General features: G+C 56.6%; 104 protein-coding genes and 2 pseudogenes (1 of these 106 running past the window's edge). 45 read left to right on the top strand and 61 right to left on the bottom strand.

The window, feature by feature from the left end; translation table 11 throughout:
- The 6 genes from IBT54_RS05670 to IBT54_RS05645 all read right to left on the bottom strand — a co-directional run.
- Positions 1-2478, bottom strand: the 5' portion of a protein-coding gene (locus tag IBT54_RS05670; protein ID WP_255540544.1) for a fimbrial outer membrane usher protein. 105 nt of this gene lie to the left of the window's left edge; only the first 2478 of its 2583 coding nucleotides appear in the window; its start codon is at positions 2476-2478; the stop codon falls past the left edge of the window.
- Entirely contained in the window at positions 2429-3175 is a 747-nt protein-coding gene (locus IBT54_RS05665) for a fimbria/pilus periplasmic chaperone (protein ID WP_033783105.1), read from the bottom strand. Before IBT54_RS05665 ends, IBT54_RS05670 begins: the two co-directional genes overlap by 50 nt.
- 57 nt (positions 3176-3232) lie before the next feature.
- Positions 3233-3778, bottom strand: a complete 546-nt coding sequence (locus IBT54_RS05660; protein ID WP_033783104.1) for a fimbrial protein — start codon at positions 3776-3778, stop codon at positions 3233-3235.
- Between the two features lie 20 nt (positions 3779-3798).
- Positions 3799-4413, bottom strand: a complete 615-nt coding sequence (locus tag IBT54_RS25135; RefSeq protein WP_236263027.1) for a LuxR family transcriptional regulator — start codon at positions 4411-4413, stop codon at positions 3799-3801.
- A gap of 1498 nt (positions 4414-5911) precedes the next feature.
- Entirely contained in the window at positions 5912-6427 is a 516-nt protein-coding gene (locus IBT54_RS05650) for an O-acetyl-ADP-ribose deacetylase (RefSeq protein WP_201251783.1), read from the bottom strand.
- A 302-nt stretch (positions 6428-6729) separates the two neighbouring features.
- The gene (locus tag IBT54_RS05645) at positions 6730-7923 is read right to left on the bottom strand and encodes a thioredoxin domain-containing protein (protein WP_095707198.1); all 1194 of its coding nucleotides are present in this window, start codon (positions 7921-7923) and stop codon (positions 6730-6732) included.
- A gap of 370 nt (positions 7924-8293) precedes the next feature.
- On the opposite strand from IBT54_RS05645, the gene uraH reads away from it, so the two are divergent.
- On the top strand, positions 8294-8716 hold the full coding sequence (uraH, locus tag IBT54_RS05640) for a hydroxyisourate hydrolase (protein WP_033732693.1): 423 nt from the start codon (positions 8294-8296) through the stop codon (positions 8714-8716).
- A gap of 14 nt (positions 8717-8730) precedes the next feature.
- Here the strand turns inward: uraH and IBT54_RS05635 are convergent, their stop codons facing one another.
- Entirely contained in the window at positions 8731-9654 is a 924-nt protein-coding gene (locus IBT54_RS05635; RefSeq protein ID WP_095707199.1) for a LysR family transcriptional regulator, read from the bottom strand.
- Between the two features lie 152 nt (positions 9655-9806).
- Here IBT54_RS05635 and IBT54_RS05630 point away from each other — a divergent pair, with 152 nt between their 5' ends.
- Both IBT54_RS05630 and IBT54_RS05625 read left to right on the top strand, forming a co-directional pair.
- The gene (locus tag IBT54_RS05630) at positions 9807-10556 is read left to right on the top strand and encodes an SDR family oxidoreductase (RefSeq protein WP_095707200.1); all 750 of its coding nucleotides are present in this window, start codon (positions 9807-9809) and stop codon (positions 10554-10556) included.
- 180 nt (positions 10557-10736) lie between these two features.
- Complete coding sequence (locus tag IBT54_RS05625) at positions 10737-11837, top strand: NADH:flavin oxidoreductase/NADH oxidase (RefSeq protein WP_095707201.1); 1101 nt, start codon at positions 10737-10739, stop codon at positions 11835-11837.
- Positions 11838-11879: 42 nt separating this feature from the next.
- Here IBT54_RS05625 and IBT54_RS05620 read toward each other — a convergent pair whose 3' ends face one another.
- Complete coding sequence (locus IBT54_RS05620; RefSeq protein WP_033783097.1) at positions 11880-12464, bottom strand: NUDIX domain-containing protein; 585 nt, start codon at positions 12462-12464, stop codon at positions 11880-11882.
- A gap of 83 nt (positions 12465-12547) precedes the next feature.
- Here IBT54_RS05620 and IBT54_RS05615 point away from each other — a divergent pair, with 83 nt between their 5' ends.
- A complete protein-coding gene (locus IBT54_RS05615; protein WP_201251782.1) occupies positions 12548-13297 on the top strand; it encodes a DeoR/GlpR family DNA-binding transcription regulator in 750 nt (249 codons plus the stop codon).
- Here IBT54_RS05615 and IBT54_RS05610 read toward each other — a convergent pair.
- Complete coding sequence (locus tag IBT54_RS05610) at positions 13290-13958, bottom strand: glutamate racemase (protein ID WP_370426426.1); 669 nt, start codon at positions 13956-13958, stop codon at positions 13290-13292. The genes IBT54_RS05615 and IBT54_RS05610 overlap by 8 nt on opposite strands.
- Positions 13940-14338, bottom strand: a complete 399-nt coding sequence (locus tag IBT54_RS05605) for a VOC family protein (protein ID WP_201251781.1) — start codon at positions 14336-14338, stop codon at positions 13940-13942. Before IBT54_RS05605 ends, IBT54_RS05610 begins: the two co-directional genes overlap by 19 nt.
- A 231-nt stretch (positions 14339-14569) precedes the next feature.
- Between IBT54_RS05605 and IBT54_RS05600 the strand changes: the two genes are divergently transcribed.
- Positions 14570-15601 carry an NADP-dependent oxidoreductase gene (locus tag IBT54_RS05600; protein WP_095707204.1) on the top strand — a complete coding sequence of 344 codons (1032 nt, stop codon included), beginning with the start codon at positions 14570-14572 and terminating at the stop codon, positions 15599-15601.
- A gap of 255 nt (positions 15602-15856) precedes the next feature.
- On the opposite strand, the gene IBT54_RS05595 is transcribed toward IBT54_RS05600, so the two are convergent.
- Positions 15857-18214: a membrane-bound PQQ-dependent dehydrogenase, glucose/quinate/shikimate family gene (locus IBT54_RS05595; protein WP_201251780.1), complete on the bottom strand. Its 2358-nt coding sequence runs from the start codon at positions 18212-18214 to the stop codon at positions 15857-15859.
- Between the two features lie 621 nt (positions 18215-18835).
- A pseudogene (locus IBT54_RS05590) lies at positions 18836-19771 on the bottom strand (hypothetical protein).
- A 693-nt stretch (positions 19772-20464) separates the two neighbouring features.
- Here IBT54_RS05590 and IBT54_RS05585 point away from each other — a divergent pair.
- Both IBT54_RS05585 and IBT54_RS05580 read left to right on the top strand, forming a co-directional pair.
- Positions 20465-21469 (top strand): GT-D fold domain-containing glycosyltransferase, encoded by a 1005-nt coding sequence (locus IBT54_RS05585; protein WP_013357856.1) that lies wholly within the window; start codon positions 20465-20467, stop codon positions 21467-21469.
- Between the two features lie 190 nt (positions 21470-21659).
- Positions 21660-22982 carry an MFS transporter gene (locus IBT54_RS05580; protein ID WP_201251779.1) on the top strand — a complete coding sequence of 441 codons (1323 nt, stop codon included), beginning with the start codon at positions 21660-21662 and terminating at the stop codon, positions 22980-22982.
- 111 nt (positions 22983-23093) lie between these two features.
- On the opposite strand, the gene IBT54_RS05575 is transcribed toward IBT54_RS05580, so the two are convergent.
- Both IBT54_RS05575 and IBT54_RS05570 read right to left on the bottom strand, forming a co-directional pair.
- Positions 23094-24524: a cytosine permease gene (locus IBT54_RS05575; RefSeq protein ID WP_095707208.1), complete on the bottom strand. Its 1431-nt coding sequence runs from the start codon at positions 24522-24524 to the stop codon at positions 23094-23096.
- 236 nt (positions 24525-24760) lie between these two features.
- Positions 24761-25216: a helix-turn-helix domain-containing protein gene (locus IBT54_RS05570; protein ID WP_013357853.1), complete on the bottom strand. Its 456-nt coding sequence runs from the start codon at positions 25214-25216 to the stop codon at positions 24761-24763.
- A gap of 189 nt (positions 25217-25405) precedes the next feature.
- Here IBT54_RS05570 and IBT54_RS05565 point away from each other — a divergent pair, with 189 nt between their 5' ends.
- A complete protein-coding gene (locus tag IBT54_RS05565) occupies positions 25406-26554 on the top strand; it encodes an MFS transporter (RefSeq protein WP_236263043.1) in 1149 nt (382 codons plus the stop codon).
- The gene (locus tag IBT54_RS05560; protein WP_095707210.1) at positions 26551-27435 is read left to right on the top strand and encodes an EamA family transporter; all 885 of its coding nucleotides are present in this window, start codon (positions 26551-26553) and stop codon (positions 27433-27435) included. The genes IBT54_RS05565 and IBT54_RS05560 overlap by 4 nt, the downstream gene beginning before the upstream one ends.
- An 11-nt stretch (positions 27436-27446) precedes the next feature.
- Here IBT54_RS05560 and IBT54_RS05555 read toward each other — a convergent pair whose 3' ends face one another.
- From IBT54_RS05555 to IBT54_RS05540, 4 genes are all read right to left on the bottom strand, one after another.
- Positions 27447-28079, bottom strand: coding sequence for a DapH/DapD/GlmU-related protein (locus tag IBT54_RS05555; protein ID WP_095707211.1), 633 nt, complete (start codon positions 28077-28079; stop codon positions 27447-27449).
- Between the two features lie 632 nt (positions 28080-28711).
- Complete coding sequence (locus IBT54_RS05550; RefSeq protein WP_013357849.1) at positions 28712-30013, bottom strand: sorbosone dehydrogenase family protein; 1302 nt, start codon at positions 30011-30013, stop codon at positions 28712-28714.
- A gap of 12 nt (positions 30014-30025) precedes the next feature.
- Positions 30026-30433, bottom strand: coding sequence for a DUF2231 domain-containing protein (locus IBT54_RS05545; protein ID WP_013357848.1), 408 nt, complete (start codon positions 30431-30433; stop codon positions 30026-30028).
- A 165-nt stretch (positions 30434-30598) separates the two neighbouring features.
- On the bottom strand, positions 30599-31714 hold the full coding sequence (locus IBT54_RS05540) for an ABC transporter substrate-binding protein (RefSeq protein ID WP_201251777.1): 1116 nt from the start codon (positions 31712-31714) through the stop codon (positions 30599-30601).
- Between the two features lie 347 nt (positions 31715-32061).
- On the opposite strand from IBT54_RS05540, the gene IBT54_RS05535 reads away from it, so the two are divergent.
- The 6 genes from IBT54_RS05535 to IBT54_RS05510 all read left to right on the top strand — a co-directional run bounded on the left by IBT54_RS05535 (position 32062) and on the right by IBT54_RS05510 (position 38466).
- Positions 32062-33216 carry a mandelate racemase family protein gene (locus IBT54_RS05535; protein ID WP_201251776.1) on the top strand — a complete coding sequence of 385 codons (1155 nt, stop codon included), beginning with the start codon at positions 32062-32064 and terminating at the stop codon, positions 33214-33216.
- A gap of 90 nt (positions 33217-33306) precedes the next feature.
- Positions 33307-34935 carry an ABC transporter substrate-binding protein gene (locus IBT54_RS05530; RefSeq protein ID WP_201251775.1) on the top strand — a complete coding sequence of 543 codons (1629 nt, stop codon included), beginning with the start codon at positions 33307-33309 and terminating at the stop codon, positions 34933-34935.
- Positions 34932-35963 carry an ABC transporter permease gene (locus IBT54_RS05525; RefSeq protein ID WP_201251774.1) on the top strand — a complete coding sequence of 344 codons (1032 nt, stop codon included), beginning with the start codon at positions 34932-34934 and terminating at the stop codon, positions 35961-35963. The genes IBT54_RS05530 and IBT54_RS05525 overlap by 4 nt, the downstream gene beginning before the upstream one ends.
- Complete coding sequence (locus IBT54_RS05520) at positions 35960-36865, top strand: ABC transporter permease (RefSeq protein WP_013357843.1); 906 nt, start codon at positions 35960-35962, stop codon at positions 36863-36865. Before IBT54_RS05525 ends, IBT54_RS05520 begins: the two co-directional genes overlap by 4 nt.
- Positions 36837-37703 carry an ABC transporter ATP-binding protein gene (locus tag IBT54_RS05515; protein ID WP_095707727.1) on the top strand — a complete coding sequence of 289 codons (867 nt, stop codon included), beginning with the start codon at positions 36837-36839 and terminating at the stop codon, positions 37701-37703. The genes IBT54_RS05520 and IBT54_RS05515 overlap by 29 nt, the downstream gene beginning before the upstream one ends.
- A 10-nt stretch (positions 37704-37713) precedes the next feature.
- Positions 37714-38466: an ABC transporter ATP-binding protein gene (locus IBT54_RS05510; RefSeq protein ID WP_201251773.1), complete on the top strand. Its 753-nt coding sequence runs from the start codon at positions 37714-37716 to the stop codon at positions 38464-38466.
- Between the two features lie 68 nt (positions 38467-38534).
- Here the strand turns inward: IBT54_RS05510 and IBT54_RS05505 are convergent, their stop codons facing one another.
- Complete coding sequence (locus IBT54_RS05505; protein WP_033783072.1) at positions 38535-39173, bottom strand: RpiB/LacA/LacB family sugar-phosphate isomerase; 639 nt, start codon at positions 39171-39173, stop codon at positions 38535-38537.
- Positions 39174-39312: 139 nt separating this feature from the next.
- On the opposite strand from IBT54_RS05505, the gene IBT54_RS05500 reads away from it, so the two are divergent.
- The 3 genes from IBT54_RS05500 to IBT54_RS05490 all read left to right on the top strand — a co-directional run bounded on the left by IBT54_RS05500 (position 39313) and on the right by IBT54_RS05490 (position 40951).
- A complete protein-coding gene (locus IBT54_RS05500) occupies positions 39313-39642 on the top strand; it encodes a cupin domain-containing protein (RefSeq protein ID WP_033783071.1) in 330 nt (109 codons plus the stop codon).
- Positions 39643-39907: 265 nt separating this feature from the next.
- A complete protein-coding gene (locus IBT54_RS05495) occupies positions 39908-40147 on the top strand; it encodes a hypothetical protein (RefSeq protein ID WP_201251772.1) in 240 nt (79 codons plus the stop codon).
- Positions 40148-40462: 315 nt separating this feature from the next.
- Positions 40463-40951, top strand: a complete 489-nt coding sequence (locus tag IBT54_RS05490) for an ATP-binding protein (RefSeq protein ID WP_201251771.1) — start codon at positions 40463-40465, stop codon at positions 40949-40951.
- A gap of 12 nt (positions 40952-40963) precedes the next feature.
- Here IBT54_RS05490 and IBT54_RS05485 read toward each other — a convergent pair whose 3' ends face one another.
- Positions 40964-41857: a dihydrodipicolinate synthase family protein gene (locus IBT54_RS05485; protein WP_201251942.1), complete on the bottom strand. Its 894-nt coding sequence runs from the start codon at positions 41855-41857 to the stop codon at positions 40964-40966.
- 144 nt (positions 41858-42001) lie between these two features.
- Between IBT54_RS05485 and IBT54_RS05480 the strand changes: the two genes are divergently transcribed.
- The 5 genes from IBT54_RS05480 (at position 42002) to IBT54_RS05460 (ending at position 45864) form a co-directional block, all read left to right on the top strand.
- A complete protein-coding gene (locus IBT54_RS05480; RefSeq protein WP_201251770.1) occupies positions 42002-42316 on the top strand; it encodes an antibiotic biosynthesis monooxygenase in 315 nt (104 codons plus the stop codon).
- Position 42317: 1 nt separating this feature from the next.
- Positions 42318-42701 carry an amino acid-binding protein gene (locus tag IBT54_RS05475; RefSeq protein ID WP_013357834.1) on the top strand — a complete coding sequence of 128 codons (384 nt, stop codon included), beginning with the start codon at positions 42318-42320 and terminating at the stop codon, positions 42699-42701.
- A gap of 4 nt (positions 42702-42705) precedes the next feature.
- Positions 42706-43416 carry a helix-turn-helix transcriptional regulator gene (locus tag IBT54_RS05470; protein ID WP_201251769.1) on the top strand — a complete coding sequence of 237 codons (711 nt, stop codon included), beginning with the start codon at positions 42706-42708 and terminating at the stop codon, positions 43414-43416.
- A 320-nt stretch (positions 43417-43736) separates the two neighbouring features.
- Positions 43737-45044, top strand: coding sequence for an MFS transporter (locus IBT54_RS05465; RefSeq protein WP_201251941.1), 1308 nt, complete (start codon positions 43737-43739; stop codon positions 45042-45044).
- Positions 45045-45054: 10 nt separating this feature from the next.
- A complete protein-coding gene (locus IBT54_RS05460) occupies positions 45055-45864 on the top strand; it encodes a substrate-binding domain-containing protein (protein WP_201251768.1) in 810 nt (269 codons plus the stop codon).
- On the opposite strand, the gene IBT54_RS05455 is transcribed toward IBT54_RS05460, so the two are convergent.
- Both IBT54_RS05455 and IBT54_RS05450 read right to left on the bottom strand, forming a co-directional pair.
- Positions 45839-46738, bottom strand: coding sequence for a LysR family transcriptional regulator (locus IBT54_RS05455; RefSeq protein WP_013357829.1), 900 nt, complete (start codon positions 46736-46738; stop codon positions 45839-45841). The two genes, IBT54_RS05460 and IBT54_RS05455, sit on opposite strands and share 26 nt — an antisense overlap.
- Positions 46739-46752: 14 nt before the next feature.
- Positions 46753-47247 (bottom strand): MarR family winged helix-turn-helix transcriptional regulator, encoded by a 495-nt coding sequence (locus IBT54_RS05450; RefSeq protein ID WP_201251767.1) that lies wholly within the window; start codon positions 47245-47247, stop codon positions 46753-46755.
- Between the two features lie 73 nt (positions 47248-47320).
- Between IBT54_RS05450 and IBT54_RS05445 the strand changes: the two genes are divergently transcribed.
- Positions 47321-48262, top strand: coding sequence for a zinc-binding alcohol dehydrogenase family protein (locus IBT54_RS05445; RefSeq protein WP_201251766.1), 942 nt, complete (start codon positions 47321-47323; stop codon positions 48260-48262).
- Here the strand turns inward: IBT54_RS05445 and IBT54_RS05440 are convergent.
- From IBT54_RS05440 to IBT54_RS05405, 8 genes are all read right to left on the bottom strand, one after another.
- Complete coding sequence (locus IBT54_RS05440; RefSeq protein ID WP_201251765.1) at positions 48246-48698, bottom strand: thiol-disulfide oxidoreductase DCC family protein; 453 nt, start codon at positions 48696-48698, stop codon at positions 48246-48248. The two genes, IBT54_RS05445 and IBT54_RS05440, sit on opposite strands and share 17 nt — an antisense overlap.
- Positions 48667-49290, bottom strand: coding sequence for a glucokinase (locus tag IBT54_RS05435; RefSeq protein ID WP_095707224.1), 624 nt, complete (start codon positions 49288-49290; stop codon positions 48667-48669). The genes IBT54_RS05440 and IBT54_RS05435 overlap by 32 nt, the downstream gene beginning before the upstream one ends.
- Positions 49287-49724: a PTS sugar transporter subunit IIA gene (locus tag IBT54_RS05430; RefSeq protein WP_013357824.1), complete on the bottom strand. Its 438-nt coding sequence runs from the start codon at positions 49722-49724 to the stop codon at positions 49287-49289. Before IBT54_RS05430 ends, IBT54_RS05435 begins: the two co-directional genes overlap by 4 nt.
- Positions 49725-49733: 9 nt before the next feature.
- Entirely contained in the window at positions 49734-50000 is a 267-nt protein-coding gene (locus IBT54_RS05425; RefSeq protein WP_095707225.1) for a hypothetical protein, read from the bottom strand.
- 94 nt (positions 50001-50094) lie between these two features.
- Entirely contained in the window at positions 50095-50937 is an 843-nt protein-coding gene (locus IBT54_RS05420; protein ID WP_013357822.1) for a class II fructose-bisphosphate aldolase, read from the bottom strand.
- Positions 50924-52291 (bottom strand): PTS sugar transporter subunit IIC, encoded by a 1368-nt coding sequence (locus IBT54_RS05415; protein WP_201251764.1) that lies wholly within the window; start codon positions 52289-52291, stop codon positions 50924-50926. The genes IBT54_RS05420 and IBT54_RS05415 overlap by 14 nt, the downstream gene beginning before the upstream one ends.
- Complete coding sequence (locus IBT54_RS05410) at positions 52284-52598, bottom strand: PTS sugar transporter subunit IIB (RefSeq protein WP_013357820.1); 315 nt, start codon at positions 52596-52598, stop codon at positions 52284-52286. The genes IBT54_RS05415 and IBT54_RS05410 overlap by 8 nt, the downstream gene beginning before the upstream one ends.
- Before the next feature lie 10 nt (positions 52599-52608).
- Entirely contained in the window at positions 52609-53589 is a 981-nt protein-coding gene (locus tag IBT54_RS05405; RefSeq protein ID WP_201251763.1) for a 6-phosphofructokinase, read from the bottom strand.
- Between the two features lie 588 nt (positions 53590-54177).
- Between IBT54_RS05405 and IBT54_RS05400 the strand changes: the two genes are divergently transcribed.
- The gene (locus tag IBT54_RS05400) at positions 54178-55080 is read left to right on the top strand and encodes a pyridoxal-phosphate dependent enzyme (RefSeq protein WP_201251762.1); all 903 of its coding nucleotides are present in this window, start codon (positions 54178-54180) and stop codon (positions 55078-55080) included.
- Between the two features lie 56 nt (positions 55081-55136).
- On the opposite strand, the gene IBT54_RS05395 is transcribed toward IBT54_RS05400, so the two are convergent.
- From IBT54_RS05395 to IBT54_RS05360, 8 genes are all read right to left on the bottom strand, one after another.
- On the bottom strand, positions 55137-55721 hold the full coding sequence (locus tag IBT54_RS05395; RefSeq protein ID WP_013357817.1) for a YceI family protein: 585 nt from the start codon (positions 55719-55721) through the stop codon (positions 55137-55139).
- A 116-nt stretch (positions 55722-55837) separates the two neighbouring features.
- A complete protein-coding gene (gene pqqF, locus IBT54_RS05390; protein ID WP_201251761.1) occupies positions 55838-58108 on the bottom strand; it encodes a pyrroloquinoline quinone biosynthesis protein PqqF in 2271 nt (756 codons plus the stop codon).
- A complete protein-coding gene (pqqE, locus tag IBT54_RS05385; RefSeq protein WP_013357815.1) occupies positions 58108-59274 on the bottom strand; it encodes a pyrroloquinoline quinone biosynthesis protein PqqE in 1167 nt (388 codons plus the stop codon). Before pqqE ends, pqqF begins: the two co-directional genes overlap by 1 nt.
- Positions 59237-59515 (bottom strand): pyrroloquinoline quinone biosynthesis peptide chaperone PqqD, encoded by a 279-nt coding sequence (gene pqqD, locus IBT54_RS05380; RefSeq protein WP_013357814.1) that lies wholly within the window; start codon positions 59513-59515, stop codon positions 59237-59239. Before pqqD ends, pqqE begins: the two co-directional genes overlap by 38 nt.
- Before the next feature lie 3 nt (positions 59516-59518).
- Complete coding sequence (gene pqqC, locus IBT54_RS05375) at positions 59519-60274, bottom strand: pyrroloquinoline-quinone synthase PqqC (protein ID WP_010245074.1); 756 nt, start codon at positions 60272-60274, stop codon at positions 59519-59521.
- Positions 60275-60277: 3 nt separating this feature from the next.
- Complete coding sequence (gene pqqB, locus IBT54_RS05370; protein WP_201251760.1) at positions 60278-61195, bottom strand: pyrroloquinoline quinone biosynthesis protein PqqB; 918 nt, start codon at positions 61193-61195, stop codon at positions 60278-60280.
- 54 nt (positions 61196-61249) lie between these two features.
- On the bottom strand, positions 61250-61321 hold the full coding sequence (pqqA, locus tag IBT54_RS05365) for a pyrroloquinoline quinone precursor peptide PqqA (protein ID WP_010245082.1): 72 nt from the start codon (positions 61319-61321) through the stop codon (positions 61250-61252).
- A 143-nt stretch (positions 61322-61464) separates the two neighbouring features.
- Positions 61465-62481, bottom strand: coding sequence for a dipeptidase (locus IBT54_RS05360; RefSeq protein WP_201251759.1), 1017 nt, complete (start codon positions 62479-62481; stop codon positions 61465-61467).
- A 167-nt stretch (positions 62482-62648) separates the two neighbouring features.
- On the opposite strand from IBT54_RS05360, the gene leuA reads away from it, so the two are divergent.
- On the top strand, positions 62649-64364 hold the full coding sequence (leuA, locus tag IBT54_RS05355; RefSeq protein WP_201251758.1) for a 2-isopropylmalate synthase: 1716 nt from the start codon (positions 62649-62651) through the stop codon (positions 64362-64364).
- Here leuA and IBT54_RS05350 read toward each other — a convergent pair.
- Together IBT54_RS05350 and IBT54_RS05345 are read right to left on the bottom strand one after the other, a co-directional pair.
- On the bottom strand, positions 64285-65064 hold the full coding sequence (locus tag IBT54_RS05350) for a helix-turn-helix transcriptional regulator (protein ID WP_201251757.1): 780 nt from the start codon (positions 65062-65064) through the stop codon (positions 64285-64287). The genes leuA and IBT54_RS05350 overlap by 80 nt on opposite strands.
- On the bottom strand, positions 65064-65933 hold the full coding sequence (locus tag IBT54_RS05345) for an NAD(P)-dependent oxidoreductase (RefSeq protein ID WP_201251756.1): 870 nt from the start codon (positions 65931-65933) through the stop codon (positions 65064-65066). The genes IBT54_RS05350 and IBT54_RS05345 overlap by 1 nt, the downstream gene beginning before the upstream one ends.
- 182 nt (positions 65934-66115) lie before the next feature.
- Between IBT54_RS05345 and pqqU the strand changes: the two genes are divergently transcribed.
- Positions 66116-68236, top strand: coding sequence for a TonB-dependent receptor PqqU (gene pqqU / locus IBT54_RS05340; RefSeq protein WP_201251755.1), 2121 nt, complete (start codon positions 66116-66118; stop codon positions 68234-68236).
- Positions 68237-68277: 41 nt separating this feature from the next.
- Here pqqU and IBT54_RS05335 read toward each other — a convergent pair whose 3' ends face one another.
- The 3 genes from IBT54_RS05335 to IBT54_RS05325 form a co-directional block, all read right to left on the bottom strand.
- A complete protein-coding gene (locus tag IBT54_RS05335; protein ID WP_201251754.1) occupies positions 68278-68838 on the bottom strand; it encodes an isochorismatase family protein in 561 nt (186 codons plus the stop codon).
- A 15-nt stretch (positions 68839-68853) separates the two neighbouring features.
- Entirely contained in the window at positions 68854-69279 is a 426-nt protein-coding gene (locus IBT54_RS05330; protein WP_013357804.1) for a MarR family winged helix-turn-helix transcriptional regulator, read from the bottom strand.
- 66 nt (positions 69280-69345) lie between these two features.
- Entirely contained in the window at positions 69346-69903 is a 558-nt protein-coding gene (locus IBT54_RS05325; RefSeq protein WP_033783036.1) for a helix-turn-helix domain-containing protein, read from the bottom strand.
- A 123-nt stretch (positions 69904-70026) separates the two neighbouring features.
- On the opposite strand from IBT54_RS05325, the gene IBT54_RS05320 reads away from it, so the two are divergent.
- The 4 genes from IBT54_RS05320 to IBT54_RS05305 all read left to right on the top strand — a co-directional run bounded on the left by IBT54_RS05320 (position 70027) and on the right by IBT54_RS05305 (position 78082).
- Positions 70027-71199: a benzoate/H(+) symporter BenE family transporter gene (locus tag IBT54_RS05320; protein ID WP_041456846.1), complete on the top strand. Its 1173-nt coding sequence runs from the start codon at positions 70027-70029 to the stop codon at positions 71197-71199.
- A gap of 171 nt (positions 71200-71370) precedes the next feature.
- Positions 71371-72753 (top strand): SrfA family protein, encoded by a 1383-nt coding sequence (locus tag IBT54_RS05315; RefSeq protein WP_201251753.1) that lies wholly within the window; start codon positions 71371-71373, stop codon positions 72751-72753.
- A 2-nt stretch (positions 72754-72755) separates the two neighbouring features.
- Positions 72756-75719, top strand: coding sequence for a virulence factor SrfB (locus IBT54_RS05310; RefSeq protein ID WP_013357800.1), 2964 nt, complete (start codon positions 72756-72758; stop codon positions 75717-75719).
- Complete coding sequence (locus IBT54_RS05305) at positions 75716-78082, top strand: virulence factor SrfC family protein (protein ID WP_201251752.1); 2367 nt, start codon at positions 75716-75718, stop codon at positions 78080-78082. The genes IBT54_RS05310 and IBT54_RS05305 overlap by 4 nt, the downstream gene beginning before the upstream one ends.
- Here the strand turns inward: IBT54_RS05305 and IBT54_RS05300 are convergent.
- The 3 genes from IBT54_RS05300 to IBT54_RS05290 form a co-directional block, all read right to left on the bottom strand.
- Positions 78079-78342, bottom strand: a complete 264-nt coding sequence (locus IBT54_RS05300) for a barstar family protein (RefSeq protein ID WP_013357798.1) — start codon at positions 78340-78342, stop codon at positions 78079-78081. The genes IBT54_RS05305 and IBT54_RS05300 overlap by 4 nt on opposite strands.
- A gap of 2 nt (positions 78343-78344) precedes the next feature.
- Positions 78345-78779 carry a ribonuclease domain-containing protein gene (locus IBT54_RS05295; RefSeq protein ID WP_201251751.1) on the bottom strand — a complete coding sequence of 145 codons (435 nt, stop codon included), beginning with the start codon at positions 78777-78779 and terminating at the stop codon, positions 78345-78347.
- Positions 78780-78865: 86 nt separating this feature from the next.
- Entirely contained in the window at positions 78866-79207 is a 342-nt protein-coding gene (locus tag IBT54_RS05290) for a helix-turn-helix domain-containing protein (protein ID WP_013357796.1), read from the bottom strand.
- 301 nt (positions 79208-79508) lie between these two features.
- Between IBT54_RS05290 and IBT54_RS05285 the strand changes: the two genes are divergently transcribed.
- Together IBT54_RS05285 and oqxB are read left to right on the top strand one after the other, a co-directional pair.
- A complete protein-coding gene (locus tag IBT54_RS05285) occupies positions 79509-80663 on the top strand; it encodes an efflux RND transporter periplasmic adaptor subunit (RefSeq protein WP_013357795.1) in 1155 nt (384 codons plus the stop codon).
- A 12-nt stretch (positions 80664-80675) separates the two neighbouring features.
- Entirely contained in the window at positions 80676-83828 is a 3153-nt protein-coding gene (gene oqxB, locus IBT54_RS05280) for a multidrug efflux RND transporter permease subunit OqxB (RefSeq protein ID WP_110331886.1), read from the top strand.
- A gap of 68 nt (positions 83829-83896) precedes the next feature.
- Here the strand turns inward: oqxB and IBT54_RS05275 are convergent, their stop codons facing one another.
- The 5 genes and pseudogenes from IBT54_RS05275 to IBT54_RS05255 form a co-directional block, all read right to left on the bottom strand.
- Entirely contained in the window at positions 83897-84250 is a 354-nt protein-coding gene (locus IBT54_RS05275) for a type II toxin-antitoxin system HicB family antitoxin (protein ID WP_201251750.1), read from the bottom strand.
- A gap of 104 nt (positions 84251-84354) precedes the next feature.
- Entirely contained in the window at positions 84355-84648 is a 294-nt protein-coding gene (locus IBT54_RS05270) for a contact-dependent growth inhibition system immunity protein (protein WP_201251749.1), read from the bottom strand.
- 8 nt (positions 84649-84656) lie between these two features.
- Positions 84657-85451: pseudogene (locus IBT54_RS05265) on the bottom strand (RNase A-like domain-containing protein).
- Between the two features lie 442 nt (positions 85452-85893).
- Positions 85894-86388 carry an Rrf2 family transcriptional regulator gene (locus IBT54_RS05260; RefSeq protein WP_201251748.1) on the bottom strand — a complete coding sequence of 165 codons (495 nt, stop codon included), beginning with the start codon at positions 86386-86388 and terminating at the stop codon, positions 85894-85896.
- A 207-nt stretch (positions 86389-86595) separates the two neighbouring features.
- Positions 86596-87795: an MFS transporter gene (locus IBT54_RS05255; RefSeq protein ID WP_201251747.1), complete on the bottom strand. Its 1200-nt coding sequence runs from the start codon at positions 87793-87795 to the stop codon at positions 86596-86598.
- Positions 87796-87980: 185 nt separating this feature from the next.
- Here IBT54_RS05255 and tus point away from each other — a divergent pair, with 185 nt between their 5' ends.
- Positions 87981-88910: a DNA replication terminus site-binding protein gene (gene tus, locus IBT54_RS05250; RefSeq protein WP_201251746.1), complete on the top strand. Its 930-nt coding sequence runs from the start codon at positions 87981-87983 to the stop codon at positions 88908-88910.
- A gap of 41 nt (positions 88911-88951) precedes the next feature.
- Here tus and fumC read toward each other — a convergent pair whose 3' ends face one another.
- On the bottom strand, positions 88952-90349 hold the full coding sequence (gene fumC, locus IBT54_RS05245; RefSeq protein ID WP_033783020.1) for a class II fumarate hydratase: 1398 nt from the start codon (positions 90347-90349) through the stop codon (positions 88952-88954).
- A 195-nt stretch (positions 90350-90544) separates the two neighbouring features.
- Here fumC and manA point away from each other — a divergent pair, with 195 nt between their 5' ends.
- From manA to add, 3 genes are all read left to right on the top strand, one after another.
- On the top strand, positions 90545-91720 hold the full coding sequence (gene manA, locus IBT54_RS05240) for a mannose-6-phosphate isomerase (protein ID WP_201251745.1): 1176 nt from the start codon (positions 90545-90547) through the stop codon (positions 91718-91720).
- A 132-nt stretch (positions 91721-91852) separates the two neighbouring features.
- The gene (locus IBT54_RS05235) at positions 91853-93352 is read left to right on the top strand and encodes a YdgA family protein (RefSeq protein WP_013357787.1); all 1500 of its coding nucleotides are present in this window, start codon (positions 91853-91855) and stop codon (positions 93350-93352) included.
- A 180-nt stretch (positions 93353-93532) separates the two neighbouring features.
- Entirely contained in the window at positions 93533-94528 is a 996-nt protein-coding gene (gene add, locus IBT54_RS05230) for an adenosine deaminase (RefSeq protein WP_201251744.1), read from the top strand.
- Between the two features lie 296 nt (positions 94529-94824).
- Here add and IBT54_RS05225 read toward each other — a convergent pair whose 3' ends face one another.
- The 5 genes from IBT54_RS05225 to IBT54_RS05205 form a co-directional block, all read right to left on the bottom strand.
- On the bottom strand, positions 94825-95871 hold the full coding sequence (locus tag IBT54_RS05225) for an oxidoreductase (protein ID WP_033783014.1): 1047 nt from the start codon (positions 95869-95871) through the stop codon (positions 94825-94827).
- Positions 95872-95972: 101 nt separating this feature from the next.
- On the bottom strand, positions 95973-96890 hold the full coding sequence (araC, locus tag IBT54_RS05220; RefSeq protein ID WP_201251743.1) for an arabinose operon transcriptional regulator AraC: 918 nt from the start codon (positions 96888-96890) through the stop codon (positions 95973-95975).
- Between the two features lie 76 nt (positions 96891-96966).
- Positions 96967-97950: an L-arabinose ABC transporter permease AraH gene (gene araH, locus IBT54_RS05215; RefSeq protein WP_013357784.1), complete on the bottom strand. Its 984-nt coding sequence runs from the start codon at positions 97948-97950 to the stop codon at positions 96967-96969.
- Between the two features lie 12 nt (positions 97951-97962).
- Positions 97963-99483 carry an L-arabinose ABC transporter ATP-binding protein AraG gene (araG, locus tag IBT54_RS05210; RefSeq protein WP_033783010.1) on the bottom strand — a complete coding sequence of 507 codons (1521 nt, stop codon included), beginning with the start codon at positions 99481-99483 and terminating at the stop codon, positions 97963-97965.
- A gap of 99 nt (positions 99484-99582) precedes the next feature.
- Positions 99583-100566: an arabinose ABC transporter substrate-binding protein gene (locus tag IBT54_RS05205; RefSeq protein ID WP_201251742.1), complete on the bottom strand. Its 984-nt coding sequence runs from the start codon at positions 100564-100566 to the stop codon at positions 99583-99585.
- 365 nt (positions 100567-100931) lie between these two features.
- Here IBT54_RS05205 and IBT54_RS05200 point away from each other — a divergent pair, with 365 nt between their 5' ends.
- The 3 genes from IBT54_RS05200 to IBT54_RS05190 all read left to right on the top strand — a co-directional run bounded on the left by IBT54_RS05200 (position 100932) and on the right by IBT54_RS05190 (position 105487).
- Positions 100932-102635: a ribulokinase gene (locus tag IBT54_RS05200; RefSeq protein WP_201251741.1), complete on the top strand. Its 1704-nt coding sequence runs from the start codon at positions 100932-100934 to the stop codon at positions 102633-102635.
- 202 nt (positions 102636-102837) lie between these two features.
- Positions 102838-104337 (top strand): L-arabinose isomerase, encoded by a 1500-nt coding sequence (araA, locus tag IBT54_RS05195; protein ID WP_033783006.1) that lies wholly within the window; start codon positions 102838-102840, stop codon positions 104335-104337.
- 682 nt (positions 104338-105019) lie between these two features.
- A complete protein-coding gene (locus IBT54_RS05190; protein WP_013357779.1) occupies positions 105020-105487 on the top strand; it encodes a GNAT family N-acetyltransferase in 468 nt (155 codons plus the stop codon).
- Between the two features lie 36 nt (positions 105488-105523).
- Here IBT54_RS05190 and yjfF read toward each other — a convergent pair whose 3' ends face one another.
- From yjfF to ytfQ, 4 genes are all read right to left on the bottom strand, one after another.
- Positions 105524-106510 carry a galactofuranose ABC transporter, permease protein YjfF gene (gene yjfF, locus IBT54_RS05185; RefSeq protein WP_201251740.1) on the bottom strand — a complete coding sequence of 329 codons (987 nt, stop codon included), beginning with the start codon at positions 106508-106510 and terminating at the stop codon, positions 105524-105526.
- Positions 106507-107523, bottom strand: a complete 1017-nt coding sequence (ytfT, locus tag IBT54_RS05180) for a galactofuranose ABC transporter, ATP-binding protein YtfT (protein ID WP_147789272.1) — start codon at positions 107521-107523, stop codon at positions 106507-106509. Before ytfT ends, yjfF begins: the two co-directional genes overlap by 4 nt.
- Entirely contained in the window at positions 107516-109036 is a 1521-nt protein-coding gene (locus tag IBT54_RS05175; protein WP_201251739.1) for a sugar ABC transporter ATP-binding protein, read from the bottom strand. The genes ytfT and IBT54_RS05175 overlap by 8 nt, the downstream gene beginning before the upstream one ends.
- 76 nt (positions 109037-109112) lie before the next feature.
- Complete coding sequence (gene ytfQ, locus IBT54_RS05170) at positions 109113-110069, bottom strand: galactofuranose ABC transporter, galactofuranose-binding protein YtfQ (protein ID WP_013357775.1); 957 nt, start codon at positions 110067-110069, stop codon at positions 109113-109115.
- A gap of 684 nt (positions 110070-110753) precedes the next feature.
- Here ytfQ and ydgT point away from each other — a divergent pair.
- The 5 genes from ydgT to rsxC form a co-directional block, all read left to right on the top strand.
- Positions 110754-110969, top strand: a complete 216-nt coding sequence (gene ydgT / locus IBT54_RS05165) for a transcription modulator YdgT (RefSeq protein WP_033782999.1) — start codon at positions 110754-110756, stop codon at positions 110967-110969.
- Positions 110970-111079: 110 nt separating this feature from the next.
- Positions 111080-111523 carry a DUF2569 domain-containing protein gene (locus IBT54_RS05160; RefSeq protein WP_013357773.1) on the top strand — a complete coding sequence of 148 codons (444 nt, stop codon included), beginning with the start codon at positions 111080-111082 and terminating at the stop codon, positions 111521-111523.
- 123 nt (positions 111524-111646) lie between these two features.
- A complete protein-coding gene (gene rsxA, locus IBT54_RS05155) occupies positions 111647-112228 on the top strand; it encodes an electron transport complex subunit RsxA (RefSeq protein ID WP_003853423.1) in 582 nt (193 codons plus the stop codon).
- Positions 112228-112806, top strand: a complete 579-nt coding sequence (gene rsxB, locus IBT54_RS05150; RefSeq protein WP_010245386.1) for an electron transport complex subunit RsxB — start codon at positions 112228-112230, stop codon at positions 112804-112806. The genes rsxA and rsxB overlap by 1 nt, the downstream gene beginning before the upstream one ends.
- Positions 112799-115343: electron transport complex subunit RsxC (gene rsxC, locus IBT54_RS05145; protein WP_201251738.1), on the top strand; the 2545-nt coding region annotated here is incomplete at its 3' end. The genes rsxB and rsxC, both read left to right, overlap by 8 nt.

Below are 115343 nucleotides of genomic sequence, written 5' to 3'. Positions count from 1 at the left end.
GACTTTTAAGGTTCCCGAGTCATGCGGAACACGTGCATATAACTGACCACCCTGACCGATAATTCCTATTACGGTATTATCAGCATCACGAACCTCTGTACCCATTGGCGGAATATCATCATCTTCATTCTTGAGTGCGATCAATACCGCTTTACCCTGCAAGGTGGCGAAATTAATACGTGTAACGGAGCCGGCATAAGGCACAACGCGCTGACTGCCGCCGCTTAATTCAGCATCAGCATTCATATAACGCGTGTCCAGACTGACAGTATTGGCCTGATAAGGGGTCAGTGAAGGCAGGATGGCATAGCCGAACCGATCAATAACGGCACCCTGTCCATTGCGCACGCTGGCTCCCTGAGCGCCTTCCGCATGAATAAGTGCAAAGGTGTCGCTGGTATAGGGCCCGGCAGTAACACCGCCAGGGTGGATCAGTAACGTACCAGAAAGCCCTAATCCCGCCTGGCGGTAATTGTCACCCTGACCATAATTCGCTCTGATTCCACCCATACGCGTGTTCTGCTGAACATTTCCGCCGAACGAGGCACGGTAACTACCGCTATTTTGGGTCTGTTCGGCACCCCCATAGAGAGACCAGGAGAGCTGATTATTCTCGCCAGACGAACCAGTCAGAGAGAGAGTAGAATTACGCGTTTCTTTAGACTGATTGTAATTATAAGCAACTGAGGCCGTGTTATTGGCCCAGTTAAGCGGAACCGAAACATTCAGGGCAATAGTATTTTCGGTATATTTCTCCCGCCAGGTGTTATCGCCGTCATCCAGCCTGCCCCCATAACGATCGTAGTTCCAGGTTGTGCGCTGTCGGGCGACGTTGAGGCCATAACTGATGTTTTTCCAGCTGTTGTTATAACCAAGCTGAAGCTGAGTAATACGTGAACGGTTATTATAGTAATCCGCCGTGCTGGCGCTCAGGCTGATTAAGCCATAATTCTCCATTGACTGACTCAGGGTCACGGAGAAGTTATTACGCTGATGCAGCGTATCTGAGTAGTAACTGATGCCATTGTCCTGCTGACGCCGGACACCCAGCACATCCTGCAGGTCGCGGTAACCGCTGGTTGAATAACGATAAGCCGCCAGCACAAGGTTGGTTCCGGTCGCAAAGGTTTTACTGTAACTCAGCTCGGCGCGCCATCCCGTGGCGTTGCTGTTTTGATCGACCCTGGCATCGGAAAAGATGGTGTTCAATCCCACGGCACCCGCCGAAGAGGTCCAGACACCGCCAAGCAGCCAGGCCTGATAGTCCTGAGCCAGTCGCGAACCCGCTGTTGCAGTCAGGCGGTTACTGATACCGCGCTGCAAAAGCCCCTCGAAGAACGTGTTATTCACCGAGTAGAACTGACGCACCCGGCCTAATGCCAAAGAGTAATGCCAGTTTCCCGGCCTGACCGAGTCAGGAACAGAGGCATAGGGAACGGTAAATGATGACGTTTTTCCATTGGCCTCTGCCACCTCAACATCAAGATCGCCCTGGCTGCGGGTATTATACAAGTCGTTGATAACAAATGGCCCGGGCGCAACGCTGGTCTCATAGATAATGCGATTCAATTGCCGGACGATAACCCGGGCACTGGACGAGGCCATGCCACGAATCTCGGGCGCATAACCACGCCGACTCTGGGGACGCATCCTTTCATCGGTGGTGAGTTTGATACCGTTGTAAGCCAGACTGCCAAACTGTGAGCTCTCTGTGTAGCTGTCGCCTAAGGTCAGCAGACTGTCCAGCGGTTCAATGGGGCGCTGCAGCCAGGTTCTGACGGTAGTGTAGCGAATATCGCTGCCGGTCACGTTATTGTCGACAAACCGGAGATTGCCCTGGTGGCGCAGTTGCCAGTTATCAATATTGGTACCCGCCGTCATACCACTCCAGAGATACTGATACTGGTAGCCGGATGCGGTATTTTTGGTCCAGTTGTAGTTCGTATTGTGCCGGATGAAGAGGGCTGTAATCCCTTTGTCCCATTCGGCGACGGGGATAGTCCCGCGAGGAAGATGGATTAATTCAGCGTCCGGAATCGTTAATTGCAGCCGCAGTGAAGCCTGATCGAATTGCCAGCGCGCTGACGATGACCAGTGATTTAAAGGCTGACAGCCATCGCTGGCTATGGATTTGTTGAGTGACCTGAGACGCAACGATTCTGCCACCGCAGGGGAAAGACAGGGTTCAGCAGGCTGACCATTTTCTTCCGGAAGAAAGGTGAGGGCGACGCCACTTTTAATCAGCTTATTATTAACATAGATATCCACATAATAATTGCCAGGCGTGATATTGTGCTGATTAAATTGATCGATATTCTGACCAAAGGCAGAACCTTTGAACAGCGAAGGATCAAAGTAGTACTCCTCCGCGTGTCCAGACATTGAAAAAGTGAATGATGCACAGAATGGTAAAAAAAGGAGGCAAATATTACCAGGCTGAAATCGGATACTTTTCACTGACTTTTGCTCCCTGGTCATTCATCGCTGAAAGAGAAACCACGCTGTTATTGGATGGAAACTGAATTGCGCTTTTACACCTGACTGTTTTTTTAGAATAAGGGGCAATCATGTCAGCATCGCAGACAATTTCTTTTCCTGCTGTTTTTATTGCAACGTCTGTAAGCGAAAGATACCAGGGCCGAATGTTATTGATCTCAACCCCCTCTTTTTTTATTGCCACCTTTAATCCTTCGAAAATATTATCCGGCTGACTAATCCCTTTTGGCCGGTAAAAAATCTTCATCCGGTTACGTAACATTAAAACCATGCTATTACGGCCTGATTCACCCTGAATATTGGCAGGGGGAATCTGCAAAGAATTAAACCAGAAGACTGTCTCACGATCCTGGGGCAATGAGATTTCAGGCATGAACCTGATTCTTAAAACCTGACCGGTAAGAGGCTGAATCCGAAACACCGGGGGTGTCACAATAAAAGGCGCATCACTTTTTTCGCCTGGCTGCGAATCCATATTGCCGTTATCAAACCAGGTCTGAATAACATAAGGAATTCTATCGTTGTTCTTTAACTGAACATCGACGGAGATCGCGTTACCCGGGTAAATTATACGGCTACCAAGAATAGTGACGCTCGCCTGGACTTTATCCGAAATAAACGTGATTAAAAAAATGATAATTACAAATCTTAATGGAAACAACATAATGCGCGAAGCCATATCGAATATTTCAAGCGTGGCGTGCGTATCCGGTTTGCCAGATACGCACGGAAAATATTACTGGTAAGTCACGGCATATTGCAGTGATGCGGTTACCGTCCCTGCAGTGGGTGTGCCTGCGGCGTAGTAGCGGGCAGAGTAGGTGGCTGAGCCTGAAGTTTCACCCGCCTGTAGCGTCATATCGCCGCTGCCGGCGTAACCACTGGTCAGATTGATAACCGCATCCTTTGGATCGAGGATTTGTACTTCAACATTTTTTGCTGTGCCGGTATTGGTTAAGTTACCGGCAGAACTGACATTATTGCCGACAAATACCGTCGAGATTTTCGTCGTCTTAGTGCTGTCACCGGTACAGCCGCTCACGCCCACGGTGAAGGTGGTATCACCCGCAGTCGTGCCAGACGTTGCAAGGTCCGACGTGCTCACCGTTGGTAGCAGAACGACAGGGGATGCATTATTACCGTTTACCGACACTGAACAGGTTTCAGCGGTGACTTCGCCCTGAAAATTGATGGTGTTATCTGAGGCAGCGAATACGCTTCCCGACACCAGTGCAGAACTGACCAAAACAGCAAGACTGCGCGATCTGATTTTCATCTTCATTTAATACTCCTTTATCTTCTTTATGCGGAAAACAATTGATTCAGGCTGATGCCCATTTTCCTGCGAATCGCATCTTTGATGTTATAAACGCGCTTCTTTTCAACACCCATTTCACTGGCAATAATCGTCAGTGAAAGCCCGCTTGCCGCCAGGTCAAGAAACTGAACTTCATCCTGATTGAGTGGATTAACTCTTTTCCTGATTGCAGCTTTCAGGCCGAAATAGCAGCCATTGATTTGTTTACTTATCTCGTCAAGAGACTGGTCTGCACGAATGACAGTTTGTATTCGCAGATCCTCTTTTTGCCAGTACGCCGCAAGCGGTTCCATAAAGCGATCGCTGACGACAATGAGCATTAACCCGGTGTTTTTTAAATACTCAATCCAGTTGCTGTTAGTAAAATACCTGACATTTCCCCTGGAGAAGTCAACGAAGACGCATCCTCTGCAAAAGATACTTTCATATTTTCCAGCCACCATATTAAGCAGGGATGAAGAGAAAAAATGATTTCTTCCGGGCCAGGTGGTAATTTTTTGCAACGGACATCGGTTATAAATGTCTGATGCGCGATGGGTGAGATCACAGCCATATTTGCAAGTGGCGCAGCGAATTTCCTCTCTGGTTATCTTTTTCATAATATTCTGGTGTGGTTGCGAGAGTTGTGATTATTTTATCGATAAAAATCTCCGCATTTCAAGGCGATGAAAATTATCCGCTATTTTGTGCATTCGGATTTTTCTTAAAGAGTAACCTCCATGTCTGGGCGTAAGATTTGTTGAAAATTCGGGACAAAAAAGGATTCCTATCCCTTAGCATCGCTGCGGGACCAGGATTTTTTTACGTCCATTAGGAATATTTGGCAAATAAGGCCACTTTGATCAATAAAAATTCCGCACTCAGAGCTAAATCTGCGTGAATTTTGATCAGTGCATTTTTTGTATTTAGCAGCCTGCAAACAGGTGCTGTTAAATAAATACAGGGTTAATTTTTCTTGTGCTGACTCCTTATTTCATTTTCGATGACGCGACATTAATCTGGCTTGATAAAATTTGATGTTGATATTTAATCGCTAACAAATCACTTTAATTAAGAAAACTCCTGGTAAAAATTATGTTAATGGAGCCCTCTGGCATAAATATTGATCTAAATCAGTTATTTAGCATACGGATACATCGCTATTTTTAACTATGTCATTAAAAGAAAAGAGAGATAAAGTTATTTTCTGATCGCGGGGCATTATTCAGGTTTTGTATAAAACAATGGATTGTATCGCGTGAAAATTTACGCTTTTATTTACTGACACACTGAAATGAAGCGTGAGCACCGGCTTGACAGTCAGGCAGAGCAGGGACTTTTTGCCTCTTGTTTGCGTGACATTGATAGTGCTGAATCAGTCAGCATGCGACTGACCACAAAGTCGTTTCCTGGCAGCAAGGTTACACAGGCTTTTTCGATTGTTTCAGGATTTACGTAGCGACCTGCGGAGTAAACAGAGCGTGATTGTGCATCGGCGTGTTTAAGGCCATTTTTTTAACGTTGCCAATGCGAGAGTATGTGGAGACGCATCTACAGAATTTCTGTGACCATCAGCAAGGGTAATGGCGATAACTTTTGCGTAGCGACGTCATGGTACAAAGGCAAAATGCATTTATCAGATGAAATCGGTGATAACGGTCTGATACATCAGGCGTTCGAACAGACAGCAGTCTCTGAATGAGCCTGAGCAATGCATTCGGTCAGTTGCAGAAGGTAAAACTTGTTGTCGGCCTGCAAATCTCAGGCAGCAGAGAGAACTGATAAGAAGCGCGCGAGAAGTTGTTGCAGAAACTGTGCAGCGAGGAAAGCCAGTAAACTTTATGATCGTCGCGGACCAGAGAGCGTGGCGCTGAATGCTCAGGCGGGTGTCGTGATGCTTTCAGACAGATTTGCTGCAATGTGGCTAACAGCCAGAATCAACAGAAATGGAGAGCCGGCCAGACAAAATACCGCCAGACTTCAGGCCGTAATGATCATGCGCATAATGTATATTATGTTAAATAAGGTATTTAATTCCTTCTTTCAGCCTGCATCTCTTCTGGCAGATTTAAATGCCCTGACGAAAAGACGCCTCCCCTGACCTTCGCATGCGAATTATCAGTTAAGCAGCTTAAGATAGAGATCGTAATTCTCTGCATCGAAACAGACTAAGTTAACGTTCTCGAGTGTGCGGTTCTCAGCGATGCAATGTTTAATGACATCTAAGGCAATCGTCGCGGCACGTTCTTTAGGAAAATTATAAATCCCTGTGCTGATATTTGGAAACGAGACCGTTTTAATACCGTGATAGTCGACAAGTTTAAAACAGCTCTGGTAAGCACGTTTCAACAGTGCATCTTCGTCATGTCGTCCATCGCTCCAGCGTGGGCCAACAGTATGGATGACATAATCCGCAGGCAAATTACCTGCGCCAGTTATTACGGCATCACCGACCTTGCACCCACCCTGACGGTTACGGATTAACTGACACTCCGCCAGAATCACAGGTCCGCCTGCGCGATGAATTGCGCCATCTACACCACCGCCACCCAGCAACGAAGAATTGGCTGCATTAACAATCGCCTCTGCGGAGACCTTAGTGATATCACCCTGAATTACAGTTATTTTTTTCATCTGATCCCACGTTTTTGCTTTCGTTTTATGCCCGAACCTGCAGAGTTAGCCTTTCTTTATTGTCACAATTGAAAATTTGCGCCGTATTCAAATATAGACTGCATCTGGTGAAGCGAGGTTGAGCCAATACAGACGCTTTTGTCAGCAATCCGGGGATGCACAAAGATATTAAGGGGATGCATTGGCTGCGATCTGTCAATGACGCCAAAAAACGCAGGTTTTCTCAGTCAGAATGAGACAAAAAATAAAAAAAGCCGGAAGGATTATCATCGTCATTCCGGCACCCTGTTGTAGACATCGATTTATTTTCCTGCCTGCCCCAGGGCTTTATTAATCGCCGACTGCAACATCTCTTCCATCGCCCCGCCTGGGTAAATCGTCACCGTCTCTGCAGTCGCACCTGACAGAGGCATAACAATCATTGCTGGCGTTCCCTGAAAACCGGTATTTTTCGCCAGGATATCCGTACGGGACAATGTGCCGAGCATATCATTGCTTTTTAACTTACCGGCACCGGCTGCAGACGCTGCCTTGGTGATATCTTTCTGTGTCAGCGCGCCCTCGACATGACCACTGGCAAATAGCGAATTGTGGTATTTCATATAGGCATCACCGCCCTTTTGCTGCCAGATTCTTAAACCTGTTTCGGCCGCCTGGTAAGAGGGTTTCCAGCGATAACCAAAAATGGGCCACTCTTTGAAGATAAAGCGTATCTGAGGATTATTTTTCATCAGCGATTGAATGATGGGCGCCTGTCGGGCACAGACGCTGCATTGATAGTCGAAAAATTCTATTACCGCGACTTTTGCGCCCTCCGGCCCGATGGCAGGCACGGTGTTATTATTCAGCAGTTCGTCCTGATGCTGTATGGCTGCTGTGGTCATCGCTTTCACTTGCTCATCATACTGTATTTTCTGCAGTTTCTGATCCACTTCAATCAGTAATTCAGGATGCTTCAACAGATAAGCTTTCGCCAGCTCACCAATACGCGCTTCCTGTTCTGGCGTAAAAGGTGGTTCAGCAACTGGCGTCTGCGAGAATTTTTGTGTGGCATCCATATCAGTCACTGCTGGCTGCGGCTCACTCTTTTCTGCCACGGAAGCGGCCTCAGCAGACGGATTAACAACCGGTGAAGGCTGATCGATCTCAGGCTGTGGCTGAACCGGCGCAGAAGCCGCAGCTTCCTGCGATACCGGAGCGGCACTGGCTTCTGGCACAGCCGCAACAGATGGCTGCTCTGCCGAACCTGGATTGGATGGCGTTGTCGCCACAGAATCATCCGCTTGCTGCGATGCCTCATGAGTTGCTGTAACGGCTGGCGCTTCAGAACTGGCAGGCTGCTGATCAGGCTGCGAAACAGCAGATGCGGCCGCTTCAGGCTGGATAACGGTATTCACAGCGGGATCAGCAGCCGCTGATTCTGCCGCTATTGCCGTCGAAACGCTGGTAGCTCCAGCCAGTAACATCATGGCCAGCGCCAGTTTATTTATAGTCATTAATTGTCGTCCTGAATATGGGATCGCTCATGTGTGATGGCGATGTCGGCAGCGCCGCTGCTGGGTATTTTCATTAGTAGGTTCTATAACTCATTGACTTACGTCATATAAAACCGATTTAAGCCTGCTGCTGCCCTGCTTTCTTTGCTGGATTTACAGAGAATTCAAACCGGTGCCTTCCTTTCCTGGTTAGCTATAACCGCACAACTGTTGAGTAACTGATAAATAGAACATCTGTATGATGTAACTAAACTCAACTTTCTTTCTCAGAAATTTCACATTTCCCTCGCCGAATTATCCCTTTGACCTCAGGCACATTACTCTCTCAGCACTGTCACCCGACCTCAAACAGTCAATAAAGGAAACATTGATGAAAACTTCATATGCTTTGATTGCTACATTACTGATGACCTCTGGCGCATCCGCTATCGCAGCTCAGCCGGCTGCCGCGAAAAACCCGCTGAGCGTGCACGTTCTTAATCTGCAGACGGGCCAGCCAACAGCCGGTATTGAAGTTGAACTGGATCAGAAACAGCAGGATAACTGGGTGAAGCTGGCGTCAGGCGTCACCGATAACAACGGTCGTATCAGCGCCCTGTTCCCGCAGGACAAAACGGCCAGCGCAGGCAGCTACCGTGTCGTATTTAAAACCGGCGACTTCTATAAAAAGAGCAACCAGAAGACCTTCTTCCCTGAGATCCCGGTTGAGTTCAACATGGAAGCGAACGGTGAGCATTACCATATTCCGTTACTGCTGAGCCCGTTTGGTTACTCCACCTATCGCGGCAACTGATGACCGTCCGGCACTCAGGTGCCGGATTCCCCCTCTCCCGCGACACGTTCCGGAAAACTGGCCACCAGCCAGTCGATGAAGACCCGTAACCGTTGCGTCACGTGCCGGTTTTGCGGATAGACCAGATGAAACGGATAGCCCGCGGGACGCCAGTCGCGCAGGATCTCCACCATCTCACCCCGCCGCAGAATCGATGACAGCGAATAGCTGAACGTCTGAATAATCCCCAGCCCTGCCAGTCCCGCGGCCAGATGCCCGTTACTCTCATTGACGCCAATACGATGCGCACTGATGATCTCAATTTTCTCTCCCTGCCGTTCGAACCGTAGCGGAAATGGCTTGCCGGTTAGCGGCGAAAGGTAACTCACCAGCCGGTGCCCGTTACGCAATTCATCAGGATAGGCAGGCACGTCAGACGCTTTCAGATAGGCGGGTGTCGCGCAGGTGATCAGCGTGGCGTGACCAATCAGTCGGGCGACCAGTGAAGAGTCGGCCAGGGGACCGCCACGGATCACACAGTCAACGTTATCGCTAATCAGGTTAACCGGACGATCGGAGACGCCAAGGTCGAGCGTAATATCCGGATAGCGGGCAAAGAAGTCAGGCAACAGCGGGATCAGGATATCCCGCGCGGTCGATCCGCCGGTATCGACACGTAAATGCCCGCGCGGCTTACTGCGCAGCGCATTGAAACAGGCATCGATATCCTCCAGATCGTGCAGGATACGCAGTGCCTTCTCATAGTATTCCCGCCCCTCCGGGGTAACGGTCACGCGTCGGGTCGTGCGCTGAAGAAGTCTGATGGAGAGATGCGCTTCCAGCTCCTGAACCAGCTTGCTCAGCGTGGCTTTCGGCATGTTCAGCGAGTCCGCCGCGCGGGTAAAACTGCCGCTTTCCACTACCCGTGAAAAGGCTTTAATCGCCAGCAGCTGATCCATTTATGTCCCCTATTATCCACCAGCATGGATAGTCATTTTCATTTTTGCGGATTTATCCGTCAATCCTGCTCTTTTACAGTAGCCATCAGTCCGGCAGCCCCGCTGACCGGGAAGAGATAAATCTGTTAATGCCACCATTCGGAGAAACGCTAATGAACGCATCACTTGCAGGAAAAATTGCGCTGGTAACAGGCGGAACCAGCGGAATTGGCCTGGCCACCGCACGGGAACTGGCGGCACAGGGCGTGCAGGTATTTATTACCGGCCGGCGTCAGGCGGAACTGGATGATGCGGTCGCTGAAATCGGCGGAACCGTCAGCGGTATCCGGGCCGATGCCTCTCAGCTGCACGATCTCGACAACGTTTACTCCCGCATTGCGGCGCAGGCCGGACGGCTGGATATTCTGTTCGCCAACGCCGGAGGCGGCGACATGCTGCCGCTGGGCGCGATTACTGAAGAGCACGTTGATCGGATCTTTGGCACCAACGTGCGCGGCGTGCTCTTTACTGTGCAAAAAGCCCTGCCTCTGCTGGTTGATGGCGCGTCAGTCATTCTGACCGGGTCAACCGCTGCTTCGCAGGGTACAGCGGCCTTTAGCGTCTACAGTGCCAGTAAAGCGGCGGTGCGCAACTTTGCCCGTTCGTGGGCGCTGGATCTGAAAGATCGCGGCATCCGGGTTAATGTCGTCAGTCCCGGTCCGATCCGCACGCCGGGGCTGGGCGATCTGGTCAGTGAAGATCAGCGTCAGGGCTTGTTTGATGCGCTAGCCGCACAGATACCGCTTGGCCGTCTGGGAGAACCACAGGAAGTGGCCAGAACCGTTGCTTTTCTCGCGTCTGATGCCGCCAGCTTTATCAATGCGACAGAGCTGTTTGTCGATGGCGGAATGGCGCAGGTCTGAGTGCTGATAACAGACCCTGTTGCGATGGCAGCGGGGTCTGCATCCCGCTAGCTAAGCGCAGCGGTGTACTCAGCTAAGCCCAGCCGCAGTCATAAAAAGTCACGTTGCAATCATCCCGCCCGGCCAATCCCCCGCTATAGTTATTGCCTGTCACGTCCGTCATAACACCATGGAGATAACATGAGCCAACTTTTTTCTTCTGTCTCACTGGGCGAACTTACGCTGGATAACCGCATTGTGATTGCGCCGATGTGCCAGTACTCCGCTGATGCGGGCAATGCCACCGCCTGGCACCGGATCCATCTTGGTCAGCTCTCGTTTTCCGGCGCGGGTCTGATGATTATCGAAGCCACTGCCGTCGAGGACATTGGTCGCATCTCTCCCGGCGATTTGGGCTTATGGAATGATGATAATGAAGCCGCGCTGAAAACGGTGCTGGAAGATGTGCGCCGCTACTCCTCTATCCCGGTGGGTATTCAGCTGGGCCATGCGGGCCGCAAAGCGTCGTGCGCCGTGCCCTGGGAAGGCGGTAAGCAGATTGCGCCAGATGCCGGCGGCTGGCAGACCGTGGCGCCGTCAGCTGTGAGCTACAGCGAGGGTGAAGTGAAACCGCTGGCGATGAGCATTGACGATCTGCAGCGGGTAAAACAAGCCTTTGTCGACAGCGCCCATCGCGCGGTACGCCTGGGCATCGAGCTGATCGAAGTCCATGCCGCACACGGCTATCTGCTGCATCAGTTCCTGTCGCCGCTGTCGAATCAGCGCAGTGACGAATATGGTGGTTCGCCGGAAAACCGTATGCGCTTCCCGCTTGAGGTGTTCAAAGCCGTCCGTGAAGCCGTACCCGCGTCCGTGCCGGTAGGCGTGCGCATTTCCGCTACGGACTGGGTTGAAGGCGGCTGGGAAATTAAGCAGTCGATCGCCTTCTCACGTGAGCTGGAAGCGCTGAACTGCGCTTATATCCACGTCTCAAGTGGAGGTCTGTCGGAAGATCAGAAAATCAGCGTCGGGCCAAACTATCAGGTGCCATTCTCTCGCGATATCCGCGAACAGGTGTCGATTCCGGTGATTGCGGTTGGCCTGATTACGGAACCGCAGCAGGCGGAAGGTGTGCTTCAGCAGGGAGATGCCGATCTGGTCGCTCTTGCTCGCGGCATTCTCTACGATCCGCGCTGGCCGTGGCACGCTGCTGCGGCACTGGATGGTAAAGTTCAGGTTCCGCCGCAGTATCTGCGTTCTGAACCGCATGATGTCAAAGGTATTCTGACGCAGGATCAGTAAGCTTTACGGGCAGAGCGCATAGACGGCACTCTGCCCGCTTTCTTATAAAATGCCTTTGAGTCGCAGATGCTGCAGCAGCATGATGGTTTTAGCATCCACAATCTCACCCTGGTCAATCGCCTGCAACGCCTGGTCGAAACCGATCTCCAGCACCTCGATATCCTCACCCTCTTCCGCTATCCCGCCGCCTTCACCGCTGCGCTGCTGGTCGTCATACTCAGCAATAAAGAAGTAAAGCTTTTCCGTCACCGAACCGGGGCTCATAAAGGCTTCAAACACCTTCTCAACGCGGCTGACGCGAAAACCCGTCTCCTCTTCCGCTTCAGCAACAATGCGCGCTTCCGGCGAGGCGTTATCCAGCAGGCCCGCGGCCGCTTCAATCAGAAATCCATCATGCCCGTTGAGGAAAACCGGAAAGCGAAACTGCCGGGTCAGCACTACCGTGCGTTTGTCGCGGTTATAGAGCAGGATGACTGCGCCGTTGCCCCGGTCATACGCTTCACGGCTCTGCTCCTGCCACTGGCCATCACGGCGCAGCAGCGAGAAGGTATATTTCTTCAGGGTATACCAGTTATCTGACAGCAACTGCTCACTGATGATGCGCACACGGGATTGGTTCTGCTGCATGGTGCTCTCCAGGATAAGTAGACAGCCCACACGCTATCATGCAAAATCGTGCACATTCAAGAAAAAACACGCAAAGGAAAGAGATGCTATCCAGCCAGCGTAAACAGAAAATCCTTGCCCTGCTCGCTCAGGAAAAACAGGTGCAGTCGCGCGACCTCAGCCAGCGCTTCAACCTCTCTGAGGACTCTATCCGCCGTGACCTGCGTGAGCTGGCAGCGGAAGGTTTATTGCAGCGGGTACATGGCGGTGCGCTGCCGGTTTCCGCTGCGCTGGGCACTTTTGAAACACGCAAAAGCGTGCAGACTGCGTCAAAGCAGGCCATTGCCCAAAAGGCGGTTTCGCTGATCCAGCCGGGACAGATCGTACTGATTGATGGCGGGACCACCAGCGCGGAACTGGTGCGACAGTTACCTGCAACGCTGAGCTTTACCGCCGTCACCCACAGTCCCAGCGTGGCGCTGGCATTAGCCGATCATCCACGGGTGGAGATCATACTGGTTGGCGGACAGCTCTATAAGCATTCAGTGGTGACCGTGGGCGCGGCGATGCTGGAGTCGATCAATCGCATTAATGCCGATCTCTTTTTTATGGGCGTTACCGGTGTGCATCCGGCTGCCGGGCTGACCACCGGCAATTTCGAAGAGGCGACGGTGAAGCGTGCGCTGGCAGGACGTGCAGCTGAAACCGTGGTGCTGGCGTCAGCCGAAAAGCTGAATTCCGCCTCAGCCTTTGCCATTGGCGACTTGTCGCTGGCCAGCACGCTGGTTGTAGAAACGCAGCCGGACGACGCGCTGCAACAGGCGCTGAGCCAGCATAACGTGACAATCATCTGAGATCGTAGCAAGCCTGCAAAGCCAGATGCGGACCGGTCAGCGGTCGCCGGGGCGCGGGAAACTGCCGGGCAACCGGCGTCATTGAGCTTTGCGCCAAAGCCACCGCAACGGCGCCCTGCTGATACGCCTGCTCTGCGGCTGCCGCGATCAGGGCAAAATAGCGTGTTGTCTCCCCCGCTTTAAACGCCGCCCATGCGTCCTCCACTAGCGCAACCTCTGTCTGGCTGCCGGGCTGGCAGAAAAGCGCCCGCGTCGCCGCCAGCGTTGATTCTGCCGCACAGAGCGCCACCCTCGGCCCCGTATGACGCCGCAATGCCGCCGCTAACATGCCGTCGGTGCGCATGACCCGATCCTGCACGGAGAAATCATCGGCAACCGGTCCCAGCGTGGAACAGGTAATCAGTACGGCATCAAACTGCGGCAGCATTGCTTTGATCAGTTGCGCGATACGGCAGCGTAACTCCGCCGTCATCCCGCCGCTGCGTTCCGCCTCGGCCAGCAGCGAAGGCATCACCAGGTGATTTAGCGGCGAGTTGTCACGCGTAAGTGCGCTGGCGGCATCATCAAAGATCGCGATATTGCTGGCAGCGGTGTGGAAGCAAAGAATATTCAGGGTGAGTTCCTTTTCTGATGGGTGCAGGGTCAGCGTGTGGGTTGCCACAAGCCATGCTGGATAACGACACGATAACCATCCTTGTCGATAAATGTCACGCCCCGCTGATCCCAGTAAGGATTAAAGGATGGCACTCGCTGGAAGCCTGCGTCATCCATAGAAGTACAACGAAACAGCCAGTCTCGCTGGTGGGGAATGTAAAGCACCAGCAGATCGTCTTCCGTTGGCGATGGCCGGACGGGATGGGTATGACAGAGCGTGAATTCGAGATGCCAGCCCAATCCCTCCGCGCCCAGCATTACACCACTAAAACCCTGATGATCGGTAAACTCACCGATTTCCTGCAACCCCAGCCCGTGGCAATAGATCTGACTGCTTTGTTTCAGACCAGTCACAGGTCGGGCAATACGCAAATGCTGAGTAGTCATGGTTCTCTCCCTGTTCAGTTCACTGGTATTTATCACACTCTTCAGCGCTTCCTGTGATCCTGGATGCTAACAACCGCCCAGGCAGTTCCATCAAACGACCGTATTTGCAAATGATGCAAAATCCGCTTACCGCTCACAGCGCTAAATGCATTCCCGCCGCAGTCATCTACACTTTCCCGGTATTCATATGGCAATGCCCAGTGCATCGCCCGGCTATAAAAGGAAGACAATATGACTGAACAAGCAACCCAGAACCATGCCTGGTTACTGGCTTCACGCCCTCACGGTGAGCCGACCAAAGAGAATTTCCGCCATGTGGCGCAGCCCATCCCGGAAATCAAAGAAGGCGAAGTGCTGCTGAAGACTATCTACCTCTCACTCGATCCCTATATGCGTGGCCGGATGGACGACGGTAAATCTTACGCCGCGCCGGCAGAGCTGGATCAGCCAATGGTCGGTGGCACCGTCTGTCAGGTCGTCGAATCGAAAAACAGCAACTTTAAAACCGATGACTGGGTGCTGGCGCAGAGTGGCTGGCAGGAGTATGCCGTCTCCGATGGCAAAGAGATTGCGAAGCTGGGCAACGATCTGCCGCATCCGTCATGGGCGCTGGGCATTCTCGGAATGCCAGGCTTTACCGCCTACATGGGTCTGATGGATATCGGTCAGCCGAAAGCGGGTGAAACCCTGGTCGTCGCCGCGGCAACCGGTCCGGTAGGCGCAACAGTAGGTCAGTTAGGTAAGCAGAAAGGCTGTCGTGTCGTCGGTGTCGCAGGCGGTGAAGAGAAATGCCGTTACGCGGTCGATACGCTGGGCTTTGATGCCTGCCTTGATCACCACAGTGCCGACTTTGAAGAGCAGCTGAAAAACGCCTGTCCGGATGGCATCGACATCTATTTCGAAAATGTGGGTGGCAAAGTGTTTGATGCGGTATTCCCGCTGCTTAACACCGCGGCGCGCGTGCCGGTCTGCGGCCTGGTCTCCGCTTACAGCCAGCGCGAACTGCCTGAAGGCCCGGACAGAACCTCATTGATCATGGCGGGCATTCTGAAGCGCCGTATCCGTATGCAGGGCTTTATCATCTTCCAGGATTACGGTGATCGTTATCCGGAGTTCCTGGAGGCGATGCGTCCTATGGTGGAGAGCAAAAAAATCCACTATCGCGAGCACATGATTGAAGGGTTAGAGAACGCACCACAGGCGTTTATCGATATGCTGAATGGTAAAAACTTCGGTAAAACCGTGGTGAACGTCGGCGCATAATGGTTAGCGTGCCACGTCACTGACGTGGCACGCTGCATTGAATGCAGTATCCCTATCCCCGCAGTATGACCTCTCTGGCCTCAGGCCCGCGCGTAACCCAAAGACTCTCCAGCAAATCAGGCACACCTGTCACTGACGACGTTTAGCAGTAAATGTATTCAGAAGGAAAAAAGTGAAGACGTGATATCGCACGAAAGTTAGCCTGGTGAGCGCGTAATAACGCTGAGCGCCAGGGCGGCGCTCAGCAGGTCATAATTACTTCAGACGGAACGCGACAACGCTGTCGCCCGCCGTGGTGCCAAGCGAGCCATGGCCGCCTGCGGCAATCACCACATACTGCTTACCATCTTTGCCCATAAAAGTTGATGGCGTGGCCTGTGCACCCGCGCTCAGTTCCGTCTGCCACAGCAGCTCACCGGTGGTGCTGTCGTAAGCACGGAAGAAGTTATCTGCCGTTGCGCCGTGGAACACCAGGTCGCCCGCTGTCAGCAGCGGTCCGCCGTGCGCCACCATCCCCATCGGGAAACCGAACGGGAAACGGCCAGGCAGGAAGCTGGTCTTGAGGTTTTTGGTGGTGCCAACGCGACGCAGCCATTCGGTTTTGCCGGTGGTCAGATCCACACCCACCATCCGTCCCCACGGTGGCGCGATGCAGGGAATACCCAGCCCCGATGCCATCTGCTGGATGTGGATAGCGTAGTCACCGTGGAAGTTCTCATTCCAGTACGGTGTGCCATCTTTGGTGAAGGTACGCTGAGTTTCGGTTTCCGGCGTGCGCTTGATCAGGTTGTACTTGTAGGCCAGGCGCACCGGTGCCGCAATCAGCATCTGGCGCTGTGGATCAACCGCCACGGAACCCCAGTTAAACACTCCGATATTGCCCGGGAAGATCAGCGAGCCTTTCTCGGTTGGCGGCGTCCACGGGTTACCGTCATAACGCAGTTCACGGAAGGTCGTGCGGCAGGCTATCTGGTCAAACGGCGTAATGCCCCACATCGACTTCTCAGTCAGCGGCTGCGGAATGAAGTTCAGGCTGGAGACCGGCTGGGTCGCCGCGTACTGCTCTCCCTTAATGCCATCGGTAGAGACCTTAACCTGCTCTACCGGGTAAACCGGCTCACCGGTCAGGCGGTTCAGCACAAACAGGTTGCCGGTTTTGGTCGGCAGGATCACCGCCGGTTGCGGTTTGCCCTGATAGTTGATGTCTACCAGCGACGGCTGTGACGGGTTATCGCGATCCCACAGGTCGTGGTTCGAACTCTGATAACGCCATTTGAACGCACCGGTTTTCAGATCCAGCGCCACCAGCGCATCACGGAATTTTTCGGTATTGCTGGCAGGATCGCGTTCAATGCCGATTTCATCCGGCGAGGCGTTACCAAATGGTACATAGACCAGGCCGTTTTTCAGGTCGGCGCTCAGCGTAGCCCAGGCGACCGGGGTATCCTGCGGATAGGTTGCGCCTGCGGCGACCGGTGCGGTGTTATCCGGATTAGCCGGATCGAAGTTCCACACCAGACGACCCGTAACGGCATCATAGGCACGGATGACACCCGATGGGTTGCCGCTGTTGAAGCCGTTATCCATCACAGAACCGCCAACAATCACCAGATTGCCTGCCACCAGTGGTGCAGCAGTCTGCATCAGCGCATGCGGACGCACCTCGCCCATGTTGGCGCGCAGGTTTACCACGCCGTTGTCACCAAATTCAGCACAGGGCTTGCCGGTGTCGGCATCCAGCGCCAGCAGGCGGGCATCGGTGGTCGCATTGAAGATACGTTTGCGGCAGATAGCCGGGGATGCGCCTGTCTGCTGCTCCGCCTGCTGACCGGCATCGAAGTAGCTCACGCCACGGCAGGTCTGGTGCTGCTGCAGATAAGAGCGGTTTTTATCCGGCGCTGTTTTCCACTTCACCGCACCGGTTTCCGGGTCAAGAGCATGAACCTCGTTGTGCGGCGTACAGAGGTAGAGCATGCCGTTGGCTTTCAGCGGCGTCGCTTCAAAGGTGTACTCGGTTGCATCATCACCCTGACGCAGATCGCCGGTGTGATAGGTCCATGCCACTTCCAGATCTTTAACGTTATCTTTAGTGATCTGCTTCAGTGCCGAGAAGCGCTGGCCATCTGTGGTCCCGCCATAGGCGTTCCACTCTTCAGCAGCACCGCCGGTCGCGGAACTGTTACGTTGGGTATTGATGGTGCCCTGTTGCGGCAGCGGATCGTAAAAGCAGAGGCCAATCACCAGCAGCACCATCAGCACCACGGAGCCGCCAAGGAAAGGATGGAAGCGACGCTGTCCCTGATAGAGAGGACGAACCACCCACGGCAGAGCCAGCCAGACACCCAGCGCACCAAACAGGTCGCCGCGCGGGATCCACTGCCACTTATCGAAGCCCACTTCCCAGATCGTCCAGAACAGCGTTATCCACATCAGCAGCGCATACAGCGTCAGTACACTGCGTTTGTTCATCATCAGCAGAATCGCGCTGAGCAGAACGCCTACCCCCATCAACGCATAGAACGCGCTGCCTCCTGCAAGCAGAAGTTGTCCTCCCATGTAAATCAGGGCGATAGAAAATATCACCATGATTACACTGGTTATTTTATTTATCATGATCCATCCTCGGGTCATTAGCGGTCATCAGAAAATTAAGCTGGAAACATAAATTCAACGAGATCTTAACTTACGTGAGAAATATGTAAAAACGTGTATAAGCGTAACCCATTAAAAATATTTATTAATAATGTCAACTGCAGGGGCGCTGAGACCGCTTTATTTACTTTTCTAAGGGGGAATAACGAGATAACCATCACAAAAAGTTAACCATAAGCTGTAACTATCGCACCTTTTGTTCATGGGTGAACAATTATCAGACAAGAAGCGCTTTTGTAATTATCCGCTACAGCAAGGCTTTTACACTTCAATAAGCACACAGTAATGGCTGCTGCAGGCACAAAAGATGTCCATCCGTGTTGGGTTGCGCAAAATATAGCTATCTGGAATAGGCCAGGTTGGAGGGTGATTTGGCCAATGACTGATGAGTCTATGCCCGCCTGATTGGTGGATACTCAGGACAGGTTTGAAGACTTCATTAAACGATAAGCATCAACAATAAAGCCCGCACTGAGCGGGCTTTTGCTTTCAGTAAAATTAGCTTGTGTTAAACCTGTTAAGCATACTGACAGGCTTTAAGCCGTGTTCCGTCACCAGCAATCATGCTGGTGATTACTCAAATTATGATGATATGCCAGCGCGCTTCTCTTCGTCCGTCAGATAGCGCACCTTGCGGGTGTAATCCTGGCCGCGAAACAGCAATGGCTGATCGGGATTATCCAGATACTTCTGCCATTCACTTAACGGGAATCCACCGTGAGCGCCAATCACTTCTTTCGGGATAACAGACGGCGTGCCGCCAATCTTTTTGGATACCGGCCAGTTAGTCCAGTCACCCAGATTAACCGTTTGAAAGTCAAGGGTATCCAGTGCAACTGACAGAGGAGGCTGATCCGTAGGTGGCTGATCATCGGGCAGCGTCGTCCAGGTGTCATTGAAGAGGTCTACCCACAGCGGACAAAGTCTCTGCCAGGTAAAGTAGGTAGCCGCCAGGAACGCGCTGTTAACGTGTTGCTCCAGACCTGGGCGTACGCTGTTAGCTTAATATGCCGGAACATACTGATAACCCTGCTTTTCAAACTTAGCCCCCATGCGCCCATTACGGAAGCATGAGTACAGACTGAATTTTTCCAGCTGATAGCTTGGTGTTTTGAGCAGGTTTAAATCGGAGTCGATCATCAGTACGCCGGTCGAGTCCGGACTCGCTGATAAAGGAGCCTGCATTTTCAAGAGGCGGCTTTTGTAGATCTGCGCATAGCGGTGTGACGGATTCGGGATCTGAATATCCAGAGTCACTACTCGCGCCTTTTCAGGCAAATGGGTGAATGCGGCCGCAGGCTGATCGGTCACGATAACTATTTCGCGTAAATCAGGTGCGGAGCGTGCCGCGAACGTTGCGCTAAGGATGGCTTCTTCAACGAAATCAGCGCCTACAGTCGGGATAACAACGCTGGATATATCGTTGCGGTTATCACTGCCCGCAACCTGAGCGTAAGGGATATTGTGCCGGGAGGTAATGCGACGATAGTCCTTTGAGAAGCGCTTTAAAAAATTCATTGTATGTCCATTTTCATAGCAAAATGCCAGTGTTGAGCCCATTTAACTTAATGGCTCGTTAACTCTCAAGTTTTGAATTGTTATTTGTTCAAAATTCAACCACCTCAAGCGTTATTTATCGCTGAGGGGCATTCTGGCAGACCCGAATAGCTGTTCAGTCGTTAATCGCTGACCTGGTGAACGCGCCCGCCAACGGTAGCTATTGTCGAGACGTACAACGCTGATGCCGATACAGTCAGGTCAGCACTCTGCCCCAATCCGCGATAATACAGCATGATTGCAGAAACCGTGTGGCGCCTGATGGCGTCAACGAGAAGCATGAGTTTATTCGACGAACGAATATAAATGTCAAATAATCATAATGGTTTATTCACCTCGCTCTGCAATTACTCTTAATGCTGATATCGGGAAAGTTACTGCTCTGTTGTTTTTATGATCAGGTTATTCAACGCTGATGCGGTGTGATGGAGTTTAAAATCATTCAATGATGCGGAACACACCTCGAATTTAGCCATTTCCAGGAAAATAAAAAACAGGGAATAGATTAGTGAAAGAAGGAATTTCTTCGATGATACCGATTTCAGATATTCCGTAGCCTGACGGGTTTTTTATCTGTGATATATATCATCACTCTTATTATTAATCCGGCCGACAGTCGGGTTTTTCACTGGCAGCAATAACCCAAGGCTAACTATGTCCGCACTTAACGCTATTTATCGTAAGTTTCGTTTTCCGTTTAAATTTATTAATGCGGCCATTCGCTATCCTGCCGCGCAGGCACGGGTTAAACGTTATTCCGTCATGTCGATAGAAGAAACTATCGATCTGCTATTACATAAACCGCAATTATCACTGGCCCGTTACGGCGACGGAGAACTGGAGATGACCTGGTATAAAAACATTGGCTTTCAGCCATTTGACCCAAAACTGTCGGCAAGGCTCAAGACGCTGCTGCAGCAGGCGCCTCAGGACAACCCGAACTGTCTGATTTGCCTGCCAGATGCTTTTCGCACCACCCGCAATATGAAAAATGGATCGGCCCTGTTCTGGTTCTTCCATAAATCATTTTACTTTAAACATTATGATGCTCTGCTGAATCATCAGTACCATTATGGCAATACCTCCGTTACCCGCCCTTATCACGATTATAAAAGCAAAAAATTATCCAGGACGATATTCGATAAATTTAAACAGCTCTACCAGGGTCGCCGGGTATTAATTGTTGAAGGCAGTGGCACACGTCTGGGATTAGGCAATAATTTATTGGAGGGGGCCAGTGAAATTAAACGCATTACGACGCTGAACCGTAATGCTTTTTCCGTTTATGATCGTCTCTTCGATACGGTATTAGCGAATGCAGTCAACTTTGACCTGGTCTTAATTTCTTTAGGCCCGACGGCAACCGTGCTGGCGTATGATTTAAGTCAGCGCGGAATTCGCTGTATTGATAGCGGCCATGTCGACATTGAATATGAGTGGATGCTGGCCAGTGCCACCAGCAAAGTAAAAGTGGCAGGAAAAAATGTTAATGAAGCGGGCGTACTGCTGAGTGAACAGACAACAGTCGCTGATGCGACATATCAGCGGCAGATTTTGCAGCACGTTGGCGAAACGCCACAGGATACAACCATGGCGGAAACGGAAGTGGTGGTTATCCCGCTGCCCCACGTCAGCAGCACCCATCATAACGCAGCCTGAGGTTCACCACCGACAGGCAATGACTGCACCGCATTGATGCGCAGGCGAATAATTAGCGGGATCATTTAACCCGTTAAGCGCAGGCTCAGCAGCCCGCGGCCTCTGTCAGCCCTGGTTTTGCCGGATGAACCTCTTTTCCGGCATTAATCTTGCTTCGGCTCTCCTGAGACATTTAATCAGGAGACGTGAGATGACATCCAGCCGTTACCGTTACACCATATTTTCACTGCTGTTCCTGATCGCCCTGATCAACTACATCGATCGCGGCGCCCTGTCATTTGCGGCCAACGCCATTGCGGCGGAGTACCACTTCAGCAAAGTCCAGCTCGGCGCGGTGCTGGGTTACTTTGGCTTCGGTTATCTGTTTGGTTCGCTGTGTGGCGGCTTCCTTGCCGACCGGATCGGCACGAAGAAAGTCTGGCTGCTGGCTGGTGTGCTCTGGTCGTTGCTGGAGATCGCCACCGCCTGGGCCGGTGAACTGGGCATGGCGCTGTTTGGCGGCTCCGCCATTATGGGCTTTGCGGCCCTGCGCATCCTGTTTGGTTTTTCTGAAGGCCCGGCCTATGCGCTGATGAACAAGGCGATTGCCCACTGGGCACCCGACAATGAGCGTGGCTTCGCGCTGGGCATCGGCCTGCTCTCAACCCAGGTCGGCGCGCTGCTGACCGCCCCGATCGCGGTTGGCCTGCTGCTGCTGACCCATGACTGGCGCATGATGTTTATCCTGCTCGGTGTGTTCTCCCTGCTGGCGATGGCGCTGTTTGCCCGCACCTTCAGCGACAGCCCGGAAAAGAGCCCTCACACCGATGCCGCTGAACGCACACTGATCCAGCGCGCTCAGCGCCGCAGCGCAGGCGACAGCGTCTCCCTGCCGTGGTGGCGCTTCTTTACCAGCCGCACGCTGGTCTGCAACGCGCTGGGCTACTTCTCATTTCTCTACATCACCTTTACCCTGGTGACCTGGATGCCGAAGTATCTGCAGGATAATTTCCATTATGACCTGCACTCGCTGTGGTACGTGGCGATGATCCCCTGGAGTGGCGCCTGCATCACCGTGCTGCTGGGCGGCCGTATTGCCGATGCCCTGCTGGCCCGCTTCGGCAACCTGCGGCTGGCGCGCAATCTGTTTGCGGCGGTTACGCTGTGTGGCACCGCCTGCTGCTTTATGGCGATCCCCTACGTGCAGTCGGCTGCCGGGATTATCGCACTGATGACGCTGGGCAATGCGCTGAATGCGCTGGTGAATAATGTCTACTGGTCGGTAGTGATTGATGTCACCCCGAAAGCGTCGGTCGGCACCTACAGCGGCATAACGCTGGCTATAGCCAACCTGGCGGCAATTATCTCTCCGATGCTCTGCGGCTGGCTGGCGGAATATTACGGTTACAACGCGATGTTTACCGTCACTGCAGTCATCGCCTTCGGTAGCATGCTGGCGATGACGCTGCTGCAGCCAGAAAAGCCGCTGGTGGCCGAAGCGCAGACTGGCGCGGCAGATGTTTCAGCGGCGTAATCTCAGGCAGGGAGGTTCCCTGCCATGAAGGATTGCGGCTTAGCCTGACAGCCTGCCGATCACACATTCAGCCCGGAACAAAAGCCGCCTTTCATGGCGGCTTTTACCTTTTCACATAGCGGTATAGATTGACTGTTCAGGTCTGCCACGACGATCCCAGCGGCTGGCGAATAGCCATAACAGCGCCGTCGCAAACCAGCCGATGATCCACGAGACATCATTGCCGGCAAAAATCCAGGTCAGCGAGCCATGGTGCAGCGGATTATCAATAAACGGCAGTTGCACCACCACCCCCAGGAAATAGACGGTGATACCGGCCAGATTCCAGCGTCCATAGCGTCCATCCGGCTGAGACAGTGCCGGGACATCGACCCTGCCTTTGGTGATCAGATAGAAATCGGTCAGGCTGATCGCGCTCCAGGGCACAAAGAAAGCCAGCAGGAAGAGCAGGAAGTGGGTGAAGGATTTCAGGAAGGCCGGTTCACTGAGCAGAGCAATGACGCAGGCCAGCGCCACCATCAGCACCACAAACAGAATGCGTGCGCCCCGACTCAGCGTGGTTTGCTGCCGAAAGCCAGACACGATGGTCGTCAGTGACATAAAACTGCCGTACGCATTCAGCGTGGTAAAGGTGATTTTCCCAAAGCAAATCGCGAAATAAATCACCATCGCCATGGTCGCCGTGCTGCCCATGCTCACGATGTAACCCACCTCATTACCTGCAAACGCACTACCGGCAATAGCCGCGACGATCACCCCCAGCGTCATTGAAGCCTGGGTGCCAAGCACGGTGCCGAAAAAAACCGCGCTGAACAGTTTCTTTGCAGAGACATCAGCCGGCAGATAGCGCGAATAGTCCGAGACGTAGGGACAGAAGGCAATCTGCCATGATGAAGAAAGGGAAACCGCCAGCAGGAAATTCGCCACGGTAAAGTGCTGATTCTGCCAGACGGCGGATAAATCATGCGCAGAGAACAGCGTGATGAAAAGATAAACAAAGGCTAAAACGCCAATAACGCTCGCCACTTTCCCCAGCTGATGGATGACACGATAGCCCAGCACCGCAATGATCACGATGAGGATGCTGAACAGGATCATCGCCGCTGAATTGCTGACATGGATAAGTTTAGCCAGCGCCTGTCCCGCTAACACTGTCCCGCTGGCTGAAAACCCCACATACATCATGCAGACCAGCACCAGCGGAATAACGGCACCAAACACGCCAAACTGCATACGGCTGGTGATCATCTGCGGTAAACCCAGGCGCGGTCCCTGGATCGCATGCAAAGACATGATCGCTGCACCCAGAATCTGACCCACCAGTAAGCCAATGAGCGACCATACAACGTCGCCACCCAGCACTACGGCCAGCGCACCCGTGACAATGGCCGTGATCTGCAGGTTGCCCCCAAACCAGAGCGTAAACTGGCTAAAGGGATGGCCATGGCGTTCGCGCAACGGGATGTAATCAATGGAACGGGTTTCTGACAGGCGCTGTTTCTCTGCGCCTGAATAGTCTGCTGCAGATGTTTTGACCGACATAGATTCCTCGCTGAAACAGTGAGAGACGCGTTAACTGAAAAGGTGAAGTTCCCGATTCATGGTTGAAGATACATGTCTATACAATCAGCGAGAATGTCATGCGCATCGACAAGTTACAAGGCAACCTGTCATTGGAAAATGTGATGATATCGACAGGCTGACAATGATGATTGGGATCGCGTGGAATGTCAGGCCTGTCAGATTCAGAGAGTGCAGAGGCGTAAATTCTCTGACAATTAGCCTTCCGCAACTACCCGCTGGCGATAACAGTCTGCCGGGCCCAGTTTTTGCCCCGTTGAGGAACAGACCTCCAGGCGCGGCAGCGGCTTGCCTTCTGCATTATCCAGCAACACCGAGTGCGTCTCGCCCTTCTCAAACAGATAGCGCTCGCCCCACTGGCGCATAGCCACTACCACCGGAAACAGCGCACGGCCTCTCTCAGTCAGGACATATTCGTTGTAGGCGCTGCCATCGGAGACTGGCGCAATCTCAAATACCCCCATCTCCACCAGCTGCTTCAGGCGCGACGCCAGGATATTTTTTGCCAGCCCCAGATTGCGCTGAAACTCACTGAACCGGCGGACGTCATCAAAGGCTTCACGCACGATCATCATGCACCAGCGTTCCCCAATTGATTCCAGGGTTCTGGCAACCGGACACTCACTGGTTCTCAGGGATTCCTGCTTAGCCATGTTTTCTCTCACTTTGCCTGTCTGATGAAGCCAGCTTAGCCAGCCGGAAAAGAAGTTGCAAAAAAAAACCTCTGCTGATAATTATGTTGCAACCCGGTTTCAAATAAAAACCACTCAGGCGCTGTTATGACCATAACAACTGGCAAGACTTGTCCTTCTGAATCAGATTTGCCGCCCGCTGCGACGCTGATGCTTACGCCCCGGATGATCGTTTTGTTCTCACTGACCTCTGCGCTGGCGGTCGCCAATGTTTACTCGGCGCAGCCATTGCTGGAATCGATAGCCGCCAGCCTGAATGTTTCCCCTGGCACCATTGGCGCGGTGGTGACGGCCACGCAGATCGGTTACGCCATCGGGCTGATCGTTCTGGTGCCGCTGGGCGACTGCGTGAATCGCAAAAAACTGGTGGTTATCCAGCTACTGCTTTCCGTGCTGGCATTAACCGCCGCGGCTTTCGCGCCCGATCTGACGACGCTGCTGGGCGCGATGCTGCTGGTGGGATTGATGGCGGTGGTCACACAGCTGATGGTGGCCTGGGCCGCCATGCTGGCATCGCCAGAACAGCGCGGGCGGGTAGTCGGCAGCGTGACCAGCGGCATCGTGATCGGCATTCTGCTGGCGCGCTTTATTTCGGGGATGATTGCCGATCTGGCGGGCTGGCGGACGGTCTTTCTGACGGCCGCCTGCCTGTTACTGCTGATCTCGCTGGTACTCGTAAAAGTGCTGCCCGCCTCAACCGGCCAGACGCAGCGCACCGCTTACCCGCTGCTGTTACTGTCAGTTTTGCGGCTATTCCGTTCAGAACCCCAGCTGCGCAAACGTGGCATCCTGGCGCTGCTGATTTTCGCAGCCTTCAGTATGCTCTGGTCCTCAATGGTGCTGCCGCTGACCGCCCTGTCACTGTCACACACTCAGACCGGGATGTTCGGACTGGCGGGCCTGGCCGGTGCGCTGGCGGCCACCAGAGCAGGCGCCTGGGCTGATCGGGGATGGGGCCAGCGTGCCACCGGCTTAGCCCTGGTGCTGCTGACCCTCTCCTGGCTGCCGATAGCCGCGCTTCAAAGTTCGCTACTGCTGCTGGTTTTCGGGGTGATCCTGCTCGATTTTGCTGTTCAGACAGTGCACGTGATTAATCAGAGCCTGCTCGTCACTGTCCGCCCCGAAGCGGCCAGTCGTCTGATCGGTGCGTACATGTGCTTTTACTCGCTGGGCAGTGCGCTGGGGTCCATCGTGGCGACTCAGCTTTACGCTCACTGGGGATGGCAGGCTGTCTGTTATGCCGGGGCAGCCGTCAGCGCCTCAGCCTTTCTTTGCTGGTATGGAGCACATCAATCATGAAATTATCGCATCTGCTACTCGCCGTGCTGATCACCGCCATCTGGGGCGTAAACTTTTCCGTTATCAAACTCGGGCTGCATGCGGTCGATCCCTTTATCCTGGCGGGCATCCGCTTTACGCTCTGCGCCCTGCCCGCGCTGTTCTTTATCCGGAAACCGGACGTGCCGTGGCGCTACCTGATCAGCTACGGGCTGGTCTTCGGAATCGGTCTGTGGGGGCTGGTGAATCTGGGGATTAAAACCGGGCTGTCGGCGGGCATCGCTTCGCTGCTGTTGCAGTTCAGCGCCTTTTTCACCCTGCTACTGGGTGGCTGGGTATTCAGAGAGCGTCTCAGCCGCTATCAGGTCGCCGGATGTCTGCTGGCCTGCGCCGGTCTGCTGAGCATTTTCTTTATTACCGATGGCTCGGTGACGTTGTCCGGTATGCTGCTGGTATTGGCAGGCGCGATCGCCTGGAGCATTGCTAACATCATCAACAAAAAAGCGGCGACCCGGCAGGTGTTTGCGTTTCTGGTCTGGTCGAGCGCCTTTGCACCCATCCCGCTCTTCCTGCTGGACGGGCTGGTCAATGGCAGCACGGGCTATCATGCGCTGTTCACGCAGCTGGATATGAAAGCGGTGTTATCGATACTGTTTCAGGTCTATCCCAACACCCTGCTGGGTTACTGGGTGTGGAACTGGCTGCTGAAACAGTATCCGGTCTCCACGGTGGCGCCGCTGTCGCTGCTGGTGCCGGTGTTCGGCATTCTGGGCTCAGTGGCGATATTTGGCGAAAAGGTTTCAGCTCAGAAAATCGTCGCGCTGATGCTGATCGTCATCGGGCTGGCGGTGGGACTTTATGGGCAGCGGATCGTGCGCTTTATCGGCGTCCGAACCGGCTGACGTTGAGATAATTATTCCCCGTGCCGCTGGCAGAACGCGTCGATGTCGCCGTGCTGAAAATCGGGCAGATTCGCGAGCAGTTTCTCCAGTGGCCAGTTCCACCAGGCAATGCGCTGCAGGCGGGCGGCAATCGCAGGCGTAAACCGGACCCGCAATGGCCGGGCCGGAACACCGCCCACCACGCTGTAGGGCGCAACGTTTTTGGTTACGACTGCGCCCGCGGCCAGCACCGCACCATCGCCAATAGTCACGCCGGGCAGCACAATCACGCCGTGCCCGATCCAGACATCATTGCCTATCACCACCCGGTCAGCACGACGGGCAGCAAAGAAGCCCTGATCGCGCCGCGCATCGGGATGGTAATACTCCGGGCAGTAGGTAAAGCGATGCTGCGAAGCGCGGTCCATCGGATGATTCGGCGCACCAATCCGCACCTGATTGGCAATGGCGCAGAAACGTCCCACCTGGGTGTCGGCCAGACAGCAGTGCTCACCCACATAGGAGAAGTCACCCAGCTCGCTGTATTCCAGCACGCTGTGCGCCAGAATCTCGCACTGCTGACCTACGGTGGTTTCCCGCATGCGTACACTGTCATCAATCCAGGTATGGGCTAATCGGGCGGGCATAACGGCGGCAATGGACATATTACTCCCTGTCAGGATAAGCAGCACCCCGACGGCGTGCTTTTGCCGCACCACCTTACCCGCCTTTAATGACAGAGAATTGACACAGAAAAAAGGCGGAGTGGTTAGCTCCGCCTTGTTTCAAGTTCCGGTTAACCTGCGTGACCGGTCAGTTGCATAAGGGCAACGATGATCTGCAAGATGACCCGGATAAGATCCAGAATCAGCTTAGTCAGTTCCATCACTTTCCTTCTCCTTTTTCAGGAGCGCGCTATTCGGCAACCAGGGCTTTGACTCTACCCGCCGGGTGCCTGAGCACATCTTTGTGGAGAGGGCTGAGCGGCACTCATGGTTAAAGCCACAGGCCAGCACCACCTGATGCCTGCCGGGATTTTTAAAACCGTGCCCCTGGGAGCGGCCAGTCGACAATGAGGCGATGCTCAACACCCAACACATGTATAAACATACAGTATTTTGGCGAAACTTGAAATCCTTAGCCGCACATTTTACAATCTTGTTTGTGGAGAGTGCTGAGCACCTCGTTCGCAGCGCGGTTACCAGCCGGGTAGCGAACAAAAAAATAAAGGATTTGGCGCGATGCCAAATCCTTTTTTTATGCCTGTTTTACGGCGATAACCCAATCCGCGCAGAATTTACTTCGCGGCGCTGATACGCCAGACGGTATTCCCTGCGTCGTCAGCGATCAGTACGCCGCCCTGTTTATCGCTGGCGAGACCGACCGGCAAACCACGTACCTGCTTTTCATCGTCCGTCAGGAAGCCCGAAACCACCGTCTGCGGCTGCCCCACCGGCTTGCCATTCTCGAATTTCACCCACACCACTTTATAGCCATTGAGCGGCGTCCGGTTCCAGCTGCCATGCTCGCTGATAAACGCACCGCCACGGTACTGCGGCATATTATCACCACCGTAGAACAGCAGGCCCAGCGGCGCGACATGCGAACTCAGGGCGTAATCGGGCTTGATCGCCTTCTCAACCAGGTCGGGACGCTGCGGTTCGGCACGGGTATCGACATGCTGACCAAAGTAGCTATAGGGCCAGCCGTAAAAACCTTTATCCTGTACCGAGGTCAGGTAGTCCGGCACCAAATCGGAGCCGATTTCATCACGCTCGTTGACGATAGCCCACAGCTTGCCGCTCTGCGGTTCCCACTGCAGGCCGGTCGGATTGCGCAGACCGCTGGCGTAGATACGGCTGGCACCGCTGGCCGCATCCACTTCCAGTACCGCTGCCCGGCGATACTCTGCGCCAATGCCGTTTTCGGTGACGTTACTGTTGGAGCCAACGCCCACATAGAGCTTGCTGCCATCGGGGCTGGCTAACAGTGCTTTGGTCCAGTGGTGGTTAATCGGTCCGCCCGGCAGCTCCGTTACCTCTTCAGGAGCAGTACGGATCTCCGTGTCACCTTCGCGATAGGGGAACTTCACCAGGCTGTCAGCATTCGCGACGTAGAGCGTGTTGCCAATCAGCTGGATACCAAACGGCGAGTGCAGATTTTCGATAAATCGATGCTGCTCCCATTTGCCATTGACGTTGCGCAGCAGCGTAATACGGTTGCCGCCTGCGCCGCCCTTGCCTGACGCTTTCTGGACGATGCCCATGATCAGCTGTTTAGGTCGGGTGGTCGGTTTTGGCGGGCCATTGGATTCCGCGACCAGCACATCATTGTTTGGCAGCACGTAAACCTGACGCGGATGCTGCAGATTCTCAGCAATCTTCTCAATCTTCAGGCCATCAGCCACTTTTGGCATTTCACCGGCTTTCCAGGGCGTGCCTTCCGGCACCTGCATCGGCGGCATAAAGAAATTCTGCGCCTGCGGCAGTTCGGGATTGGGTCCGATCTGCTTTTGCGGATCGACCAGCGCACCATCATCACAGCCTGCCAGCAAAGTGGTCAGGGTCAGCGCGAGCAGCGTTTTATGCGGTATGTTCATGGTGGCTCCTCCTTAAGCGCTACGCTGACGTAACGCAAGTTGCACATTCGCCAGCAGCAGCAGCGCTACCACCAGCGTCGAGAGCGTTACGCCCAGCGGGATCACTGCGGCGGCATCACGGCTGTGAATAAACGCATTGACGATAGCGATGATGATGGCCACCAGCCAGAGCCAGAAATGGCCCTTTTCCGCGCTGTCACTGCCGCGAAACAGATAAACCAGTGCAATGAGACGTGGCACGATCGCCAGTATCAGTCCCAGCGCAATCAGCCAGCCTGCGGCATCCGTCCAGAACTGCACAAAGGTCTGCATGTAGAGAATGTCAAACAGCCAGGCCGCCACAAAAAAGCCCAGCGGCACCGGCTCCAGCAGAGCATACAGCGTCACGGCAAACGCCGATCTTCCCAGGGTATTGCGCATGTTTCTCTCCATTTTTAACGTGAATGCGGACCAGGTCAGATGTCGCGCTGCTCAGAGCAACCGACCCCGCGCCTGTAAAAGATTAGTAAATCTGAAGAGAAACAGAGGGTTTATTCGGAGGGAATTGCAAATCAGGCGGATGACGTCCCTGTCATCGCCGGTCAGTCAGGACTTATCAGCGGGTAAGGTGACCCAGTAGCCTGGCTGGTAAGGCAGCGGCAGGAACTTCTCGTGGAACGCGCGGAAGGTGGCATCCGGATCGACATCGGCAAACAGGTCGGGATGCAGCCATTTCGCCAGCGCCTGAATCGCCACAAACTGATACGGGCTGTCGTAGAACTGATGCCAGATGGCGTGGACGTTGCCGTTATGCGCCACCGGCAGGGTTTTAAAGGCATCACGCATCATCAGTGCCTTAAGACGCGCCGTCGCTTCGGTGACATTTGCACCCGGACCGACGCCGACCCATTTGCCCACGGTGTTGTAGTTCTTCCAGTTTGCGCCGGTCACCACCACCACATCCGGCTGGCTGGCGATAATTTGCTCCGGGTTAACCGTGCCGAAGGTGCCAGGGATCAGGTCTTTCGCGATGTTGCGACCGCCTGCGATCTCCACCATCTGACCAAAGTTCTCATTGCCGAACGACATGCAGCATTCGTCACTATAGCCGCCTGCGCGGTCGATCATCACTTTCGGACGATAGCCGGTGAAGTTCTTCAGCCGCGAGGTGACAAGGTCAATCTGCTGCTGGCGGAAGGTGATGATCTCCTGCGCGCGTTCCGGTTTGTTCACCAGTTCGCCCATGATGCGGATACTTTTCTCCGCATTAACCATCGGCGCTTCACGGAAATCGATAAACACCACCGGCACACCCACGGCCTGCAGTTTTTCAATCAGCTTGCCTTCATCGGTCGCCGCTTTCGACTCCAGATTCATCAGCACCAGATCGGGCTTCAGGGTTAGCGCCTGCTCGACGTTAAAGGTGCCATCTTTCGCGCCGCCGAAGGTCGGTAATTTTTTAATTTCCGGATAACGCTTCTCATAGGCCTGATAACCGTCCCAGTCCGCCTTATGAAGGTCATCACGCCAGCCAATCACCCGCGTGAACGGGGCGTCGGTATCAAATGCGGCCAGCAGATAGATCTGACGGCCCTCACCCAGAATGATGCGCTTTGCCTCCTGCGGCACCTCGACCTGACGGCCTGCGACATCAGTAATCATTTTGGCCGAAGCCGTCCCTGCCAGCGTGAGCAGCCCCAGCGCTAAAAACCATTTTTTCATTATGAAAACCCGCACAAATGATAATGAGAATTATTAATGTAAAGCGGCGTTACTATCACCTAAAACGGCGTTCAGGGGAAGTCATGCGGTTAAATGTTTTTTGCGGCGAGGTTAATGGGTTAAGTGACCATTAACAGCAAACTTAATCAGGGAAAAAGCGCAGCGTGTTGCTGCTCACAAAACGGACAGCTTTCGTGAATATGCTCACAACACCCTGGGCGGCTGCACACATATTAGCCGTTAATCGTATCGATTTGGCCAGTGCGTTAATGAATTGTGAGCGCTAGATTGAAAATGAAACAACGTTTTAATAACTCGCCAGGACAGCGAACCACAGGAGCGTAACCGTGAAAATCAGCGCCATAGATGTCACCCTTTTTACCTATCCCACCCGGCGCGTTGCCGACAGCGCCGGCCACTCCCATCCCGGCCTGGAAAATGATGCGCAGATGGCGCTGTTGACCCTGACCAGCGAGGATGGCGATTGCGGCTACGCCTTTGCGCCGCCGGAAGTGGTGCGGGCGCATGTGGTTAATGCCTTTTTTCGCAAGGTGCTGATCGGTCAGAACGCCTTTGACCGCGAGCGTCTGTGGCAGGATCTGGTGCACTGGCAGCGCGGCAGCGCCCACCAGCTTACCGAGCGTGCCCTCTCCGCTGTTGAGCAGGCGCTGTGGGACCTGATTGGGCGCAGGCTGAAACAGCCGGTGCATAAACTGCTGGGCGGCTATCGCGAGAAGATCCCGGCTTACGGCAGCACCATGTGCGGCGACGAGCTGAGCGGCGGTTTATCGACGCCGGATGAGTATGCACAGTTCGCGGAAAAGCTGGTGGCACGCGGCTATCAGGCGATCAAGCTGCACACCTGGATGCCGCCGGTCGCCTTTGCGCCCAGCCCGGCCATGGACATCAAAGCCTGCGCAGCGGTGCGTGAAGCGGTTGGCCCGGATATCGCACTGATGCTGGATGGCTACCACTGGTACAGCCGCAGTGACGCGCTGACCATCGGCAAGGCGCTGGAGAAGCTTAACTTCACCTGGTTCGAGGAGCCGATGGAGGAAGAAAGCATGGCCTCTTACGCCTGGCTGGCAGACAACCTCTCAATCGACGTGCTCGGCCCGGAGAGCCTGGGCGGTAAACATCACAGCCGCGCCGACTGGGTCCGTGCCGGTGCCTGCGACATTCTGCGTGCCGGGGCCAATGGCGTAGGCGGCATCTCCGCCACGATGAAAGTAGCCAGTCTGGCGGAAGCTTTCGGCATGGATTGCGAAGTCCACGGCAACGGCGCAGCCAGCCTGGCGGTGGTCGGAGCTATTCGTAACTGCCGCTGGTATGAGCGCGGCCTGCTGCATCCCTTCCTGGATTATGAAACGCCGCCTGCGTATCTCAACAGCCTGATTGATCCAATGGACGATCAGGGCTTTGTCACCCTGCCCACCCGCAGCGGGCTGGGAGAGGATATCAACTTCAGCTGGATTGAAACCCACATGCTGAACCGCTGGTAATGAAGTACGGCAAACAATAATAACCCCGTTGCCGCACAGCCCTGATGACGCGGTAAACGGGAAAAACCTCTGACCTGCTGGACTTTACCTATGACCCTGACACAACGATGTGGCGCGTGGCTGATCACGCTGCTGATGCTCACGAGCGCGTCAATCCAGGCAAAGACCCCGGATGACCAGCTGATCGTTGGCATGAATATGAACAACCTGCTCACCCTGGATCCGGCCGCGATGACCGGCAACGAGGTGGTCGGTATTGTGGTGAATCTCTATGACGGCCTGGTGGAGCTGAATCCGCAGCAGCTCACCGAGGTGCGCCCGGCGCTGGCGGAACACTGGTCAGTCAGTCCGGATAACCGCACCCTGACCTTCCACCTGCGCAACAACGTCAGGTTTCACTCCGGTAATCCGCTCACCAGTGCTGATGCGGTCTGGTCGATGCGGCGGGTGCTGCATCTGAATCTGGCGCAGGCGTCGGTGTGGAAGTCCTACGGTTTCAGCCGCGACAATGTGGACCAGATGATCACCGCACCCGACGACCGCACGCTGGTGATCACCCTGCCTAAACCCAACGATCCGCAACTGGTGATCTACTCGCTGGCGGCGCTGGGCAGTATGGTGGTGCTGGACCGCAAAACGGTACAACAACATGAAATCGATGGTGACTGGGGCAACCGCTGGCTTACCACGCATGAAGCGGGTTCCGGCCCGTTCCGGCTGGATGTCTGGCAGGCAAAAGATGTGCTGCGCATGAGTCGCTCGGCAGACTACTGGCGCGGTGAGGCGAAGATGTCGCGGGTGGTATTCCGCCACCTGCAGGAGTCGCAAACCCTGCGGCTGATGATGGAGAAAGGCGATCTTGATATCGCCAGCAATATGGCGATCCCCGACGTGCGCGCCCTGCGTCACGATCCCGATCTCACCATCGACGCTGTCAGAAAAGGGACAATCTACTACCTGGCGATGAGCATGAACGATCCGCGCTTTGACAATATTAAGGTGCGTGAGGCGGTCCGCTATCTGGTCGATTATCAGGGCATCAATAAAAGCCTGATGACCGGCTATGGCGAACTGCACCAGCGCCCGATACAGTCGGGGATGCCCGCCACGCTGCCCGATCCCGGTTACCGGCTCGATGTGCCGCGCGCCCGTGCGCTGCTGGCTGAAGCGGGTTATCCGGAGGGCTTTGACACCACGCTGCGGGTGCTTGCCGATCAGCCGTTCCTGAATATCGCCATCGCCATTCAGTCAACGCTGCTGCAGGGCGGCATCCGGGCAAAAATCATTACCGGTACCGGCAACCAGATTTATGGCGCGATGCGCGATCGCCAGTTCAGCCTGCTGGTCGGACGCGGCGGCAGCGGCGTCGAGCCGCACCCCCACTCCAGCCTGCGTGCGCTGGTCTACAACCCGAACAATGCCGACAGTGCCCGGCTGACCAATTTCCAGGGCTGGCGTACCGGTTTCTACGACGCGCAGCTCAACCGCATGATCGATCAGGCGCTGGTGGAACGCGACAAAACCCGCCAGCAGCAGGCCTATTTCGCCATCCAGCAACGCTACAACCAGCTGGTGCCTGCCCTGATGCCGATTTCACAAATGCTTGACTCCGTGGTGGTCAGTAACCGGGTCCAGGCGTATCAGCCCCATCCTTCTGCGACCACCTTCCTGCGCGACGTCTGGAAAACGCCTGACAGCCTGGCGGGAGGCACACCATGATGATGACCCTGACACGAAATCAGTGCCGCCGCATCAGCCATCGCACGGTGCAGGTGCTGATCACGCTGTTCGGCCTGCTGCTGCTGACCTTTTTTATTGGCCGGGTAATGCCACTGGACCCGGTGCTGGCGATAGTCGGCCCGGATGCCGATCAGGCCACTTATCAACAGGTCTACCACCAGCTTGGCTTTGATAAACCGCTGTGGGTGCAGTTTGGCCTCTATCTTAATGCCCTGCTGCATGGCGACCTGGGCCACGCGCTGCTCACCGGCCAGCCGGTAGTACATGACATCCTGCGCGTCTTTCCCGCCACGGTAGAGCTGGCCACACTGGCAATTGTCATTGGCGCAGGGCTGGGCGTACCGCTGGGTGTGCTGGCGGCGGCGCGGCGTAACAGCGTCATCGACTATGTGGTGCGGATGCTCAGCCTGGCCGGTTACTCCACGCCGATCTTCTGGGTTGGCATGATGGGCCTGCTGCTGTTCTATGCCCATCTCGGCTGGGTCGGCGGTGCTGGCCAGGTGGACTTCAGCCTTGATGGCATCGTGCCACGTCGCACCGGCTTTATGCTGATCGACGCCCTGCTGGCGGGCAACGGTCATGTGTTCCGGAATGCGCTGATTCATCTGGTGCTGCCCGCCTCGCTGCTCGGCTTTCACTCCATGGCCTACATCAGCCGGATGACGCGCAGCTTTATGCTGGCGCAGCTGTCACAGGAGTTCATTCTGACCGCGCGGGTCAAAGGCCTGACCGAGTGGCAGGTGATCTGGCAGCACGCGTTTCGCAATATCCTGGTTCAGCTGCTGACCGTGGTGGCGCTGGCCTATGGCTCGCTGCTGGAGGGCGCCGTGCTGATTGAAACTGTCTTCTCCTGGCCCGGTTTTGGCTCCTATCTCACGGGCAGTCTGATGCTGGGCGATATGAATGCGGTGATGGGCTGCGTGCTGGTGGTCGGCCTGATCTTTGTGCTGCTTAACCTGATCGCCGATCTGCTCTATCAGGTGTTCGATCCGAGGACCAAAGTATGACGATCTCTTTTGACACCCCTTCTGCCGGTCACACCCGCGAGCGGCTGGCGCGCTGCCGGCGATTCGCTGCCCGCTGCGGCACTTTCCTGTGGCGCATGGCCTGTAATCCCCTGACCGCCATCGGCGGCGGCATTGTGTTGCTGCTCTGCATCGTGGCACTGTTTGCGCCCTGGATCGCACCCTATCACCCGCTGATTCAGGATCTGGACAACGCCCTGACGCCGCCCGGTGCAGCCCACTGGTTCGGCACCGATGAGTTTGGCCGGGATATCTTCAGCCGTCTGGTGTGGGGCGCGCGCATTACGCTCTACATCGTGCTGCTGGTGTCGATCACCGTCGGGCCGCTGGGCCTGCTGCTGGGCGTTACCGCGGGTTACTTTGGCGGCAAAGTCGATGGGGTGCTGATGCGCGTCACCGATATCTTCATCTCCTTTCCCAGCCTGGTACTGGCGCTGGCGTTTGTTGCCGCGCTGGGGCCGGGTCTTGAGCATGTGGTGATTGCCATTACCCTCACCGCCTGGCCACCGATTGCCCGTCTGGCGCGTGCCGAAACCCTGTCGCTGCGTCAGGCGGACTTCATTTCGGCGGTACGATTACAGGGCGCGTCGCCGCTGCGGGTGCTGTGGAAGCATATTATTCCGCTCTGCCTGCCGTCGGTGATTATCCGCATCACCATGAACATGGCGGGCATTATCCTCACCGCCGCCGGGCTGGGATTTCTCGGGCTGGGCGCACAGCCGCCGGATCCGGAATGGGGCGCAATGATCGCCAGCGGCCGTACCTACATGCTGGAGTGCTGGTGGGTGGTTACCGTGCCCGGTCTGGCGATCCTGATTAACAGCCTGGCATTTAACTTCTTAGGAGATGGCCTACGTGACCTGCTCGATCCCCGCAGTGAGTAACGCCCTGCCGTTGCTCGACGTGCGCGATTTGCACGTGAACTTTGTTAACGGACGCCAGATCACCCCGGCGGTGCGCGGCGTCTCCTTTCAGCTCGGTCAGGAGAAGCTGGCGATTGTCGGCGAGTCCGGCTCCGGTAAATCGACCGTGGGCCGCGCCCTGCTGCAGCTGCATCCGGCCAGGGCGCGCATCGAGGCGAGCCGGATGCAGTTTGGTGATATTGACCTGCTGCACGCCAGCCCGGCGCAGATGCGCGCCATTCGCGGCAAACGCATTTCCATGATTATGCAGGACCCCAAATATTCCCTGAACCCGGTGATTCGGGTGGGCGAGCAGATCGCCGAAGCCTGGCGCAGTCATCATCGCGGCCAGAAATCGGCGGCGCGTCAGCGGACACTGGCGATGCTGGAGGAGGTGCAGATCCGCGATCCTGAACGGGTTTATCAGCTCTATCCGCATGAAATTTCTGGCGGTCAGGGGCAGCGCGTGATGATTGCTATGATGCTGATTACCGAGCCGGAACTGGTGATTGCCGATGAGCCGACTTCTGCGCTGGATGTCTCGGTGCGTCTGCAGGTGCTGGCGCTGCTGGACGATCTGGTAAAGGCGCGCGGGCTGGGACTGATTTTTATCAGCCACGATATCAGTCTGGTACGCAGCTTCTGCGATCGGGTGCTGGTGATGTACGCCGGACGCGTGGTGGAGTCGCTGGCCGCCAGCGAGCTTGACCACGCGCAGCATCCCTATACCCAGGGATTGCTGGCGGCACTGCCCGACCTTGATCACCGTCGTACACGCCTGCCGGTATTACAACGTCATGCCAGCTGGTTGACGGACTAAGGAGTTCGCGATGATCGATGTGAAAAATCTCAGCCTGAGTTTTGGTGACGACGATCGCCGGAGTCAGGTGCTGTTCGACGTAAATCTGCAGGTGAAACAGGGTGAAGTTTTCGGGCTGGTGGGCGAGTCGGGCTCGGGTAAAACCACGGTGCTGAAGTGCCTGGCGGGATTATTTACTCACTGGCAGGGAGAGCTGAGCATTGATAACCAGCCGCTGAAGCACCGCATCGATCGGGCGCGCTGTCGTCAGGTACAGATGGTGTTTCAGGACCCTTACGGTTCGCTGCATCCGCGTCACACGCTGGGCGACATCCTGGAAGAGCCGTTGCAGATTCAGGGTATCGGGCAGCGCCAGCAGCGGGTGGTGGCGATGCTGGATAAGGTCGGGCTGAATCGCGCCTGGCAGACGCGCTATCCGCACCAGCTTTCAGGAGGCCAGCGTCAGCGCGTAGCGATTGCCAGGGCGCTGATTCTGGAGCCGCGCGTACTGCTGCTGGATGAGCCCACTTCTGCTTTGGATGTTTCGGTACAGGCGGAGATCCTGAACCTGCTCAGCGATCTGCAGCAGCAGGAGAACCTGACCTATCTGATGGTGACGCACGATCTCGGCGTGGTGGCGCATCTCTGCCATCGCGTGGCGGTGATGCAACAGGGCAAAGTGCTGGAGACGCTGGATGTGCCGACGCTGGTGGCGGATCGCGCTGCGATGCCCTATACGCGGATGCTGGTCGAGGCGAGTCGCCACACTCATGTGGCAGGCTGAAAGTCAGCGGAGGTCAGGAGAGAGAATAAAAAAAGGCCGGTCAGACCGGCCTCGTGAAATCGGAGGACTTAATGCGTCAGCTGACGCACAAAGGCAACGATCTCCTGATTTTTGCCATGCTCAAACAGGCACTGCTGGAAACGCGGGCCGCTGACGGCGGTACGCACCAGTTCAGGATCAATAGCGCGCAGCGTGTCGAGATAGTTATCTTTGATCACCGCAGCCTTAACCTGGTTCAGCAGACCGGCATTGCGCACCTGCGGCTCTTTACGCTCTGGCGGATAGCCATTGCCCTTCTCGCCGGTGAACGCTTTTTCAAAGATAAAGCGCAGATTCAGTTCTGCACCCCAGCCAAACCCTTTAGCAAATGGCAGGGACAAGGCATTGCCGTTGTTGATCTGTGCAAACAGGTAAGCATCCGCCGGATCGATACAGTAACCGCAGACCACGCCCGGATGGATGTTAAGCGACATCAGCGCGCCCTGTCCGGTGCCGCAGCCCGCGACCACGAAATCTACCGCCTGGCTGTTGAGCAGTATGCTGGCCTGAATACCGAGGTGAATGTAAGTCAGATGGTGATCCTGCTCATCGCTCATCCCGACGTTGAAGACCTGATGGCCCAGCGGCTGTGCGACACCTTCCAGTTCTTTCAGCACGATAACGTTTTTAGCGGCCTGGCTGTTTTCCATCATTAATGCGATTTTCATGATCTACCCTTATAAATTAATTGAAACACTGTTTCATTTTAATGAAAAAGCACTAAAGTGCATGGGCTAATTCACCTGCGCGCTGTGAGAGCCATCACAAAATGGCCATTGCAGTGCCTGTTACTGCATGAGGATTCCGATGTTTATCTATCATAAAGATCAGCCCCTGGACGATTTGGGTGATGGCGTGACCCGCCGCGTGCTGGCACATGGCGGCACAATGATGGCGGTTGAAGTCCGTTTTGAAAAAGGGGCGACTGGCCCGCTGCATCACCATCCCCATGAGCAGCTGACCTATGTACTGAGCGGACGTTTTGCCTTCACCATTGAGGGTGAAACGCGGGAAGTCGGCGCGGGGGATACACTCTACAAAGCACCCAATGTGGTTCATGGCTGCGTCTGTCTTGAGGCAGGTGTGCTGCTGGATACCTTTACGCCGCAACGCGAAGATTTCCTCGCGGCTAAATAACTCACGCGGCCCGATGGGCCGCTTGCCAAACTGACCTGATGTTGTCTCTTTTCCCTGCCCACCGGATTTGACTTAAAACCGTTGCAATTTTTCTGAAATTCTCTTCACTGCTAACTGAATGATTAGCCAGCACTTCCTCTGCAGCCGCGCTACGCTTAGCGCCGGCTTAAAAATCATTCAGGCAGATTTCTGTACAAAATACGGATCGTTGTATAAGTTTAATAGCAAGACCAGTGCGTTTTTTAACCCGAAACAGGACAATAATATGCCAATGCAAAACACCCTGACCCTGCCGGTGAACCATACCATTCCGGTCAAAAATGAGTTCAAATCATCCTTTGCCGCCTCTGAGCAGGACAAACTTAATTTTCTGATTGAGGAGTTACTGGAAGCAGGCAAAGAAAAAAGCTGCATGGAACTGCTGCGTCATCTGGCCTCTGCGGACAGCGCAGAAGAAGAAGCGTGCTGCCGTGAACTGCTGACGCTGCTGATGGCACAAAAATGAAGCCTGTGGCTGGCGGTTTAGCGCAGATTCACTACGCTTCAGGACTTTTATTACTACTCCGGACATTCGCCTGACCGCACGTCGCCGTTCAGGAATATTCATTTTCATGTAAACATTGCCTGTTGTTCCCAACGCCAGATTGCCTACAGCAGCGGATGCTGTTTCGGGCGGTTAATCCGGGGTGACTCACAAGCCCTCCCAGTCTCTCATTGCTTATCCCTCCCTGCTTTTGTTAGCCTGAATCGCGCATCGGCGAGACGCGCCTTACACCGGCCGCACGGTTTATTATCCACCTGTTAAAGGAGTGACACGATCATGACTTCTGCACCTGCCACACTGCATCTGCTGTGTGGAAAAATTGCCTCCGGGAAATCGACGCTGGCAGCGGAACTGGGCGCTTTACCGGGTTGCGTGGTCATCAGCGAGGATCAGTGGCTGGCCGCGCTCTGGCAGGACGAGATGCATTCAGTGGCCGACTATGTGCGCGTCGCGGAAAAACTCAGGAAGGCGATGACGCCGCATCTGGTGGCGCTGCTTAACGCGGGTGTCTCGGTGGTACTCGATTTTCCGGCCAACACCCGGGCAAATCGTGACTGGATGCGTTCGGTGATAGAGGCGTCCTCTGCCGATCATCGCCTGCATTATCTGGACGTACCGGACGCACTGTGTAAATCGCGTCTGCATGCCCGTAATCAGGGCGGCGAACACGCCTTTGACGCCACGGACGAGCAGTTCGCGCTGATTACCCGCTATTTTGAACCGCCGCAGGAGGAAGAAGGCTTTCACCTGGTGCGCCACGGTTAACGTCTTCTGCTATCAGGAGAGATCGAGAGCGGCAAGCACGTCAGCAATCTCCCGACAATCGGCAGCGGAAAGCGGCAACAGCGGACGCGGCAGGCAGTCGCGTTCGGTCAGCCCCAGCAGCCCTGCCGAAGCGCTGATGACCCGGAAACTGCCGCCGTGCTGGCGGAACAGTGCCCACAACGGTTCAAGACGATCGGACTGTGCTCTGACGCTCGCATAATCACCTGCGGCTGCCGCCTCGATCATCGCTTTTGCAACGCGCGGAAACAGCCCGCCGCACACCGAATACCAGCCATCACAGCCCGCAATCAACCCGTTGCCAGCATAGGCATCACCGCTAACGCCAATCGATACGGAAGCAGGCAGCGTATTGCGCAGTTGCGCGAGGCGATCATTCGCTGCGGACTGCTCCGCCGGTACACCCGGAATTTTGACTGAACCCACGCCAGGCAGTTGAGCGATCCGGCCCAGCAGCGCAACCGAAAACGTAAAATGGGTCGTGCCCGGATTGTCATAGACACAGATTGGCACCGAGGCGTGACGCGTCACGGTCTCATAAAGCGCGAACACTTCCTCCTCTTTCAATGCCTGATAACCCAGCGGCGGCAGCAGTAATGCGGCAGCACCTGCCTGCTGCGCATCTTCTGCCAGCGCCAGCACCTCATCGGTGCTCACCGCGCCCACGCAGATCATCACCGGAATCGCCCCGGCATGTTCAACCGCCAGCGTTGCGATGCGCCTGCGCTGCGTGCGGGTCAGATACGCATAGCTGCCGGTTGAACCCAGCACGCCAAGGGAGTCAACTTTTGCCTCCGTCAGCCTGCTCAGCAGCCGCAGGAAGGCGGCTTCATCGGGTCTGCCCTCTGCAAAGGGAGTAAGGGGAAAGGCGCTGAGTCCGCTGAACATATCGTCTGCTCCATCGTAAGAATGCGTTGCCTGGCTGACGTTCGTCCGTACAGCCATATTTCGGTTCCGGCCGAAGCATCGGTTCGCTCCGCCCGCTATTTTTGTGCCATCACCCTCTTTACTCTCGTTTAAAGGAAGATAGCGATGATTGCCGTACTGTTTGAAGCTGAAGCCCGCCCCGAACACCAGATGCGTTATCTGCAACTGGCCGCCGACCTGAGTCCGCTGTTAAAGGACATTGATGGATTTATCTCTATTGAGCGCTTTCAGAGCCTGGGTGATGAGAAAAAAATCCTCTCGCTCTCCTGGTGGCGCGATGACGCCGCGGTGCAGGCCTGGAAACTTAACCTCTGCCACCAGGCCGCGCAGCGTGAAGGTCGTGAAACCCTCTTTGCCGGCTATCGCATTCGCATCGCCGCGCTGGTCAGAGAATATGCCTCACAACAGGGAGTAAATTAACATGTTCGATATTCATGTGATCCTGCAAAATAGTCCAGGCACCCTTTCCCGGCTCACCACGCTGCTGGGCCGCCATGGAATCGGACTGGAAGGCGGCGGCCTGTTCTCGTCTGGTGCGCAGAGCCACGCCCATTTTCTGGTTGCGGAAGGCGAACGGGCGCGTGCCGTGCTGGAAGCGGAGGGGATCACCGTCGAGGCACTTAATATCCCATTGATTCGCAGGCTACCGCAGCAGGGTCCTGGCGAACTGGGGGCGATCACGACACGCCTGGCCGATGCCGGGATCAACATTCTGGTGCAATACAGCGATCACGCTAACCAGCTAATCCTGATCACTGATAACAATCAATCAGCCGCCGGGCTGACGACAGAATGGGCTCCATAAGCTAATGGCTAAACCGCAATCGGAAAACGCAACGGACGACAGCGACGCGCTTGAGCACGCAATTGTGAGCGTCGCCGCCGCGATGGCCGACTCGTCTCGGGTAAAGATGCTGTCCGCGCTGATGGATGGACGCGCCTGGACGGCTACGGAACTTAGCGCCGTCACCGACGTGGCCCCCTCCACCGCCAGCGCGCATCTGAACCGGTTGATTAACAGCGGCCTGATCGTCTGTGTGGCGCAGGGGCGTCACCGTTATTACCGGCTGACAGGCAGTGACATCGCAACGCTGATTGAGAACATGATGGGGGTGTCGTGGCGACGGATCGCTGCGCCGCAGAGCACGACGCCGACATCACTGCGCACTGCCCGCACCTGCTACGACCATCTGGCGGGTGAAGTCGCGGTGCAGATCTACGCCGCAATGGTACAGCAGGGCTGGATCACGCCGGAGGGCAGCGCCCTCACCCTTTATGGACAACAGCAGTTTGCAGCGTTGCAAATTGATCTGTCGCAGCCCGGCCGCCGCCGGGCGTGCTGCAGCTGCCTCGACTGGAGTGAACGCCGGTTCCATCTCGGCGGTTACGCGGGCGCCGCGCTGCTCAACGCCTTTGAGGTGCAGGGCTGGCTCACCCGACAGCCCGGATACCGTGAAGTGACGTTTACTGCGGTGGGCGCCAGGCATTTACGTCAGGTTTTCGATATCACACTTCGCTGACACAGCACGCCTGAGTTCAGAGCCCATTTCTGTCAGGCTCTGCGCGGGCGGCCTCGGACTGCCTGGAATCCCCTAATCAGCCCATAACAGGCTTATGAATTCTGTCACATTTCCGCAAACTCGCCTCAGAGCCGATAACACGCCGACAAAATCGACAGGCGCCTATAACCTTATGAATCAGAATGCTTTTAAATGATAACGCCTGGCAATCATGCGGCGCACACATTAATCATTGTCATTTTTGCACTTATTCAGCGCCGGGCGCTGATCCACTCTTCAGTCACAGGCGCGGCAAAAAGCGTCATACCATACTGGAGTTACTGATGCAGACAACCTCACCCATGACTCACCGCGCCAGGATTGGCGCTATATTTCGTGTTACCTCAGGCAACTTCCTCGAACAGTTTGATTTCTTCCTGTTCGGTTTTTATGCCACCTATATCGCCCATACCTTTTTCCCGGCCAGCAGTGAGTTTGCCTCACTGATGATGACCTTTGCCGTCTTTGGTGCAGGCTTCCTGATGCGCCCTATCGGCGCAGTGGTACTGGGGGCGTACATCGATAAGGTCGGCCGTCGCAAGGGGCTGATCATCACGCTCTCCATCATGGCGGCGGGCACCTTTATGATCGTGCTCATCCCCTCTTACCAGAGCATTGGCCTGTGGGCACCGCTGCTGGTGCTGATCGGCCGACTGCTGCAGGGCTTCTCCGCCGGTGCAGAGCTGGGCGGGGTGTCGGTTTATCTGGCCGAGATCGCGACGCCGGGCCGCAAAGGCTTCTATACCAGCTGGCAGTCGGGCAGTCAGCAGGTCGCGATTATGGTGGCGGCGGCGATGGGCTTTATCCTCAACGCCGTGCTGGAAGAGAGCGCTATCCGCGAATGGGGCTGGCGCATTCCGTTCCTGTTTGGCTGCCTGATTGTGCCGTTTATCTTTGTGCTGCGTCGCAAGCTGGAAGAGACGCAGGAGTTCAGCAATCGTCGCAGTCATCCTGATGTGAAACAGGTGTTCCGCATCCTGCTCAGTAACTGGCAGGTGGTGATTGCCGGGATGCTGATGGTCGCGATGACCACCACGGCGTTTTACCTGATTACGGTTTATGCCCCGACCTTTGGCAAGAAAGTCCTGCTGCTGAGCGCCTCGGACAGCCTGCTGGTGACGCTGCTGGTGGCGGTGTCGAACTTCATCTGGCTGCCGATTGGCGGCGCGATCTCCGACCGCTTTGGCCGCAAACCTGTCCTGGTTGCCATGACGCTTCTGGCGATCGCCACCAGCTATCCGGCCCTGAGCCTGCTGGCAGCGGCACCGGGCTTCTCTATGATGCTGGGCGTGCTGCTATGGCTTTCGATGATTTACGGTCTCTACAACGGCGCGATGATCCCGGCGCTGACCGAAATCATGCCAGGGGAAGTCCGCGTGGCAGGCTTCTCGCTGGCCTACAGCCTGGCAACCGCAGTGTTTGGTGGCTTTACCCCGGTGATGTCGACCGGTCTGATCGAACTGACCGGCGACAAAGCTTCGCCTGGCTACTGGATGAGTTTTGCGGCTGTCTGCGCGCTGGGCGCAACACTGTATCTCTATCGTCGCACCCGCAGTGCCGTATTACCTGCCCATAAAACCGTTAGCTGAGGAACTGAAGATGAAACTGAAAACGATGTCACTCTACGCTGCCCTGCTGTTCAGCGTGGCGGGCAGCAACACGGCGCAGGCAAAAGAGCTGACGGTAATGATCTCCGGCGGATTTAAAGCGGCATGGGATACGCTTTCGCCACGCTTTGCCCAGCGTGAAGGGATCACCCTTAACACGGTTGCCGGTCCGTCGATGGGCAAGACACCACAGGCGATTCCGGCGCGGCTGGCGCGTGGTGAACCGGCTGATGTGGTAATTATGGTTGGCGATGCGTTAAGCGATCTGCAAAAAAAAGGCGCAACGCTGCCGGGTTCACGGGTTGAGCTGGCGGACTCGCGCATCGGTGCAGTGATAAAACAGGGTGCCACGCCGGTGAAAATCGGCAGCGAAAGCGAGCTGCGTACTGCCCTGCTGAACGCCTCTTCCATCGCCTACTCCGACAGCGCCAGCGGCAAATATGTCAGCAGCCAGCTGTTCAGCCGACTGGGCATTGAGGAGCAGGTGAAGGCGAAAGCGGTGAAGGTTGAGCGCATCCCGGTGGCCTCCGAGGTCGCGGCGGGTAAATACGCTATCGGCTTTCAGCAGGTCAGTGAACTGCTGCCGGTCTCCGGCGTAACGTTCATTGGCGAACTGCCGGACACGCTGCAGTACACCACCCGCTTCGCCGGTGCCGTAGTACGCAGGTCAGCGCAGCCGGACGAGGCGGCGAAGCTGCTGCACTGGCTCGCCTCGCCTGAGGCACAGCAGGCCGTGCACGCCAGCGGCCTGCACAGCGTGAAGGCGTCAAAACCGGCTAAAGTCGCTGATACTGTTCAATAATCAGGTTTTCCAGTTCGCCCGCGATGTGCGAGAGCATCCGGCCATTTTTACGCAGCAGTCCGACGGTGCGTTTCACCTGGGGATCGGTTAACGGCACCGCCATCAGCAGGGCGTGATCGTAGCCGGGCATCGACATGGCGGGGACGGCAGCAATGCCAAGCCCCGCCTCAACCATCCCCAGCATGGTGGTGACGTGCCGGGTTTCACAGACACAGGGTTTCTCCGGCATGATCGCCTGCAACGCCTGGTCCAGCAGGTTGCGATTGCCGGAGGTTTTATCCAGTCCGACCCACTCATACTGATAAAACGCCTGCCAGCTCAGACTCTTTTTGCCTGCTATCGGATGGTCACGCCGACAGGCCGCCACATAAGGGTCGTCCATCAGCGGCTGGAAGTGCACATCCGGCTGCGAGCGGCTGGAAAAGCTGATGCCGAAATCGGCCTGACCGCCAATCACCGCGTCATAGACGTTGGCCGCACTGCTATCGACCAGCTTGACTCGTACGCGGGGATAGCGCGCCTGAAACAGCCGGATGATGTTGGGCATAAAGTAGTAAGCGGCTGACGGCACGCAGGCGACGGTAATCAGGCCGGTGCGGGCTAAGCTCACTTCACTCAGGTCGGCCATCACCTCTTCAAAATCGGCCAGCAGCTTTTCCGAACGCTGAGCAAACGCATGTCCTTTCAGCGTCAGCGTGACGCGGCGCGTGGTCCGCTCAAACAGTTTGATCCCCAGCGTGGTTTCCAGCTTATCGATGCGGCGGCTCAGTGCCGATTGCGAAAGGCAGATCGATTCCGCCGCCAGGCGAAAATTGCCAAACTCCACCAGCGCGCGAAACGCGTAGAGATCGTTGAGATCGAAATTAACCGGCATACATTCCTCTTCCCCTAGATCGCATCAGGCTTGTCATCATCATTTTCATCGCCTTCCGTCTGGCTGAAATCGCTAACGAATTTGCTGAGCAGCTGTTCCAGCGTCTCGCGGTCGCTCTCTGGCCAGTGGAGGAAAATGCGCTGATAAACCTGCACTCGTTGCGCATCGATTTTATCGGTCATCGCCCTGCCAGCCGCAGTAATTGCGGCTTCGTTGATCCTTTTGTCCTGACGGTTTTTCTGCCGCACGACCAGCCCGGTCTCCTCTAATTTCGCTACTTGGCGGCTGACCGTGGTGTAATCACGACCCACCCGATCGGCGAGCTCGCCCACGCCGATCGGCCCGAACCGGCTGACCTGAACCAGCAGTGGAAACAGTGCCCGATCCAGCTCAATACCCGCCGCTTTAATCATCGCCATATCGCGCTGAGGCCGGTTAAGCGCGCCCGCAATTGTCAGCAGACAATCATGCAGCGCATCGTATTTATGTGTATTTTGCACACTTTTCATTGACGCTATCCAGAGGCAGGAATAATGTGTGTAATTTACACTCATTAACGCCTGAACAGAAGGATGATAAACAATGAAAGCAGCAATAATCGGGCAGGCAGGCGCACAACCCTACTACGGCGACATGCCGGAACCCCAGCCCGGTAAGCATCAGCAGCAGGTGACGGTCAACGCTGCGGCACTCAGCCAGCTGGCAAAAGCCCGCGCGGCAGGCACCCACTACAGCTCTGTGGCGCACTATCCGTTTATTCCCGGCATTGACGGTACCGGATATCTCGACACTGGCGAGCCGGTCTATTTTCTGACGTTTAACGCCGCGTCTGGCAGCATGGCCGAGCGAACTGTGGTCAACAGTGAACATATTATTCCACTGCCTGCCGGTCTGGATCTGGTACTGGCTGCCGCTCTCGCGAATCCGGGCATGTCCTCCTGGGCGGCGCTGACCCGTCGGGCGGCACTGCGTCCTGGCGAGACCGTGCTGATCAATGGAGCCACCGGCACTTCGGGACGTCTGGCGATCCGCATTGCCCGTGCGCTGGGCGCAGGCAGAATCATTGCCACAGGCCGTAACCGGGAGGCTCTGGAACAACTACAGAGTGAGGGTGCTGATATCATACTGACGCTGGATGCATTATCGGCAGAGCTTCCTTCTCTGATGGCGGAAGGCGTTGAGGTGGTGCTGGATTATCTGTGGGGTGAGAGTGCACTGGCGATCATGACGGCGGCGGTACGCGGTGGTGACAAGGTGGTTCGCTTTGTCCAGATTGGTTCGCTGAGCGGACAGGAGATTTCTCTGCACAGTAAACTGCTGCGTTCATCCGGCTTAACGCTGATGGGAAGCGGGCTGGGCAGCGTGCCAGACCGTGAATTAATCGCCTCAATAGGGGAAATGCTGCAGGCCGCCGCGTCACATGGATTTGCCATCCCCTTCCAGTCGCGGCCACTCAGTGAGGTCGCTGAGGCCTGGCAGAGTGACGACAGCCGCTATCGCACGGTCTTTACCCTTCCGATGTAACGGACGGCTCCACCTTATGCAGAAATCGACCAGGATAATCGGGTTGGATGGCGTGCTGGCTGCTGTAGCGGCCAAACAGTTTGTAGCGGTTTAACGCGATGCGGTCATAGGCAAAATTACCGATTGCATCCGGAAAGCGGCGCAGCACCGCCAGCCCGCGCCACGGGGCAGGCAGTTGCTGTATCACGCGGAACACCGCCTGCGCCCGCAGCCAGTGCTGATTGTCCGCGATATAGACAATGGTGCTGACGTTTTCTTCCGGCAGTCCGGCCCAGCGCAGCAGCGCTTTGCCCTGCTCGCTCTGCACCGAGGCAAAACGAACCTGCCGCGCCAGATGATGACGCAGCAGAAACTGAACCCAGCCGTTACACAGTTTACAGACGCCGTCATAGAGCACGGCGCTTTCACCGGTTTGCAGATACGGGGGTGATGACATCCTGCAACTCCTCACTCATCTGATGATGAGCTGAAGTGTAGCGGGTTCTGGTCAGTTGCTGGTGCAGCCAGTGGATAACGGCCGCGTGATCCTGGTTGCAGGCATCCACTTCGCACACCGGTCCCAGCGCCATCGGCCGGGCCTGTTGCGCCAGCTGGCGCAGCTCCGGCAGATACTCAGCGCCCGGATGGCCAGGCAGCCGCTGCGACAGCCGCGCCTGATAGCGCGCCACCGCCACTTCCGGCGCGATCCTGAGCCACAGCTCCAGCGCCTCCTCGACGCCCGCCTGTTTCAGTCCCTGCTCAAGTAGCGTGCGCGGCTGAAAGCCAAACCAGGCATCGATAAGCCAGATCTGACTGGCGGGTGCCTGGCCGACAATGTTCCAGATCGCCTGATAAGCCGCGCAGCCCAGCTGCCGGTTACGCTGGCGATCGACCGGTGCAAAGCAGGACATAAACGGCTCTTTCAGGCTGTCGAGGGTCAGCACCGGCCAGCCAAAGTGCTGTGACAGCGCGTGCGTCAGGGTGCTCTTTCCCGACGCCGGAATGCCATTAACCAGTACCACACGTTTGGGGGGGATGTTTTGCGTCATAGAATGTCGATGACCTCCGCCACGCTGCTGGCCTGACGTAACCGGACCAGCGTCTCCTCATCCTCCAGCAGCGACACAATCGCGCGGATCCCCTCTTCGATATGCGCGTTGCTGTCGCGTGCGCCAAACATAATCACAATGTCCGCCTTCTCACTGCCCTGAAATGAGATCGGCTCATTCAGCAGGATCAGACTGAAACAGTCGCGGAGCACCCCCGCTTCCGGTCGCGCATGGGGAATGGCGATCCCCTCCTCAAACACATAATAAGCGCCGTGAGCCAGCGTATTGGCGATCACGGCATCAGGATAGGTGGCATCAAGATAACCGCCGCTGACCAGCGGTTCGGCGGCCAGCGCGATAACCTGACGCCAGTCCGTGGCGTCGATGCCAATCTGAATGGCGTTGGCCTCCTGCAATAACTGCTTAATCGTCATCAGCTCTCCTTAAATCGACTGGCGAACCACATTGCGTAATTCATCGATTTTGACAAACAGCGCATCAATTTCATTGCGGTAGCGACGGCTTTTCGCAAATAAGCTCAATGCCCGGTTATATTCCAGCATTAATTGTTTTTGCGTTTCGCCATCACGCGGGTTAATCGCCAGCTGCTGCTCCAGCTGCGTTATTTTATCGCGACTTAATGCCGCCAGATGATCCTGCTGCTCGCTGGGTGGTTCCACAGCCGGAGACTTTTTGAGGAATCCAAACATAGGCTCTCCTGCCCCGCATAATATTGGGGTAGCTAATATAAACAGTGAATAAAAGATCGTTAACGCATTAACCCGGTGATGGCTGCGCGGGTAATTACCGGAATAACTGCATTTTCTCTACCAGCACATTCGTGACCGCATCATTGGCTGGCACCAGGAAATTACGCACGCTGTCATTAACCTTGCCTTTTTCAAAGGTTGATTTGCACTGCGCTACCCACTGCACATTCATTTCAGTGCCGACATTTACCTTCTCAATTCCGCTGCTGACCGCCAGCCGCATATCCTCATCGCTGACGCCGGTGCCACCGTGCAGTACCAGTGGCGTGTGGGTTGCCGCCGTAATATCCGCCAGACGCTGATGCTGAATATGGGCTTTACCGGTGTAAAGCCCGTGCACGGTGCCGATGGAGATCGCCAGCATATCAACGCCGGTCTCTTCGACGAAGCGGCGTGCATCTTCCACGGGCGTGAACGCTATCGCCTCCATCTCTACGCATTTACCATCTTCCGACCCGCCGATGGCACCCAGCTCCGCCTCTACTGAAACATGATGGGGTCGCGCCATATCAATCACCCGACGGGTATTCGCAATATTCTCATCAATGGGCAGATGTGAGCCGTCGTACATAACAGAACTGAATCCGGCATCAATCGCCGTCTGTATCGCCGCTAAATCGGAACAGTGATCGAGATGCAGGCAGGTCGGCACGTTCGTACTTTCGGACAGCGATTTAATCGCATCGACCAGCAGTTTATGGCCGAGATATTTCGCCGTGCCGGTGGAGATCTGAATCATTAACGGGCTGTTGGTTTTCTCTGCCGCTTTAAAATAGGCGGGCAGCATCTCCAGACAGTGAAGATTAAACGAACCGACCGCTTTGAAGTCACGCTGTTTGGCCAGCTGTAACAGATCGGCGAAGTTATAAAGTTTCATGGATTTTTTCCTCCTGAGGTTTGGTCGATTTGCCATTAACAAACCAGGCAAGCGCGGTAATAAAGGCGATAAACAGGGCGACAAACAGCCAGTTATTCTGGAAGGCGTGGCCAAGCACCAGGCCGGTACTGATCACGTCGGAATCGCTAAAGGTGACGCCGGTGAAGCCGTAGCTCTCCAGCATCGGCACCAGGATGGCGGGCAGAATGGTGATAAAGAGTCCGTGGATGAAGCCGCCGATCATCGCGCCGCGCCGTCCGCCCATGGCATTACCAAATACTCCGGCGGTGCCACCGGCAAAGAAGTTGGTCAGCAGGCCAGGCAGGATCATCGCCAGACCAAACATCGGGAAGACCAGCATGCCGACGATGGAACCCAGCGTGGTGGCGAGGAAGCCGACAATCACCGCGTTTGGGGCGTACGGAAACATCACCGGGCAGTCCAGCGCCGGTTTCGCGTCCGGCACCACGCGCATCGCGATACCCCGGAAGGCTGGCACCAGTTCGTTCAGCAGCAGGCGGACGCCGCTGTAGAGCACGAAGACCCCGGCCACGAACTGAATCGACTGCATAAAGGCGTACATCAGGTAGTTCATGCCGTTGCTGTACTGGGCGATAAACGCCGGGCCGGCTGCCACAGCGGGGATCAGGTACATCGGTACCATCACCAGCGCCATCGACAGATAGGTATCCTGCAGAAACTTGAAGTTATCGGGCAGTTTCAGGTCTTCGGTGGAGCGCGAGCCTTTGCCGACGACTTTGGCGACCGCCGCCGTGACCAGATAACCGATGGTGCAGAAGTGACCCAGCGCCACGTCGTCCGAGTCGGTGATCCGCCGCACCACCGGCTGCGCCAGCGCTGGCATTACCACCGCCATAATCCCGCCAAAGATGCCGCCGGTCAGAATCAGCGGCAGGCCCGTCAGCCCTGCTTTGTAGCCGATGACTGCGCCAATGGTCGCCATCCACAGCAAAGCCTGGCCGGTCAGGAAGATGTACTTAAACGGCGTCAGTCGCGCGATGATGATGTTGACGATAAAAATCACCAGCAGCGTCAGCGCCACTTCAGACCCCAGCTCACGGTTAGCCAGCCCGGCAATAGCGGCCACATCGGTGATATAGCCGCGCATGCCAAAGCCATGGGTAAAAATGGTATTGAGGAACGTCAGGGTGCCAACAATAATATTGATACCCGCCATCATAATTAAAAAGCCGAGCAGCGTTTTAAAGGTGCCTTCCACCACCTTGCCTGCCGATTTCTTTTGCAGCAGCAGACCAATCAGGGCAATAAAGGCGATCAGAATCGATGCCTGCCCCAGCAGATCTTTTACCAGGAAGTCGATCACACTATTCATGGGCGGCGACCTTCTGGTTGCGTTCTTTTAAAAAGGCCAGGATCTTCTGCTCTATTTCCGCTTTATCGGTGAGCCGGTTAAGAATAATGACCCGTTTAATCTGTTCCGGACTGGCGTCGGCGTTTAAAACATCGGCAAACGCTTTTTGCGTCAGGATCATATCTGACTTAAAGGCATTCGCTTCTGAAATGGTGGTGTGATCGATGTCGGCCTCAATCTCCAGTTTTTTTAATACCGCTTTTGCGCTCATCTCAATCGCAAAACTGGAACCTAATCCACAACCACAGACACATAATATTTTCAGCATGGTTTTTTCCTCACACTATATTGAGTTGTTTAGCGAGTTTGTAATGGTGCCCGTCAATATCGACCAGGCGTTTTTGCATGCTTATTAAATCAATCGGAATCGGTTTATTGCTGCCATTAATAATGACCGCTTTATTCCGCATGCCTGACTGAATACAACGCACCACTTCACTGGCCATAATGGTGCCCTGAAAGATCTCTTCGCAGGTGGGATCACCATTGCGCAGCCCGTAACCCAGGATGGTTTTACGGATGCGCACGCCAATAAGGGGTTCAAGCTGTTTGATTAAGGTGTCGATCGCCCCCTGAAAACCGGGCGAATATTCCCGGGTGTAGCCTTCCGAACAGAGGATGACCACGCTGTTCTGCTCTGCCAGTCGCCCGGTGATGCGCTGCGCCAGTTGTGGCAGCGGGATCTGGCACTCCGGAATTAACGCAATATCAGCGTTAGCTTTAATCGCGGACTGCAGCGTTAATTCGCCGCAATAGCCGCCGAGTAATTCCAGCATAAAAACCCGGCCCGGTAAGGCACGGCCGGTATTACGCAGTTTCGCCACCTCTTTTAATACCTGCTCGCAGGCGGTGGAAAATCCCAGCGTGTAGTCGCTGCCGAAAACATCATTATCGATGGTCATACCGACGCCGAAACAATTCATGCCGTACGCCGACAGGGTATGGAGAAATTGCAGCGACCCGTCTCCGCCCGCCATGATTAATATGTCAATCCGGGCGTTTTTCAGCTGGCGGGCAATTAACTCATACTCGCTGCGCACCAGTTTCTTTTCAGTACGTCCCGATTGCATAACCGGAATAGAGGCGATGGAAAAGTCGAGCAGATCGCGCATGCCGATCTCACGATGATTATTTTCCAGCAGGCCGGGAATACCACCGTCAAATATCACCATCTCCGCCTGTGCCATGCGCCCAATCTGGAAGACAAAATTATTAATGCCGGTCACGTCACCGCCACTGATCACCATTCCAATTCGCATCACCCTCACCCCGCTGGCTTATTCTGCTGAAGGGTATTCTTCCGGTTAGCGGGGTTACTATTTGCAGAGGAGATCACAGTTACGTGCGGTTTTTCTCAGGCGGGAATATTGACAGTGCTCTTAACATCGCTTTATTTGTGATTTGCCTCACACTATTCCAACTTATTGCGCTCAAGGCGAATCGATATAAATCATTGGCTTAGTAGATGGCGCGGGTGAACTGGCCAGAAAGCGGGAGGAGGTAAAATCAGCCATTAGAGCGGCGTTGCAGATTTGTGACTTTCACCTCATTTTTCCCGTTTTCGCAGAGCAGAAACCGCAATTAAGGTGCAGAAAGAAAATCCGCAGGCAGATGTTAATCAGGTTCAGCATCTCTGTTGCGAACGAGTAGCATTCTTCGGTATAACCTTTCAATGCCCACAGAAAACACAGCCTGACGATAATGATTTCTAAGGAAAAACTTCCACGCTCTTTGTGAGGGGTAACTTTCTCTTCTGCATCCGACGCCGTTATTTCGCACGGCAAAACCCGTGTTCTCCGTGATGACAAACCGGTTCTCTGTGACCACATTTGACCAGGATCATACGCATGGAAATAGCTATCCGTACCCCTCTCGTTCACTCCCTGCCACTAAGTCAGCTCAGCGGCAGCAACGTCTGGCTGAAAATGGAATCAGCGCAGCCAACCGGATCGTTTAAGCTCAGAAGCGCAGGCCATATCTGTCAATACTACGCGGCACAGGGCGTTAAGGCATTTGTCAGCTCCTCCGGCGGCAATGCGGGTATTGCCGTGGCACACAGCGGCCGCAGACTGGGGCTACCGGTCACGGTGGTGGTGCCTGAAACCACCTCGGCGCGCGCCAGACAGCTTATCGAACAGGAAGGTGCGAAGTTGATCGTACACGGCAACGTCTGGAGTGAGGCCAATGCGTACGCGTTATCGCTGGCGTCGCACGAACATATCTACATCCATCCCTTTGACAATCCGCTGCTGTGGGACGGCATCAGCACGCTGGTAGATGAAGTGATCAGTGAGGGGGTGCGGCCGGATGCGGTAATCCTCTCCGTGGGCGGCGGCAGTCTGCTCTCCGGCATTGTCCAGGGTCTGGAAAGACATCAGCTCAGCCATATCCCGATTTATGCAGTTGAAACTGAGGGAACCGCGTCGCTTAACGCCGCGCTGGAAGCCGGTGAGCGGGTCACGCTGGCCCGGGTCAGCGGTATCGCCACCACGCTGGCAGCCAGTCAGGTGTGTGAAAATGCATTTAACGTGGCATGCCGGGCAGATGTCAGGGGAAAGGTTGTGACAGATGAAGAGGCTGTTAATGCCTGCCGCCGCTTCCTGGACGATCATCGTGTCCTGACAGAGCCAGCCTGTGGCGTCTCATTATCGATGCTGTATGACGGGAAAATTGGCTTTAAACCGGATGATAACGTGCTGGTTATCGTCTGTGGCGGGGCGTCTGTTACCCTGAAGAGTCTGCAGGGCTGACGAGAGCAAAGTCAAGGGAAAAGTGGCGCAGCCAGAGGGGCTGCGCCTGTCGCCGGTTACTTCGCGTAAGCTTCAGTAGACAGCGTCAGCGTAACGTCGTCGCTGACTGCAGGGACATATTTGTCCAGCTTGAAGTCAGAACGCTTGATGGTGCCGGTGGCGTCAAAGCCAATCGCCTGCTTCTTGACCATCGGATGCTCGCCCTGCTTGTTCAGCGTCGCGTGCAGCGTCACTGGCTTAGTGATGCCTTTCAGGGTCAGGTTACCTTCAACGTCAAATTTGTTGTCGCCCTTCGCAACGACTTTGGTGCTGTGGAAGGTCGCAGTCGGGTATTTGGCGGTATCGAAGTATTCAGCACCTTTGAACTCTTTGGTCAGCGCGGCAACATGGCTGTCAATTTTGCTGACTGGCAGGGTCACGTCAACGCGTGAGGCCTCCGGATGATCTTTATCAAACACCAGCGTACCGGTTGCATCCGGGATATCCGCGGTAGGATTTGAGAAGCCAAAGTGGTTCCAGGCAACAATTACCGACGTATGCTCAGGGTTCAGCTGGTAGTGCATCGCCTCGGCCTGAGATAACGGAGCGTAGAGGGTAGCAGCGGCTAACAGGGGCAGTGCAATACGTTTGAAGTTCTTCACGGTCAATTCCTTATGCGGACAAAAGTGAATTGAGTGTGGTCCAGTTTTCCCGGAATAGACAGTGAAGAGATTTGTCGGTAATTTTCAAATAAATTCAGCAACCTTAAAACCGGTCACTACGCATTCGCGCCGGTGAACAGCACCCGCCAGCGGCGGCGATCCTGAATCAGCGTGCGGTGCAATTGCTGTAAATCTGCAAGGGTCAGCGCCGCAATCTGCGCCGCGTCCGGTTCTGCCAGGCCATTTTCACGGCGCAACAGGGCCAGTGGCTGCTCAGCCTGCTGGCTCAGCAGTCGCGCTTTCAGGGCCACCAGATCACATCCCGCCAGCGTCTCGTTCAGTGACCGCAGGAAGTTACGGCAGTAACGCAGCAGTGACAGTGCACTGTAGTCGGGCGACTGCAGCGCAAATAACACCCCATCTTCATCGGCGCAGCGCATGTAACGGCTGCTGACCACATAACCTATCGGCTGCTCAACGCGGTAGCGCTGGAAAAAACGCGGATCATAGATGAGCGCCAGTGCGCGTAATGCCGCCAGCTGTTCAGGACGCTGCAGCGGAATAAACAGCAGCAGCGCGTTGTCTGCACTGGCGTGCGGCAGGCGCGTCATGCCGGTCTGCGTGGTCATACGCGTGGGCGGCGTGTCAGGGTTGACCGGGAGCGACAGCGCGCTCAGCCGCCGGGCAATCACTGAGTGCAGCATCGCATCGCCGCCCTTCAGCGCCGCCCGCCAGCATCCTGGCGTAACGTTGGCTGCCAGCTGATAAGGCAACTGTCGCAGCAGCGCGCGGATAGCGATGCTCTCCACAGGCGCGGGCCGGTTTGCCTCAACGGGTAATGTCAGGGCGGAGACAATCTGGCTCAGCGCCTGGTCAGCAACCGCCTGATCCGATAGCCGGACCGTCAGTTGCCACACACCTTCAACTTCCTGCCAGCTGCCGTGACCGCCCTGATGACGCAGCGCCGCAAACAGCGGACGCAACCGCCGGCCCAGCGCTTCGCCCGCCTCCGCAGTAAAGGTTGACCAGAACTCCGGTCGCAGGATCAGCGTTGGCTGCGGGTCATCTGACGGATGATGCGGCAATGCCTCCGCCTGAGCGGGCAGCGGCGCAGGCGGCGCAGTGATGTCGAGCGGATAAAAAGTGAAACCGGCAGCGGGCAGCGCCTCAGCCGGGGCGGGCTCACAGGCCGTCAGGGCCAGAGTGAAGCCCTGCGTGACGATGTGTTCCATTGCCGGTTGCGACGAACAGAACAGCAGCGTGCCGGGCGCACTGGCGAGATTTTTCAGCAGCGACTGCAGCGCAGGCAGGCTTTTGTCAGGTGCGAAGCCGATAGCGCGCTGACGCAACTGCTCCATCGGTGACAGCGTCACAAATTGCTGCTGTGTCAGCTGATAATAGTGCTGATGCTGCTTTTCATTCGTCTGGCGTAGCGCAGCAATGTAACCGTTAACCAGATGATTTACCCTTGCAGGCTCACTGGTTTCGATACCCAGCGCCAGCCAGTACGCATCTTCAGCCTGATAAATCCATTTCAGCTCCAGCGCCTCCGCCAGCCCCTGCTCACGCAGAATAGCCAGCAGCGAACCGGGCGCTTCATCCAATAAAAACTCACGCCACAACGTGACACCGTCACTGCTATCGAGCAGCCAGCTGCGCCATAGCGCTGCCTGGGCTGTTTCCGCCAGCTGCCAGCAGGTATCGCTACTGAACTGTGGCGGTGTCAGCTCCTGCCGCCACTGACCGACAGGAAGTGCGTCAGCAAACTGACGCGCCAGCTGTTCCAGCTCATCCAGCGACTGCGGTCCCTGCAGCCAGAGCCGCATATTGCTGGCAACGTAGTAGCGCTGGTGAAACTGCCGCAATGCCCGTTGCAGCGCAGAGAGCTCGTCGCCAAAGCTCGCCCGGCTGCCGATATGGAAGCGCTGAAATTCAGCGGGGGTGGCAGCGGTGTGCAGTAATGCCGCTTCGATGCGGGATGGCTCATGACGCTGCAACAGCTGATATTCCGCGTCGATGACTGCCACTTCCTGCGCGATTGCCTGATTATCGAGCAGCGGAGAGATCAGCATATCCTGCAGTCTTGCCAGCCCCTCTGCCAGCAGCGACGGCGTGACCTCGAAAAAGTACGCGCTACGCCGGGCCAGCGTGGTGGCGTTAACCTTCCCGCCCTGCGTCTGGATCCAGCTCATCAGCCGGCCCTCATCGGGCCAGCCGCTGCTGCCGGTGAACAACAGATGTTCCAGCAGATGGGCCAGTCCGGGCCAGCGATCCGGCTCGTCGTGACTTCCGGCCCCTACCTGAATCAGGGCGGCGGCCTGGCTGGCATCGGGCTGATGCACCAGTTCAACCGTCAGACCCTCAATCACCAGGCCACGCATGTTCATCACAGGTTCCGTGTTTTGTAGATCAGTTGCGAGTTGCTGCGGTTGCGGAACTGCAGCTGACCAATTTTAATGTCGCTGCAATCCGCCTCCCGCCGGGCGTCGAGAATTTTGCCGTGATGCGGTGATTTGCTGCACACCGGATCGGTGTTGTCAGCATTGCCGGTCAGCATAAAGGCCTGACAGCGACAGCCGCCAAAATCTTTCTCTTTCTCATCACAGGAGCGGCACGGCTCCGGCATCCAGTCAAAACCGCGATAGCGGTTGAAGCCGAACGAGTTATACCAGATATCGTCCAGGCGCTGCGTCAGTACCGACGGAAACTCGACTGGCAGCTGCCGCGCACTGTGGCATGGCAGCGCGGTGCCCTCTGGTGTGACGCTCAGGAAGATTGCCCCCCAGCCGCCCATACAGGGCTTAGGTCGCTCTTCGTAGTAGTCTGGCGTCACAAACAGCAGATTGGTCAGATTGCCGCTGTCGCTCATCCGCTCACGATAGCGGCTGACCACCGCTTCCGCCTGAGCGATCTGCTCACGCGTCGGCAGCAGGCCTTCGCGGTTGAGCTGCGCCCAGCCGTAGAACTGACAGGTCGCCAGCTCAACGTCATCCGCTTCCAGCTCAATGCAGAGGTCGATGATCTTATCGATCTGGTCGATGTTATGGCGATGCAGCACAAAGTTCAGCACCATCGGATAGCCGTGCGCTTTTACCGCTTTCGCCATCTCCAGCTTCTGCTGAAACGCTTTCTTCGACCCGGCCAGCGCCGCATTCAGGGTTTCGTCACTCGCCTGGAAACTGATCTGGATATGATCCAGACCGGCCTCGCTGAACGCATCCAGCTTCTTCTCGGTCAGGCCGATGCCCGAAGTGATCAGGTTGGTATAGAAGCCGAGATCGCGCGCCGCTTTGATCAGCTCCGGCAGATCTTTACGCACCAGCGGTTCGCCGCCGGAGAATCCAAGCTGGACGCTGCCCATGGCGCGTGCCTGACGAAACACCTCAATCCACTGCTCCGTGCTCAGCTCCTTCTCCTGCTGCGCGAAATCCAGCGGGTTGGAGCAGTAAGGACACTGCAGCGGACAGCGATAGGTCAGCTCGGCCAGCAGCCAGAGCGGCGGATTCACGTCAGGTTTATGCGGGGTCACGGAACTGTATCCACTTCTGTTCATAGGCTGACTGCAGGAACTCCAAAACGTCCGGCCCCACGCCGCCCGCCTCCGGGAAACGGCTATCCAGCGTCGCGATAATCGCGGCGATATCCTGTTTGCCATCCACCAGCTCAAGAATGGCGGCGGCGGTTTCGTTCAGCTTCGCCATGCCTTCGGGATAGAGCACCACATGGGTATCCTGGGCGGCTTCCCACTGCATACGGTAGCCGCGACGAAACGCGGCAATCGAGTTTTCATTCATCTGTTATACCAGTCGGGTGGTGTGCCACGCCGCCTTGTCGGTGACGGTGTGATAAGGCGGACGTTTCAGCTCATAAGCCATGGTCATGGCGTCCAGCATGCTCCATAAAATATCGAGCTTAAACTGCAAAATTTCCAGCATCCGGTTCTGCGTTTCCGCGGTGGTGAAGTACTCCAGCGCCAGCGCCAGGCCATGCTCTACATCGCGGTTCGCCTGACCCAGACGGCTGCGGAAGTAGAAATAGCCCTCTTCTTTGATCCACGGATAGTGCTGCGGCCAGCTGTCGAGCCGCGACTGGTGGATCTGCGGCGCGAACAGCTCGGTGAGTGAACTGCAGGCCGCCTCCTGCCAGTTGGCACGGCGGGCGAAGTTGATATAGGCATCAACGGCAAAACGCACGCCCGGCAGCACATGCTGCTCTGACAATAATTCTTCGCGCGTCAGCCCGACCGCCTCGCCCAGCCGCAGCCAGGCCTCAATGCCGCCCTCTTCGCCGTTGCTGCCGTCGTGGTCGAGGATGCGCTGCACCCATTTACGCCGGGTGGCCGGATCCGGGCAGTTAGCCATGATCGCCGCATCTTTCAGCGGAATGGTGGTCTGGTAATAAAAGCGATTCGCCACCCAGCCCTGAATCTGCTCCCGCGTGGCCTGACCGTTATGCATCGCGATGTGATACGGGTGATGAATGTGGTAGTAAGCGCCTTTGTCGCGCAGGGCCTGTTCAAAAGCCTGCGGCGACAGCGTGTCAGTAATCTGCATGATTTAGCCCTGAAGATGAATCGCCATTCCGTCCCAGCTCACCTCTATTCCCTGCTCCGTCAGAAACTGACGCTGGGGTGACTGCTCATTAAGGATCGGATTGGTGTTGTTAATGTGGATCAGAATTTTGCGTTTAGCCGGCAGCGACGCCAGCAGCGCCATCAGCCCCTGCTCTTCCGCCAGCGCCAGATGGCCCATCGCCTTGCCGGTGTTGTGACCCACGCCGGTGGTCAGCAGCTCATCATCCTGCCAGACGGTGCCGTCAATCAGCAGGCAGTCCGCTTTTTGCAGCCACGGCAGGATCACCGCATCCGGCTCGCCCAGACCTGGCGCGTAGAGCAGCGTCTGTCCATTCGCCCGGTTTTCAATAAACAGCGCCACGTTATGGCCCGGCAACGGCCGATCGCGATAGGGCGAGTAAGGCGGTGCATTACTGATGATAGGAATCGCGGTGAAATGCAAATCGGTGCAGACATCGACGCTGAACGGCGTCAGGGGCGCAATTGGCCGGTGCTGTAAACCGCCGTTCCAGTGGGTGAGCATTGGAAAGATCGGGAAGCCGGTACTGAGGTCGGCATGCACCTCCGGCGTACACCACACCTGATGCGGGCAGCCCTCACGCAGGCTCAGTAGCCCGGTGGTGTGATCGATCTGGCTGTCGGTGAGGATAATTCCCCCGATCGCCGTGCCGCGCAGTACGCCTTTGCGGGTCAGCTCTGGCGTGTGCAGGATCTGCTGGCCGATGTCGGGTGACGCATTACATAACACCCAGTCTTCACCGTTATCGCTGAGGATAATCGACGATTGCGTGCGTGCCTGAGCCTGAATGGTGCCATTACGCACGCCGTGGCAGTTGGCGCAGTTACAGTTCCACTGCGGAAACCCGCCACCCGCGGCTGAGCCGAGGATTTTGATAAACATAGAGGAAAACCAGAAGTTGAAAAAAAATGCCCGCTCAGAGGGCGGGCAGAACGATTAACGGTTGGAGATGTAAAGAGTCACTTCCAGACCGAGACGCATATCAACGAAAGTTGGTTTTTTCCACATGAGTTACTTCCTCTTGGTTAACAGTAAATGTGCTGTCTGAAATCGGCGTGACGGCTGTTAAATGAGAGCACCGTCACAATTTCCAGGCAGATGTTGCGCCAATGGCGCGTCGGGATCAAGCCCGGAACGTAAGGAAATTGTTATCACAGCCCGGTCAGATGTAAAACCCGCTGCCAGTTTCCCCATGCCAGCTTCTCTGTCAGTCTCTGATCATAGCCCGCTTCCTGAAAAGCGGCGAGCAATCGCGGCATTCCGCTGACATCGCCCAGCGCGGCCGGAGGGGTAATCCCGTCGAAATCAGAGCCAAAGGCCACATGGTCGCTGCCCATTATGTTCAACAGGTGATCACAATGCTTAACAATTTCTGTTAATGGCGTGTCAGCGTCGCGTTTTCCATCGGCGCGCAGAAACGCATTGCCGAAATTAATGCCAACCAGACCGCCGCTGTCGCGGATCGCAACCAGCTGATCGTCGGTCAGATTGCGCGGCTGCGGGCAGAGCGCGTGCGCGTTGGAGTGGCTGGCGACCAGCGGCGCAGGGGAAAGCCGGGCAGTCTCCCAGAACGTCTTACTGTTCATGTGCGACACGTCGATCATCATCTTCAGCTCACCCGCCTGCTGAATCAGCTTTTCACCGGCGGCGGTCAGCCCCGGCCCGGTATCGGGCGTGCAGGGAAACGAGCCGCTGACGCCTTCACCAAAGCGGCTGCGCAGATTCCAGAATGGCCCGATACTGCGCACCCCCGCCTGCCAGAAGGCGCGCAGCTGCTCGCCCTCCTCGTCCAGCGCGTCGGCACCTTCAATGTGCGCCACCATCGCCAGCACGCCTTCCGCGCGGCAGGCGGCAATCTCGTCACTGCTGCGGCAGAGTCGCGCCCGTCCGCCGGACGCAGCGGCCAGCTGCTGCAGGATATCGAGCTGCTGCCACATGATTTGCAGCGGTTCATACGGCTCATCAGCGCGGGCCGGTACAGCGCTGGCAATGTACGCCTGCGGCGGTACAAAGATCGCAAACAGCCCGCCGCCCATTTTGCCCTGCTGAATGCGCGAAAAGTCGAGATGACCCCGTTCAATCCCCTGATAAAATGCCTGCGCGGGTGCATCGCGATGATGCAGCCAGAGGTTGAGCAACAGATCGTTGTGACCGTCAAAAATCAGCATAAGAGTTCACCCGGATAAACAGGCGACCATGCTAACCCTGCCTGGTGGATTCATCAAACAGGAGCGCACGCAGGGTGTTGTCACTTTTGCGCGTCAGGTTGTCAGCATTGCGCGCGCGGCCCACAGAGCGTGTCGGCAGACTGGTAAAAAAACACAAGGAGAATCCTATGCTGACCCAACCTGCTGATAAATATCGCCCCTCCCCGCTGATTGAGCTGCCCGACCGCCAGTGGCCGTCGCGCCAGCTGACGCAGGCTCCGCGCTGGCTCTCCACCGATTTGCGTGATGGCAATCAGGCGCTGGCAGAGCCGATGGATCGGGAACGGAAAATGGCGTTCTGGGATCTGCTGCTGCGCTGCGGGTTCCGCGAGATTGAGGTTGCCTTTCCCTCGGCGTCGCAGACGGATTTCGATTTCGTTCGTGACCTGATTGAGCAACAGCGCATCCCGGAGGAGGTGACGTTGCAGGTGCTGACCCAGGCACGCGAAGATCTGATTGCCCGCACGTTTGTGTCATTACAGGGTGTGCCGCGCGCTATTGTGCATCTCTATAACGCCACCGCGGCGCTGTTTCGCGAGCGGGTGTTTAAACAGAGCAAAGCGGAAATCGTGGCGCTGGCGACGGCGGGCGCACGGCAGATCCGCGCAGAATGTGAGGCGCAGCCGGAGACCCACTGGACCTTTGAATATTCGCCAGAGACCTTTTGCTTTACCGAGCCGGAGTTTGTGCTGGAGATCTGCGAGGCAGTGGCTGATGTCTGGCAGCCTGACGCGCAGCGACCGATGATCATTAACCTGCCCGCCACGGTGGAGGTGAACACCCCCAACGTCTATGCCGATCAGATTGAGTTTTTCTGCCGCCACTTCAGCCGCCGCGACGCCGTCTGCATCAGCGTACATCCGCACAACGATCGCGGCACCGGCGTCGCCTGTACAGAACTGGCGCTGCTGGCGGGCGCTGATCGGGTCGAAGGCTGCCTGTTTGGCAACGGCGAACGCACCGGCAATGTGGATCTGATAACGCTGGCGCTGAACCTCTATACCCAGGGCATTTCACCGCAGCTCGATTTCAGCCAGATGCATGAGGTGATTGAGGTCGTGACCCGCTGTAACCAGCTGCCGGTTCATCCGCGACATCCCTATGCAGGCGAACTGGTCTTCACCGCCTTCTCCGGCTCTCATCAGGATGCGATTAAAAAAGGATTCACCATCCGTGCCGAACAGCAGGAGAAAGAGTGGCAGATGCCCTACCTGCCGCTGGATCCGGCCGACATTGGCTGCAGCTATGAGGCGGTGATCCGCGTGAACAGTCAGTCAGGAAAAAGCGGTGCCGCCTGGCTGCTGGAGCAGAATCACGGTTTGCAGATGCCGCGTGCGCTGCAGCAGGATTTCAGCCGCTGTGTTCAGCTGGAGACGGATCGGCACGGCGGCGAAATGACGCACTATGCACTGTGGCAGCTCTTCTGCCGCCAGTATGGCGTGACGCAGCCTGCGGTGGCATTGCAGCGGGCTGACAGTCAGAGTGACAGCGGCGGACAGACGCAGATCATCGCCAGCGTGCTGGTTCAGGACCGCTCGCTGACACTGACCGGCAGCGGCAACGGCTGGTTGTCGGCCGCGGTGAATGCCCTGCGCAGCGCGTTTGACCTGCAACTGACCATTGAGGACTATCATGAGCATACGCTGGGACGGCGTAGCGACAGCCGTTCTGTGGCCTATATCAGCTGCGTGGATGCCCGGGGTGTACGGGTCTGGGGAGTAAGTATCGACAACGATACGGCCCGCGCCGCGTTGCAGGCGCTGCTCAGCGCGGCAGGCCAGTTTCTGCAGGCGGGAAGTAGTCAGTGGGCGCAACGCCCAGCAGACGACGAAACATCGCACTAAACGCGCTGGGGCTTTCATAACCCAGTTCCAGCGCCACCCGTAGCACGGAGTCGCCCTGCGCCAGCCGCGTCAGGGCGATTGCCAGGCGGGCACGTCGCACCCAGTCGCTGAACTGCAGTCCGGTTTCGCGCATGAAATGACGGGCCAGCGTGCGGCCCGAGACATTCATCTGAGCGCTGGCACGCTCCAGCGTCCAGCTTTCACCGGGCGTCTGCTGGATCTGCTCGCACAGCGACTGTAACCGCGGGCTGTCGGGCGTCGGCAGCGCAAACGGCAGCACATCCATGCCCCGAATCTCATCCAGAATCAACTCCATCACCCGCTCGGCCCGGCTCCCGGCACTGTACTGCTCCGGCAGGCTCAGCGCCGCGACAATCAGCTCGCGCAGCAGCGGCGAGATCTGCACCACCTGACAACTGGCGGGCAGATCGGCACGCGCCAGCGGATCGATAAACAGCGTACGCGCTGCGACGCTGCCGGTAATGTGCAGCGCATGGCGGGTAAACGCGGGCAGCCAGACGCCGCGACTCGGCGGCACTATCCAGCTGCCGAGCTCCGTCTCGACCCGCACCACGCCGCTCAGCGTGTGGATCAACTGGGCGCAGGCGTGATGATGCCAGGGTTCACTGGCACCGTGCAGGTAGTCGTGCGCCAGCGGCACCAGCGGGCGCGTGCTGAAGTCAAAATGCTGCTGACTCATTACGCCTTCAGATAGCGGTAGATGACCGCCAGATCCTCTTCACCGAGTCCGGCGTCCACCGCCTGCTGCCAGAGCTGAGCGATGTTCTCCAGCGCCGGTAAGGGTGTTTCTGCCGCATCCAGCGCCAGGCGGGCATCCTTCAGCGCCCAGATCAGATGCATCTGCGGCGTGTAGTCGTCGCTGGCGATCATCCCGAGCTTCATTTTCGCATACGGCGCGGCCAGCGGACCGCCCTCCAGCACCTGCCAGAGATCGTCGGTGGAAAAGCCGAAATCCTCCGCCAGCCGGGTGCTCTCCGCCAGGCTCTGCATCATGCCGATCAGCCAGCTGTTGATGACCAGCTTCATCCGGGTGCTTTTGCCCGCCTCGCCCAGCCACTTTGTCCCTTTGCTGATGGCGGCAAACACCGCTTCTGCCGCCTCGGCACGGCTCTGATCGCCGCTGGCCAGCACCAGAATCTGTGCGTTTTCTGCGGGCGCCTTTGTGCCGGAAACGGGCGCGTCAATAAACAGCAGATCCGGTCGTTCCGCTGCGAAAAAGGCGATCAGCGCGTCGGTTTTTTCCACGCCGATGGTGCCCATCTGACAAAGCGTCGCACCCTGCTTAAATGCCGCTTTAGCCTGATGCAGCACCTGCTCTGTGGTGTCGCCGTCGGAGAGCATGGCGATGATCACATCGGCTTCACGCACCGCCTCTTCCGGTGAATCCGCCAGCTGCAATCCGGCGTCCAGCAAATCTTCGCCGCGCGCACGGGTGCGGTTCCAGCCGTGTACGCGAAAGCCTTTTTTCAGCAGGTTGGCGGCAAATGCGTGCCCCATTGCGCCTAATCCCAGAACCGCCACTTCAGGTTGTTTCATGCTGACTCCCATAAGTTTGTGTCTGCATCCGTCAACGCTGGATGCCTTATTACTGCAAAAGATGGATTCCAGCCTGGCGGTAAACAGCGAAAAAATCCAGCGTGAAACGGTGTACCCCGGCACCCCGAAGCCTTACCATATGCGGCAATTGTTCCACCTGGTTCATTTACGCTTCTTTTTTCAGGCCTCTGATAATGAAAATACTCTCTCTGCGTCAGGCGACGCTGCTGATGTTGCCTGCCATTTTGCCGCTGCCGCTGCTGGCGGCAGACAATGAAAATACCCTGGTCGTGACGGCCGCCCCGCCGGAAACGGGCCTTAACGAACTCGATACCCCCGCCGCCCTGAGTGTGGTCAGCGGCGACGATATGCGTCAGGCGGCACCGCGCGTAAACCTGTCGGAAAACCTCAGCAGCGTGCCGGGTCTGCAGATCCAAAACAGACAGAACTACGCACAGGACCTGCAGCTGTCGATGCGCGGCTTTGGCTCCCGCTCCACCTATGGCGTGCGCGGTCTGCGCATCTATGTGGACGGGATTCCGGCCACCATGCCGGACGGTCAGGCGCAGACCTCCAATATTGATATCGGCTCGATTGAGCATGTTGAGGTGCTGCGCGGCCCCTTTTCTGCGCTCTATGGCAATGCTTCAGGCGGCGTGATCAATGTGACCACCCAGCAGGGTCAGCAGCCGACCACGCTGGAAGCAGGCAGCTGGTACGGCAGTTACGGCAGCTGGCGCAACAGCGTCAAAGCCAGTGGCGCGACCGGTGACGGCACGCACGCCGGAGATGTGAATTACACCGTCTCCGCCTCCCGCTTTACCACCCATGGCTATCGCGATCACAGTTCTGCGCAGAAGAACCTCGGCAACGCCCGGCTTGGCGTGCGCATCGATGATGTCAGCACCCTGACGCTGCTGTTTAACAGCGTGCACATCGACGCTCAGGATCCCGGCGGCTTAACCGAGGCACAGTGGCGTGACAATCCGCGCCAGGTGGTCAGCAACGTTACGCTCTACAACACCCGTAAAACGGTGGATCAGACCCAGGGCGGCCTGCGTTATCAGCGCCAGATGAGTGAAAACGACGACCTCAGCGTGATGCTCTACGCGGGGATGCGCGAAACCACCCAATTCCAGTCGATTCCCGCCACCGTGCAGCGCAATCCGTCTCATCCCGGTGGCGTGATCGCCCTGACCCGCCACTATCAGGGCGTCGATACCCGCTGGACCCACCGCGACACGCTGCTGTCGATGCCGGTGGCGGTGACCGGTGGACTCGACTACGAAACCATGACCGAGCGCCGCAAAGGCTATGAAAACTTCACGGTCAGCAACGGCGTCACACAGCTGGGCGAACAGGGCAATCTGCGCCGCAACGAGCGCAACCTGATGTGGACGCTCGATCCTTATGTGCAGACCAACTGGCAGCTCACCGATAAACTGTCGCTTGATGCAGGCGTGCGCTTCAGCACCGTCAACTTTGACTCTAATGACTTGTATATCCGGCCTGGTAACGGCGACGACAGCGGTGAGGCGCGCTATCACAAGTGGCTGCCCGCGGCGGCGCTGAAGTACGCCTTTGATCCCAGCTGGAACGCGTGGATCTCGGCCGGACGCGGCTTTGAAACTCCAACTATTAATGAGCTTTCATACCGTTCAGATGGCGCAACCGGCCTGAATCTGGGGCTGAAACCGGCCACCAGCGACACGCTGGAGATCGGCAGCAAAAAACGCATCGGCAACGGCCTGATCAGCGCGGCGCTGTTCCAGACCGATACCCGCGATGAGATTGTCGCGGATGCCAGCAGTGGCGGACGCACCACCTATAAAAATGCCGGTCAGACCCGTCGCCGCGGTCTGGAGTTAAGCCTGGACCAGCAGTTTGCCTGGGACTGGCGGCTGAAAATGGCCTATACGCTGCTGGATGCGCGCTATCGCAGCAACGCCTGTGGCAGCGACAGCTGCGACGGCAACCGCATTCCGGGCATCGCGCGGAACATGGTGTACGCCGGACTCGGCTATCTGCCGGAACAGGGCTTTTACGCAGGCAGTGAAGTGCGTTATCTGAGCCAGATCGCCGCTGAAGATCAGAACAACGTGAATACCCCGTCCTATACCGTGGCGGCGGTGAACAGTGGCTATAAGTGGCTGGTGGATAACTGGACGCTGGATCTGTTTGGCCGGGTCGATAACCTTTTTGACCGGCACTATGTGGGTTCAGTGATTGTGAATGAGAGCAATGGTCGCTACTTCGAATCTGCGCCAGGCCGCAACTACAGCGTCGGTGTGACGCTGGGTTACGCCTTCCGCTAAAACAATCCGGGCCACCCTTGCGGTGGCCCGGATATCTCATATCAGGCGCGGGATTTCAGCTGTGTCACAATATCCTCACAGCTGCCGGTTTCACCCAGGCGCGGGAAGATCAACTTCATACTATTGTTGTGCGTATCCATATTGAGATCGGTCATCGCATCGGTCGCCAGCGTGACGTTGTAACCTAATTCATACGCCTGACGTGCCGTTGACTCCACGCCGATGCTGGTCGCGATACCGCAGATCACCACCTGAGTAATGCCGCGCTTTTGCAGTTCCTCATGCAGTGACGTGTTATGAAACGCCCCCCAGGTTTTCTTAGTGACGGTGAGATCATTCTGCTGCGGCGTCATCGCAGGAACCAGCGTGGCCCAGTCGGCAGGCAGGTCGCCGCTGTGACGCGCCTGCTCGTTACGGCCTGGTGCCCCTCCGGCCACGTTAACCAGCACCACCGGCAGGTCGTGCGCGCGAAATGCCTCGGCCAGCCCGGCACAGCGTTCGATCACCGGCTGCGGTTCATGGACCAGCGGCAGCGCTACGATGCCGTGTTGCAGGTCGATAACAATCAGCGCAGTTTTTGCATCAAGTGTGGTTACAGCCATGTTGGATCCTCGGGTTTAATAATCAGTGAGTCGTTGCAGCAGAGGGAGAACGTCGGTCAGTTGCTGCTGCTCTGCCGGGCTGAGCCGCGCGTCGAGCGTCCGGACCAGCCAGTCATCGCGCATTGCGCGACTCGACGTAATCACCGCCAGACTCGACGCGGTGGGCAGATAGCGGGTTTTACGACCATCATGGGGATCGGGCTCGCCCGTGATTAATTCTGCCGCCACTAATCCGGCGACGGTCGTCCCCATCGACTGGGTGCGTACACCCTCGGCGGCGGCCAGTTGCGTTACCGTCATCGCCCCATCCCGCACCAGATGCCCCAGCACCGCCACCTGCGACCAGGTGAGTTCGCCAGGCGGTGCCGACTCGCGCAGCCGGCGGCCCAGCTTGCCCACCAGCATGCGCAGCGTGGCAGCAGATTCAGTCAGATCGCGCATTTCCCGTCTCCATCGATAAGCGAAAGTATAAAGATACGAAGGTAAACTGTGTAGTTTGCTCCGGTATCAATTTGTAACGTCCGGGCGCTGCAGATAGTGAATCAGGCTGTGAAAGCGCAGCGGCGTGCTGAGCGGATTGCGGTAGCTGTGTGGCACGTCGGCACTGAACTGAAACGCCTCGCCTTTTAGCAGACGCCGCCAGCGATCGTTGACCCCCAGCAGCAGTTCACCCTCGATAACCACCACCTGCTCCACGCAGCCCGCTTCATGGGGCGAGGAATGGCTCTGCGCGCCCGCGGCCAGCTCCACCGCCAGCAGATCAAACCGCAGTTGCGGATCGTAAGGCAGCACGGAGCGCACCGACATGTCAGCGTTGGGCTGACTGAAACCGGGTAGGGTGCCGGAAGGTAACGCGCTCCCGTCGATAAAAAAGGAAAAGGGAACGTTGAACCCGGTAGCAATCTTCCACAGCGTCGCCACCGTGGGACTGGATTCACCCCGCTCAATCTGCCCCAGCATCGCTTTACTGACGCCGGTGCGCTCCGCCGTCAGCGTCAGGCTCCAGCCGTTGGCCTGGCGCAACTGTCTGAGCGCACCGCTCAGGTGTTGCTGAAAATCTGCCATTTTTTCTCCTGAGTTCTCGTCACCCTGGCAGGTGACGTTATGCCGACAGTGTAACACTTGTGCGTTATAGCGCACTATGCGAACATGTGCGCTATAACGCACAACCTCATTAAGAGTCTGACCATGACGAGAGCCGAACCGTCCCGTTTTACCCTGCCGATGCTGGTCTCCGGCTTTGTTGCTGTGCTGGTGGGCTACAGCAGCAGCGGCGCGATTATTTATCAGATGTTTCAGGCGGCGGGTGCCACGCCCGCGCAGATTGGCGGCTGGCTCTCGGTACTGGGACTCGCGCAAGGGATCGTCTCGCTGGGCCTTTCACTGCGCTACCGCATGCCGGTGCTGGCCGCCTGGTCCACGCCGGGTGCCGCGCTGCTGGCAACCAGCTTTCACGGCGTTTCGCTGAATGAAGCGGTGGGCGTGTTTGTTTTCGCCAACCTGCTGATTGTGGTGTGCGGCGTCACCGGCCTGTTTGCCCGGCTGATGAACCACATTCCCGCCTCGCTGGCGGCGGCGATGCTGGCGGGGATTCTGCTGCGCTTCGGGCTACAGACCTTTGCCGATTTGCAGAGCAACGTTGTGCTGTGTGGCAGCATGTGCCTCGCCTGGCTGCTGGCCCGTCGCTGGCTGGCACGCTATGCCATTCTGGTGACGCTGATGGTGGGGATTGCCGTGGCAATGGCCCAGCATGCCATCCACTTTCCGCCGCAGTCGATGATGATGGCGCTGCCGGAGCCGGTAATGCCGCACTTTACCCTGACCACGCTGCTGGGAATCGGTGTGCCCTATTTCCTGGTGACCATGGCGTCGCAGAATGCCCCCGGCATCGCGACGTTACAGGCACACGGCTATCGTCCGCCGGTCTCTTCTCTGATGAGCTGGACCGGTGTTACGGCGCTGCTGTTGTCGCCTTTTGGCGGCTTTTCGGTCTGCGTGGCGGCGATTACGGCGGCGATCTGCATGAGCGATGAGGTCGATGCAGATCCTCAGCAACGCTGGCGTGCCGCAGCGCTCGCCGGGGTCTTTTATCTGCTGGCGGGCGCGTCCGGTGCGCTGATCGCCGTGCTGTTCAGTGCCCTGCCCGCCGTGCTGATTGAGGCGCTGGCGGGTCTGGCTCTGCTGGCCACGCTGGGCGGCAGCCTGCATCGCGCACTCGATGTGCCTGCCGAACGCGACAGCGCACTGATCACGTTTCTGATCACCGCATCAGGCGTCTCTTTACTGGGCATTGGCCCTGCCTTCTGGGGACTGATAGGTGGCGTTATCGCTCACCTGTTGCTGGTGCGTAAAACCGCCTGATTGCGTGATAGCTGCTGAAATATCGGTTATTTTTCCGCCCGCCGGTGAAAAAAACACTGGATTTAGCTCCTTTTCTGCCGTTTGATTTGTCATTGCCCCGCGTAAAATCAACCTAATCGTCGATAACACGCGATTTTCTGCCTCAGACAACGACCGATAAGGGCCCAACAGGTGGCAAAAACTTTTCTGCGCAGCGGTAATTTAGATGCAGTTCTGGCGTTAGGTGAAAATGGCCAGCCGGTCTACGCCTCAGCACTGCAAATTCGTGAAACCCTGCGCCTGCGCCGTCAGGGCGCACTGGCAGATTGCCTGGCCATTCCTCAGGCCAATGAACGGGGCGATCGCCTCGACTGGTATGCCCCTTTCAGCGGCCGGGTAAAATCCTGGCTGGGCGCCAGCGATCATGAACGTCGGGCGGCGCTGCAGCAGCTCACCGCCTGCCAGCAGGATATGCAGGATCTCAGTACGCGCGCGCGCGCGGCAGAGAACCCGTCGATGCGGCTGTTTGGTGCGCTGCTGAGCAAAACCCTGCAATTTCCCGACCAGCAGTATGTTTATCTGGTTGATGGCAAACCGGTCATTACCTTCTGGGGTTTTGTCGATGCCCAGGCACGCAGCCGCGACGATGCGCTGGCCTGCCTGCGTGACACGCTGGAGGAGAATCTGCCGGTGGCGCTGGCTGAACCACTGCCAGAGCTGCCTGCCGCACCTGTTGCCGCCGAGCCGGTCATCGTCGCTGAGCCTGAACCTGCACCTGAACCTGAAGAGGAGCCGCTGCCGGTCGCGGCAGCCGCTGAACCTGAGCCGGTTGCACCCGTGGCGGCTCGCCGCCGTTTCCGCGTCTGGTATCTGTTACCGCCGGTGGCGATTGCTGCCGCCGTAACGGTGGCCGTGCTGCTGCATCGTCCTGAGCCTGTCGCCACGCCAGTGGCATCAACGAAGCCAGCAGCAGCCCCTGCGACTGTTTCCGCTCCCGCCGCGGTTTCCACCCCAACACCGGCGGCGGCCACACCTGTTGCTACACCGTCAGCGACGACACCGGCGGAGACAGCCACAGCCGAGAAACAACCGGAGTCGCAGCCGCAAAAACCAGCCAGCGCTGGCACGACCGAAGCCTCACCTGCCGCTTCATCTGCTACCCTTGCCAGTGTGGTGACCCCGCCGGTTCCGGCTAAACCTGATGATTTGATTGTCACGCCGGACGCCGTGCGCGAAGGCCAGGTGCAGGTGATTGATGGCCGCTGGCGTGTCACTATCGACCAGATGCCGACGCCAACCGGTAAACCGCCGGTGATGCGCTTCCAGTTTAAAAATGGTAAAGGCAGCGTGCAGGTCGCGCAGGGTAATACCAGCTGTAAAGCGGATGTCAGCGCCGCTATGACCAGCGCCGGTAACCTGGTGATTGAGAGCCGCTACACGGCGAAGTGCCAGAACAATTCGCGCTACCGTATGCCACTGCTGGTCTGCCATGCGAGTATGGGCGCCGCCGTGTGTGAAGCACAGTATGCTGAAGACCGGGTCTTCCCGATGACGATTAAGCGTGAGAGTAAATAACGATGCTGGCTCCCCTGATCGATGACAAACAAAAAATTTCGCTGATTGAAAACAGCGGTGTGCAGTTTCTGGATTTTGGCCTGCAACTCTCAGCTACCCAGGCGCGCCGTCAGTTTGTGCGCCAGACCGCTAACGGCCCGCTGCTGCGCCTGAACGTCGATGGCAACAGCGGTAAATTCATGCTCTACCCGGAAGATGGGGGTGCAGCTGAAGTGGTGCGCCCGGAGTCCGATATCGCCCTGGCGGACTCGCTCACTCTGCTGGCTGCCTGCTGGCTGCCGCTGCCGATGCTGCGCTGCGCCAGCGGCCGTCGTTTTATCGGCGGCCCGGAAAACTGGGCGCGGATGCGTCTGGTTGCCCTGCCCGCGCCTGATGCGGCAGGCAATACCCATCGCGTCACCCTGGCCTTTGATACCCGCTGTGTCGCGGAACAGGATGGCGGCGAACAACTCGGCCTTAGCGCTGCCGATGCGCAGAACGGCGTGACCTTTGCACTGGCCTGGCACAACTACGAGCTGGGTGATTTTCTTGACCTGACCTGGGTTGACGGCTGGCTGCGTGAATCCTTTACCGACCGCGTTTCCGATCGCCGCGAACAGGCGATTAATCAGGCTCTGCGCGAATTTGAATATCAGGCGCACTACCTCAATCTGCTTGAGCTGCTGGGCGAGCAGCTCGACCTCAGCGAGATCCACATCCAGGCCGCCACGCTGCAGACTCCGGCGGTCAACGTCGATATCATTCTGGATGTCGGCAACTCCCATACCTGCGGCATTCTGGTGGAAGATCATCCGGAAGAGAGCAACGGCCTGAAGCAGACCTATGAGCTGCAGTTGCGCGATCTCTCACAGCCGCATCAGGTTTACAACGAGCTGTTTGACAGCCGTCTGGAGTTTGCTGAGACGCGTTTCGGCAAAGCGAACTTCTCGCTGGAGAGCGGGCGTGAGCAGGCCTTTATGTGGCCTTCCCTGACGCGCGTCGGACGCGAAGCGAGCCGTCTGGCCCTGCAGCGTGTGGGTCTGGAAGGCAGCACCGGCCTCTCCAGCCCGCGCCGTTATCTGTGGGATGAAGCCCGTTATCAGCCAGGCTGGCGTTTTAACACGCCAGGCGATCAGGCTGAACCCCTGGCCTATGCCGCCCCCTTTACCACCCTGCTGAACGACGAAGGCCAGCCGCTCTCTTCGCTGGCACCCGACGATCGCCTGCCGGTCTTTTCACCGCATTACAGCCGCAGTTCGCTGATGACCTTTATGCTGTGTGAGCTGCTGGCGCAGGCGCTGATGCAGATGAACAGTGCAGCACAGCGTCAGCGTATGCCGCAGAGCCACGCGCCGCGTCAGTTGCGCCATGTGATCCTGACGCTGCCGTCAGCGATGCCGAAGCCGGAGCGCGAAATTTTCCGCCGCCGGATGCAGGAAGCGTTGGCGCTGGTCTGGAAAGCCGAGGGCTGGCTGGCAGACGACGATGATCTGTCGCCTTCGCTGCCGCGTCAGAACCCGAAACCGCTGCCGGATGTGCAGATGGAGTGGGATGAAGCGACCTGTGGCCAGATGGTCTGGCTGTTCAATGAAACCCAGGTCAACTTTGCCGGTCGTGCCGAAGACTTTTTCAGCAGCATGGCCCGTCCCGATCGTCCGCGCGAGGCCGACGAACTGCCAGGCAAAAGCCTGCGGATCGCCTCGATTGATATCGGCGGCGGCACCACCGACCTCGCCATCACGCAGTATCGTCTGGATGATGGTCAGGGTAACAACGTCAAAATCACCCCGCGCCTGCTGTTCCGTGAAGGCTTTAAAGTGGCGGGCGACGACATTCTGCTGGATGTGATTCAGCTGTGGATCTTACCGGCGCTGCAACAGCATCTGCAGAAAGCGGGCCTGACCCTGGCAGAACCGCTGATGAACAAGCTGTTTGGTCATGACAGTCGTATGGACGGTCAGGCGACGCTGCGTCAGCAGGTCACCTTACAGCTGTTTATTCCGCTGGCGCAGGCGGTGCTTGAGCGTTACGAAAACTGGGATCCGCTGGAGAGCCACGCCGAGATCAACGCGCTGTTTGGCGAGCTGGTCGATCAGCCACCGGGCGAGGCGGTGCTGGCGTTTGTTAACGGCGAAATTCAGCGCGAACTGGGCGGTAACAGCCGCTTTGACCTGCTGCAGGTGCCGCTGGTGGTGAGCCTGTCGCAGCTGCACGGCGAATTTATGCAGCATCGCATGGCGATTATTCCGGCGCTGCGCTCCATGTGTGAAGTGGTGTCGCTCTATCAGTGCGATGTGCTGTTGCTGACCGGTCGTCCGTCGCGCTTCCCGGGCATTCAGGCGCTGGTGCGCCATCTGCAGCCGCTGCCGGGCAGCCGTATTCTGTCGCTGGAAGGCTATCACACCAGCGACTGGTATCCGTTTAACAAACATGGCCGCATCGATAACCCGAAATCCACTGCAGCGGTCGGCGCGATGCTCTGCCTGCTGGCGCTGGACCTGCGGCTCAGCAGCTTCTGGTTCCGTGCCGGGGATTTTGAACCCTATTCGACCATTCGCTACCTTGGCATGCTCGATGAAAACCAGGCGCTGACGGACGAGAACCTCTGCTACAGCGAAATTGACCTCGACGATCCTGGCTATGCGCTGGATAAAAAAAGCAGTTTCCGTATTCGCGGCAACGTCTGTCTCGGTTTCCGTCAGCTGGATAACGAACGCTGGCCCGCCTCGCCGCTCTACAGCCTGACGCTGAACGACGCCACGCTGGCGCGCAAAGTAGCCGGTGAAAGCGTGCTGCGCATCCGTCTGGCCGTCAAAGCCGGTCCCGACGCCGCCGGCCCGGAAAGTCTGGTGCTGAGCGATGCGCGCCTGGACGATGGCACCCGCGTGCCGCTGGAGCAGTTAAGTCTGAAGCTGAATACCCTGTCGGCGACCGGCAATGCCAATGCGCAATACTGGATTGACAGCGGGAGCGTGTGTAAACGATGAAAGCGTTAAAACCCCGTCAGCCACAAACGCTGGCAAAACGTCTCAGCCTGTTGCAGGACGCACTGAATAACAGCCTGAACTGGATTGAGACCACTCGTGAGCAGTCGCCGCGTCTGGCGCTGGAAGCAGAAACCCTGACGCTGCAACTGCGCCAGGCGCGCGTGCAGACTCAGGCGCTGGCACAGCAGGTGGCGCGTCCGGTCACGCTGGCGCTGTTTGGTCAGTCCCAGGCGGGTAAAGCCTGGCTGCTGAACGAAATGGTGGCCGATGCCCAGGGCCAGTTAGTGACCCGGATGGGCGATAAACAGCTGAGCTGGTTCCAGCATATCAATCCCGGCAACCTCGATTTTGCGACCGCCACCCGCTTCAGCCATCAGCGCGAACCGCTGTCAGGCGAATGGCCGGTTGAACTGACGCTGCTGAGCGAAGCGGAACTGGTGCGGCTGATGGTCGCCTGTGCCAGAGCGTCCACGCCCGACACCGCACAGATCGACAGCACACTGCAGCGCCTGCAGCGTCATCGCCTCACCACGCCGCTGGCCGGTCTGGAAGGCGACGCGCTGGTCACCCTCTGGTCCTGGAGCCGCCGTCGCCCGCACCACGATGCGCGGCTGGATCGCCATTTCTGGCCGCAGGCCGTTGAGCTGGCGCCCTGGCTCAGCGTTGACGATCGGGTACAGCTCTTTTCATTGCTGTGGCCTGCTCAGCCTGCCCTGAATGAAATGCTGCGCACCCTGCTGCACCTGCGTCATCAGCTGCGTAACAGCAGCCGGGTGCTCGCCCCGCTGAGCCTGCTGACCGACGCATCACTGCTGCCCGCCGAGCAGCTGATTGTGCCGGCCAGTGAACAGGATCAGCAGCAGTCAGTGGAAGTCTGCCCGATGAACGGTAATCGCATCGGCAAGGCGCAGAACGTGCCGCTGGGATTACTGGCGCTGCTGACGATGGAGGTGCTGGTCCCACTGAGTTCTACTCCGCGAACCGCGCTTTATGATGATGCCGATATGCTGGAGCTGCCCGCGCCGGGCCAGTCCAGTGATGCAGCAACGCAGGAAGATCGCCAGCGCCTGCAGCAGCAGGATCCGCTGCGTGCTCAGCTGCTGGAACAGAAACGCGCCCTGCTGCCTGGCTTTTACGCCGCGCGGCAGGCGATTGATCTGCTGCTGGTCTGCACCGCAGCCAGCCACCGTCAGGATGCCGATCTTGCCAGCGAAACGCTGCGCGAATGGCAGCGTCACCAGCCTGCCCAGGAATCCGCAGAGAAACCGCGTCTGATCTGGGCGATTACCCCGTTCGATGCCCGTCATCAGCAGGTCAACGTAGATGAGGCGGTTCAGCGTCAGATGGGACAGCCCGGTCAGCACTGGGGATCGATGCTGGCGCTGGATCGCGCAGGCGTCGACCGCATGGCGAGCTGGTTGCTGGAGGAGATGCAGCCGGAAGCCCGCCGCGACATGTTGTTGGCTCAGCTGGTACAGATTCAGCACACCGTGGTGGAGCGGCGTCTGCTGCCCTGGACCGAAGCGGGTGCCAGCCCGGAGCAGGCGGCACGCAAACAGAATATCGCCGACACGCTGCTGAAGTGTTTACAGCATCGCACCGGCCTGCATGGTGAACTGCTGGAGCGCCTGCAGCCGCCGCGTGAAGCGCTGCGCCAGCTCTGGCTCAATCAGTCAGCCCTGCCAGGCAGCAAGCCGGCCACGATACAGGCACCGGAAAATCAGTTTGGTATCGGCTTTGAATTTGACCTGTTCAGCGAGAGTCCGGCGGAAGCGCCGGTTCAGCCGCGTCAGAGTCTGCAGAGCACCCAGCAGTATCCCCGTCAGGTACTGCTGCTGTGGCTGGATCATCTGCGTCAGCTGCCGGAAAACCGCAGCCTGCTGGCGTTGCTGAATGTGGACAAGGCGACGATGGAGTGGCTGGTTGAAGAGTTAATTACAGCCGGTTTCCGCACCGATATCGCGCAGAAACTGCAGCAGGCGCTGCATGAGCCGGATACACAGAGCGTCAGCCATGAATCCCGCGCCGATCGTCAGGTGACGCGGGCGATGACGGTGCTGGGGGATTTTGTGGCCTGGCTCGGCTTCTTACAGCGGCCTGAATCGGAACGCCCTGCCAGCCGGGTTAACCGGGGTCAGGTGATTTTCTCCCGTCCGCCGGCACCCAGCGTCAGCTTCAGTGCCGGTCAGCGCCTGACCAAACTCTCTGCTGCGCCGGCCAACCACACCGCCTACTATATCTACGACTGGCTGGTGGGGCTGAATCAGGTGATCATTGAGAACAATGGTTACACCGGCGGCGGCGACCTGCCGCTGGCGGCCCGCGAAGCGCTGATTGCGCTCCTTAAGCCCCTGCGCACTTAATCGATAATCAGGCGCAGTTCGCCCTCCAGCGACTGCGCCGCCTCTTCCAGCAGCGCCAGCACCGGCGCTAAATCGGCCTGATGCGCAGCATAGTGCTGCAGCCACATCGTGGCAGGCAGGGCCATTCCGCCCGTCAGCCAGTCCCACAACGCATCCAGATTATGTCCGAAGCTCTGCGGGCAGCCGCTCTGCTCAGCAAACTGCTGATAAAAGGCCGCGCGCGTGGTGAGCTGACGCAGGTCAAAGGTCAGGTTAAGCATGATCAGGGCACCTGTCTGAAGCTGCGGTAGTGATCGGTGGAGAGAAATACCAGCCCGTCAGAGGAGTAAACCAGGCGATCGGCGTCGCGGTGACCGCAGCGATAATTCACATCCGCTTCATACCACTGACGGCCTGCACGCGCGGGCAGTCGCTTTTCACGGTTGGTAAAGCGATCGCCGCCGATAGCTCTGCCCGGCAGCACCTCGCACAGATTGCCTGTAGCCGGATTCCAGCCACGCTTACGCGCATCACTTTTAGTGAGGTAGTAGTCCGGCAATTGCTGATGCTGCAGCACCCAGCGCGCCACGGTATGGGCGTCAGTCAGGGTGGTGATATCCGCCTGCGCAGGGGCTGAAACAGTATTCAGATACGGTTTAAGGCCGTAGAAACAGGCCGCGAGGACAAGAAAAAGTCCAATCCAGAGTTTTTTTGACATGATGGCATCCGTGACGACAGGATGCAGATGATACCAGTTTTGCGCCCGGAGAAAAGCGCGGGCCAGACAAGCTGGCCCTGGCGAGGTTATGCGGCGTGCGATTCCCCGCTGTGACGACGCCATGCACCCGGCGCGACACCATACTGACGTTTGAAGCTGCGGTTAAAAGATTGCTGAGAGTCGAAGCCTAATGAGATCGCCACATTGAGAATCGGTTCATCGGTGCTGGTCAGACGATCGGCTGATTTCTTCAGTTTCTTAACCCGGATGTATTCACCCAGTGGGTAGCCGGTATGTTCTTTGAACATACGCTGCAGGTGCCATTTAGAGTAACCGGCGCGTTCTGAAACCGTATCCAGGTCCAGACGTGCTTCAATGTTGTTATCAATCCAGTCGATTAAATCATGAATAAAGGCGTCACTCATCATTCCAGTCTCTCCCGTCGCTGTAGCGAAAAGTATTAGTATCAGTTGCAGTTACACTTAAGGGTGGCTGACTATGCCATTTAATGCAAGTTTTATTAGTACATTAAATGCCGCACTGTTTGTAGGGTTTTAACGCAACTGGTCAGGCTTTCAACGCTCTGTCCAAAACCGCACATAAAGTGTATCTGTTATTCTTGCAGTTGCCCGCGACGCAAGCCTACACTCCCTGCGATTAATTGCAATATTAAAAGTTGCAAATATTGGCCTGCAGGTCGTCTTTTATATCTATCGCGGAATAACAACAATGATTACGAACCGGGTTCGTCAGGGTTTAACCCTCTTAGGGATGGTACTGCTCATCACGCAACTGAGCGGCTGCGATAAAGGTGTGGCGCAAAACGCCCCACCGCCACCGCCTGAGGTAAGTGCCGCGCCGGTGCTGATCAAGCCGGTCAGCCAGTGGGACAATTTCAATGGCCGGGTGGAAGCGGTGCAGAGCGTTCAGCTGCGGCCGCGCGTCTCGGGCTATATCGACGCCGTTAACTATCGCGAAGGCGATGAGGTCAGAAAAGGTCAGGTGCTGTTTACCATTGATGACCGGAGCTACCGCGCGGCGCTGGAGCAGGCCAAAGCGGAACTGGCACGGGCGCGCAGTCAGGCCAGTCTGGCCCGCAGCGAATCGGGCCGCAGCGAGAAACTGATTGGCACCCAGGCGATTTCCCGCGAGGCGTGGGAACAGCGTCGCTCTGCTGCCAGCCAGGCGCAGGCCGATGTGCTGGCCGCTGAAGCCGCGGTCGACATGGCGCAGCTGAACCTCGACTTCACCCGCGTCACTGCGCCGATCGATGGCCGCGCCAGCCGGGCGATGATCACCGCCGGTAACCTGGTGACCGCTGGTGACAGCGCCAGTGTGCTGACCACGCTGGTGTCGCAGCAGCAGATGTATGTCTACTTCGATGTCGATGAAAACACCTTCCTCAACTATCAGGCGATGACGCGTCAGGGCCAGCAGCGCCATGCCCTGCCCGCTGAGATTGGCCTGGTCGGCGAACAGGGTTTTCCGCATCAGGGCAGGATCGACTTCATGGATAACCAGCTGACCGCCAGTACCGGCACCATTCGTATGCGCGCCCTGCTCGACAATCAGCAGCGTCAGTTCACCCCGGGTCTGTTTGCCCGTGTGCGTCTGCCAGGCAGCGCGCAGTTCGAAGCGGTGCTGATTGACGATAAAGCAGTCCTGACCGATCAGGATCGCAAGTATGTCTACGTGGTGGATGGTGAAGGTAAAGCGCAGCGGCGCGATATCCAGCCCGGCGCGATGGTGGATGGCCTGCGTATCGTTAAATCGGGTCTGCAAGCCGGTGACAAAGTCATCATTGCCGGTCTGCAAAAAGTATTTATGCCCGGCATGCCGGTCACTGCTCAGCAGGTCGCCATGCGTGCGGCAGCCGCTCAATAATTCGAGGCCGCTATGGACTTTTCCCGCTTTTTTATCGACCGGCCTATTTTTGCTGCGGTGCTGTCGATTCTGATATTCGTCACCGGCATGATTGCCATTCCGCTGCTGCCGATCAGTGAATATCCCGACGTTGTGCCACCCAGCGTGCAGGTGCGCGCCGAGTACCCTGGCGCTAACCCGAAAGTGATTGCGGATTCCGTGGCGACGCCGCTGGAAGAGGCGATTAACGGCGTCGAAAACATGATGTACATGAAGTCAGTGGCCGGTTCGGACGGCGTGCTGGTGACGACCGTGACTTTCCGTCCGGGCACCGATCCCGATCAGGCACAGGTGCAGGTGCAGAACCGCGTGGCACAGGCGGAAGCGCGTCTGCCGGAAGATGTGCGTCGGCTGGGTGTTACCACCCAGAAGATGTCGCCGACGCTGACGCTGGTCGTGCACATGTTCTCACCGAACAATACCTACGATTCGCTCTATCTGCGTAACTACGCCACGCTCAAGGTGAAAGATGAGCTGGCGCGCCTGCCGGGTGTCGGTCAGATCCAGATTTTTGGCGCAGGTGAATATGCGATGCGCGTCTGGCTTGATCCCAATAAAGTCGCGGCGCGCGGCCTGACGGCCTCTGACGTGGTGACGGCGATGCAGGAGCAGAACGTGCAGGTCTCTGCCGGTCAGCTGGGCGCGGAGCCGCTGAAAAAGCAGAGCGACTTCCTGCTGTCGATCAACACTCAGGGCCGACTGGAGAGCGAGCAGCAGTTTGGCGATATCATCCTGAAAACCTCTGAAGATGGTTCGCTGGTGCGGCTGCGCGATGTGGCGCGGATTGAGATGGGATCAGGCAGCTATGCCCTGCGATCCCAGCTGAATAACAAAGATGCGGTCGGTATCGGCATCTTCCAGGCGCCGGGCGCTAACGCCATCGACCTCTCCAATGCGGTTCGCGCCAAAATGGATGAGCTGGCAACCCGCTTCCCTAACGATGTGAAATGGGCTGCGCCTTACGATCCGACCGTGTTTGTCCGCGACTCCATTAAAGCGGTGGTGCAGACCCTGCTGGAGGCGGTTATTCTGGTGGTGCTGGTGGTGATTCTGTTCCTGCAGACCTGGCGCGCCTCGATTATTCCGCTGCTGGCGGTGCCGGTTTCGGTGGTGGGTACCTTTAGCGTGCTCTACCTGCTTGGCTTCTCGCTTAACACGCTGAGCCTGTTCGGGCTGGTGCTGGCGATCGGTATCGTGGTGGATGACGCCATTGTGGTGGTGGAGAACGTCGAACGTAACATCGAGATGGGACTGTCGCCGCGGGCCGCCGCCCATCAGGCGATGCGTGAGGTCTCCGGGCCGATCATCGCCATCGCGCTGGTGCTGTGCGCCGTGTTTGTGCCGATGGCTTTTCTCTCTGGCGTGACCGGGCAGTTCTACAAGCAGTTCGCCACCACGATCGCGATCTCCACGGTGATCTCGGCCATTAACTCGCTGACGCTCTCGCCTGCGCTGGCGGCGATGCTGCTGAAAGGACATGATGCGCCGAAAGATCGGCTGACGCGGATTATTGATGCGCTGTTTGGCTGGCTGTTCCGTCCGTTTAACCGCTTCTTCCAGCGCAGTGCGCACGGCTATGAGTCGCTGGTCGGCCGCACGCTGCGTCGCCGTGGCGCGGTATTTGGCGTCTATATCCTGCTGCTGGCCGGTGCCGGCTTTATGTTCCACACCGTGCCGGGTGGCTTTATCCCGACCCAGGATAAGCTCTATCTGATTGGCGGCGTGAAGATGCCGGAAGGCTCCTCACTGGCACGCACCGATGAAGTGATTCGTAAGATGAGCGAAATCGGTATGCAGACCGATGGCGTCGCCTATGCGGTGGCCTTCCCCGGCCTGAATGCGCTGCAGTTCACCAACACCCCGAACAGCGGAACGGTGTTCTTCGGCCTGAAGCCGTTTAATGAGCGCAGGCACACAGCAGCGGAGATTAACGCAGAGATCAACGCGAAAATCGCGCAGATCCAGCAGGGCTTTGGCTTCTCGATTATGCCGCCGCCGATTCTGGGGCTGGGTCAGGGTTCGGGCTATTCGCTCTATGTGCAGGATCGTGCCGGTCTGGGCTATGGCGCATTGCAGACGGCGATTAATACGCTGTCGGGCAGCATCATGCAGACGCCAGGCATGCACTTCCCTATCTCCTCCTATCAGGCCAACGTTCCACAGCTTGATGTGCAGGTTGACCGGGATAAAGCCAAAGCTCAGGGCGTGTCACTGACCGCACTGTTCAGCACGCTGCAGACCTATCTCGGCTCGTCGTACGTGAATGACTTTAACCGCTTTGGGCGCACCTGGCGCGTCATGGCGCAGGCGGATGGGGAGTTCCGCGACAGCGTCGAGGATATTGCCAACCTGCGTACCCGCAACGACCGCGGTGAGATGGTGCCGATTGGCAGCATGGTGAACATCACCACTACCTACGGCCCCGATCCGGTGATCCGCTATAACGGCTATCCGGCGGCGGATTTGATTGGCGATGCCGACCCGCGCGTGCTCTCTTCGGCGCAGGCGATGAGTCAGCTGGAAGCGATGTCCGGTCAGCTGTTGCCTAACGGTATGAACATCGAGTGGACCGACCTGAGCTATCAGCAGTCAACCCAGGGCAATACCGCGCTGATTGTCTTCCCGATGGCGGTCCTGCTGGCGTTCCTGGTGCTGGCGGCGCTGTATGAGAGCTGGACGCTGCCGCTGGCGGTGATCCTGATTGTGCCGATGACGATGCTCTCTGCGCTGTTTGGCGTCTGGCTGACTGGCGGAGACAACAACGTCTTCGTGCAGGTCGGACTGGTGGTGCTGATGGGCCTCGCCTGTAAGAACGCGATTCTTATCGTCGAGTTTGCGCGTGAGCTGGAGATTCAGGGCAAAGGGATTATCGAAGCGGCGCTGGAAGCGTGTCGCCTGCGTCTGCGTCCGATTGTGATGACCTCAATCGCCTTTATCGCCGGTACCATCCCGTTGATTCTGGGTGAAGGTGCGGGTGCAGAAGTGCGCGGCGTGACCGGTATTACCGTCTTCTCCGGCATGCTCGGCGTAACGCTGTTCGGCCTGTTCCTGACGCCAGTGTTCTATGTCGCCCTGCGCAAGCTGGTGACGCGCCGGTCAGATAACGCGGAATCAGTGACGGCGTAAACCGTAAACGTTAACAGGGGCGATCGGGTGATCGCCCCTTTTTTTGTCTGAGATTGGCAGCATGTTAATTAACGCTGCTTTAATTTTTCATTCAGCGTTTCAACGATAAACGCTTTCAGGGACGTTTCATTTTGCGCAGCAGCCTGCGAGAGCCGCACGCCCAGCGATTCAGGATAGCGCAGCGTAAAGGTCTTGATTCTTTCTTGCTCCGCATAGAGATGAATGCCGGAGGCAGCGCAATCTTCCAGGTATTCGCGCAGCGAAATCTCCCCTTCTTTGTGCAGGCCCTGCACGCTGTCAGAGACAAAATCACAGTAGCCTGACAGGCCAGTAAAGCGTCCACGGAACAGGTTGATTTCGGGAACGTAAGTGATGACTGCGGGTTGCCCGGCGACAGTAGCCAGATTTAAAGGATTATCCATCTTTGACCTCCTGCATTCTAATTAGCTGAATATCAGGAATGGATTTTTATAAATAATCAATACCTACTCACAGTCATAAACCGCATATCCTTTAATTATTAAAATTAAAGTCTGATTCGTAGATAACTATTTATCTTTTCCAGAAAAGTTCGTACTGTTTCTCCCCAAGGTTCAGGATTGAACTCGCCCTGGCTGATGGATTGAAAAGCCTCAATAAGTGCTTGATCATTCAACGACAATAAATACTCTGCCTCCTGACAGACTTTTTCGGCCGCTTTTGGATTCTCAGTTTCTAAATAACTGTCCAGTACTTCTTCAACCGTTTCACCAAACAAATCATAATCCTGACCAAAAAAAACCCGAATAAGGGTTCCAATATTTTTATAGCTTTTATTCATTGATAGCCTCAGAAAGAAGGATATGAAGTCAGTAGATAATAAGGTTTGCCGTTAAACACTTTACGGTGCAAAACAATCCTGAGAGCATAAGCTTCCAGGCGGGTTGTGCTGCCCTGCCTGAAACCATAACCGACAACAGTACGGGCCTGCCAGGTTAATTCCAGTATGCTTTCGCTTTTGGCTGCAGCCCAAAAGATGATCTTTCAGCGATTAGCTTTCAATCCGGCGCTGATAAATCGCTCTGCCTGCTCAATATTAATAAACGAACTCGCAAGAGGCGTCTTTGGACTTCGTGCAAGACGCGCGAGTAAATCTGCCTCAGGAATATTTACATGCTTAACAATAGTATGTCCGCCAGCCTTAATACCTCTGACGGCTTCATGCTCAGCCAGCTTTAACTTACCGAATCGAACAGAGACGACACGTGCCGCTCCGGCAGCAAACGCAAATGCCATAGGAACAGAAATATCTACAGTTAAACCTATATTCATTGCGGTCTTATCATCAACACCAAGCTTTTTAGCCGTCGCAGATGCAACCTGGAAAGTTGCTGTCCGCGTATTTCTGCCCGTCAGTACCTGATTAGCAGCCGCATTAATGCTATCCAGGCTATGTGCGCCAACGACAACACATGCCGCTTTCGTCAATCCGGATGGATCTGGCGCGATGCACAGCGCAGTTGCTCCGGTTAATTCAAGCGTTCCTAGTGCAAGATTCAGCCCACCATATAATCGGTTACTTAGCGTTTCTCCCTCAGTTAAAGTTTTATCTGAGATAGCAGCGGTTAGCTGGACCGGGGACATCATGATTTTTATGCCATCATCCATAATGAAACCTCATGTGAACAGTAGATACACAACCAGATTTTATCCATCTTTTAGTTTTTAGATCCACTAGTAAACAGATAAGAGGTGCAGTGAAGTCAAAACCTATGAGATTAGTCACTCCGTTGTCAGTTGCGACTATAATCAGGTGAGAATCTCAATCCGGGCTTTCTGACCAAGATGCACCAGCGCCAGTTCCACTTTTTCTACTTTTTTATAAGTGATTAATATTAATTAGTCGATCGACCTGTGAGCCATTTACGCCCATGTGACGTGCAAGATCGGCTTTCTGGGTGCCGGCTTCAAGCTTAGTTATTATCATGGTTCAAAAATAATGACTGAAGTCAGAAAGATGGATATTAATCTAAGGCGGATTTGAGGCAGGACGTCACTGATCAGCACGCATAAAAAAAGCCGCTCATCAGCGGCTTTTTTTGCAGAGTTCTTCACTCTCATCGGGTTCAGGTTCCGGTACGGCGGTGCAGTTGCTGGTATCGCGTTTCTTCAGCTCGTTCAGCGCGTCGGCCACAGTGCGTTTTGCGAGTACATCCAGCGACGCCTGTTCGGCTTCGTCGGCTATCGATTTGAAGTACCAGCAGAGATTGGCACTGACCAGACAGCGCGGCGCGACATCGGGACGCGCGGCCCAGATCTTTTTGTCTTCAATGACGGAGACATAGATATCCCGCAGGGTAATGTCTGCAGCAGGACGGCCGAGATGAATCGAACCGGTACGGCCCAGCGTGGAGACGATAATGCCGTCACGGGTAAGCGGGACCATTAATTTTCGGATGAAACTGGGATTCGCTTCCAGCCCATAGGCCAGAATCGCGCTGGTAGAGCGTTTACCCATTTGCTCCGCCATCGCTACGCTCAGAACCATTTGCAAAGCTGTCGGGAAGCGGTAATCAAGCATTTCTTTATCCTGAGTTGCGGTGCATCTTATTGTTTTATTGCCGCATAAGTGAACAATCAATGAGCAATAAATATAACAAACACTGTTGCTTTTTTGAAGCAAACCGGCAATGACAAGGCACGTATTCACCAAAGGCGGAGGCCTGATAGCACAAGGTGCTTACCCTGCTCTTCATCCTTATCCTGCCGGACACGGTGAGCAGTTCGGTCATGCGGTGGTGACCGCTGCCGCCGGTAATCGCTGCTTTAGCGCCATAACCAGCACCACGTTAAAGATTGCTAAAGCGCAAAGCAACCACAGCATCGCCGATGCTCCCATCTTTTCAAACACATATCCACCAATCAGCGGCGTCAGTGCCTGTCCCATTAGCGCCGGGCGGGCCATTTTCCCCACCACAATCGCGTAAGACTCTGGTTTGACCATCGCCAGCGGTAAAGTTCCGCGCACGATGGCGCGTAAGCCATTTCCTGCGCCATACAGCACCATGCTCAGCAGCGCCATCTGCGGAAAGAGAGCCAGCAGCAGCAGGCCCAGCGCCACCAGCCCGACGGAAAAAAAGGTGGTGCGGATCGGATGACTGCGTTTGAAAACAATATCGACGATGCGCGAACCTACCTGACACGGGCCGAGCACAGCGCTGATCGCCAGCGCCGACGTCAGCGTATGGCCACTCGCCTGTAACAGGGCGATAAGCTGCACGGAAATCGCCGTCATGATCACCGACGCCAGGGTAAAAATGGCGCACAGCAGCCAGAACAGCGCAGGTTCAATCTCCGGCGTAGGAGAGTGTTTAACCGCCCTTTTCGCAGGCGGTTTAGCATGAGTTGCCGGTAAGGCAAACAGATAGGCAGGAAGCACGCAGACCACCATCATTGCCGCAATAATCAGTGACGCATCCCGCCAGCCAAATCCATGAATCAGCAACGCCGTTCCCGGCCAGACCAGCGTGGTGCAGAAGCCTGAAATCAGCGTAATACCGGTGATCGCCGAACGCGCCTGACTGCCATAACAGGTGCCGAGTGTGGCAAACAGGGCATCGTAGAGGCCCATCGCCATCCCTATGCCGATGATCACCCAGGCAAACAGAAACAGCGGCAACGAGTCGCTGACCGCCATCATCACCAGCCCTACTGCCATCACCAGACCGCTCAGCGCCAGCAGCAGACGACCGCCGGTACGGGCGATAATCCTGCCGGCCAGCGGTGACAGCAGGCCTGACACCAGTATCCCCGTCGAGAGCGCGCCGTAGATCCACTGCTGCGACCAGCCCGTCTCAGCTGCAATCGGGTTCGCCATCACCGCCATCAGGTAGAACGACCCTCCCCAGGAGAGGATCTGCACCAGGCCCAGGGTGAAAATGGCGGCGATACCGGGTTTGTTGTTCTGACTCACAGGCGATCTCTTCATTAGCAGGCGAACCGTTTTTATAACATGTTCTGCCAGAAGCCAGAATGCGGGACGCTCTTTTTACTGTATGGCCAGGCAGGCCGCACGTTTTTAAAATATACTTATAGTATGTTGTAACTATAAAGCACTTGCCTCCCTGACAGGCATCTGCCACATTGTGGACGTTGTAACTATGGAGGCACAACATGACGCGCTACGACTTAGTGGCTGATATGCATCAGTGTGTAAACGACCTGGAACTGGCGCTGGGCGAGCTGCGCCAGCAGATTGAGGCGCAGCCTTTACTTATCGCCCGCGTCTTCAGCCTGCCGCCGGTGGTGAAAGGCCGCGAACATGAAGCGATTACTCAGATCGCCGTCGAGCAGCATCTGGGCGACAGCGCGTTAAAAATGGCGCTGGACCATTACTGCCGCCTGTTTATGCAGCATCAGTCTGAACAGCTGAGTACCAAGGCTGCTGTGCGCCTGCCTGGGGCACTCTGTATCGAATGTGATGAACAGCGCGAAGCGGAGATCGGTTCGCTGGTCGACCTCATTAATCAGCTTAAGGCGCGGCTGGAGCAGCTGATTACGGTGGACTCGGGCCTGCCGAGCGAAGCGCGTTTCGAGTTCGTTCACCAGCATCTGCGCGGTCTGATTACCCTGAATGCCTATCGCACGATCACCCTGCTCAGCGCCCCTGACAGCCTGCGTTTCGGCTGGGCCAACAAGCACATTATCAAGAATCTCAAGCGCGAAGAGGTGATCGCCCAGCTGGAAAAAAGCCTGAAGGCGGGACGTGCGCAGGCACCGTGGTCGCGTGAACAGTGGGCGGAAAAAGTGCAGGAGGAGCTGGCAGGCGTGCGCGCCCTGCCCGCCTCGGCACGGCTGAAAATAAAACGTCCGGTGAAAGTCCAGCCGGTCGCACGCGTCTGGCGCGCGGACGAAAAAAAACAGACCCAGCTGGCCTGCCCGTCACCGATTCTGGTGATCTGCCGCGATCGCAGTCAGGTTCCGGTGCTGGGCGAGCTGCTTAATTACGACGCGGATAACATTACGCATCGGCATAAACCCGCCGCTGAACCGCTGAATCTGCTGATACCCCGACTACATCTGTGGGTCGATTGCCCGATATAAAAAAAGGCCAGCATCGGCTGGCCTCTTGCTCATCGCTGAGCTTACGACTTCATGCTGCCGACCATCTCTTCCGGACGGACCCAGGCATCAAACTCCTCTTCAGTGAGATAACCCAGCTTCAGCGCCGAGCCCTTCAGCGTCAGCCCCTCTTTATGCGCCTTCTTGGCAATTTCAGCCGCTTTGTCATAACCGATGTGAGTGTTCAGCGCCGTCACCAGCATCAGCGATTCGTTCAGCAGTTGATCGATGCGCTCACGCACCGGCTCAATGCCGACGGCGCAATGATGATTAAAGCTGTCCATGCCATCCGCCAGCAGGCGAATTGATTGCAGGAAGTTATGGATCACCATCGGACGGAAGACGTTCAGCTCAAAGTTACCCGATGCGCCGCCCATGTTGATCGCCACGTCGTTACCCATCACCTGACAGCAGAGCATGGTCATCGCTTCGCACTGCGTTGGGTTAACTTTACCCGGCATAATGGAGCTGCCAGGTTCGTTTTCAGGAATGGCGATTTCGCCAATGCCGCAGCGCGGGCCGGAAGAGAGCCAGCGCACGTCGTTGGCGATTTTCATCAGTGAAGCAGCCAGCCCTTTCAGCGCGCCATGCGCATGCACCAGCGCATCACAGGTTGCCAGTGCCTCAAACTTGTTTGGTGCGGTGACAAATGGCTGCTGCGTCAGATCGGCCAGCGCCTTCGCCACGCGCACTGCATATTCCGGATGGGTGTTCAGACCAGTGCCCACCGCGGTTCCGCCCAGCGCCAGCTCCGCCACGTGCGGAATGCTCTGTTCGATATGCTTCAGGTTGTGCTCCAGCATCGCCACCCAGCCGGAAATCTCCTGGCCCAGCGTCAGCGGCGTCGCATCCTGCAGATGGGTACGGCCAATCTTAACGATGTCTTTAAATGCATCAGACTTCTGGCTGAGCGTCTTTTTCAGTACCTGAATCTGAGGGATTAACTGTTCGCGTAGCGCGATGACGGCGGCAACATGCATCGCCGTCGGGAAGACGTCGTTGGAGCTCTGGCTCTTGTTCACATCGTCGTTGGGATGGACAAGGCGCGACATCCCGCGTTCACCGCCGAGGATTTCACTGGCGCGGTTCGCCAGCACCTCATTCATGTTCATGTTGGTCTGAGTACCGGAGCCGGTCTGCCAGATCGCCAGCGGGAACTCGTCCGCATGTTTATCCGCCAGCACTTCATCCGCCGCGCTGACAATTGCATCTGCGCGGTCAGCGGGCAGCAGTCCCAGATCGCGGTTAACGCTGGCCGCGGCGCGCTTGGTCAGTGCCAGCGCATGCACCAGCGCGGTCGGCATTTTTTCGGTTGAGATACGGAAGTGTTCCAGCGAGCGCTGCGTCTGCGCGCCCCACAGTTTGTCTGCCGGTACATCGATGGGGCCCATTGAATCTTTCTCAATGCGGTTGCCTGCCATGAATACGTCTCCTTCACCTTGTTTTTAAAAGAATGACCGCCAGGTCGTTGCAATCAACTGTCGGGCAGTCAGGATAGTAATACACAATAATTTAACATTATCAGAGCTTAGCGTCCTTTTGCGCTGGATATGTATTTTTACCGGTAGTTTCTGCTTTAATAGCCGCAATAATTTCCCGTGATAAAGGGTTATACAATGCAAAAAATGAACAATTCGCTACAAAATTACGCATGGGGCAGCAAAACGGCGTTGACTGAGCTTTACGGGATTGCCAATCCCGAGGGTCTGCCGATGGCAGAGCTGTGGATGGGCGCACATCCGAAAAGTCCCTCAACCGTGATGGAACAGGGCAGCGCGCGTTCGTTACGTGACGTGATTGATGCGGCGCCCGCCGCGATGCTGGGTGACGCGGTAGCACAGCGCTTTGGTGAACTGCCGTTCCTGTTCAAAGTGCTGTGTGCCGATCAGCCGCTGTCGATTCAGGTCCATCCCAGCAAACGTGCGGCCGAAGTGGGCTTTGCCCGTGAGAATGCGGCGGGGATTCCGCTGACAGCCGCCGAGCGCAACTATAAAGATGCAAACCACAAGCCGGAGCTGGTCTATGCGCTGACGCCGTTCCAGGCAATGAATGGCTTTCGCACGCTGACGCAGATGGTCTCCCTGCTGGAGCCGGTTGCAGGTGCTCATCCTCAGATTGCCCATTTTTTGCAACATCCGGATCAGGAGACGCTTGCTGCGCTGTTCTCTACCCTGCTGTCACTGGAGGGTGAAGCGAAATCGCTGGCGCTGGGCGTGCTGAAATCCGCGCTTGATGCGCAACAGGGTGAGCCGTGGGAAACTATTCGCATGATTGCGGCTGAATATCCTGACGACAGCGGCCTGTTTTCACCGCTGCTGCTGAATGTCATCACCCTGCAGCCCGGCGAGGCGATGTTCCTCTACGCGGAAACCCCGCACGCGTATCTGAAAGGCGTGGCGCTGGAGGTGATGGCCAACTCTGATAACGTATTGCGGGCCGGTTTAACCCCGAAATATATCGATATCGACGAGCTGATGGCCAACCTGAAGTTTGATGAAAAACCTGCCAGCTCGCTGCTGACGGAGCCAGAGCAACAGGGTCATGCGCAGCGCTTCCCGATTCCGGTGGAAGATTTTGCCTTTGCCATCCATAGCCTGAACGCAGAACCGCAATCGCTGGCGCAGCAGAGCGCCGCCCTGCTGTTCTGCATCGAAGGCCAGGCGGTTATCGCCAAAGACGATCAGCAACTGACGCTGAAACCGGGTGAATCCTGCTTCATTGCCGCCAGCGAATCGCCGGTAACGGTCGCCGGTACGGGCCGGCTGGCGCGGGTATTTAACGACTTAGGGTAGAGCGGCTGACGGAATCTCTGTTAACTGCTATTATTTCAACCTATTAGCTTTTAAACGCTTGCAGGCGTTTTTCTTCGGTCGCTGGGGTAAACCTGCGGCATAAGCGGACTCAAGGATAAGGACGAATCAGCAATGAAAAAGACCAATGTTGCCGTAGGTGTCATCATCGCACTGGGCGTAGTCTGGACTGGCGCGGCGTGGTTCACCGGCAAGCAAATTGAAAGCCACAGGGATGAGCTGGTGCAGAACGCCAATGCACAGCTGAACGCTTATGCCCCTAACAGTCGACTGAAGATCAGCTATCAGGACTATCAGCGCGGCGTGTTCAGCAGCAAGGTGAATCTGGTGGTTCAGGCCAATTCGCAGACGGAAGATAACCCGCTGCTGAAGCCGGGTCAGAGCATCATCCTGAATGAAACCATCGATCATGGCCCTTTCCCGTTTGCGCAGCTGAAGCATTTCAATCTGATCCCGAGCATGGCATCCGTTCATACCGAGCTGGCTAACACCGATGCGGTGAAGAAGCTGTTCGAGCTGACCGGCAATAAATCGTTGATTAATGCAGATACCCGCATCGGCTACAGCGGCGCTACCGATACCGCGCTGCGTGTCCTGCCGGTTGACTATCAGAATGCGCAAACCGGCGAGCGTTTTGCCACCAATGGCGGCACCTTCAATGTCAGCGCTGATAATAAAGGCGATAAAGTGTCGCTGGACAGCGATGTGGATAGCCTCGCGCTGACCAGTAAAAATGAGATGGGCCAGCCGGTACTGTTCACTGTTAATGGTCTGAAGCTGAGCGGTAACACGCATCTCAGCCCGGAAGGCGTGCGCATCGGCGATCAATCGGTGGACATTGAGAAGGTGAATGCCAGCATCAATGGTCAGGACGCCCTGACGCTGCATAAAATGAAAGGCACCTCCTCTTTCGATAACAGCGCCGGTAAAATTGGCGGCGATATTGATTACAAAGTGGAAGGCGTTCAGCTGCAGAAGCAGGACTTCGGTCAGGCAGCGCTGAAGATGAAGCTGTCACAGTTTGATGCGCAGGCGGTCAAAGCCTTCTCCGATCGTTACAACGCGCAGATGCAGGAGCTGCTGACCCAGCCTGGCGTTGCGGAAGATCCTATCCGCTATCAGGCAGGCGTGCATCAGATTCTGATGGCCAATCTGCCGATGCTGCTGAAAGGCTCGCCATCCATCAGCATTGCTCCGCTGAGCTGGAAGAATGACAAAGGTGAAAGCACCTTTAATCTGACGGCCAGCTTCAACGATCCTTCTGCCGTGACCGGTGAAGCCCAGACGCTGAGCGCTATGGTTGACCGGGTACTGAAAAGCCTGGACAGCAAGCTGGTGATCAATATGCCGATGGCAACCGAAACCATGCACAAAGTGGGTCTGGCTGAGGGTTATCAGGCAGATGACGCCCAGAAGCTGGCGGATCAGCAGGTAAAAGGTCTGGCGGCGATGGGTCAGATGTTCCGCCTGACTCAGCAGCAGGATAACAACATCGTGACCAGCCTTCAGTACGCCAACGGTCAGGTGAACATGAACGGCGACAAGATGACGCTGGAACAATTTATGTCCCGCTATATGCTGGGTATGCCGACCAGCGAAGGCATGCCGCAGTAAGCACTATCTTCCATCTATAGCGACCTTCGGGTCGCTTTTTTTATGCCTGAACGCTGATTTGCCCGCCAGTTATGGGTAATTAAGCAGCATCCGGCGCGGCTGTTGCGCAAATAGCTGGCGCTGTTGCGCAAGATATTTTTATAATGCTCTGCACTTCACCGACAACTCAGCGAGTGCGCCATGATCGATTCTAAAATTCCTCTGACTGATATTCACCGCCACCTTGATGGCAACATTCGTGCACAAACCATTCTCGATTTAGGCCGCCAGTTTAATCTTGCCCTGCCCGCCTCAACGCTGGAGACGCTGCGTCCGCATGTGCAGGTCGGCCAGAATGAACCTGATCTGGTGAGCTTCCTGCAGAAACTCGACTGGGGCGTGAAAGTGCTGGGCGATCTGGATGCCTGCCGCCGCATTGCGCAGGAAAATGTTGAAGATGCCGCGCGCGCGGGCATTCATTATGCTGAACTGCGTTTTTCGCCCGGTTATATGGCGATGACCCATAACCTGCCGATTGCCGGTGTGGTGGAAGCAGTCATTGACGGCGTTCGCGCTGGCCGTCAGCAGCACGATATCGACGTGCGTCTGATTGGCATTATGAGCCGTACCTTTGGCGAAGATGCCTGCCTTGCCGAACTGGAAGGTTTACTGGCCCATCGCAATCACATCACCGCGGTCGATCTGGCGGGTGATGAGCTGGGCTTCCCGGGCAGCGAGTTCCTGAGTCACTTTACCCAGGCGCGCGATGCCGGTTTCCGGGTTACCGTGCATGCGGGCGAAGCGGCCGGTCCGGAGAGCATCTGGCAGGCGATTCGTGAGCTGGGCGCTGAGCGTATCGGTCACGGCGTGAAAGCGATTGAAGATCGCGCGCTGATGGATTTCCTGGCGGAGCACCATATTGGTATTGAATCCTGCCTGACCTCCAATATCCAGACCAGCACCGTGCCTTCACTGGCGCAGCATCCGCTGAAGACCTTCCTGGAGCATGGCATTCTGGCGACCATCAACACCGATGATCCGGCGGTTCAGGGCATTGAGCTTGCTCATGAGTATCAGCACGCCGCACCGGCTGCCGGTCTGAGCGCAGCGCAGATGCGTCAGGCGCAGGAGAATGGACTGACGATTGCCTTCCTCAGCGAGGCTGAGAAAGCGGCTATCCGCGCCCGCGTGCAGTAATCTGCTCGTTGCAGCCATTAAAACGGGCCGGATATCCGGCCCGTTTTAATGTAAGGAAATGCTCAAGGACAGGTGGCTTTAAGACCGAGCTTACACAGGGAACGGGGTCAGATCGGAAAGACGCAAAAGCCGCCATCCCTGGCATGCTCTGCCCGCGCCGTCCTGGCGCGGGACGCTTTCCTCTTCTGACCCCGTTCCCTGAATGTTAAGCAAATTTATTGCTGTAGTACTTGCCCGCTTTTAAGCTTGTCAGGCATCTGCCCGAAGTATTAAATGACCATTATTACACTCACCCATTAAACGCGCTTCAGCGACAGCGTCTGGCGTTTCTCGGCGGATTGCAGACCCAGTTCGATCAGCTCCATCACCTGAATCGCTTCTTCCGCCGTCACCGGATTATTACCGCGTCCGGCAATGGCATCGCGGATGCCCGCATAGTAAGCCGGATAGTTGCCCGGCTGGGTCAGCTGCGTGGTTTCGGTCAGGGCGTCGCCATCAACCAACGTCAGTGTGCCGTCGCGCATGTCATAGCCCCAGTCCTCCTGCGGCGGGAAGTCGCCCGACTTCAGGCGATCTTCCTGCGGATCCAGACCATATTTAACGTAACTGCCGCGCGTGCCGTGAACGGTATAACGGGCGGATTCTGCCGCCACCAGCATGCTGGCGTGCAACACGACACGGCGCTGCGGATAGGTTAGGGTGGCGTGGAAGTAGTCGGTGGTCTGCGCGCCCGGACGCATTTCAGCCAGGTCAACATTGATGGCGACCGGCGGGCCAAACAGCTGCAGCGCCTGGTCCAGCAGATGTGGCCCCAGGTCATACCAGATTCCGCTGCCTGCGCCCTTCATTTCGCGCCAGCGATTACGCACTTCCAGACGGAAACGGTCAAAGTGCGATTCGAAGTAGCGCACTTCACCCAGCGAGCCAGCTTCAAGCAGGGATTTCAGCGTCAGGAAATCGCTGTCCCAGCGGCGGTTATGGAACACTGACAGCAGCAACCCTTTAGCTTTCGCCAGCGCATCCAGTTCGCGCGCCTGTGACAACGTCACGGTAAATGGCTTATCGACCACCACATGTTTACCGGCATTCAGCGCCGCTTTAGCCAGCGGGAAGTGGGTGTCATTAGGGGTAGGAATGACAATCAATTGCAGAGTCGGGTCGTCCAGCAGCGCCTGAGGATCGGCCACCACCTTCACGGCAGGCCAGTCGGCGTGGACTTTGCTGGCGTCGCTACTGGAAATGGCGGCCAGTTCGACGTCCGGCGTTCCCGCAATCAGCGGAGCATGAAACGTTTTACTGGCAAAGCCGTAGCCGATCAGACCAACACGTAATTTATCGCTCATTTGGATTCCTCTCAGAGCCTGCCTGGCAGGCTCTTAGTTGATAACCTGATTGATTTAAGACTATTAACCAGGTGAGGACAAGGCGGAATCCCCCGAAAAAACTAAGAGATAGCACTTCGCGCCAGGGGCCAGGCCGTCTGCGCCGCCAGGCTATCGTGCGCATCCTGATTGCGGCGGCGGAAGTCGCTGGGACTGACGCCAACACGCTTGCGGAATACCCGTGAGAAGTAAAGCTGGTCGTCGTAACCCACTTCACGCCCTACCGAGGCGATGGGTTCCTGAGTGGTCTGCAGCAGCAGTTTGGCGCGGATAACGCGCTGATCTTCACGCCAGCGCAGCAGGTTGACACCCATCTGCTCGCGGAACAGGTGCGCCAGTCGCGACGGTGACAGGCAGACGTGGCGCGCTACCTCCTCAATCTTGACCTCGCTGGCGAGATGGTTGGTGACATACTGACAGGCTTCGATAACGCGCGGGTCGCGGATTAACTGATGGCTGCGCGGATCTTCTTCAACGGCACGCAGCAGCAGCCGTTCCAGCAGGTTCATCGCCAGCTCTTCCGCAAAGCGGCGGCCCGAGTTGTGCGTCTGTTCGATACTGGCAAACAGGCGGTCGAACTCGCCGCGCAGCGATTCCGGCAGCAGCAGTCGTCCCACGCCCTCCTGCTCATCCTGCCAGCGCAGCCAGTCGTGCCAGTAGGCGCGCGGACGGAAATAGACCCAGCGGTGGAACCACTGCGGGCTGTAAGGCGCGCGGCCGTAGTAGTGAGCGGTTTTTGGCTGAAAAAGCAGCATTTCGCCTGGTTCGCAGTCAAATGCCCGCTCGCCGTCGAATACCCGCCCTTTGCCTTTAATGGTGAGGTTCAGAATGTAACCTTTCATGCCGTGCGGGCGATCGATAAAGAAATCGAGCGGACCATCAGCGGTGATGGGCGTCAGCCCCGCCACCAGCCAGGCATTGAATGAATAGCCCGGCAACAAGGGGTTTTGCTGCTCGGCCGGTAATTCGCGGTGATACATAGCGACCTCACTCAGTCTGTTAGTGTTCGGATAGCCCGCAGAGGCGTCTGCTTCTGCGGGCCAACGGCTCGATCAGTCAGGCTTTTTTCTGTTTGTAACGGTCAAAAATCACCGCAGCTAACAGTATCAGACCGCGCACCACATACTGTGAGAATGGCGAGATATTCAATAAATTCATCGCATTCTCGACGGTGCCGAGAATTAATACCCCTGCAACCACGTAGGAAATCTTGCCGATGCCGCCCTTCAGCGACACACCGCCCAGTACGCAGGCAGAAATCACCACCAGCTCATAGCCGATGGAGGTCATTGGCTGACCGCTGGTCATACGTGACGCCAGGATGATGCCCGCCGCCGCGGAAACCAGCCCGGACAGAATGAAGATGATGATACGGGTACGCACCACCGGCACACCGGCCAGTCGCGCCGCCTCTTCATTGCCGCCAATTGCCAGGGTATTACGGCCAAAGGTGGTTTTGTTAAGCAGGAAGCCGAAGATCAGCATGGTCGCCAGTGTCAGCCAGATGGGTGCTGGCACGCCAAGCCAGTTGGCAAAGCCCAGCTCAAAGAAGCGCTCATCTTCGATCCCGACCGCTTTACCGTCAGAGAAGATATAGGCCAGGCCGCGCACAATCTGCATGGTCGCCAGCGTGGTGATCAGTGCATTGATCTTCAGTCGGGCAATCACAAAGCCATTGATAAAGCCGGTGATCATGCCGAGCACCAGACCGGCTGCCACGCCAATCCACAGGCTTTCGGTCATGTTGATCACCACGGCGGTCACCACACCCGCACAGGCGATCACCGAGGCGACCGACAGATCGAAATCCCCGGAGGCCAGACAGAACAGCATGCCGCAGGCGACCATGCCGGACATCGACATCGCCAGCCCTAAGCCTTTCATATTGATAAACGAGCCAAAATTCGGCACAAAAATCGCACAGACAATAAACAGCAGCGCAAAGACCACCAGCATGCCGAAGTTGTCCCAGATGCGACCTAACTGCAGGCCGCCGCGTGAAGCGGGCTGCGGCGTATTTGAGGTCGTGGATGAAGCCATGATGATCTCCTGTCAGGCCACGGCGGCCGCTTGAGTGGTTTTGGGCATCGCCAGGCTCAGCGTCTGCTGCTCCGTGGCGTCGTCGTGCAGCAGTTCACCGGCTATGGCACCTTCACGCATCACCACGATGCGATCGGCCAGGCCCATCACTTCCGGTAAATCGCTGGAGGCGAACAGCACCGCAATGCCCCGGTTCGCCAGCTGATAAATCAGATTATAAATTTCATGTTTGGCACCGACATCGATGCCGCGCGTGGGCTCATCCAGCAGGATCACTTTCATATCCTCGGAGAGCCAGCGTCCCAGAATCGCCTTCTGCTGGTTACCGCCGGAGAGGTTCATGATCAGCTGATCGGCGCTGGGCGTTTTGATGTTCAGCGAGCGTATATGGCTGTCGGCGTTTTTGTTTTCCCAGCCATTTTTAATCAGGCAACCGGCGGTGAGATTATGACGACGGGCGCTGATATTGATGTTGTCGCGCACCGAGTGCACCGGAATAATGCCCTCGGCTTTGCGGTCTTCCGGGCAAAGCATGATGCCCGCACGGATAGCGTCGATGGGTTCACGCAGCGGCAGCGGTTTGCCGTCCAGGATCACCTGACCGCCACGCAGACGCGTGCCGCCAAACAGGCCTTTCAGCAGTTCACTGCGTCCGGCTCCGACCAGGCCAAACAGACCGACGATTTCACCGGCATGAACTTTCAGCGAAATCGGCGTCCGCACGCCCTTCGCTTCCACCTTGTCCAGCTCAAGCCGCACGTCGCCTTTAGCGCGTGGTGAGTAGCCATAGATATCACCCAGGTTACGGCCCACCATCGCCTGCACCAGATCGTCGTGATGGGTGTTAGCCATGTCAGTAAAGGTCCGCACGTAGCGGCCATCTTTAAAGACGGTGATGGCGTCACTGAGGGCGAAGATCTCTTCCATGCGGTGTGAAACGTAGAGCACCACCCGGCCCTCCTCGCGGAGCTGACGGATAACGCGGAACAGGTTGTCGATTTCACGCGCCGACAGGGAACTGGTTGGCTCATCAAAGGCGATAATGCGCGCGTTACGCGCCAGCGCTTTGGCAATCTCCACCATCTGCCACTGTCCCAGCGACAGGTATTTCAGCGGCATATCAGGGTCAATATCCATGCCGAGGTTTTTCAGCTGCAGGCCCGCCTCAAAGCGCATCAGCTTACGATTGACCAGCCCATGTTTGTGCGGAATCTGACCGAGGTAGATGTTCTCCGCCACGCTCATTTCCGGCACCAGATGCAGTTCCTGGTAAATAATGGCGACGCCCGCGTCCAGTGCATCTGTGGTGCGCTGAAAGCTCATCGGCTTGCCTTTAATACGAATCTCACCGCCGCTCGGCTGATAACTGCCGCTGAGTATTTTTAACAGCGTCGATTTGCCTGCGCCGTTCTCGCCCATCAGCGCATGGACTTCACCGCCCCGGCAGTCGAAGGAGATATCCTGCAACGCTTTCACGCCAGGGAAGGTTTTACTGATGCCATGAAACGACAGAAATGCTGAATCAGTGTTCATGTTGGTCCTCACTCTTTCGCGCCACCGGCCTGTCAGGGCGGGCGGCGCGAAATCGGCTATTAAGGATGCCGGGCTGCGGACAGCCCGACAGGCTCAGGGTTACATCAGTCCTTTTTTCGCCAGTTCAGTTTTGAAGTTGTCACGGGTGATCAGCACCACATCGGTAACTTCGGTGAATTTCGGTGGCTCTTCACCTTTGCTGACCCAGTTGTAGAGCATCTGGCTGCTTTTGTAGCCATGGATATCCGGGCTTGGCAGCAGCGAACCGTAGAAGCCGGTCGCCTTATCTTTTGACAGTTCACTGATGGCATCGACGCCGTTGATGCCGATGCCGATGACGTCAGCCGCTTTGAAGCCCTGTCCTTCGGTGGCACGCACGCCGCCCAGCACGGTGTTGTCGTTCATGCCGACAACCAGCCAGTGTTTGACTTCAGGATGCTGCACCAGCAGGGAGTTACCGGCGTCAAATGCGCCAGGGATATCGTTAGATTTGGTGGGAACCTGGTAGATCTGGGCTGCCGGGAAGCCAGCGGTTTTGATGGCATCCATTGAGCCGCCGGTACGACGACGTGCGGTGTCGAGTTCGTTCGCGGTAATCGCCATCACGCCGGTAGTTTTCACATCCCAGCCGCGTTTCTGCATCTCTTTATAGAGTTCCTGCCCCTGACGCTCACCAATTTTAGTGGCCGCCATCATCACCAGCGGCACGGTGTCCATTGGCTTGCCTTTGGCGGTGACGAACTGATCATCCACGGCGATGACTTTCAGGCCGTAGCCACGTGCCTTCGCCATAATGGCGGATCCGAGTTTCGGATCGGGGGTACAGATAACAAAACCTTTCGCGCCGTTGGCCGCCAGGCTGTCGATGGCATTCAGGGTTTTTTCACCATCCGGCACGGCAATTTTGATGACATCAAAGCCAAGATCTTTGCCCGCTTTGTCGGCGAATTTCCATTCAGTCTGGAACCAGGGTTCCTCTGGTTGCTTGACTAAAAAACCCAGCTTCATGGTCTCGGCGATAGCGGATTGTGACATAACCGCTGCCAGGCCGATGGCCGCGAATGCTTTAGTGAATTTATGCATGATGCTCTCCGGTACCAGGTTATTTTTCGCTGCTAATAACGAATCGGTGTAAACGCTACCAGTTAATTTTCTTATGTGGGTACAGCCATAAATCAGTGCGTTAGGCTGGCATGTGTTGACAGACTGTCCAGACGCTGGGCTAGTTTTAGCGGTATTAGCGAAGAAAAATGTAGAGCGGTATCACACATTAAAATCACGACAAAATGATCCATATATTCAGCAAATTTAACCGGAGCTTAACTTTTGCAATGGATCACAAAATCACTGCCGATGACAGAAAAGTGCATATTGTTAGCCAGCGATGACTAACTGTTCCGGCGCGCCGAACCCAGGATACAGGAGTTAACTAACTACAGGAGATTCCGATGCGTGCTGGAGCCATCACCCTTGGGCTGGACTTTGGTAGTGATTCGGTGCGTGCGCTGGCCGTGGATTGTCATAGCGGCAAAGAGCTGCAGAGTGCGGTGTGCAGCTACCCGCGCTGGCAGCAGGGCTTATACAGCGATCCGCACACGAACCGTTTTCGTCACCATCCACAGGATTACATCGACGCCATGGAGCAGGCGCTGCTCGGCGTGCTGAATGCACTGAACGACGATCAACGCAACGCCGTAGCCGGCATTGGCGTTGACAGCACCGGTTCAACCCCCGCGCCCATCGACCGCGACGGCAACGTGCTGGCGCTGCGCCCGGAGTTCGCGGAGAACCCCAACGCGATGTTTGTGTTGTGGAAAGATCACACGGCGATAGAAGAAGCCGAAGAGATTAATCAGCTGTGCCACAGCGGCCGCTTCCAGGATTACAGCCGCTATATCGGCGGCATTTACTCTTCGGAGTGGTTCTGGGCGAAGATTCTGCACGTCTCGCGTGAAGATGCGGCCGTGCGTGAGGCCGCCGTTTCCTGGGTCGAGCTGTGCGACTGGGTACCTGCCCTGTTAAGCGGCACCACCGCGCCAGATAAGCTGCGCCGTGGCCGCTGTGCGGCCGGTCATAAAGCGCTGTGGCACGGCGACTGGAACGGCCTGCCCGATGTCGATTTCCTTAATGCACTCGACCCGCTGTTAACCCAGCAGCTCGACTCGCCGTTATTCACAGAGACCTGGACTGCGGATCTGCCGGTCGGCACGCTCAGCCCCGAGTGGGCGCAGCGTCTTGGCCTGACGCAGACGGTCACGCTCTCCGGTGGCGCATTTGACTGCCATATGGGCGCAGTCGGTGGCGGAGCTAAACCTTATACGCTGGTGAAAGTGATCGGCACCTCCACCTGCGACATCCTGATTGCTGACACAGAAAAAGTTGGCGATCGCGATATTAAAGGCATCTGTGGTCAGGTCGATGGCAGCGTCGTGCCCGGCGCTATCGGGCTGGAGGCCGGTCAGTCTGCCTTTGGTGATATCTATGCCTGGTTCAGCCGTTTACTGGGCTGGCCGTTACAGCTGGCGGCGCAGCAGCATCCGGCGCTGAAGCCTCAGCTGGCTGAGATGCAGAAAAACCTGATTAAAGATCTGACCGAAGCCTGGGCCGCCAATCCGCAGCTCGACCATCTGCCGGTGGTGCTGGACTGGTTTAACGGTCGCCGCACGCCAAACGCCAATCAGCGTCTGAAAGGGGTAATTACCGACCTGAATCTGGGCACCGATGCCCCCGCGCTGTTTGGCGGTCTGGTCGCGGCCACCGCGTTTGGCGCACGCGCCATTATGGAGTGCTTCGAGCAGCAGCAGATCCCGGTCGAGAGCATTCTGACCCTCGGCGGCATCGCACGGAAATCTCCGGCGATTATGCAGGCCTGCTGCGATGTGATGAACCGGCCACTGGATATCGTCGCCTCTGACGAGTGCTGTGCGCTGGGTGCGGCTATTTTCGCCGCCGTGGCCGCTGGTGTTCACGCCAGCGTCCCTGATGCACAACAGGTCATGGCCAGCCCGATTGCCGTGACGATGCAGCCCGATCCGGCGCGCGTCGCCCGCTATCAACAACTTTATCAACGCTATCAACAATGGTGCGTGACGGCAGAACCGCAATACGCCGCCCGGCCCGCTTCCGCTACGAGCCTGGCCCAACAGGCGTAATTGTTGCAGGCAGTCTGGACACGGACAGCGTGAAACAGCCAGCGTACACGGAGTACGTGAGGATTATTCGCTGTGCTCGCCCCTTCAGGGCCGCACTTCAGGGCGTTCAGGTTGCTAAAGCAGCCTGTGTGAGCACTGCCCGGGTTCAGACTGACAAATAAATTAGCCTACTAAGGTAGGCGCTAAGTAAAGGAGTGGTTTTATGGAACAGTCAAACAACTACAGCGTGTGGTTTGTCATCGGCACGCAGCACCTCTACGGGCCGGAGACGTTACGCCAGGTTGAACAGCATGCACGTCAGGTCGTTGAGGGGTTGAATCAGGCCGGTTTACCCATGCGTCTGGAGCTGAAACCGCTGGTGAAGTCACCGGATGAAGCGCTGGCCCTGTGTCGCGACGCAAACTATGACAAGCAGTGCGCCGGGATCATTACCTGGCTGCATACTTTCTCTCCAGCCAAGATGTGGATTGGCGGCCTGAGCGTGCTGAATAAGCCGCTGCTGCAATTCCATACCCAGTTCAATGCGGAGATCCCGTGGGACAGCATGGACATGGACTTTATGAACCTGAACCAGACCGCGCACGGCGGCCGTGAGTTCGGTTTCATCGGCGCGCGCATGGGCCTGCAGCACAGCGTGGTGACCGGTCACTGGAAAGATAGCGCCAGTCAGCAGCGTCTGGGGAACTGGATGCGTGCAGCGCTGGCAAAACAGGCTAGCCAGCAGCTGAAAGTCGCGCGTTTTGGCGACAACATGCGTGAAGTGGCCGTGACCGAAGGCGATAAGGTCGCCGCACAGATTCAGTTCGGCTATTCAGTGAATGGCTGGGGTGTAGGCGATCTGGTTGAGGTGATCAATGGCGTCAGCGATGGCGACGTAAATGCGCTGATCGACGAGTACGAAAGCCTGTATCGCTTTACCGATGTTGCTGCATCTGGCGGCGAAAAACGTCAGAACGTGCTGGATGCCGCGCGCATTGAGCTGGGTCTGAAGCGTTTCCTGGAAGCGGAGGGCTGCCATGCCTTTACCACTAACTTCCAGACGCTGCACGGCATGACACAGTTGCCCGGTCTGGCGGTTCAGCGTCTGATGGGTCAGGGTTATGGCTTCGCAGGTGAAGGTGACTGGAAAACCGCTGCGCTGCTGCGCATTTTCAAAGTGCTGGCAGGCGATCGCAAAGGTGGCACCTCATTTATGGAGGATTACACCTATCACTTCTCACCGGGCAACGATCTGGTGCTCGGCTCGCACATGCTGGAAGTCTGTCCGTCGATTGCCATTGAAGAGAAGCCATTAATCGATGTGCAGTTCCTCGGCATTGGCGATAAAGCCGACCCGGCGCGCATGATTTTCTCCACGCCAGCGGGCCGTGCGGTTAACGCCAGCGTAATTGATATGGGTGATCGTTTCCGTCTGCTGGTTAACGTGGTGGATGCTATCGAGCAGCCGAAACCGCTGCCGAAGTTGCCGGTTGCCCGCGCACTGTGGAAAGCGCAGCCATCACTGGCGACTGCTTCCGAAGCGTGGATTCTGGGTGGCGGTGCGCACCATACGGTGTTCAGTCAGGCGCTGACGCTCGACGATATGTATCTGTATGGTGAGATGAATGATATCGAAGTGCTGGTGATAGATGAGCACACCACCTTGCCTGCGTTTAAAGACGCGCTGCGCTGGAATGAAGCGTATTACCGGTTGAAACGTTAATAGGTGATTAAGCGGCGCTTTAGGGGTTCTGAAAAGATACTGCTTCAGGATTGATAAGGTGCCGTTTTTTAGTAAATAAGTGCTATTCAGTCGGGAATGGCGGGCGTTCCGTAAAGTCGCCGTAAATACATCCCTGCAGGCTCGGCCGCCGGACGACTCGCCTCATCCATGAGGCTCGCCCGCAAGCGGGCCAACGCTTCGCGTTGTTCAAAAACGCTCCCGGCGTTTTTGTCCATGCGGCGGACGCTTTACTCCACTGCCCGTCATACCCTCCTTTTTGTGGCACCTAAGCGATTTTTTAAGGATCCAACCATTCCTGGCAGCAATTAAAAATCTCATGTACCAGACGCCTTACTTCACTGCTGATTTTAGCCTGCTTAATCTCAACTTTGCGTTCGCACGTTTAATTACAGCAATGATCAAGCCCAACCGGGAAGGAATGGTATGCCTGAAGAGCAAAGCGTCCGCGCCAGGGATGGCGCGGCCGATCCGCATGGATGCGGGAACCCTTTGCGATCAGGCATACCTTTGCTGACCTTACACCCGAATCCCATAGCGATTATTTTCCCGGTAATACATAAGAACACCGGTCTCTTTGCTAAAACTCAACTCTTTCACCATCTTGCACTTTCCTCCACCAGCCTGTATTGCTACATACCTGATAAAAAAAGGTTAAAGCGCCATGCAAATTGCCGATCTGAACCAGCATCCCGACTACGCCTCACAAACTGCACAACTGCTGCATACAGAATGGTCACATCTCCCTGCATGGTCGGATCAGCCCACTATCCTTACGCGTTTAACAAAACGGAATCAGACCGGCTCGTCGGAATTTACCCTCGTCGCCACATCGGACGGCGAAACGGTTATCGCGACCTGTAGCGTCATCCGTTATGAACTGGACGACATCGCGGCAAGGGAATACTGGATTGGCGAAGTGGTGACGGATAAGAAATTCCGGGGCCGGGGCGTGGCGAAAGCCTTGATCCAGCAAGCGATTGTCCGGGCAAAACACCAGCAGATTGGCGAGCTCTGGCTCTATACCCCCGATCAACAGGCGTACTATCAGCGTTCAGGATGGCGGGCGGTCGAACAGCGGCACATAGCGGGTGAAGACGTCACGGTGATGGTGCTGCATCTGGCACAATAAATGGCGGCTCCTGAGAGCCACCATTCAGCCATTTATTCAGCCAGGGATTCGTTTAACCGGCGCGTTCTGCTGACGATCCCAGATTACCGTCAGCAACAGCTGCAGCGCGATAAACGCAAACAGCAGAATCCCGATGGCGATCTTGGTCCACCACGAACTCAGCGTGCCGTCAAAATTAATCCAGGTCTGAATCAGCCCCTGAATCAGCACACCAAACAGCGTGCCCAGCACCGTCCCAACACCACCCGACAGCAACGTGCCACCAATCACCACCGACGCAATCGCATCCAGCTCCACACCCAGCCCGGCCAGCGCATATCCTGCCGAGGTATAGATCGAGAACACGATGCCAGCCAGCGTCGCCAGCGTGGTGGAAAGCATATAAATCTTGATGGTAGTCGCACGGGTTGAAACGCCCATCAGCTGAGCCGACGTCATATTGCCGCCGATGGCGTAAACCCGGTTACCAAACCGCGTACGGTGCGCCAGAATAATCCCGCCTGACACCACCACCAGCATAATCACCGCCAGCAGACTGAGACGCCCTCCGCCCGGCACTTTCCACGCCAGACTGGACAGCAGGGTGTAGAACGGATGATCGATGGGAATCGAATTCTCGGACACCAGATAAGAACAGCCGCGCAGGAAAAACATCCCCGCCAGCGTAATGATAAAGGCCGGGATCTTCAGCGCATCGATCAGCCAGCCCATCATGGCGCCGAACAGCGCACCCAGTGACAGAATCAGCGCAAACGCCAGCAACGGATCGACATGGAAATCGCCAATCGCCCGCGCCAGAAACACGCCGGTAAAGGCGATCACCGCGCCGACCGACAGATCGATACCACCCGACAAAATCACAAAGGTCATGCCGACGGCGATAATGCCGAGGAAGGCGTTATCGGTCAGGATATTGCAGATCACCCGGGTTGAGGCAAAGCCCGGAAACTGACTCAGACAAAACAGGTAACCCGCCACAAACACCAGCAGCGTGATCATCAGCGGAAGATGACGTTTAATCATGTCGGGCGTCTCCGTTTCAACATCGCAATAAAGCGCGGTGACTGCAGCAACAGCACACACATCACCACCACCGCTTTCACCACCTGATTCAGCTCCGGCGGGAAGCCGGAAAGTAGAATCCCGGTATTCATCGACTGAATAATCAGCGCGCCAATCAGCGACAACACCAGATTAAAGCGGCCACCCATCAGCGATGCACCACCAATCACCACGGCGAGAATCGCATCCAGCTCCAGCCATAAACCGGCATTATTGGCATCCGCGCCGCGAATATCCGCCGCGACAATCAGCCCGGCCACAGCGGCACAGACGCCACTGATCGCATAAGTCGACATCACCACCAGCCAGCCGGTCACGCCCGCGTTGCGGGCCGCGCGCAGGTTAATCCCCACCGCTTCGATAAACAGACCCAGCGCGGTCTTGCGCGTCAGCAGCCAGACCGCCAGCGCCACCACCAGCGTGATCCAGACCGGCACCGGCAACATCCACAGCGAGCCGTTACCAAACCAGCCAAGGCTGTCACTGTCGAACGTCACAATCTGCCCCTGCGTAATCAGCTGAGCGATACCACGCCCGGCGACCATCAGAATCAGCGTGGCAACAAACGGCTGAATACGCAGCAGCGCCACCAGCACCCCATTCCACAAACCACAGGCTAAACCGGTTCCCAGCGTGCAGAGAATAATAAACGGCACACCATGTCCGGCGACAGTCAGTGTGGCGGCGGTCGCGCCCGCTATCGCCATCACTGCACCCACGGAAAGATCGATGCCGCCGGTAGCGATCACCAGCGTCATGCCAATCGCCAGCAGGGCAACCGGGGCCGCACGGTTAAGAATATCGATCGGGCTACCGAACAGACGCCCATCCTGCAGGTGCACGGCAAAAAAGTTACTGGCTACCAGACTGTCGATCAGCAGCACCAGCAGCAGCGCGGCGATTTGCGGCATCCCTGGCGGGAACTTCAGCTTACGGCGTGGCATTTTTTCAGTTGTCATAGAGGAATCAGGCATGTTTAGCCCCTCCGTCCGCGATAGCATTGACGATCGACGCCACCGAAAGCTGCTCCAGCGGAATTTCTGCCACCTGCTTCAGATCGCGCATGATCAACACCCGATCGGCATAACCGACCAGTTCTTCGAGTTCAGAGGAGATCACCAGCAGCGCCAGACCATCGGCGCACAGGGATTCAATTAAACGGATAATCTCGGCGTGTGCGCCTACATCAATGCCGCGCGTCGGTTCGTCGAGGATTAAAAACTGCGGTTTAGTCACCAGCCAGCGCGACAGCAGCACCTTCTGCTGGTTACCGCCCGATAACAGCTCTACCGGCTGCTCGGCGTGCGGCGTGCGAATACCCAGACTCTTAATAAAACGATCGGCAATCGCCTGCTGCTCGCGCTTTTTAATCGGCCTTAACCAGCCGCGCTGCGCCTGCAAGGCCAGAATAATATTTTCGCGAACGGAGGCCGCGCCGATAATCCCATCCGTCTTTCGATCTTCCGGGCAAAACCCCATGCCGAGCTGTGAGGCTCTCGCCGGATTAGTAATCTTCTGCACTTTCCCTTTGATCTTCGCGGTCCCGCGATCGGCCCGACGAATACCAAACAGCACTTCGGCGGTCTCTGTGCGGCCCGAACCCAACAGACCGGCCAGGCCGACGACTTCACCGGGACGCACTGCCAGGTTAAAGGGTTCGATAGTGCCCTTCCTGCCGTAATCTTCAAACGACACCACCGGCTGATTACTGCGCAGCGTGCTGCCCTGACGCTGTAATGCAGTCTCCAGCAGTTCACGACCCAGCATCAGCTTAATCAGTTCAATCTGCGGCAGCGTGGCGGTATCGCGAGTCGCGATAAACTGCCCGTTACGCAGCACGGTAATCCGGTCAGTAATGCGGTACACCTGGTCGAGAAAGTGGGTCACAAAAATCAGGCTCATCCCTTTGGCTTTCAGCTGCGCCATCAGGGTAAACAGCATTTCGACTTCGCTGGCATCCAGGCTGGCTGTCGGCTCATCGAGGATCAACACCTGGGCCGAAAGATCCACCGCGCGGCAGATGGCAACAATCTGCTGCATCGCCACCGAGTAGTGACCCAGCGGACGTGTCACGTCGAGGGAAAACCCGTAGTTCCGCATCAGCGCATCGGCATCACGCACCATGCGGCGACGGTCGATCATGCCAAAGCGACGCGGCTCACGACCAATATAGAGGTTATCTGCCACCGACATGTTCGGCAGCATATTCACCTCCTGATAAACGGTCCCGATGCCCATCTCCTGTGCCTGCGCGGTGTTATGCGGGGTGATCGGCTCACCATTCAGGGTAATCGTGCCGGCATCACGGCTGTAAACGCCGGTCAGCACCTTAATCAGGGTCGATTTGCCAGCACCGTTTTCCCCCAGCAGCGCCATAATCTCCCCTTTGCGGATATCAAAGGAAACATTGCTCAGCGCTTTAACGCCGGGAAACCCTTTGCTGACGCCGCTGATGGATAACAGCGGTATTTCATTTTGCGTCGTCATTATGCTCACTCCGCCTTACGTCATGAAAAACCGCCCCGGGGGGCGGTCTGCGGCTGGTCTGGGGCGGGTCTGCGGATCAGTAACCCATACCCTTTTTCTTATCCAGCTCCGTCTGCGCGTCAGCAGGCAGAAACAGCTTTGACTCGGTCTTGATGACTTTAGGCGGCAGCGTGCCATCTTTTTTGAATTTCTCCAGGGCATCAAACGCCGGGCCAGCCATGTTCGGCGTCAGCTCCACGTTGGCGTTGGCTTCACCTGCCAGCATCGCTTTGTAGATATCCGGCACACCATCAATTGAGCCGGTCAGTATGTCTTTGCCCGGTTTCAGGCCCGCTTCTTTAATCGCCTGAATGGCACCGATCGCCATATCATCGTTATGCGCGTAAACCATGCAGATGTTTTTGCCGTTGTTCTCAGCCTTGATAAAGCTCTCCATCACCTCTTTACCCTTGCTACGGGTAAAGTCGCCGGACTGCGAGCGGATCACTTTAATGTTTGGATGGTTGCTGATCGCTTCAGCAAAGCCTTTCTTACGATCGATTGCCACGCTGGCCCCGACGGTGCCCTGCAGTTCCACCACGTTACACTGCTTGTCGCCCACGGTTTTCACCAGCCAGTCGCCAATCAGTTTGCCTTCCAGAACGTTGTCCGCCGTCACCACGGCCTGATAGAGCGATTTGTCTTTCACCACGATAGCGCGGTCCAGCAGGTAAACCGGGATTTTGGCGTCTTTGGCTTCTTCCAGCACCGGCTCCCAGCCGGTCTGTACGACTGGCGCGATGAAAATGGCATCAACGCCCTGGGCAATAAACGAACGTACTGCCTTGATCTGATTCTCTTGTTTCTGCTGCCCGTCGGCGATTTTCAGGGTGATTCCGCGTTTTTTGGCTTCGCTTTTCGCCACGCTGGTCTCAGCCGAACGCCAGCCAGATTCCGAACCGACCTGCGAGAAGCCGACCGTCATATCTGCAGCGAGCACCGGGCCGGTTAACGCGGCGCTGACCAGCGTGGTCAGAAGTAAACGTTTCCACATAGTTTTTAATCCTCTGAAAGGCGTTTGCTGTTTAGGGTAGAGAGCCTGCTTAGACTGGACTAAAAAAGCGTTCATAATGGCGACACACTTCACAAAACAGAGCAATTTAAAGGAGTTACGTGCAGCCGGACGGGTTCGCTGGTCACAGCGTTATGGATAAAATGGCTGAGTAATAAAACAACGCTCGTTAAATAATTGTAATAAACAGAATCGCTTATGCTTAACGTCACTGGAAACGATTACAGACAGGCGTACAAAATGGGTTATCCGGTCTGCGATGAACAAAAAATGGGTTTTGTGATTGCCCGCACAGTCGTTCACGCGTGCAGATTGGGCGCGAAACGTTTCTATGCGTGTGGTTTCAAAAGGATTAATTTTTCTGCCCTGAAAATGTCAGAAAGGAGGCATTGACGCAGCGGCTGGCATGAAGGGACGAAAAATGATATTCAAGATGCGCGTTTAACGCTGTATTCCGGCATGGATATTTGTGAGCTGATACGCTGTTTAAAAGCATCGCGCGGGCAGGCTGGCACAGACAGCAATAAAAATAGCAGATTTGGACTTTTAGTGGCTAATAAGGTGCTTTAGTCTGATTTTCGCTTTTTTTAACCGGCCCGATCTGGACAGCCCTGGCTTGCCCCCTATACTGAGCACTCCTTTGTACTTCTATCTGTTATGGCAATGATGACTGCGCACGATTACCTGCTTAAATTCCGCAAAGTAAATAATTCAGACAGTCTGGAAAAGCTTTTCGATCACCTTAACTACTCCCTTACAAATGATATGGAAATCATCAATATGTATCGGGCTGCCGATCATCGTCGCGCCGAACTGGTTTCTGGCGGACGGTTATATGATCTTGGCTGTGTCCCTAAAACGGTGTGGCGCTACGTGGTCTGATTTCCGGCTGATTAATCGCTCTCTTTACCTCTGACCTTGTCCGGATGGGCGTGCCCCTCTGGACATGTTATTCTGCTGCGCTTCGACTCCCCGAGACAGGAATAACCACGATGAATGAACAGGTTGCTGCGCCACGTATTGGTGGCTGGCTTTTGCTGCCACTGGCCTGGCTGATAATGACCCTGTTAACCACCGTTCTGGTGCTGGCGATGTATCTGACCCCCCTCTTTAATCCGGAATGGCGTGTGGCGCTGTTTTCACACGGCAGCACTCTGCTCTCTTACTGGGCCATTTCGCTGCTTACCGCCGTGGCGGTCTGGGCCTACAGCCTCTGGATCAGCTGGCTTTTCTTTAAGCGTTCCCGCCGTTTGCCGCGCCACTATCTGCTCTGGCTGCTGATAACCGTGCTGCTGGCGCTGAAAACCTTTGCCTTTACGCCGGTTGCCGATAGCCGTGCTCTCCAGACGTTACTGCTGTCACTGCTCGCGGCGGCGATATTTGCGCCCTATTTCAAACGCTCAAAGCGGGTAAAAACCACCTTTATCGCGCCGTAACGCTGTGAGTTATGTCAGGAATTTAATTCTGAGTGCGGTCTGCCGCCTTGCGGGAGGCGCGGGTGTTGAGATACGCCGCGCTATCAATGATAATAAGCCGCTTTCCGGCTCCCAGGCGAAAAAATGACCGATTATCTGCTTCTCTTTGTTGGCACCGTGCTGGTGAATAACTTCGTATTAGTGAAGTTTCTCGGCCTCTGTCCATTTATGGGCGTTTCCAAAAAACTGGAAACGGCGATTGGCATGGGCCTCGCTACAACATTCGTGATTACGCTGGCCTCTATCTGCGCGTGGCTGGTCAACCATCTGATCCTGCTGCCGCTGGATCTGGTCTATCTGCGCACAATGGCCTATATCCTGGTGATCGCTGTTGTCGTACAGTTCACCGAAATGGTGGTGCGTAAAACCAGTCCGTCGCTCTATCGTTTACTGGGTATCTTCCTGCCGCTGATCACCACCAACTGTGCGGTGCTGGGCGTGCCTCTGCTGAGCGTTAACCTCAACCACACCTTTATGCAGGCCGCGCTGTATGGTTTCAGTGCCTCTATCGGCTTCTCGCTGGTGATGGTGCTGTTCGCCGGGATGCGTGAGCGTCTGGTGCTGGCCAATGTGCCTGCCCCGTTTAAAGGCAACTCCATTGCCCTGATTACCGCGGGCCTCATGGCGCTGGCATTCATGGGCTTCAGCGGTCTGGTGAAATTCTGATGACCGCGATCTGGATTGCTGTTGCCGTATTAAGTGCCCTGAGCCTGGTGTTCGGCGCCCTGCTGGGTTACGCCTCGCGCCGCTTTGAGGTGGAAGAAGATCCTATCGTTGAGCAGATTGATGCCATTCTGCCGCAGAGCCAGTGTGGCCAGTGCGGCTACCCTGGCTGCCGTCCCTATGCTGATGCGGTCGGCAACAACGGTGAAGCAATCAATAAATGCGCGCCGGGCGGTGAACAGACCATGCTCAAGCTGGCTGCGCTGCTGAACGTTGAACCGCAGCCGATTGATGGCGATGAAACGGCGAAAGAGCCGGTGCGCACCGTGGCGTTTATCGATGAAGCCAACTGCATTGGCTGCACCAAATGTATTCAGGCCTGTCCGGTGGATGCAATTGTCGGCGCAACCCGCGCCATGCACACCGTGCTGAGCGATGTCTGCACCGGCTGCGATCTCTGTGTCGCACCCTGCCCGACTGACTGTATTGAAATGCGTCCGGTCGCCACCACGCCAGCTAACTGGAAGTGGGATTTGAATACCATTCCTGTACGGGTGATCCCGGTAGAAACTCATGCTTAATCTGTTTAACTTCCTGAAAAAAGAGAAAGTCTGGGATTTTCAGGGCGGTATCCATCCGCCGGAAATGAAAACCCAGTCCAACGGCACGCCGCTCAGCGAACTGCCGCTGCCGCACCGTTTTATTATCCCGCTGAAACAGCATATCGGCCATGAAGGGGAGATCTGCGTTGTGCCCGGCGAGAAAGTGCTGCGCGGTCAGCCCCTGACGTTTGGTACTGGCCGCATGCTGCCGGTCCATGCGCCCACCTCTGGCGTGATTGAGGATATCGGTCAGCATATGACCGCGCACCCGTCGGGCCTGTCCGAACTTTGCATCTTCCTGACGCCGGATGGTGAAGACCGCTGGATGCCGCTCGATCCGCTGCCAGACTACCGTCAGCATCCGCGCGCCGACATCGTGCAGCGAATTTACGATGCGGGCATTGCGGGTCTGGGCGGCGCGGGATTCCCGACCGCCACCAAACTGAAAGGCGGCCTGCGCGGGGTTAAAACCCTGATTATCAATGCGGCAGAGTGTGAACCTTACATCACCGCTGACGATCGCCTGATGCAGGACTACGCCGCCGAAGTGCTGGAAGGCAGCCGCATTCTCGCCTGGGTGTTACAGGCTGAGCGGGTGTTGATTGGCATTGAAGATAATAAACCTGAAGCGATCGCCGCGCTGAAACAGGCGCTGGGTAGCGAGCGCGATCTGCAAATCCGGGTGATCCCGACTAAATATCCTTCCGGCGGTGCCAAGCAACTGACCCGCATTCTGACCGGCATGGAAGTGCCGCACGGCGGACGTTCAACCGATATCGGCGTGCTGATGCAGAACGTCGGTACCGCCTGGGCCGTTAAGCGGGCCATCATTAATGGTGAACCGATTACCGAACGCGTGGTGACACTGACCGGCGAGGCGATTGCCCAGCCGCGTAACGTCTGGAGTCGTCTTGGCACGCCAATCAGCCATCTGCTGCATCAGGTCGGATTTACGCCTGCGCCGCGTCAGATGGTAATCATGGGCGGTCCGCTGATGGGCTTTACCCTGCCATCGCTGGATGTGCCGGTGGTGAAGATCACCAACTGTATTCTTGCGCCCTCTGCCAGTGAGATGGGCAACAATGATGAAGAGCAGTCCTGCATTCGCTGTTCCGCCTGTGCCGATGCCTGTCCGGCCAAACTACTGCCGCAGCAGCTTTACTGGTACAGCCAGGGCGGCGATCACGATAAAGCGCGTGCCCACCATATCGATGACTGCATCGAATGCGGTGCCTGCGCCTATGTCTGCCCGAGTAATATTCCGCTGGTGCAATATTACCGTCAGGAAAAAGCGGAACTGCGCGCCATCGATCTGGAAGCGAAACGCACGCTGGAAGCTAAAGCCCGCTTCGAAGCGCGTCAGGCGCGCCTGGAGCGTGAAAAACAGGCCCGTGAAGCGCGTCATGAAGAGGCAAAACAGCGAGTTGCCCGCACCGATACCAGTGAGCTGGCAGCAGCTAAAGCGCGGGTGAAAGCCCGTCAGTCCGCTGAACCGGATGAAGCGACGCTTGAAGCGCAGCGTGAAGCCCGCCATGCGCAGGCGCGTCTGCGTCAGGCTGAGGCGCAGGCTGAAACCCAGCCGGTAACGCGTCAGTCAGTCGATCCGCGTAAAGCGGCGGTTGAAGCCGCGATTGCCAGGGCAAAAGCGAAGAAAGTCTCACCGGCTGATACGGCTGCTGACGCCAGTGTCGATCCGCGTAAAGCCGCCGTCGAGGCCGCTGTAGCGCGCGCCAAAGCGAAGAAAGCGGCTCAGGCGGAAGGCGTTGATGTGACGGCTATGGCTGCATCGGAGAGTGTTACTGACGCCTTGCCGGACGCCACTGCTGAAACCGACCCGCGTAAAGCCGCGGTTCAGGCCGCTATCGCCCGTGCCAAAGCGAAGAAAGCAGCACAGTCTGAAGGCGCTGATGCGACGGCTCCGGCTGCATCGGAGAGTGTTTCAGAAGCCGCACCAGGCACCACTGCTGAAACCGACCCGCGTAAAGCCGCGGTTCAGGCCGCTATCGCCCGTGCCAAAGCGAAGAAAGCGGCACAGGCTGAAGGCGCTGATACGACAGCGTCGCAGAGCGTGACTGACGCCGCGCCGGACGCTGCGGCTGAAGCTGCACCGGACGCCGCAGTGGAAACCGACCCACGTAAAGCCGCGGTTCAGGCCGCTATCGCCCGTGCCAAAGCGAAGAAAGCGGCACAGGCTGAAGGCGCTGATACGACAGCGTCGCAGAGCGTGACTGACGCCGCGCCGGACGCTGCGGCTGAAGCTGCACCGGACGCCGCAGTGGAAACCGACCCACGTAAAGCCGCGGTTCAGGCCGCTATCGCCCGTGCCAAAGCGAAGAAAGCGGCACAGGCTGAAGGCGCTGGTACGACAGCGTCGCAGAGCGTGACTGACGCCGCGACGGACGCTGCGGCTGAAGCTGCACCGGACGCCGCCGTGGAAACCGACCCACGCAAAGCCGCGGTTCAGGCCGCTATCGCCCGTGCCAAAGCGAAGAAAGCGGCACAGGCTGAAAGCGCTG

Source organism: Pantoea sp. S62 (assembly GCF_016658625.1).
In the GTDB taxonomy this organism is placed as follows: Bacteria; Pseudomonadota; Gammaproteobacteria; order Enterobacterales; family Enterobacteriaceae; genus Pantoea; species Pantoea vagans.
The sequence above is the reverse complement of the archived record's forward strand: the minus strand, read 5'-3'. Positions and strand labels throughout refer to the sequence as shown.

Coding starts and splice junctions, on each gene's coding strand:
- IBT54_RS05665 (WP_033783105.1), bottom strand. CDS start 3,175: ATGGCTTCGCGCATTATGTTGTTTCCATTAAGATTTGTAATTATCATT.
- IBT54_RS05660 (WP_033783104.1), bottom strand. CDS start 3,778: ATGAAGATGAAAATCAGATCGCGCAGTCTTGCTGTTTTGGTCAGTTCT.
- IBT54_RS25135 (WP_236263027.1), bottom strand. CDS start 4,413: ATGAAAAAGATAACCAGAGAGGAAATTCGCTGCGCCACTTGCAAATAT.
- IBT54_RS05650 (WP_201251783.1), bottom strand. CDS start 6,427: ATGAAAAAAATAACTGTAATTCAGGGTGATATCACTAAGGTCTCCGCA.
- IBT54_RS05645 (WP_095707198.1), bottom strand. CDS start 7,923: ATGACTATAAATAAACTGGCGCTGGCCATGATGTTACTGGCTGGAGCT.
- uraH (WP_033732693.1), top strand. CDS start 8,294: ATGAAAACTTCATATGCTTTGATTGCTACATTACTGATGACCTCTGGC.
- IBT54_RS05635 (WP_095707199.1), bottom strand. CDS start 9,654: ATGGATCAGCTGCTGGCGATTAAAGCCTTTTCACGGGTAGTGGAAAGC.
- IBT54_RS05630 (WP_095707200.1), top strand. CDS start 9,807: ATGAACGCATCACTTGCAGGAAAAATTGCGCTGGTAACAGGCGGAACC.
- IBT54_RS05625 (WP_095707201.1), top strand. CDS start 10,737: ATGAGCCAACTTTTTTCTTCTGTCTCACTGGGCGAACTTACGCTGGAT.
- IBT54_RS05620 (WP_033783097.1), bottom strand. CDS start 12,464: ATGCAGCAGAACCAATCCCGTGTGCGCATCATCAGTGAGCAGTTGCTG.
- IBT54_RS05615 (WP_201251782.1), top strand. CDS start 12,548: ATGCTATCCAGCCAGCGTAAACAGAAAATCCTTGCCCTGCTCGCTCAG.
- IBT54_RS05605 (WP_201251781.1), bottom strand. CDS start 14,338: ATGACTACTCAGCATTTGCGTATTGCCCGACCTGTGACTGGTCTGAAA.
- IBT54_RS05600 (WP_095707204.1), top strand. CDS start 14,570: ATGACTGAACAAGCAACCCAGAACCATGCCTGGTTACTGGCTTCACGC.
- IBT54_RS05595 (WP_201251780.1), bottom strand. CDS start 18,214: ATGATAAATAAAATAACCAGTGTAATCATGGTGATATTTTCTATCGCC.
- IBT54_RS05585 (WP_013357856.1), top strand. CDS start 20,465: ATGTCCGCACTTAACGCTATTTATCGTAAGTTTCGTTTTCCGTTTAAA.
- IBT54_RS05580 (WP_201251779.1), top strand. CDS start 21,660: ATGACATCCAGCCGTTACCGTTACACCATATTTTCACTGCTGTTCCTG.
- IBT54_RS05575 (WP_095707208.1), bottom strand. CDS start 24,524: ATGTCGGTCAAAACATCTGCAGCAGACTATTCAGGCGCAGAGAAACAG.
- IBT54_RS05570 (WP_013357853.1), bottom strand. CDS start 25,216: ATGGCTAAGCAGGAATCCCTGAGAACCAGTGAGTGTCCGGTTGCCAGA.
- IBT54_RS05565 (WP_236263043.1), top strand. CDS start 25,406: ATGCTTACGCCCCGGATGATCGTTTTGTTCTCACTGACCTCTGCGCTG.
- IBT54_RS05560 (WP_095707210.1), top strand. CDS start 26,551: ATGAAATTATCGCATCTGCTACTCGCCGTGCTGATCACCGCCATCTGG.
- IBT54_RS05555 (WP_095707211.1), bottom strand. CDS start 28,079: ATGTCCATTGCCGCCGTTATGCCCGCCCGATTAGCCCATACCTGGATT.
- IBT54_RS05550 (WP_013357849.1), bottom strand. CDS start 30,013: ATGAACATACCGCATAAAACGCTGCTCGCGCTGACCCTGACCACTTTG.
- IBT54_RS05545 (WP_013357848.1), bottom strand. CDS start 30,433: ATGCGCAATACCCTGGGAAGATCGGCGTTTGCCGTGACGCTGTATGCT.
- IBT54_RS05540 (WP_201251777.1), bottom strand. CDS start 31,714: ATGAAAAAATGGTTTTTAGCGCTGGGGCTGCTCACGCTGGCAGGGACG.
- IBT54_RS05530 (WP_201251775.1), top strand. CDS start 33,307: ATGACCCTGACACAACGATGTGGCGCGTGGCTGATCACGCTGCTGATG.
- IBT54_RS05525 (WP_201251774.1), top strand. CDS start 34,932: ATGATGATGACCCTGACACGAAATCAGTGCCGCCGCATCAGCCATCGC.
- IBT54_RS05520 (WP_013357843.1), top strand. CDS start 35,960: ATGACGATCTCTTTTGACACCCCTTCTGCCGGTCACACCCGCGAGCGG.
- IBT54_RS05510 (WP_201251773.1), top strand. CDS start 37,714: ATGATCGATGTGAAAAATCTCAGCCTGAGTTTTGGTGACGACGATCGC.
- IBT54_RS05505 (WP_033783072.1), bottom strand. CDS start 39,173: ATGAAAATCGCATTAATGATGGAAAACAGCCAGGCCGCTAAAAACGTT.
- IBT54_RS05500 (WP_033783071.1), top strand. CDS start 39,313: ATGTTTATCTATCATAAAGATCAGCCCCTGGACGATTTGGGTGATGGC.
- IBT54_RS05495 (WP_201251772.1), top strand. CDS start 39,908: ATGCCAATGCAAAACACCCTGACCCTGCCGGTGAACCATACCATTCCG.
- IBT54_RS05490 (WP_201251771.1), top strand. CDS start 40,463: ATGACTTCTGCACCTGCCACACTGCATCTGCTGTGTGGAAAAATTGCC.
- IBT54_RS05485 (WP_201251942.1), bottom strand. CDS start 41,857: ATGTTCAGCGGACTCAGCGCCTTTCCCCTTACTCCCTTTGCAGAGGGC.
- IBT54_RS05480 (WP_201251770.1), top strand. CDS start 42,002: ATGATTGCCGTACTGTTTGAAGCTGAAGCCCGCCCCGAACACCAGATG.
- IBT54_RS05475 (WP_013357834.1), top strand. CDS start 42,318: ATGTTCGATATTCATGTGATCCTGCAAAATAGTCCAGGCACCCTTTCC.
- IBT54_RS05470 (WP_201251769.1), top strand. CDS start 42,706: ATGGCTAAACCGCAATCGGAAAACGCAACGGACGACAGCGACGCGCTT.
- IBT54_RS05460 (WP_201251768.1), top strand. CDS start 45,055: ATGAAACTGAAAACGATGTCACTCTACGCTGCCCTGCTGTTCAGCGTG.
- IBT54_RS05455 (WP_013357829.1), bottom strand. CDS start 46,738: ATGCCGGTTAATTTCGATCTCAACGATCTCTACGCGTTTCGCGCGCTG.
- IBT54_RS05450 (WP_201251767.1), bottom strand. CDS start 47,247: ATGAAAAGTGTGCAAAATACACATAAATACGATGCGCTGCATGATTGT.
- IBT54_RS05445 (WP_201251766.1), top strand. CDS start 47,321: ATGAAAGCAGCAATAATCGGGCAGGCAGGCGCACAACCCTACTACGGC.
- IBT54_RS05440 (WP_201251765.1), bottom strand. CDS start 48,698: ATGTCATCACCCCCGTATCTGCAAACCGGTGAAAGCGCCGTGCTCTAT.
- IBT54_RS05435 (WP_095707224.1), bottom strand. CDS start 49,290: ATGACGCAAAACATCCCCCCCAAACGTGTGGTACTGGTTAATGGCATT.
- IBT54_RS05430 (WP_013357824.1), bottom strand. CDS start 49,724: ATGACGATTAAGCAGTTATTGCAGGAGGCCAACGCCATTCAGATTGGC.
- IBT54_RS05425 (WP_095707225.1), bottom strand. CDS start 50,000: ATGTTTGGATTCCTCAAAAAGTCTCCGGCTGTGGAACCACCCAGCGAG.
- IBT54_RS05420 (WP_013357822.1), bottom strand. CDS start 50,937: ATGAAACTTTATAACTTCGCCGATCTGTTACAGCTGGCCAAACAGCGT.
- IBT54_RS05415 (WP_201251764.1), bottom strand. CDS start 52,291: ATGAATAGTGTGATCGACTTCCTGGTAAAAGATCTGCTGGGGCAGGCA.
- IBT54_RS05410 (WP_013357820.1), bottom strand. CDS start 52,598: ATGCTGAAAATATTATGTGTCTGTGGTTGTGGATTAGGTTCCAGTTTT.
- IBT54_RS05405 (WP_201251763.1), bottom strand. CDS start 53,589: ATGCGAATTGGAATGGTGATCAGTGGCGGTGACGTGACCGGCATTAAT.
- IBT54_RS05400 (WP_201251762.1), top strand. CDS start 54,178: ATGGAAATAGCTATCCGTACCCCTCTCGTTCACTCCCTGCCACTAAGT.
- pqqF (WP_201251761.1), bottom strand. CDS start 58,108: ATGAACATGCGTGGCCTGGTGATTGAGGGTCTGACGGTTGAACTGGTG.
- pqqE (WP_013357815.1), bottom strand. CDS start 59,274: ATGAACAGAAGTGGATACAGTTCCGTGACCCCGCATAAACCTGACGTG.
- pqqD (WP_013357814.1), bottom strand. CDS start 59,515: ATGAATGAAAACTCGATTGCCGCGTTTCGTCGCGGCTACCGTATGCAG.
- pqqC (WP_010245074.1), bottom strand. CDS start 60,274: ATGCAGATTACTGACACGCTGTCGCCGCAGGCTTTTGAACAGGCCCTG.
- pqqB (WP_201251760.1), bottom strand. CDS start 61,195: ATGTTTATCAAAATCCTCGGCTCAGCCGCGGGTGGCGGGTTTCCGCAG.
- IBT54_RS05360 (WP_201251759.1), bottom strand. CDS start 62,481: ATGCTGATTTTTGACGGTCACAACGATCTGTTGCTCAACCTCTGGCTG.
- leuA (WP_201251758.1), top strand. CDS start 62,649: ATGCTGACCCAACCTGCTGATAAATATCGCCCCTCCCCGCTGATTGAG.
- IBT54_RS05350 (WP_201251757.1), bottom strand. CDS start 65,064: ATGAGTCAGCAGCATTTTGACTTCAGCACGCGCCCGCTGGTGCCGCTG.
- IBT54_RS05345 (WP_201251756.1), bottom strand. CDS start 65,933: ATGGGAGTCAGCATGAAACAACCTGAAGTGGCGGTTCTGGGATTAGGC.
- pqqU (WP_201251755.1), top strand. CDS start 66,116: ATGAAAATACTCTCTCTGCGTCAGGCGACGCTGCTGATGTTGCCTGCC.
- IBT54_RS05335 (WP_201251754.1), bottom strand. CDS start 68,838: ATGGCTGTAACCACACTTGATGCAAAAACTGCGCTGATTGTTATCGAC.
- IBT54_RS05330 (WP_013357804.1), bottom strand. CDS start 69,279: ATGCGCGATCTGACTGAATCTGCTGCCACGCTGCGCATGCTGGTGGGC.
- IBT54_RS05325 (WP_033783036.1), bottom strand. CDS start 69,903: ATGGCAGATTTTCAGCAACACCTGAGCGGTGCGCTCAGACAGTTGCGC.
- IBT54_RS05320 (WP_041456846.1), top strand. CDS start 70,027: ATGACGAGAGCCGAACCGTCCCGTTTTACCCTGCCGATGCTGGTCTCC.
- IBT54_RS05310 (WP_013357800.1), top strand. CDS start 72,756: ATGCTGGCTCCCCTGATCGATGACAAACAAAAAATTTCGCTGATTGAA.
- IBT54_RS05305 (WP_201251752.1), top strand. CDS start 75,716: ATGAAAGCGTTAAAACCCCGTCAGCCACAAACGCTGGCAAAACGTCTC.
- IBT54_RS05300 (WP_013357798.1), bottom strand. CDS start 78,342: ATGCTTAACCTGACCTTTGACCTGCGTCAGCTCACCACGCGCGCGGCC.
- IBT54_RS05295 (WP_201251751.1), bottom strand. CDS start 78,779: ATGTCAAAAAAACTCTGGATTGGACTTTTTCTTGTCCTCGCGGCCTGT.
- IBT54_RS05290 (WP_013357796.1), bottom strand. CDS start 79,207: ATGATGAGTGACGCCTTTATTCATGATTTAATCGACTGGATTGATAAC.
- IBT54_RS05285 (WP_013357795.1), top strand. CDS start 79,509: ATGATTACGAACCGGGTTCGTCAGGGTTTAACCCTCTTAGGGATGGTA.
- oqxB (WP_110331886.1), top strand. CDS start 80,676: ATGGACTTTTCCCGCTTTTTTATCGACCGGCCTATTTTTGCTGCGGTG.
- IBT54_RS05275 (WP_201251750.1), bottom strand. CDS start 84,250: ATGGATAATCCTTTAAATCTGGCTACTGTCGCCGGGCAACCCGCAGTC.
- IBT54_RS05270 (WP_201251749.1), bottom strand. CDS start 84,648: ATGAATAAAAGCTATAAAAATATTGGAACCCTTATTCGGGTTTTTTTT.
- IBT54_RS05260 (WP_201251748.1), bottom strand. CDS start 86,388: ATGCTTGATTACCGCTTCCCGACAGCTTTGCAAATGGTTCTGAGCGTA.
- IBT54_RS05255 (WP_201251747.1), bottom strand. CDS start 87,795: ATGAAGAGATCGCCTGTGAGTCAGAACAACAAACCCGGTATCGCCGCC.
- tus (WP_201251746.1), top strand. CDS start 87,981: ATGACGCGCTACGACTTAGTGGCTGATATGCATCAGTGTGTAAACGAC.
- fumC (WP_033783020.1), bottom strand. CDS start 90,349: ATGGCAGGCAACCGCATTGAGAAAGATTCAATGGGCCCCATCGATGTA.
- manA (WP_201251745.1), top strand. CDS start 90,545: ATGCAAAAAATGAACAATTCGCTACAAAATTACGCATGGGGCAGCAAA.
- IBT54_RS05235 (WP_013357787.1), top strand. CDS start 91,853: ATGAAAAAGACCAATGTTGCCGTAGGTGTCATCATCGCACTGGGCGTA.
- add (WP_201251744.1), top strand. CDS start 93,533: ATGATCGATTCTAAAATTCCTCTGACTGATATTCACCGCCACCTTGAT.
- IBT54_RS05225 (WP_033783014.1), bottom strand. CDS start 95,871: ATGAGCGATAAATTACGTGTTGGTCTGATCGGCTACGGCTTTGCCAGT.
- araC (WP_201251743.1), bottom strand. CDS start 96,890: ATGTATCACCGCGAATTACCGGCCGAGCAGCAAAACCCCTTGTTGCCG.
- araH (WP_013357784.1), bottom strand. CDS start 97,950: ATGGCTTCATCCACGACCTCAAATACGCCGCAGCCCGCTTCACGCGGC.
- araG (WP_033783010.1), bottom strand. CDS start 99,483: ATGAACACTGATTCAGCATTTCTGTCGTTTCATGGCATCAGTAAAACC.
- IBT54_RS05205 (WP_201251742.1), bottom strand. CDS start 100,566: ATGCATAAATTCACTAAAGCATTCGCGGCCATCGGCCTGGCAGCGGTT.
- IBT54_RS05200 (WP_201251741.1), top strand. CDS start 100,932: ATGCGTGCTGGAGCCATCACCCTTGGGCTGGACTTTGGTAGTGATTCG.
- araA (WP_033783006.1), top strand. CDS start 102,838: ATGGAACAGTCAAACAACTACAGCGTGTGGTTTGTCATCGGCACGCAG.
- IBT54_RS05190 (WP_013357779.1), top strand. CDS start 105,020: ATGCAAATTGCCGATCTGAACCAGCATCCCGACTACGCCTCACAAACT.
- yjfF (WP_201251740.1), bottom strand. CDS start 106,510: ATGATTAAACGTCATCTTCCGCTGATGATCACGCTGCTGGTGTTTGTG.
- ytfT (WP_147789272.1), bottom strand. CDS start 107,523: ATGCCTGATTCCTCTATGACAACTGAAAAAATGCCACGCCGTAAGCTG.
- IBT54_RS05175 (WP_201251739.1), bottom strand. CDS start 109,036: ATGACGACGCAAAATGAAATACCGCTGTTATCCATCAGCGGCGTCAGC.
- ytfQ (WP_013357775.1), bottom strand. CDS start 110,069: ATGTGGAAACGTTTACTTCTGACCACGCTGGTCAGCGCCGCGTTAACC.
- ydgT (WP_033782999.1), top strand. CDS start 110,754: ATGACTGCGCACGATTACCTGCTTAAATTCCGCAAAGTAAATAATTCA.
- IBT54_RS05160 (WP_013357773.1), top strand. CDS start 111,080: ATGAATGAACAGGTTGCTGCGCCACGTATTGGTGGCTGGCTTTTGCTG.
- rsxA (WP_003853423.1), top strand. CDS start 111,647: ATGACCGATTATCTGCTTCTCTTTGTTGGCACCGTGCTGGTGAATAAC.
- rsxB (WP_010245386.1), top strand. CDS start 112,228: ATGACCGCGATCTGGATTGCTGTTGCCGTATTAAGTGCCCTGAGCCTG.